General features: G+C 59.2%; 82 protein-coding genes and 1 tRNA gene. 42 read left to right on the top strand and 41 right to left on the bottom strand.

Going from position 1 to position 90391, the window contains the following annotated elements:
• Positions 1 to 176 precede the first annotated feature (176 nt).
• Both nfo and REA38_RS02685 read right to left on the bottom strand, forming a co-directional pair.
• Complete coding sequence (gene nfo / locus REA38_RS02690) at positions 177 to 1016, bottom strand: deoxyribonuclease IV (protein WP_049205268.1); 840 nt, start codon at positions 1014 to 1016, stop codon at positions 177 to 179.
• A 99-nt stretch (positions 1017 to 1115) separates the two neighbouring features.
• On the bottom strand, positions 1116 to 2189 hold the full coding sequence (locus REA38_RS02685) for a YeiH family putative sulfate export transporter (RefSeq protein ID WP_033653801.1): 1074 nt from the start codon (positions 2187 to 2189) through the stop codon (positions 1116 to 1118).
• Between the two features lie 193 nt (positions 2190 to 2382).
• Between REA38_RS02685 and REA38_RS02680 the strand changes: the two genes are divergently transcribed.
• The 3 genes from REA38_RS02680 (at position 2383) to REA38_RS02670 (ending at position 5250) form a co-directional block, all read left to right on the top strand.
• Positions 2383 to 2580, top strand: a complete 198-nt coding sequence (locus REA38_RS02680; protein WP_033647996.1) for a hypothetical protein — start codon at positions 2383 to 2385, stop codon at positions 2578 to 2580.
• Between the two features lie 106 nt (positions 2581 to 2686).
• Positions 2687 to 3553 (top strand): DNA-binding transcriptional regulator YeiE, encoded by an 867-nt coding sequence (yieE, locus tag REA38_RS02675; RefSeq protein WP_308884892.1) that lies wholly within the window; start codon positions 2687 to 2689, stop codon positions 3551 to 3553.
• 218 nt (positions 3554 to 3771) lie between these two features.
• Positions 3772 to 5250, top strand: coding sequence for an amino acid permease (locus REA38_RS02670; protein WP_033635259.1), 1479 nt, complete (start codon positions 3772 to 3774; stop codon positions 5248 to 5250).
• A gap of 45 nt (positions 5251 to 5295) precedes the next feature.
• Here the strand turns inward: REA38_RS02670 and REA38_RS02665 are convergent, their stop codons facing one another.
• Entirely contained in the window at positions 5296 to 6396 is a 1101-nt protein-coding gene (locus tag REA38_RS02665) for a diguanylate cyclase domain-containing protein (protein WP_308884891.1), read from the bottom strand.
• Positions 6397 to 6758: 362 nt separating this feature from the next.
• Here REA38_RS02665 and REA38_RS02660 point away from each other — a divergent pair, with 362 nt between their 5' ends.
• Both REA38_RS02660 and REA38_RS02655 read left to right on the top strand, forming a co-directional pair.
• Positions 6759 to 7841, top strand: coding sequence for an iron ABC transporter permease (locus tag REA38_RS02660; RefSeq protein ID WP_031300718.1), 1083 nt, complete (start codon positions 6759 to 6761; stop codon positions 7839 to 7841).
• Positions 7838 to 8626 carry an ABC transporter ATP-binding protein gene (locus REA38_RS02655; RefSeq protein ID WP_308884888.1) on the top strand — a complete coding sequence of 263 codons (789 nt, stop codon included), beginning with the start codon at positions 7838 to 7840 and terminating at the stop codon, positions 8624 to 8626. Before REA38_RS02660 ends, REA38_RS02655 begins: the two co-directional genes overlap by 4 nt.
• 33 nt (positions 8627 to 8659) lie before the next feature.
• On the opposite strand, the gene REA38_RS02650 is transcribed toward REA38_RS02655, so the two are convergent.
• The 6 genes from REA38_RS02650 to REA38_RS02625 all read right to left on the bottom strand — a co-directional run bounded on the left by REA38_RS02650 (position 8660) and on the right by REA38_RS02625 (position 15601).
• Positions 8660 to 9613 (bottom strand): siderophore ABC transporter substrate-binding protein, encoded by a 954-nt coding sequence (locus REA38_RS02650; RefSeq protein WP_308884886.1) that lies wholly within the window; start codon positions 9611 to 9613, stop codon positions 8660 to 8662.
• A 55-nt stretch (positions 9614 to 9668) separates the two neighbouring features.
• Positions 9669 to 11657 (bottom strand): ligand-gated channel protein, encoded by a 1989-nt coding sequence (locus tag REA38_RS02645; protein WP_060438469.1) that lies wholly within the window; start codon positions 11655 to 11657, stop codon positions 9669 to 9671.
• Positions 11658 to 11901: 244 nt separating this feature from the next.
• Complete coding sequence (locus REA38_RS02640; RefSeq protein ID WP_308884884.1) at positions 11902 to 12897, bottom strand: ABC transporter permease; 996 nt, start codon at positions 12895 to 12897, stop codon at positions 11902 to 11904.
• Positions 12894 to 14405, bottom strand: a complete 1512-nt coding sequence (locus tag REA38_RS02635) for a sugar ABC transporter ATP-binding protein (RefSeq protein ID WP_060436507.1) — start codon at positions 14403 to 14405, stop codon at positions 12894 to 12896. The genes REA38_RS02640 and REA38_RS02635 overlap by 4 nt, the downstream gene beginning before the upstream one ends.
• A gap of 156 nt (positions 14406 to 14561) precedes the next feature.
• Positions 14562 to 15119: an HTH-type transcriptional regulator PuuR gene (puuR, locus tag REA38_RS02630; RefSeq protein ID WP_016927000.1), complete on the bottom strand. Its 558-nt coding sequence runs from the start codon at positions 15117 to 15119 to the stop codon at positions 14562 to 14564.
• A gap of 197 nt (positions 15120 to 15316) precedes the next feature.
• The gene (locus REA38_RS02625) at positions 15317 to 15601 is read right to left on the bottom strand and encodes a hypothetical protein (RefSeq protein WP_162057002.1); all 285 of its coding nucleotides are present in this window, start codon (positions 15599 to 15601) and stop codon (positions 15317 to 15319) included.
• Here REA38_RS02625 and REA38_RS02620 point away from each other — a divergent pair.
• Together REA38_RS02620 and REA38_RS02615 are read left to right on the top strand one after the other, a co-directional pair.
• A complete protein-coding gene (locus REA38_RS02620; RefSeq protein WP_103830005.1) occupies positions 15515 to 16933 on the top strand; it encodes a glutamine synthetase family protein in 1419 nt (472 codons plus the stop codon). The genes REA38_RS02625 and REA38_RS02620 overlap by 87 nt on opposite strands.
• Before the next feature lie 534 nt (positions 16934 to 17467).
• A complete protein-coding gene (locus tag REA38_RS02615) occupies positions 17468 to 18835 on the top strand; it encodes an APC family permease (protein WP_033647989.1) in 1368 nt (455 codons plus the stop codon).
• Between the two features lie 70 nt (positions 18836 to 18905).
• Here REA38_RS02615 and sbcB read toward each other — a convergent pair whose 3' ends face one another.
• Together sbcB and REA38_RS02605 are read right to left on the bottom strand one after the other, a co-directional pair.
• Complete coding sequence (gene sbcB, locus REA38_RS02610; protein WP_033635248.1) at positions 18906 to 20333, bottom strand: exodeoxyribonuclease I; 1428 nt, start codon at positions 20331 to 20333, stop codon at positions 18906 to 18908.
• 90 nt (positions 20334 to 20423) lie between these two features.
• Complete coding sequence (locus REA38_RS02605) at positions 20424 to 20612, bottom strand: DNA polymerase III subunit theta (protein ID WP_033635247.1); 189 nt, start codon at positions 20610 to 20612, stop codon at positions 20424 to 20426.
• 519 nt (positions 20613 to 21131) lie between these two features.
• On the opposite strand from REA38_RS02605, the gene REA38_RS02600 reads away from it, so the two are divergent.
• Positions 21132 to 22241, top strand: a complete 1110-nt coding sequence (locus tag REA38_RS02600) for an SDR family oxidoreductase (protein ID WP_308884883.1) — start codon at positions 21132 to 21134, stop codon at positions 22239 to 22241.
• A 34-nt stretch (positions 22242 to 22275) separates the two neighbouring features.
• On the opposite strand, the gene REA38_RS02595 is transcribed toward REA38_RS02600, so the two are convergent.
• On the bottom strand, positions 22276 to 23022 hold the full coding sequence (locus tag REA38_RS02595; protein WP_004935623.1) for a helix-turn-helix transcriptional regulator: 747 nt from the start codon (positions 23020 to 23022) through the stop codon (positions 22276 to 22278).
• A gap of 176 nt (positions 23023 to 23198) precedes the next feature.
• On the opposite strand from REA38_RS02595, the gene REA38_RS02590 reads away from it, so the two are divergent.
• The 3 genes from REA38_RS02590 (at position 23199) to tmaR (ending at position 25606) form a co-directional block, all read left to right on the top strand.
• A complete protein-coding gene (locus REA38_RS02590; protein ID WP_033647986.1) occupies positions 23199 to 23966 on the top strand; it encodes an N-acetylmuramoyl-L-alanine amidase in 768 nt (255 codons plus the stop codon).
• Positions 23967 to 24060: 94 nt separating this feature from the next.
• Complete coding sequence (locus REA38_RS02585; protein WP_033647985.1) at positions 24061 to 25128, top strand: FUSC family protein; 1068 nt, start codon at positions 24061 to 24063, stop codon at positions 25126 to 25128.
• A 160-nt stretch (positions 25129 to 25288) separates the two neighbouring features.
• Positions 25289 to 25606 carry a PTS system regulator TmaR gene (gene tmaR, locus REA38_RS02580; protein WP_004935612.1) on the top strand — a complete coding sequence of 106 codons (318 nt, stop codon included), beginning with the start codon at positions 25289 to 25291 and terminating at the stop codon, positions 25604 to 25606.
• A 158-nt stretch (positions 25607 to 25764) separates the two neighbouring features.
• Here the strand turns inward: tmaR and REA38_RS02575 are convergent, their stop codons facing one another.
• Together REA38_RS02575 and REA38_RS02570 are read right to left on the bottom strand one after the other, a co-directional pair.
• Positions 25765 to 26553 carry an ABC transporter substrate-binding protein gene (locus tag REA38_RS02575; RefSeq protein ID WP_049233049.1) on the bottom strand — a complete coding sequence of 263 codons (789 nt, stop codon included), beginning with the start codon at positions 26551 to 26553 and terminating at the stop codon, positions 25765 to 25767.
• 22 nt (positions 26554 to 26575) lie between these two features.
• Complete coding sequence (locus REA38_RS02570) at positions 26576 to 27757, bottom strand: M20 aminoacylase family protein (RefSeq protein WP_197771729.1); 1182 nt, start codon at positions 27755 to 27757, stop codon at positions 26576 to 26578.
• 138 nt (positions 27758 to 27895) lie between these two features.
• On the opposite strand from REA38_RS02570, the gene REA38_RS02565 reads away from it, so the two are divergent.
• From REA38_RS02565 to araD, 8 genes are all read left to right on the top strand, one after another.
• Positions 27896 to 28849 carry a LysR family transcriptional regulator gene (locus REA38_RS02565; RefSeq protein WP_033655111.1) on the top strand — a complete coding sequence of 318 codons (954 nt, stop codon included), beginning with the start codon at positions 27896 to 27898 and terminating at the stop codon, positions 28847 to 28849.
• A 285-nt stretch (positions 28850 to 29134) separates the two neighbouring features.
• Positions 29135 to 30202, top strand: coding sequence for an erythritol/L-threitol dehydrogenase (locus tag REA38_RS02560; RefSeq protein ID WP_019453591.1), 1068 nt, complete (start codon positions 29135 to 29137; stop codon positions 30200 to 30202).
• 135 nt (positions 30203 to 30337) lie between these two features.
• Positions 30338 to 31255, top strand: coding sequence for an ABC transporter substrate-binding protein (locus tag REA38_RS02555; protein ID WP_015378502.1), 918 nt, complete (start codon positions 30338 to 30340; stop codon positions 31253 to 31255).
• 54 nt (positions 31256 to 31309) lie between these two features.
• A complete protein-coding gene (locus REA38_RS02550; protein WP_308884877.1) occupies positions 31310 to 32800 on the top strand; it encodes a sugar ABC transporter ATP-binding protein in 1491 nt (496 codons plus the stop codon).
• A complete protein-coding gene (locus tag REA38_RS02545; RefSeq protein ID WP_033647979.1) occupies positions 32797 to 33786 on the top strand; it encodes an ABC transporter permease in 990 nt (329 codons plus the stop codon). Before REA38_RS02550 ends, REA38_RS02545 begins: the two co-directional genes overlap by 4 nt.
• Positions 33787 to 33794: 8 nt before the next feature.
• A complete protein-coding gene (locus REA38_RS02540) occupies positions 33795 to 35282 on the top strand; it encodes an FGGY-family carbohydrate kinase (protein WP_308884876.1) in 1488 nt (495 codons plus the stop codon).
• Positions 35269 to 36138 (top strand): L-ribulose-5-phosphate 3-epimerase, encoded by an 870-nt coding sequence (locus REA38_RS02535; RefSeq protein WP_308884875.1) that lies wholly within the window; start codon positions 35269 to 35271, stop codon positions 36136 to 36138. Before REA38_RS02540 ends, REA38_RS02535 begins: the two co-directional genes overlap by 14 nt.
• On the top strand, positions 36132 to 36824 hold the full coding sequence (araD, locus tag REA38_RS02530) for an L-ribulose-5-phosphate 4-epimerase (RefSeq protein WP_033632583.1): 693 nt from the start codon (positions 36132 to 36134) through the stop codon (positions 36822 to 36824). Before REA38_RS02535 ends, araD begins: the two co-directional genes overlap by 7 nt.
• 6 nt (positions 36825 to 36830) lie before the next feature.
• Here the strand turns inward: araD and REA38_RS02525 are convergent, their stop codons facing one another.
• Complete coding sequence (locus tag REA38_RS02525; protein ID WP_043147707.1) at positions 36831 to 37835, bottom strand: LacI family DNA-binding transcriptional regulator; 1005 nt, start codon at positions 37833 to 37835, stop codon at positions 36831 to 36833.
• A gap of 352 nt (positions 37836 to 38187) precedes the next feature.
• Between REA38_RS02525 and REA38_RS02520 the strand changes: the two genes are divergently transcribed.
• Both REA38_RS02520 and REA38_RS02515 read left to right on the top strand, forming a co-directional pair.
• The gene (locus tag REA38_RS02520; protein WP_308884873.1) at positions 38188 to 38397 is read left to right on the top strand and encodes a hypothetical protein; all 210 of its coding nucleotides are present in this window, start codon (positions 38188 to 38190) and stop codon (positions 38395 to 38397) included.
• Positions 38398 to 38703: 306 nt separating this feature from the next.
• Entirely contained in the window at positions 38704 to 39096 is a 393-nt protein-coding gene (locus REA38_RS02515) for a DUF4365 domain-containing protein (RefSeq protein ID WP_308884871.1), read from the top strand.
• Between the two features lie 741 nt (positions 39097 to 39837).
• Here REA38_RS02515 and REA38_RS02510 read toward each other — a convergent pair.
• The 3 genes from REA38_RS02510 to REA38_RS02500 all read right to left on the bottom strand — a co-directional run bounded on the left by REA38_RS02510 (position 39838) and on the right by REA38_RS02500 (position 42845).
• Positions 39838 to 40326 (bottom strand): GNAT family N-acetyltransferase, encoded by a 489-nt coding sequence (locus tag REA38_RS02510; protein ID WP_308884869.1) that lies wholly within the window; start codon positions 40324 to 40326, stop codon positions 39838 to 39840.
• 274 nt (positions 40327 to 40600) lie between these two features.
• Entirely contained in the window at positions 40601 to 41641 is a 1041-nt protein-coding gene (locus REA38_RS02505; protein WP_308884867.1) for a hypothetical protein, read from the bottom strand.
• A 310-nt stretch (positions 41642 to 41951) separates the two neighbouring features.
• The gene (locus tag REA38_RS02500; protein WP_308884865.1) at positions 41952 to 42845 is read right to left on the bottom strand and encodes a LysR family transcriptional regulator; all 894 of its coding nucleotides are present in this window, start codon (positions 42843 to 42845) and stop codon (positions 41952 to 41954) included.
• A gap of 107 nt (positions 42846 to 42952) precedes the next feature.
• On the opposite strand from REA38_RS02500, the gene REA38_RS02495 reads away from it, so the two are divergent.
• Complete coding sequence (locus REA38_RS02495) at positions 42953 to 44260, top strand: serine hydrolase (protein ID WP_308884864.1); 1308 nt, start codon at positions 42953 to 42955, stop codon at positions 44258 to 44260.
• A 97-nt stretch (positions 44261 to 44357) separates the two neighbouring features.
• Here the strand turns inward: REA38_RS02495 and REA38_RS02490 are convergent, their stop codons facing one another.
• From REA38_RS02490 to REA38_RS02445, 10 genes are all read right to left on the bottom strand, one after another.
• On the bottom strand, positions 44358 to 45131 hold the full coding sequence (locus REA38_RS02490) for an ankyrin repeat domain-containing protein (protein WP_308884862.1): 774 nt from the start codon (positions 45129 to 45131) through the stop codon (positions 44358 to 44360).
• A gap of 140 nt (positions 45132 to 45271) precedes the next feature.
• On the bottom strand, positions 45272 to 46030 hold the full coding sequence (locus REA38_RS02485; RefSeq protein ID WP_049202126.1) for an ankyrin repeat domain-containing protein: 759 nt from the start codon (positions 46028 to 46030) through the stop codon (positions 45272 to 45274).
• Positions 46027 to 47529, bottom strand: a complete 1503-nt coding sequence (locus REA38_RS02480) for a phospholipase (RefSeq protein ID WP_308884860.1) — start codon at positions 47527 to 47529, stop codon at positions 46027 to 46029. The genes REA38_RS02485 and REA38_RS02480 overlap by 4 nt, the downstream gene beginning before the upstream one ends.
• Before the next feature lie 223 nt (positions 47530 to 47752).
• Entirely contained in the window at positions 47753 to 48832 is a 1080-nt protein-coding gene (gene lptG / locus REA38_RS02475) for an LPS export ABC transporter permease LptG (protein WP_308884859.1), read from the bottom strand.
• A complete protein-coding gene (lptF, locus tag REA38_RS02470; protein WP_308884858.1) occupies positions 48829 to 49899 on the bottom strand; it encodes an LPS export ABC transporter permease LptF in 1071 nt (356 codons plus the stop codon). The genes lptG and lptF overlap by 4 nt, the downstream gene beginning before the upstream one ends.
• A gap of 28 nt (positions 49900 to 49927) precedes the next feature.
• A complete protein-coding gene (locus REA38_RS02465) occupies positions 49928 to 50494 on the bottom strand; it encodes a YtfJ family protein (RefSeq protein ID WP_308884857.1) in 567 nt (188 codons plus the stop codon).
• Positions 50495 to 50514: 20 nt separating this feature from the next.
• Positions 50515 to 51384 (bottom strand): hypothetical protein, encoded by an 870-nt coding sequence (locus REA38_RS02460; RefSeq protein ID WP_308884855.1) that lies wholly within the window; start codon positions 51382 to 51384, stop codon positions 50515 to 50517.
• Positions 51381 to 52718: a lipopolysaccharide biosynthesis protein gene (locus REA38_RS02455; RefSeq protein ID WP_033655209.1), complete on the bottom strand. Its 1338-nt coding sequence runs from the start codon at positions 52716 to 52718 to the stop codon at positions 51381 to 51383. The genes REA38_RS02460 and REA38_RS02455 overlap by 4 nt, the downstream gene beginning before the upstream one ends.
• 72 nt (positions 52719 to 52790) lie before the next feature.
• Positions 52791 to 53585 (bottom strand): hypothetical protein, encoded by a 795-nt coding sequence (locus REA38_RS02450; RefSeq protein ID WP_308884852.1) that lies wholly within the window; start codon positions 53583 to 53585, stop codon positions 52791 to 52793.
• A gap of 30 nt (positions 53586 to 53615) precedes the next feature.
• Positions 53616 to 54341 (bottom strand): hypothetical protein, encoded by a 726-nt coding sequence (locus REA38_RS02445; protein ID WP_308884895.1) that lies wholly within the window; start codon positions 54339 to 54341, stop codon positions 53616 to 53618.
• Between the two features lie 371 nt (positions 54342 to 54712).
• Here REA38_RS02445 and REA38_RS02440 point away from each other — a divergent pair, with 371 nt between their 5' ends.
• On the top strand, positions 54713 to 55444 hold the full coding sequence (locus REA38_RS02440) for an ATP-binding protein (RefSeq protein WP_041035915.1): 732 nt from the start codon (positions 54713 to 54715) through the stop codon (positions 55442 to 55444).
• A gap of 71 nt (positions 55445 to 55515) precedes the next feature.
• Here the strand turns inward: REA38_RS02440 and REA38_RS02435 are convergent, their stop codons facing one another.
• Genes REA38_RS02435 through REA38_RS02420 form a run of 4 tightly spaced genes read right to left on the bottom strand, consistent with a single transcriptional unit; the run spans position 55516 to position 59617 of the window.
• Positions 55516 to 56688 carry an aminotransferase class I/II-fold pyridoxal phosphate-dependent enzyme gene (locus REA38_RS02435; protein ID WP_087763182.1) on the bottom strand — a complete coding sequence of 391 codons (1173 nt, stop codon included), beginning with the start codon at positions 56686 to 56688 and terminating at the stop codon, positions 55516 to 55518.
• Entirely contained in the window at positions 56675 to 56935 is a 261-nt protein-coding gene (locus REA38_RS02430; RefSeq protein ID WP_015378483.1) for an acyl carrier protein, read from the bottom strand. Before REA38_RS02430 ends, REA38_RS02435 begins: the two co-directional genes overlap by 14 nt.
• A gap of 31 nt (positions 56936 to 56966) precedes the next feature.
• Positions 56967 to 57881: an NAD(P)-dependent oxidoreductase gene (locus REA38_RS02425; protein ID WP_033635221.1), complete on the bottom strand. Its 915-nt coding sequence runs from the start codon at positions 57879 to 57881 to the stop codon at positions 56967 to 56969.
• Positions 57878 to 59617, bottom strand: coding sequence for a fatty acyl-AMP ligase (locus REA38_RS02420; protein WP_308884851.1), 1740 nt, complete (start codon positions 59615 to 59617; stop codon positions 57878 to 57880). The genes REA38_RS02425 and REA38_RS02420 overlap by 4 nt, the downstream gene beginning before the upstream one ends.
• 738 nt (positions 59618 to 60355) lie before the next feature.
• Here REA38_RS02420 and REA38_RS02415 point away from each other — a divergent pair.
• From REA38_RS02415 to REA38_RS02405, 3 genes are all read left to right on the top strand, one after another.
• Positions 60356 to 61480 (top strand): N-acetyltransferase, encoded by a 1125-nt coding sequence (locus tag REA38_RS02415; RefSeq protein ID WP_085286325.1) that lies wholly within the window; start codon positions 60356 to 60358, stop codon positions 61478 to 61480.
• Between the two features lie 219 nt (positions 61481 to 61699).
• Positions 61700 to 62065, top strand: coding sequence for a diacylglycerol kinase (locus REA38_RS02410; protein WP_033635218.1), 366 nt, complete (start codon positions 61700 to 61702; stop codon positions 62063 to 62065).
• A 92-nt stretch (positions 62066 to 62157) separates the two neighbouring features.
• Positions 62158 to 63057: a LysR family transcriptional regulator gene (locus REA38_RS02405; RefSeq protein WP_308884848.1), complete on the top strand. Its 900-nt coding sequence runs from the start codon at positions 62158 to 62160 to the stop codon at positions 63055 to 63057.
• On the opposite strand, the gene REA38_RS02400 is transcribed toward REA38_RS02405, so the two are convergent.
• Together REA38_RS02400 and REA38_RS02395 are read right to left on the bottom strand one after the other, a co-directional pair.
• A complete protein-coding gene (locus REA38_RS02400; protein WP_308884846.1) occupies positions 63032 to 63838 on the bottom strand; it encodes a substrate-binding domain-containing protein in 807 nt (268 codons plus the stop codon). The two genes, REA38_RS02405 and REA38_RS02400, sit on opposite strands and share 26 nt — an antisense overlap.
• Before the next feature lie 27 nt (positions 63839 to 63865).
• Complete coding sequence (locus REA38_RS02395) at positions 63866 to 65161, bottom strand: MFS transporter (RefSeq protein ID WP_193146430.1); 1296 nt, start codon at positions 65159 to 65161, stop codon at positions 63866 to 63868.
• 495 nt (positions 65162 to 65656) lie between these two features.
• Between REA38_RS02395 and REA38_RS02390 the strand changes: the two genes are divergently transcribed.
• Positions 65657 to 65959 carry an XRE family transcriptional regulator gene (locus REA38_RS02390; protein WP_219227914.1) on the top strand — a complete coding sequence of 101 codons (303 nt, stop codon included), beginning with the start codon at positions 65657 to 65659 and terminating at the stop codon, positions 65957 to 65959.
• 205 nt (positions 65960 to 66164) lie between these two features.
• Here REA38_RS02390 and REA38_RS02385 read toward each other — a convergent pair whose 3' ends face one another.
• From REA38_RS02385 to REA38_RS02370, 4 genes are all read right to left on the bottom strand, one after another.
• On the bottom strand, positions 66165 to 66512 hold the full coding sequence (locus REA38_RS02385) for a DUF3088 domain-containing protein (RefSeq protein ID WP_308884844.1): 348 nt from the start codon (positions 66510 to 66512) through the stop codon (positions 66165 to 66167).
• 165 nt (positions 66513 to 66677) lie between these two features.
• A complete protein-coding gene (locus REA38_RS02380; RefSeq protein ID WP_308884842.1) occupies positions 66678 to 68093 on the bottom strand; it encodes a Na+/H+ antiporter NhaC family protein in 1416 nt (471 codons plus the stop codon).
• Positions 68094 to 68114: 21 nt separating this feature from the next.
• Positions 68115 to 69275 (bottom strand): PLP-dependent aspartate aminotransferase family protein, encoded by a 1161-nt coding sequence (locus tag REA38_RS02375; protein WP_308884841.1) that lies wholly within the window; start codon positions 69273 to 69275, stop codon positions 68115 to 68117.
• A 22-nt stretch (positions 69276 to 69297) separates the two neighbouring features.
• Positions 69298 to 70608 carry an L-serine ammonia-lyase, iron-sulfur-dependent, subunit alpha gene (locus REA38_RS02370; protein WP_308884894.1) on the bottom strand — a complete coding sequence of 437 codons (1311 nt, stop codon included), beginning with the start codon at positions 70606 to 70608 and terminating at the stop codon, positions 69298 to 69300.
• Between the two features lie 415 nt (positions 70609 to 71023).
• Here REA38_RS02370 and ynfF point away from each other — a divergent pair, with 415 nt between their 5' ends.
• Genes ynfF through dmsD form a run of 4 tightly spaced genes read left to right on the top strand, consistent with a single transcriptional unit; the run spans position 71024 to position 75583 of the window.
• Positions 71024 to 73453, top strand: a complete 2430-nt coding sequence (ynfF, locus tag REA38_RS02365; protein WP_308884839.1) for a selenate/tellurate reductase subunit YnfF — start codon at positions 71024 to 71026, stop codon at positions 73451 to 73453.
• Positions 73454 to 73464: 11 nt separating this feature from the next.
• Positions 73465 to 74082: a DMSO/selenate family reductase complex B subunit gene (locus tag REA38_RS02360; RefSeq protein WP_308884837.1), complete on the top strand. Its 618-nt coding sequence runs from the start codon at positions 73465 to 73467 to the stop codon at positions 74080 to 74082.
• Between the two features lies 1 nt (position 74083).
• Complete coding sequence (locus tag REA38_RS02355) at positions 74084 to 74941, top strand: DmsC/YnfH family molybdoenzyme membrane anchor subunit (protein ID WP_308884835.1); 858 nt, start codon at positions 74084 to 74086, stop codon at positions 74939 to 74941.
• Between the two features lie 21 nt (positions 74942 to 74962).
• Entirely contained in the window at positions 74963 to 75583 is a 621-nt protein-coding gene (gene dmsD / locus REA38_RS02350) for a Tat proofreading chaperone DmsD (protein WP_308884833.1), read from the top strand.
• Between the two features lie 84 nt (positions 75584 to 75667).
• On the opposite strand, the gene REA38_RS02345 is transcribed toward dmsD, so the two are convergent.
• Positions 75668 to 75743 (bottom strand) — tRNA-Asn (locus tag REA38_RS02345).
• Between the two features lie 454 nt (positions 75744 to 76197).
• Here REA38_RS02345 and REA38_RS02340 point away from each other — a divergent pair.
• The 5 genes from REA38_RS02340 to REA38_RS02320 all read left to right on the top strand — a co-directional run bounded on the left by REA38_RS02340 (position 76198) and on the right by REA38_RS02320 (position 81238).
• Entirely contained in the window at positions 76198 to 77316 is a 1119-nt protein-coding gene (locus REA38_RS02340) for a branched-chain amino acid ABC transporter substrate-binding protein (RefSeq protein ID WP_033647954.1), read from the top strand.
• A gap of 125 nt (positions 77317 to 77441) precedes the next feature.
• Complete coding sequence (locus REA38_RS02335; RefSeq protein ID WP_004928592.1) at positions 77442 to 78356, top strand: branched-chain amino acid ABC transporter permease; 915 nt, start codon at positions 77442 to 77444, stop codon at positions 78354 to 78356.
• 10 nt (positions 78357 to 78366) lie between these two features.
• Positions 78367 to 79653, top strand: a complete 1287-nt coding sequence (livM, locus tag REA38_RS02330) for a high-affinity branched-chain amino acid ABC transporter permease LivM (protein WP_197801742.1) — start codon at positions 78367 to 78369, stop codon at positions 79651 to 79653.
• Positions 79650 to 80525 carry an ABC transporter ATP-binding protein gene (locus tag REA38_RS02325; protein ID WP_101455528.1) on the top strand — a complete coding sequence of 292 codons (876 nt, stop codon included), beginning with the start codon at positions 79650 to 79652 and terminating at the stop codon, positions 80523 to 80525. Before livM ends, REA38_RS02325 begins: the two co-directional genes overlap by 4 nt.
• Positions 80522 to 81238 carry an ABC transporter ATP-binding protein gene (locus REA38_RS02320; protein WP_308884831.1) on the top strand — a complete coding sequence of 239 codons (717 nt, stop codon included), beginning with the start codon at positions 80522 to 80524 and terminating at the stop codon, positions 81236 to 81238. Before REA38_RS02325 ends, REA38_RS02320 begins: the two co-directional genes overlap by 4 nt.
• Before the next feature lie 29 nt (positions 81239 to 81267).
• On the opposite strand, the gene REA38_RS02315 is transcribed toward REA38_RS02320, so the two are convergent.
• Positions 81268 to 81954 carry an aspartyl/asparaginyl beta-hydroxylase domain-containing protein gene (locus tag REA38_RS02315; RefSeq protein WP_308884830.1) on the bottom strand — a complete coding sequence of 229 codons (687 nt, stop codon included), beginning with the start codon at positions 81952 to 81954 and terminating at the stop codon, positions 81268 to 81270.
• A 268-nt stretch (positions 81955 to 82222) separates the two neighbouring features.
• On the opposite strand from REA38_RS02315, the gene REA38_RS02310 reads away from it, so the two are divergent.
• The 6 genes from REA38_RS02310 to REA38_RS02285 all read left to right on the top strand — a co-directional run bounded on the left by REA38_RS02310 (position 82223) and on the right by REA38_RS02285 (position 89142).
• A complete protein-coding gene (locus REA38_RS02310) occupies positions 82223 to 83413 on the top strand; it encodes a sugar transporter (RefSeq protein ID WP_308884828.1) in 1191 nt (396 codons plus the stop codon).
• A 216-nt stretch (positions 83414 to 83629) separates the two neighbouring features.
• Positions 83630 to 84982 carry an MFS transporter gene (locus REA38_RS02305; protein ID WP_060425996.1) on the top strand — a complete coding sequence of 451 codons (1353 nt, stop codon included), beginning with the start codon at positions 83630 to 83632 and terminating at the stop codon, positions 84980 to 84982.
• A 142-nt stretch (positions 84983 to 85124) separates the two neighbouring features.
• On the top strand, positions 85125 to 85955 hold the full coding sequence (locus REA38_RS02300; protein ID WP_308884826.1) for an alpha/beta hydrolase: 831 nt from the start codon (positions 85125 to 85127) through the stop codon (positions 85953 to 85955).
• 9 nt (positions 85956 to 85964) lie between these two features.
• On the top strand, positions 85965 to 86390 hold the full coding sequence (locus tag REA38_RS02295) for a DoxX family protein (protein WP_033635204.1): 426 nt from the start codon (positions 85965 to 85967) through the stop codon (positions 86388 to 86390).
• On the top strand, positions 86383 to 87993 hold the full coding sequence (locus REA38_RS02290) for an MFS transporter (RefSeq protein ID WP_308884824.1): 1611 nt from the start codon (positions 86383 to 86385) through the stop codon (positions 87991 to 87993). Before REA38_RS02295 ends, REA38_RS02290 begins: the two co-directional genes overlap by 8 nt.
• A gap of 96 nt (positions 87994 to 88089) precedes the next feature.
• The gene (locus REA38_RS02285; protein ID WP_048321782.1) at positions 88090 to 89142 is read left to right on the top strand and encodes a nitronate monooxygenase family protein; all 1053 of its coding nucleotides are present in this window, start codon (positions 88090 to 88092) and stop codon (positions 89140 to 89142) included.
• A gap of 58 nt (positions 89143 to 89200) precedes the next feature.
• Here the strand turns inward: REA38_RS02285 and REA38_RS02280 are convergent, their stop codons facing one another.
• Positions 89201 to 90376, bottom strand: coding sequence for an MBL fold metallo-hydrolase (locus REA38_RS02280; RefSeq protein WP_308884823.1), 1176 nt, complete (start codon positions 90374 to 90376; stop codon positions 89201 to 89203).
• Positions 90377 to 90391: the final 15 nt, after the last annotated feature.

The following is a 90391-nucleotide window of genomic DNA, read 5'->3' as shown; positions in this document are numbered from 1 at the left end:
TCCTGAGCGTGAACATGAAACGACTGCTTGCCGAGGTCAATACCGATGAGCGTAACGTTTTGCATGATGATCCCCTTCAGAAAGAAAAACACCCTGCCAGCGTACCGCTCACAGGGTGGGGGTGACCATCTCATTAACCGGAGCCCAGGCTCCGGTTTTGTCGTTTTGGCGCCGCGTTACTGCTGCGCTTTCAGCCAGGCGATCTCTTCCGCCCAGATATCCGGGTTTACCGTTTCCAGAATCAGCGGGATATTGTCGAAACGCGGATCGCGCATGATGTAGCTGAACACCGTTTTGCCGATGTTGCCTTCCCCCAGGCTGTGGTGGCGGTCGACGCGGCTGTTGAACTCGCTCTTGGCGTCGTTCAGGTGCATGCCGCGCAGGTAGTTGAAGCCGACGATGTCGCCGAGCTGTTTGAAGGTGTGTTCGCAGTCTTCTTCGGTGCGCAGATCGTACCCGGCGGCGAAGGCGTGGCAGGTGTCGATGCAAACGCCGACGCGGCTTTTGTCTTCCACGCCGTCGATGATCGCCGCCAGGTGCTCGAATTTGAAGCCCAGGTTGCTGCCCTGGCCGGCGGTGTTTTCGATCACCGCCGTCACACCGGCGGTTTTATCCAGCGCGATGTTGATCGATTCGGCGATGCGCGCTAGGCACTTGTCTTCATCGATTTGCAGCAGGTGGCTGCCGGGGTGGAAGTTCAGCAGCGTCAGCCCCAGCTGTTCACAGCGCTGCAGCTCGTCGATAAATGCCTCGCGCGATTTTTCCAACGCCTCGGCCACCGGGTGGCCCAGGTTGATCAGGTAGCTGTCGTGCGGCAGGATCTGCCCCGGCCCGAAGCCGTACTGGGCGCAGGCGCTCTTGAACTTATCGATCACGTCGGCGGCCAGCGGCGCGGCCTTCCATTGACGCTGATTTTTGGTGAACAGGGCGAACGCGGTCGCCTCCAATTCGTGCGCGCGGATAACCGCCTGATCCACGCCGCCTGACGCGCTGACATGTGCACCGACAAACTTCATCTTCATTCTCCTGTGTTATCGGTGACATTATGGCATTGATGGCGGGCGGAATAAATGCGGCCCGCCGAAGCGAGCCGCAGAAGGGGCAGAAGGGAGTGATTAGAGCCAGTGTTGCACCAGCTGGTTTATCGCGCCGCCGCCGACCAGCAGCCAGACGAACAGCAGCGTGGCCAACAGAATCGGTTTCATCCCGGCCTGGCGCACGGCGCTGATGTGGGTGGTCAATCCCAGCGCCGCCATTGCCATCGCCAGCATCCAGGTGTCGGCGGTGATCAGGTGCTGCACCAGCGTGGCCGGCAGCAGGTTGAAGGAGTTCAGCCCGGCGACGGCGATAAACAGCACGGCGAACCACGGAATGGTAATGGCGGATTTTTCCGCCTTGCCTGCGCCGCCGCGGCTGATGTAGCCCGACAGCAGCAGCAGGAACGGCGCCAGCATCATCACGCGGATCATCTTGGCGATCACCGCCGCATTTTCGGCGTCAGGCCCGATGGCGTGCCCGGCCGCAACCACCTGAGCCACTTCGTGGATGGTGGAGCCGGCGTAGATGCCGAAGGTTTCCTGGCTGAACGGCAGCCACTGGAAGTGTTCGTTCAGCTGATACAGCCATGGGTAGGCGAAGATCGCCAGGGTGCCGAACACCACCACGGTCGAGACCGCCACCGCTACTTTACTGGAGTCGGCCTTCAGCACCGGCTCGGTGGCCATCACCGCCGCCGCGCCGCAAATGCTGCTGCCGGCGCCGATCAGCATCGCGGTCTGGCTGTCGATGCCGAACACTTTCTTGCCGAGCCAGCAGGCCAGCAGGAAGGTGGTGGTCAGGGTCAACGCATCGATGATGATGCCGCTGGCGCCCACGTCGGCGATCTGCTGAAAGGTCAGGCGGAAGCCGTACAGGATAATGCCCAGACGCAGCAGGCGTTGTTTAGCCAGCTGTACGCCGCCGTGACAAACGGTTTGCCAGCGGGGATACAGCGTGTTGCCCACCAGAATGCCGAACAGGATCGCCAGCGTCAGCGCCCCCAGGCCCAGCTCTGCCACCCAGGGAATGTCGCCGGCCCAGACGGCCAGCGCGGTGAGCGCGCCGGTCAGCGCCAGCCCCGGCACCAGCCGCGGCAGGCCGAACAGCGGAAAGCGTCGCTCGGGGTAAGTATGAGTGGTATCAGTCGCCATAAAAGTCAGTCCTTCAGTCTGTTTCTTGCTGCCAAGAGTACGTTTGGGCTGAATAAAAGAGAAATTGATTATATATTTATAACCTATCTGAATAAGTGGTATGGCGTCAGGCATTGGCATACAGCCGCATTGCGGCTAGGGTGAGGAGGAGCGGCGAACCGCCGTCAACTTTCCAACTGAACAGGAGCAGGCGATGGATACCGACGATCAACGCAGAGAGCAGATAGACCGGGAAGTGGGCCGCGCGGTGCGGCGGTTGATTGAAGAAAACAAGGCGATCGACCGCGACCATCTCGTGGCGATGCTGCAATTGATACAGCGGGACGAAGCCGGCACACCGCGCGAGGCGGCGCTGGCTGCGGCGGCGCAGCTGGTCGCCTTGGGTAAGTAGCGCGCCGAATTGGCCGTAAACGGGGTGGCCTCGCTGGGCTCTCCACAGCATGTTGACATCATTTTGCGGTTCTCTGGCAGAACCCTTTTTCATTACCGGGACGGCTATGCATATCACGTTGCGTCAACTGGAAGTCTTCACCGAAGTGCTGAAAAGCGGTTCGACCACTCAGGCCTCGGTGGTGCTGGCGCTGTCGCAGTCGGCGGTCAGCGCGGCGCTGGCGGATCTGGAGGGGCAGCTGGGCGTGCAGCTGTTCGATCGCGTCGGCAAACGGCTGGTGATCAACGAGCACGGCCGGTTGCTGTATCCCAAGGCGCTGGCGCTGCTGGAGCAGGCGGGGGAGATCGAGCAGCTGTTTCGCCATGACGGCGGGGCGCTGCGCATCGCCGCCAGCAGCACCATCGGCAACTACATGCTGCCGGAGATGATCGCCCGTTACCGCCGGGATTTTCCGGCCACGCCGCTGGAGCTGAACGTCGGCAATAGCCAGGACGTGATCGTGGCGGTGGCGGATTTCCGCGTCGATCTGGGGTTGATCGAAGGGCCTTGCCATATGCCGGAGCTGGTGACGCAGTCGTGGCTGGAGGACGAGCTGGTGGTGTTCGCCGCGCCGGACAACCCGCTGACCCGTCAGCCGCCAACGCTGGAGGCGCTGGCCAATGCCCCTTGGATCCTGCGCGAGCGCGGTTCGGGCACCCGTGAGGTGCTGGATCATCTGCTGTTGGCGCACCTGCCGCATTTCCAACTGGTGATGGAGCTCGGCAACTCGGAGGCGATCAAGCATGCGGTGCGGCACGGCATCGGCATCAGTTGCCTGTCGCGGCGGGTGGTGGCGGAACAGCTGGCCAGCGGCGCGCTGGTGGAACTGCCGGTGCCGCTGCCGCCGCTGCGGCGCACCCTGTACCTGATCCGCCATCGGCAAAAGCACATTTCCAACGCCTTGCAGCGTTTTCTCAGCTATTGCGCGCTGTAATCGACAGCGCGTCACGCCCTCTGCTGCCGCGCAGACCGAAGAAAGCATAAAAACCTGCGCGCGCTCACATTAATGAGAGTAAGTAAGGCCATAAGGGCCGCGGCTAATAATTGCCTCTGAATTATGAAGCTATCTTATATCAGTGCAATGTTGCTAGTTCACCGGCGGGTATTTGTTACAATCCGCCCTCATTTTTTCAAAGAGCAGATAGGGTACGAATGGCTCAGCAGGATATAAAAACATCGGGGCAGCAAGCACCCGGATTGCGCCGCGAGCTGAAAGCCCGGCATTTGACCATGATCGCCATCGGCGGCTCCATCGGCACCGGCCTGTTTGTCGCCTCGGGCGCCACGGTTTCTCAGGCAGGCCCCGGCGGGGCGCTGTTGTCTTACGCTCTGATCGGTTTGATGGTGTACTTCCTGATGACCAGCCTGGGCGAACTGGCGGCCTTTATGCCGGTTTCCGGTTCATTCTCCACCTACGGCGCCAAATACGTGGAAGAAGGCTTCGGCTTCGCGCTGGGCTGGAACTACTGGTACAACTGGGCGGTGACCATCGCCGTTGACCTGGTGGCTTCGCAATTGGTGATGAGCTACTGGTTCCCGGACACCCCCGGCTGGATCTGGAGCGCGCTGTTCCTCGGCCTGATGTTCCTGCTGAACTACATTTCGGTGAAAGGGTTCGGCGAGGCGGAATACTGGTTCGCGCTGATCAAGGTCAGCACCGTGATTATCTTCATCGCCGTCGGCGTGCTGATGATCGTCGGCATTCTGAAAGGCGGCGAGCACGCCGGCTGGCAGAACTGGACGATAGGGGACGCGCCGTTCGCCGGCGGCTTCTCGGCGATGATTGGCGTGGCGATGATCGTCGGCTTCTCGTTCCAGGGCACCGAGCTTATCGGCATCGCGGCCGGCGAATCGGAGAACCCGGGTAAAAACATCCCGCGCGCGGTGCGTCAGGTGTTCTGGCGTATTCTGCTGTTCTATATCTTCGCCATTCTGATCATCAGCCTGATCATTCCGTACACCGATCCGAGCCTGCTGCGCAATGACGTGAAAGACATCAGCGTCAGCCCGTTCACCCTGGTGTTCCAGCATGCCGGCCTGCTGTCGGCGGCGGCGGTGATGAACGCGGTGATCCTGACGGCGGTGCTGTCCGCCGGTAACTCGGGCATGTACGCCTCTACCCGCATGCTGTACACCCTGGCGTCGGAAGGCAAGGCGCCGCGCATCTTCGCCAAGCTGTCGAAAGGCGGCGTGCCGCGCAACGCGCTGTATGCGACCTGCGTGGTGGCCGGGCTGTGCTTCCTGACCTCGATGTTCGGCAACCAGTCGGTTTACCTGTGGCTGCTGAATACCTCGGGCATGACCGGTTTCATCGCCTGGTTGGGCATCGCCATCAGCCACTACCGTTTCCGTCGCGGTTACATGCTGCAGGGGCGCGATCTGAACGACTTGCCATACCGTTCCGGGTTCTTCCCGCTGGGGCCGATCTTCGCCTTCGTGCTGTGCCTGATCATTACCCTGGGCCAGAACTACCAGGCCTTCCTGCAAGACAAGATTGACTGGTACGGCGTGACCGCCACCTACATTGGCATTCCGCTGTTCCTGCTGATTTGGTTCGGTTACAAGCTGTCGCGCGGCACCCGCGTCGTGAAGTACAGCGAAATGGAATTCCCGAAGATGGACGTGAAGTAATCTTCGGTGAGTGACACGCGGCGGGAGCTCCCGCCGCGTGTGGTTTTACTTTTTCCCGCCTTTGGCTTCCGCCAGTGCCTGCTGCGCCGAACTCATCAAATCTTCCACCGTCGCATAATCCTGCGTCAGCGCCAAAATGCCGGCGTTGAGTTGCATGTTCACCTCGCCGAACGCGCCAAAATCGTAGGGCGCTTCCAGCGGCGGCACAATGCGCGCCAGGAACTCGCTTTCCGCGCCGTAGGGCAGATCGTGCACCAGTATCAAAAACAGGCCGCCGGTGTAGCGGCAGACGTAGTCGCTGGGGCGGATCAGTGTCTTGAGGCGCTCGCCGACGGTGCGCAGCACGTCGTCGCCGATCTGCACGCCGTGGCTTTGGTAAAGCGCCGCCAGCGGGCCGAATTCAAGAATGAACAGGTGAGAGATTGGCTGTGTCGTACCAGGGCGGCAGATGTTGCGCATCACCGCCTCGCCGCCCGCGCGGTTGAGGAAGCCGGTCAGGCGATCGCGGTGGGACGCCTGCTGCTTCTCCCACGCCAGCGTGACGTGCTGTACCCGCTGGCGGTGGTAGCGCGCGATCATGCCATGGGCCAGCACCAGCCACAGCGGCGTGAGATCCGCCAGGACGAACAGGTTTTGCACGCGCGACAGCGGCGCCGCCAGCAGGTAGGGCAGCGTCAGCGCGATCACCTCAAGCAGCGCGAAACGCGGCGCGGCGGCATGGCGCTGCATCAGCCAGCAGGCCAGAGCGGTGATCGTCAGACCGGCGAACAGGATCAGCACAAAGCGGCCCGACAGCATCGCCAGCGCGGCGCTGGCGCCGACCAGCAGCATCCACAGCAACACCGTCACCAGCATGGCGTCCGGCCAGGCGGGTTGGCGCCTCTGTGCCAGCCAGGCGCGCCCGGCGGTCAGCAGCAGTAACAGCAGCAGCAGAACGATACCGACCAGCCGCTGGTTCAGCCAGGCGTACCCCACCAACAGCGCCGCCGGCCCCACGGCATTCAGCCAGGGAATGAGAGGAGAGGGCGTCAGCGTGAGCCGCAGCTGGCGTTTAAACGGCTCGTCATCGGCGTGCAGCGGGCTGTGCAACAGCCAGTTCAGCAGCGCCGGGCGTTTGGGCGTTACCGCCGGAGATGGACTTCTCATTACAGCCTCGTCAATAAGGCCGCTCTTGCGGCGGCCTGAAGTTTTTTGCACGCTCGGTGCTGTGATTTTGGATTCTATGTGGTTTTTTCGTTATTTGTCAGAGTCTGGTCGGATCAGGAATAACTTTCAGAATAATGAACCTGCTGGCCGCAGCGGGGGTAAACGCGATGGATTGAAGAATGGCGTGGAAAAACAATTTATTACATTTCGATAACGCCGTTTTCACCTATTGATATGATTGATAAGTATTATCGTTTGCTTTATTGTTGACGGCTGCGCGCAGGCTGTCGCCGCGCGCTTTCCGGTTTACGGCGGACGCTTTCGCGCCGCTGTCATGATGGTTGTAACAGGTATCTTAACGAATGAGCGTATCCACCGATCCCATGACTGACGCCAAGGGGCAACCCAACGCCGGCGTGATGGGGCGTTATCAGCATATTCTTCGCCATCGCCTGTTGATGATGGGCGTGTTGGCACTGGCGATCCTGGGGTCGCTGCTGCTGGATTTCACCATGGGGCCGTCCGGGCTGTCGCTGTCGTCCTTATGGCAAACGCTGCTTGACCCCGCGGCGGCCGATGCCGGCACGCGGGTGATCGTCTGGGACATCCGCCTGCCTTACGCGCTGATGGCGGTGGTGGTGGGGTTTGCGCTCGGCCTGGCCGGGGCGGAAATGCAGACCATCCTGAATAACCCGCTGGCCAGCCCCTTTACCCTCGGCGTGTCTTCCGCCGCGGCCTTTGGCGCCGCGCTGGCGATCGTGCTCGGCATCGGCATTCCGGGCATTCCCGATCAGTGGTTCATCTCCGCCAACGCCTTTATCTTCGCGCTGTTCGCCGCGCTGATGCTCGACGGCATCACGCGCTGGACGCGGGTCGCCACCTCCGGCGTGGTGCTGTTCGGCATCGCGCTGGTGTTTACCTTCAACGCGCTGGTGTCGATGATGCAGTTCATCGCCAGCGAGGACACGCTGCAGGGGCTGGTGTTCTGGACCATGGGCAGCCTGGCGCGCGCCTCGTGGGACAAGCTGGGCATTCTGTTCGGCGTGTTCGCCGTGCTGCTGCCGCTGTCGATGATGAGCTCGTGGAAACTGACCGCGCTGCGCCTGGGTGAAGACCGGGCGGTGAGCTTCGGCATCGACGTGCGCCGTCTGCGGCTGACCACGCTGCTGCGCATCAGCATCCTTTCGGCGCTGGCGGTGGCGTTCGTCGGGCCGATCGGCTTTATCGGCCTGGTGGCGCCGCACATCGCCCGCATGATCTTCGGCGAAGATCACCGTTTCTATCTGCCGGCCAGCGCGCTGATTGGCGCGCTGGTGCTGTCGATGGCCTCGGTGGCGTCGAAAAATCTGGTGCCCGGGGTGATCATTCCGGTGGGCATCGTCACGTCGCTGGTCGGGGTGCCGTTCTTCCTGAGCATTATTCTGCGCCACCGGGGGAACGTATGAGCCAGGGCCTGCGAATAGAACACTTCTCGGCGGGCTACCCGAAGCGCCAGGTGATCGACGAGCTCTCGGTGCCGATGCTGCCGCGCGGGCAAATCACCGTGCTGCTGGGGCCGAACGGCAGCGGCAAATCGACGCTGCTGCGCTCGCTGGCCGGGCTGAACCCGGCGCAGGGCAAGCTGTGGCTGGACGACGGCGATCTGATGCAGATGCCGTTCGCCCGTCGGGCGGAGAAAGTGGTGTATTTGCCGCAGTCGCTGCCCGCCGGGGTGCATCTGCACGTGCTGGAGTCGATCATCGTGGCGCAGCGCGCCTCGGGCGGCCGCAGCAACGCCGGCAGCGAAGCGGAGGTGATGGCTTTGCTGGAGCAATTGGGCATCGCCCACCTGGCGCTGAGCTATCTCGATCAGCTGTCCGGCGGCCAGAAACAGCTGGTGGGGTTGGCGCAGTCGCTGATCCGTCAGCCCTCGCTGCTGCTGCTGGATGAGCCGCTGAGCGCGCTCGATCTCAACTATCAATTCCACGTGATGGATTTGGTGCGCCGCGAAACCCGCAAGCGCAACATCGTGACGGTGGTGGTGGTGCACGACATCAACATCGCGCTGCGCCACGGCGACCACGTGCTGATGCTGCAGGATGGCGATCTGATCGCCGACGGCGCGCCGGATCAGGTGATTACGCCGCAGAGCCTGGCGCGGGTCTACGGCGTGCGCGGGCGTATCGAGCGCTGTTCGCAGGGCACGCCGCAGGTGCTGATAGACGGTCTGGTGAACCAGCCGACGATTTAATCCAAGAAAAAGCCCGGCATCGCCGGGCTTTCTTTATCGTGCCGCGTGGTTCAGCGCCTCGCTCACGCGTTCGACGACGTGCTGGGCGGTGACGATGCCGCCGGACAGATACACCTCGGCCGCCGGCAGGTAAACCACCTGGCCTTTTTTCACCGCCGTGGTTTTCTTCAGCGCGGTGCCGGTGAGGATCTTCTGCGGCGCCACCGCGTTCGGCCGCCCGGTCGCGGCGTCTCTGTCGATGACGAACAGCCAGTCCGGATTCAGTTTGGCCACCTGCTCTGGCGTCAGCTTGTTGCCGCGCACGTCTTTTTCGTCGGACTGCAGCGCAGACGAGAAACCGAGGGCGTCATAGACGAAGCTGAAACGGCTCTTGGGGGCGTAGGCGCTGATCTTGCCGCCGGAGAACAGCACCACCAGCCCGCGCCCGGCCTGAGCGGCCTGCGGTTTGACCGCCGCGATCTGCGCATCCAGCTTATCGACCGTCGCCTGTGCCTGTTGCTGCTTATCGAACAGCTCGCCCAGCTGCAGCGTGCGCTGTTTCAGGCTGCCCAGCTGATCCTGCGGATCGACGGACATGTTCAGCGTCGGCGCCAGCGCGTTCAGCTCGTCATAGGCTTTGGACGCCCGGCCGGCGATCAGGATCAGATCCGGCTTGGCGGCGCGCAGCACGGCCATATCCGGCTCGAACAGGGTGCCGGCATTGAGGTATTTGTCGTCCTGATAGCGCTTCAGGCTATCCGGCAAGTTCTTGCGGTTGCCGGGCAGCGCCAGCGGATCGACGCCCAGCAGCTGCAGCGTTTCCAACGAGGCGTAATCCAGCACCACGATGCGCTGCGGGTGCTTTTTCACCTCGGTGCTGCCGTTCAGGTGCTGGACGTTGACGGTGGCCGGGGTTGCGGCTACCGGCGTAGCGGTTTTGCTGTGGCAACCCGCCAGCGCCATCGCGGCCAGCAGGGCGATCATCAGGGGGGAGCGGCGTAATCTCATGGAGCTTCCTCACGGTGATGGAATGAAAAGGGCGCGCAGCGCGCGCCCGGGGGCATCAGAAGTTATAGGTCATGCCGACGGTGTAACGGCGGCCATCCAGCGTGGTGTTGTAGTGATCGTAATCCACGGTTTTGTCGAGGATGTTGTAGACCCCGCCGGTCAGCTGCAGGTTTTTCGCCGCCTGGTAGCTCAGGCCCGCATCGACGAAGGTGTAGGACGGTGTGCTCTTGGCCATCGAGGTGCGGCTCAGGTAGTCAGAGGTGCGGCTGCGGAAGTTAACGCGCGACCACAGGCTGAGGTCCTGCGTGGCGCGCCAATCCAGCACGGTGTTAACCATGTGCTTCGGCATCTGGTTGAGCGCCTTGCCCTGGAACTCGCCGCTCTTCTGCTCGGAAGCGGTGTAGGTGTAGTTGGTGTTCCACTTCCAGTCTTTGTTGATCTGCCAGCCGAAGGTGGCTTCCACGCCGCGCATGTTGGCTTTGTCGACGTTGACGCGATCGCTGATAAAGTCGTAGGACGTGCCGCCGATGGTGCAATCCGGCGTGTCTTCGCAGCGGCGTACTTCGGTGATCTTGTTCTTGAAGTCGGTGTTGAAGACGGTCACGCCGGCGTTGATGCCTTTCAGGCTATCCCACATCAGGCCGATTTCTTCGCTCAGGCTCTTCTCTGGCTGCAAATCCGGGTTACCGACGATGATGCCTTTACGCACGCCGCCGCCTGTGACCTGGCCCCAGTTAGGAGAGGATTGGCGCAGGTCCGGCGATTTGTAACCGGCGGAGACGCCGCCTTTCAGCGTCCACTGTTCGGTCAGGTGCCAGACGCCGTACATGCGCGGCGTCCAGTGGCTGCCGAAGTTTTCGTCCTGATCCATGCGGATGCCGGTTGTCAGACTGAAGTCGTTGGTCAGCGCCCATTCGTCTTCAGCGAACAATGCCCAGCTCCAGCGCGTCAGCTTGCTGAGACCTTGAGCCGATTCAAGCTGGTTACCGCCGTCGCCCAGTTTTTCATAGCGGTATTGGCCGCCGAGGTTCAGCATGTGGGAACCCAGTTCGAACTGGTTCTGGGTGTTGAAGATGGTGTTGTACATCTTCATGTTACGGCCTGGGTTATTGGTCTCTTCCCGCTGCACGTAGCTGGTGGAGTTGCCGAAGTCATAATAGCCGTTGTGGGTCAGCGCGTAGTTGGTGCGCGTATACAGGCTTTCGCTGCGGGACGTCGGCGAGCATTTGCCTCTGCTGCAGCGCTCCGCCACCACCGATTTGCCCGGCGTGCTGTTGCGATCTTGCAGAGAACGGCCGATTTCGAAGTCGAATTCGTTTTTCTCGTCCGGCGTCAGGGTGAACACCGCGGTGCCGCTGCGCATGCGCTGTTCGTTGTAACCGTTGACGATTTTATCTTCCGCGCGGCGCGACAGCAGGCCGTTGACCCGCAGGCCGAGCAGCCCTTCAACCAGCGGGCCGGAGGCGTAGGCGTTGGTCTGGAACAGATCGCCGGAATCGCGGTTTTCCTGAATGGTGGCGTCGCCGTGCAGCGAGCCTTTCCACTCGGTGCGGGAGGTCTTGCGAGTGATGACGTTGATCACGCCGCCCATGGCGTCGGAACCGTACAGCGAAGACATCGGCCCGCGCACCACTTCGATGCGCTCGATGGCTTCCATCGGCGGCAGCCAGCCCTGTTCGATGCCGGCGTTGTCGCTGTTCGGACGGGTGCCGCGGGTGTCGACACGCTTGCCGTCCACCAGGATCAGGGTGTACTTGGAGGACATGCCGCGGATGCTGATGTCACTGCTGCTGGCGCCGCCGGTGATCACCACGCCCGGCACGTCTTTCAGCGCGTCGGTCACGTCGCGATAGGCCTTGTCTTCGATCTGCTGGCGCGGGATCACCGAGATGGAAGCGGCGGAGTCCTGAATTTTTTGCTGGAAGCCGGAGGCGGTGACGACCATGGTGTCCTGGGTGTCGTCCTGCGGCGCGGCCAGCGCGGCGGTGGCGCTGAGTGAGGCGATCACCAGAGCGGCGAGCTTGCTGTAACGTGGCGTTTCCATGAGGTAAACCTTTCCTGGATTGAAGTGAAAGTAATTAACCAATTGAATTTCTAATGAAATTGTTCGTCTTTCGCTGAGAAATGCTTAGCTTCGTCAACGTTGCGTGAGGCTATTGTAAGGATTTTTTTCTGAATGTAAACGCTAATGATAATCCATATCATTTGTATGCTGGTTTTGCTGGCGGGAAAGTTTAACCGGATGAATTAAAGGGAAAAGCGGCGCAGCGGGCGTGCGCCGGGGAGGATCAGCGTTTCTGTATATAGGTGATGGCCAGCGCCAGCGCCAGCACCAGGCCTTTGATAATGTCCATGGCGTAGTAGGGCACCGACAGCATCACCAGCCCGTTTTGCAGCACGCCGAGGATCACCGCGCCGATCAGCGTGCCGAGCGCATTAGGTTTGCCGGCCCCGGCCAGCGAGAAGCCGATATAGGCCGCCGCCACCGCGTCCATCAGATAGCCGCCGCCGGCGTTGACCTGCGAAGAGCCGATACGTGACGCCAGCAAGATGCCGCCAAGCGCCGCCAACCAAGAGGAAATGACATAAGCGGCAACCCTGTAACGCACGGTGCGGATGCCCGAAAGGCGCGCCGCCTCGGGGTTGCCGCCGATGGCATACATGCGGCGGCCATGCTTGGTCAACGACAGGAACAGCTGCAGCGCCACGGTGACCGCCAGCATGATCAGCACGATCACCGGCACCTGGCCGAGGGCGGAAAACACCTCCGGAATCAGGCCTTCCGCCATGTCGCCATTCGGCAGCACCATGTTTTGGGTGATGGATCCGCCGTAGCTGTAGGTCATCGCCACGCCCTGGATCACGAACAGGCTGGCCAGCGTCGCCAGCATATCGGGAATTCTGAACACCACGATCAGTAGGGCGTTGAACAGGCCGACCAGCGTGCACAGCAGCAGCGTTACCACGATGGCGCCGGTGGTGCCGAACCCGTGCCAGACGAACAGCGAAATCACCAGCGCGTTGGCCAGCGAGGCGGTCGAGCCGACCGACAGATCGAAACCGCCGACCGACAGCGAGATAGAGACGCCGATGGCGATCACCGTCACGATGGCGATCGAACGCAGGATATTGATGATGTTGTTGGCATCGAGGAAGTTGTCCGACGCCAGGCCGAACAGGGCGATCAGCGCCGCCACGGTCAGCAGCATGCCCCATTTGTAGAGGAAATCGAACAGCTGTTGGCGCAAGGGCAGCGCAGGCCGCAGGGCTAATTCTTTACTCACGCAGGGGTTCCTCCGGTGGAATAGAGCAATAAGGTTTCTTCGTCGATGTCGGCGGCGTTCAACTCCGCCACGATGCGGCCGTCCCACAGCACGCAGATGCGATCGCACAGGCCAACCAGCTCGGCGAACTCGCCGGAGGCGTAAATCACGCCTTTGCCGGCGCGCGCCAGGCCGTCGATCAGGCTGAACAGCTCTTGCTTGGCCTTGATGTCCACGCCCTTGGTCGGTTCATCGAAGATCAGCACCTCGGCGTCGCCGCGCAGCCATTTGCCGATCGCCACTTTTTGTTGATTGCCGCCGGACAGGCGCGCCAGCCGCTGTTGCGGGCCCGAGGCGCGAATGTTCAGGCGCTGCATGATCTCGCGCGCCCAGCGCAGCTCTTGTCGCCGGCTGAACAGGCTCCAGCGCGAGAAGCTGTCGTCGGCGCTGACGCTCAGGTTCATCGGGATCGCCTCATCGATGAAAATGCCTTCTTTGCGGCGTTCCTCCGGCACCAGCGCCAGCCCCTGTTCGACCGAGAGATGCGGCGCACGCGGCGCCCAGGGCTGCCCGCGCAGTTCGCCGCGCTCAAGCTGCACGGCGCTGGCGCCGAACAGCGCTTTGCATAGCTCGGTTTTGCCGGCTCCCGCCAGCCCGGCGATGCCGAGAATTTCGCCTTCATGCAGCCGCAGCGAAACGTCGCGCAGCTTGTGGCGATCGCGCAAGCCTTGCACCTGCAGCAGCGTTCGCTCGGCGTGCGGCGGGCGCGGCGGCGGGAAAATATCGTCCAGCCGATGACCGAGCATCTTCTCGACGATCTGTTCGCCGCTCAGCCCGCGCATGGCGTCCTCGCTGACGCGCCGGCCGTCGCGCAGCACCGTCAGCCGATCGCAAATGTCGCTCAGTTCGTGGATGCGGTGGGAAATAAATACGATGCCGATACCTTCGGATTGCAGGCGGCGCACCACGTTAAACAGGCGCTCGCTCTCGGCGCGATCGAGCGGGGCGGTCGGTTCGTCGAGCACCAGAAAACGGCAGCGGTGCGACAGCGCGCGCGCCAGCAGCACCTGCTGTTTTTCCGCCAGCGTGCAGTCCGCCAGCCGCCTGCGCGGGTTGAGCGGCAGCGCCCATTGCTGCAGCAGCTGCGCGGCGCGGCGGTGCAGCTCCGCCCAATTCAGCCAGTGGCCCGGTTCGTTCAGCCAGTCCAGCATGATGTTTTCCGCCACCGACAGCGTGGGGATCAGCGCGACGTCGACCTCTTGCTGCACCACGTGAATACCGTGGCGGCGCGCCTGCAGCGGGGAGTGGATCGCCACCGCCTGGCCGTCGATCAGGATCTCGCCGCGATAATGATCGTGGGCGCCGGAGAGGATCGCCATCAGCGTCGACTTGCCCGCGCCGTTGGCGCCGACCAGCGCGTGGATTGAACCGCCCTGCAGCGTGAAGTCCACGTCCTGCAGTGCGTTGAAACCGGCGAAGGCGATCGAGATATTGCGCATCTCGAGGCGCGAAGGCGGTGCGGTTGACATAGGGTATTAAGGCCGTTTAGATGTTTAGATGGCTGATTTGCTCTGTTGTAACACAGATTGCGCCGTTGGCAACCAACAAAATGGCATAACGGCGGTGAAAAACGCGTTGGCGGGCGGGGCGCAACCCGCGTCGGGCTGCGCCGGTGCGAGAAGCGCTCAGAAGGTGGTGGGGGTGTGTGCGCTGACGATGCGGCAGATGCGCGCCGAGGTATTGCTGAAGCTGTGCGGAATGCCGGTGTTGATGGCGTAACTCTGGCCGGCGGTCAGGCAGTAGCTCTGGCCGTTGATGGTCAGCACGATCTCGCCCTCCAGCAGGGTGCCGATCTCTTCGCCCTGGTGCTTGATCTTTTCACCGGTGGTGGTGCCGGGCTGGTAGGTTTCCAGCATCATCGCCAGGTTACGCGTCGGGCTGCCGTTGTGCACCAGCTTCATCGACACCCCCTGGCTGCCGATCTCAATCAGATCCTCGGCGTCGATCACCACGCGCGGCTCGTCGACGGCTTCCGGTTCGGCAAAGAATTCAGACAGCGACAGGCCATACACCTTCAGCAGCTTTTGCAGCGTGCTGATGGCCGGGCTGACCTTGTCCTGTTCGATGGTGCTGATCGCACTGTGGGTTAACCCGGACAGTTCGGCGACCCGGCGCTGCGACAAACCCAATTGCTGACGGATCTGCGACAGGCGTTTGCCCGGTGCCAAGCTGGCTTCGCTCATAGCGGTACTTCCTTCTGGTAGGGGCGACAGGCAGACATGAATATCGCTATCGGGCGCCTGTCTGGGCGATAACGATGCTGCATGATATCGGTAGTTAGGGCAGGTTTGGAAAATATATTGCCCATGTTCACTCTCGGTGCGTTGGACGAAATAGTTGACGTAAAAATGGCGGCAAGGCCTTTTCGGTCAATATTTTATCAATTTAGCAGCCGGCGGCGAATAATCAAACAGGATTGTAACATTTGCAAACCTATTCTGTTAAGACTATGTTTCATGGTGTGGATGTTATTTTGAGCGCCCGGCAGCGGCGCAGCCTGGCGAGAAATCCAATCATGTGTTGAATCGAACGGCGGACGGGCGCCAACGCGCCTTAAGAGCATAATGGCGGGTGACGTATGCAAACCAATAGCGCAGCAGTTGAACATTTTGCACAGCATCATGAAGAGAGGCGAAGTAGCGCGTTCCAAAATGAGGTTGCTCATTATTTGGAACGCCATCCCGCCACGCAGTATGTCGATATCCTTCTCACCGATCTCAATGGTTCCTTCCGCGGCAAACGCATACCCGTCTCAGGGTTGAAAAAACTGGAAAAAGGCAGCTACTTCCCCGCGTCGGTGTTCGCCATGGACATCCTCGGCAACGTGGTGGAGGAGACCGGCCTTGGGCAAGAGCTCGGCGAGCCGGACCGCATTTGCCTGCCGGTGCTCGGCTCGCTGACGCCGTCGGCCGCCGATCCGCAGCATATCGGCCAGGTGCTGCTGACCATGCTGGATGAAGATGGCACTCCCTTTGACGTTGAACCCCGCAATGTGTTGAACCGCGTGTGGCAGGCGCTGCGACAGCGCGGCTTGTTCCCGGTGGCAGCGGTAGAGCTGGAGTTTTATCTCATCGATCGGCAGCGCGACGCGGAGGGCGATCTGCAGCCGCCGTGCGCGCCCGGCACCCAGGAGCGCAACACCCAAAGCCAGGTGTACTCCGTCGATAACCTGAACCATTTCGCCGAGGTGCTGAACGACATCGACGCGCTGGCGAAGCTGCAGGGGCTGCCGGCGGACGGCGCGGTGGCGGAGGCGTCGCCGGGGCAGTTCGAGGTCAACCTGCGTCATACCGACGATATTTTGCTGGCCTGCGACCACGCGCTGGCGCTGAAACGGCTGGTGCGGCTGGTGGCCGAGAACCACGACATGCACGCCACCTTTATGGCCAAGCCCTACGAGGATCATGCCGGTAGCGGCATGCACGTGCATGTCAGCATGCAGGACGGCGCGGGCAACAACCTGTTCGCCGACGACGAAGGCGAGGATTCGCCACTGCTGAAACAGGCGCTGGCCGGGATGATCACCCTGATGCCGGCGTCGATGGCGCTGCTGGCGCCGAACGTCAACGCCTACCGGCGTTTCCAGCCTGGGATGTATGTGCCGATCCAGGCCGCCTGGGGCCACAACAACCGCACCGTGGCGCTGCGCATTCCCTGCGGCGAACCGGAGAACCATCGGGTGGAGTATCGCGTGGCCGGCGCCGACGCCAATCCATATCTGGTGATGGCGGCGATCCTGGCCGGCATGCTGTACGGGCTGGACAACGCGCTGCCGCTGCCTGAGCCGGTGACCGGCAACGGGCTGGAGCAGGAGGGGCTGCCGCTGCCGATCCGCCAGAGCGACGCGCTGTACGAGTTTGAGCATCAGCACGCGCTGACCCACTATCTGGGCGAGCGTTTCACCCAGGTTTATCACGCCTGCAAGACCGACGAACTGCTGCAGTTCGAGCGGCGGGTGACGGAAACCGAGATTGACTGGATGTTGAAAAATGCCTGAATGGGCGTATAAAGTAAGAGGTATGTGCGGCCGACCGGCCTGCCGGTAGTGGATTAATTCGCCTGCCGGGCCGGTTTTCCGTTCGATCGACAAAAAGAATTTGTATTTGAGGGCTTCCGGATCTTGTCATCCGGAGGCATTCTGGTGCAAAATATCTCAAATGCAGATAGCCGACGTTTTAACGCGTCGGTTATTTTTTTTGCATTAAGTTTTACCAACGTAGCGTTTCATACACCAAGCGAGGCCGGACACCGATCCGGATAGATAAATAGTTTCGTGCACGATCAAACAAAACTTTATGGTCGTGACTCATGAGGATTAGAAAGATGGGGCAATTTTTCACTTTAGCACCGGTGCCCGCCGGTTTCCGCTGTGGCCGCAGCGACTATGGAGCAGCCGAGGTTACCTCGACCCGTTATCCAGCTTACAATCCCCTTCTTTTAGAATTAAGTCGCTCGTTGCGAAGTTTCCCCGCAACCTTAAGTCTTGGCGTGTCCGCCATCCGCAAGGCTCAAGGTAAGGGGGGGCTGAACAATGTCCGATAACACCCTCAACGCCGCTCCGGCTCAGCGCACTCAGCTGCGTAAAACCCTGACTTTGGTTCCGGTAGTGATGATGGGCCTGGCTTATCTGCAGCCAATGACCATCTTCGATACCTTCGGCATCGTATCCGGCCTGACCGATGGTCACGTCGCGACCGCGTACGCCTTCGCTCTGCTGGCGATCCTGTTTACCGCCCTGAGCTACGGCAAGCTGGTGAAGAAGTTTCCTTCCGCCGGTTCCGCCTACACTTACGCCCAGAAAGCCATCAGTCCGCACGTCGGCTTTATGGTGGGCTGGTCATCGCTGCTGGACTACCTGTTCATGCCGATGATCAACATTTTGCTGGCCAAGATTTACCTGGAAGCGATCTTCCCGGGCGTCCCGTCCTGGATTTTCGTGGCGGTGCTGGTCGGCTTGATGACGATTTTCAACCTGCGCGGCATCAAGCTGGTGGCTAACCTGAACTCCATCATCGTGGTGGTGCAGGTGGCGATCATGATCGTGTTCCTCGGCCTGGTGATCAACGGCGTTTACCACGGCGAAGGCGCCGGTACGCTGGTCAGCAGCCGCCCATTCTGGTCCGATAACGCTCACGTGGTGCCGATGATTACCGGCGCGACCATCCTGTGCTTCTCGTTCCTGGGCTTCGACGGCATCAGCTCGCTGTCTGAAGAGACCAAAGACGCGGAAAAAGTGATCCCGAAAGCCATCTTCCTGACGGCGCTGATCGGCGGCATCATCTTTATCGTGGTGTCTTACTTCGTGCAGCTGTACTTCCCGGACATCTCGCGCTTCAAGGATCCTGACGCGTCGCAGCCTGAAATCATGCTGTACGTGGCGGGCAAATTCTTCCAGTCGGTGATCCTGGTGTTCTCCTGCGTGACGGTATTGGCGTCAGGCATGGCGGCGCACGCGGGCGTTTCGCGTCTGATGTACGTGATGGGCCGCGACGGCGTGTTCCCGACTCGTTTCTTCGGCTATGTACATCCGAAGTGGCGTACCCCGGCGCTGAACGTGCTGCTGGTTGGCGCCATCGCGCTGTCCGCCGTGTCGTTTGACCTGGTGACCGCGACCGCGCTGATCAACTTTGGTGCGTTGGTGGCCTTCACCTTCGTCAACCTGTCGGTGATTTCGCAGTTCTATATTCGCGACAAGATGAACCGCACCGTGAAAGACACGTTCAACTACCTGATCCTGCCGGTGCTGGGCGCATTGACCGTCGGCGCGCTGTGGATCAACCTGGAAGCCAGCTCGATGACGCTGGGCCTGGTCTGGGCGGCCATCGGTCTGATCTACCTGGCCTTCGTCACCCGCAGCTTCCGTCTGCCGGTGCCGCAAGCGAGCGAAGACGCCGCCTAAGCGCGAGCCGTCTCCTCAGCCACAAAAAAGGCCGCATTTGCGGCCTTTTCCTTTTCTGCTTGCTGCGGGTTTACCCCACCAACTCTTTGCCGTAATCGAACAGCGCTTTCAGCAGGGCGGTTTTCTCTTTGTCGCCTTCGTGCAGGTTATACAGCGATTCGAGCTGCAGCAGGTAACTCTGCACGCGCTCCGCGCTCAGCGCTTCCTGGCGGTGCTGCAGCCAGCGGCGCTGTTCGGCATCGTCCAGCGTATTCGGGTAGTTGCGCGCGCGGAAGCGGAACAGCAGCTCTTTCATGCGGCCGTCGCTGAAGGCCAGATCCAGCGCCGGCAGGTTCTGCGGCTTGGTCTGCTGGATAATCCTCATCGCCGCCTTGTCGGCGTCGCTGAAGAAGCCGTCATACAGCCGGGCGTCGACGTCGTCGGAGCCTTTGAACGGCTCGGCTTCGGCGAACAGCGCCACCACTTTCTCACGCACTTCCGGGTGCTGTTTCAGCAGCTGTAGGTTTTGCAGGCAGGCCTGGCGATCGATGCCCAGCCGCTCGGCGTTCTCCGGCAGCAGGGTTTTGGCCGGCGCCAGCACCGGGCATTTGTTGATGTGCACCAGCTTGATCGGCACCGGCGCCTGATCCGGCGCCAGGTCGTCGCGGCGGGTGTACAGCCGTTCACGCAGCTGCTCGGCGCTCAGCGTCAGCAGCGGCGTCATATCGCCGGCGAGATCGCACATGATCACCGCGTTTTTGTTGTCCGGGTGCCAGGCCAACGGCGACACCCAGCTGGTGTTGCCGCGCGCCGCGCCGAACATGCCGGAGACGTGCACCAGCGGCGTCATTTCGGCGACGTCGATCAGGGCGTTCAGCTTGTGCTTGTTGCGGTGCTGCAACAGGAAATCGAACAGCCGCGGCTGCGCCTGCTTGACCAGCTTGGCCATGGCGATGGTGGCGTAAACGTCCGACATTGCGTCGTGAGCCTGCGTGTGCTCGACGCCGTTGGCGCGCGTGAGATGCTCCAGGCGGAAGCTGGGGAAGCCGTCTTCGTTTTCCGGCCAGACGATGCCGTCCGGGCGCAGGGCGTAGCAGGCGCGCATCACATCCAGCAGATCCCAGCGCGAGTTGCCGTTTTGCCAGCTGTAGGCATAGGGATCGTAGAAGTTGCGATAGAAGATATTGCGGCTCACTTCGTCATCGAAACGGATGTTGTTGTAACCGAGAATGCAGGTGCCGGCCACGCTGAAGGCCTGGTGGATTTGGCGGGTGAATTCGGCTTCGTTAACGCCTTTGGCGCGCGCCACCTGTGGCGTGATGCCGGTGATCATCACCGCCTCGGGTTCCGGCAGGTAGTCGTCGGCCGGGGCGCAGTAGATGACCAGCGGCTCTTCGATAATGTTGAAATCCATATCGGTGCGCACGCCGGCAAACTGCGCCGGGCGGTCCAGCGACGGGCTTTTGCCGAAGGTTTCGTAATCGTGAATATAAAATGTGGCCGTTGCCTTGCTGCTCAAAATCGCGTCTCTTCAGTGGCGGATACAATATGCTTCTATTGTAACGGCGTAGGGAGCGATGCCAAGCGACGGTTAGCGAAATGCGCGCAATTACGCACGGCGATAGTAATCCAGCCGTTGATGAAAGTAGGGGAGCAGGTGGTCGGGGATCTGTCGTTCCGTTTCCGCCTGGGTCGAGGCGATGCCGTAGCGCTCATTGTAGATCACGCTGATGGCCAGCAAATCGGTTTCTATTTTTTCGCGTTGTGCCTGCGGTAAGCTATCCAGCTTTCGAGCCATCGTTATCTCCCTGTTAACTTTAGGGCATAATAGGATCGTTAGCGGGTATTGTCCCTACCCATTCCGGGGGGCGCTTGATGCCTGTGAGCTGGGTTGCGTGCAAGGGGGCTGGCTGTGGCGAGCGGCGAGCTCGCTCTCCGGGTGGTGAGCCTGGAAGCGATCCGCCCGGTTATACAGCGAACAGGCGCCGCTTATCACCGCCCCCCAAAACAGGGCGCACAGCAGCAAAACCCCCAACCAGATTTTTTGGTTATAGGTCATAAGTCCTCCACGGACGATAAGAGAAATAACATTGACCGCTAAATTAAATCAGGTGCTACATCAATGGTATTTAAACGGCAGAGATTAATCATAAAATAGATGAGATTCTTTTGTTACTAAATCCACGTTGGATGTATCAAAAGATTCCTTAAGATAATATTAAGAGAAGTGATTTCTGGCGCCGTAATTCTATTTAATATTTGTTTAAATACCCGCAGATACAATCTCCCACATTCAATACCAATGTGGATGACAATTATGAAAACGCTACTGTTGACCGGCGCTACCGGCTTTTTGGGTGGTGCGGTTCTCGAGAAATTATTGATTGAAAATCAGTATGTTAATTATCTTTTGCTGGTGCGCGCCGACGATGCACAACAAGGGCTGGCCCGTATTCGCGCGAATATGGAAAAGTTTAATATCGACGCGAGCCTGCTGTCTAAAATTACGATAGAAAATATATTGTTGGGCGACCTTTCCGAGCCGGCCGACTTTTTAACTGACGCACGTATTAACAAAGTCACGCACGTTATTAACTGCGCGGCCGTTGCTTCATTTGGTAATAACCCGCTCATTTGGAAGGTAAACGTAGAAGGCACTCTGGCCTTTGCCGAAAGAATGGCGCAGGTGCCGGGATTAAAACGTTTCCTGCACGTTGGTACCGCCATGTCCTGTTCGCCGGAGCCGGGTTCGCTGGTGGCGGAGAGCGGCGAGTTTGAGGAAGACGCCGAGCATCTGGTGGAATACACCCGTTCCAAATCCACCATCGAACAGCTGATGCGCCAGCGCTGCCCGCAACTGCCGCTGACCATCGCTCGTCCGTCGATCGTGGTGGGCCACACCCGCCTGGGCTGCCAGCCTTCCAGCAGCATTTTCTGGGTGTTCGGCATGGCGCTGATGCTGCGCAAATTCATGTGCTCGCTGCAGGACAATATCGATGTGATCCCGGCGGACTACTGCGCGGATGCGCTGGTGATGCTGATGAACAGCGAAACGCTGGAGAACGACGTTTATCACATCTCCGCCGGTGAGGAGAGCAGCGTCAGCTTTGCCGAAATCGACCGCGCCATGGCGGCGGCGCTGGAAAAGGCGCCGGTGGGCGATGAGTATGCGCAGGTGACCTATGACGCGCTGGTGAAAATGCGCCGCCAGCTGAAAGACATTTTCGGCCCGTGCAACGAGCGGCTGATGCTCAAGGCGATGCGCCTGTACGGATCGTTCGCCATGCTCAACGTGCGTTTCAGCAACGAAAAGATCCTCAAGCTGGGCATGCCGAAGCCGCCACGCTTTACCGACTATATCGCCGGCTGCGTGCAGTCGACCCGCGGGCTGTCTATCCAGCAGCAGATGGTGGTGGACTTCAAATAACCGCCGGGCGCACTGGGCGCCCGAGGTTGCTCCGCTACCAGGACGAAGAGGACCAGAAGACGCGGCCGAGCACCACCAGTTGCTCCTTGCGCTGCTGATAGCTGAGATGCTCGTCCTGGTACTCTTCCCGGTTGAGGGAGCGGATGACGACGCCGCCGTCCGGCTGCTCGATCAGCACCTTCACCCGCAGCAAATTGCCGTGGCGGATGGCGTAGGTCTTGCCTTCGCGGATGCGCGTGTCGTCGGTGTTGATGCCGACCACGTCGCCGTCCTGCAGACGCGGTTCCATGCTGGAGCCGGAGATGCGGATAATGCGCGCGGCGTTGACCGCCACCCCCATCTTGTGCAGATAGTAACGGCGGAAGATCAGCGAAAACTCCTCGCGATCGACGATTTCGTAGCAGCCGTCGCCGGCGGAAAAATCGATATCCAGCAGCGGGATCTCCACAAACTCTTCCTTGTCTTGTTCGGTATCTTCCCATACCACCGGTTTCAAACGGGCGGGCTGGAAGTCCGACTCCGCTGCCACGTTGTCAAACGGGCGTACCAGCTGCTTTTCGTGAAACACGTCGAACCAGCCCTTGGGCAAATTCAGCCGGGCCTCGATCCGCCTGGCCAGATTGTCGCCAAGATTGCGGGAGGATTTTTCCCCGATGATTTGGCTCAGCGTCGGCGCGGAAGACTCAACCAGCGTGGCGAATTCATTCTGGTTGACGCCTTGCCGGGCGTAGCGGGCCATCAATTCGCGCAGATTGTTGCGCCTGATTTCTTTAGTTTCCATCGTGCCATGATCGCACTCTTTAGCAAAAAGGTAAATAACGGTTTTGCTAAAAAACGCTTGCGCATAATTTAGCAATTAGCTAAAACAAAAAGGGTGAGCCAAAGGTTCACCTGTGCGGGGTGGCCTGTCATGATGAGGGGCCGCTCAGTGAAATCAAGCGAGAGAGGGACTTTACGATGTACAAGATTGATTACAATAGCTACCGATCGGTCGCCAGCTTCGGCCACCGCGTGCGTTTTCTGGTGCTGCACTACACGGCGCAAAACTTCGCCGACTCGGTGAAGTCGTTGACCGGAAAATCGGTCAGCGCACACTATCTGGTGCCGGATCCGACCGAAGCCACCTATCAGGCCGCTGGCTTCAGCGGCGTGCGCATTTTCAATCTGGTGGATGAGAACGAGCGCGCCTGGCATGCCGGCGCCAGCCAGTGGGGCACCCGCAGCAATATCAACGACACCTCGATCGGCATCGAGATCGTCAACCTGGCGAGCGGCGACGGTGGAAACATCACCTTCCCGCCGTTCAACCCGCAGCAGATCGAGGCGGTTACCCAGCTGGCGCAGAACATCCTGCAGCGTTATCCGGACATCTCGCCGGTGAACGTGGTGGCGCACTCCGACATCGCGCCGGGCCGCAAGAGCGATCCGGGCCCGCAGTTCCCGTGGCAGCAGCTGTATCAGGCCGGCGTCGGCGCCTGGTATGACGAGGCGACCAAGCAGCAGCGCCAGCAGGAATACTGCCGCCAGGGGCTGCCGGCGCAGGCCGAGCTGCTGAAACTGTTCGCCCAATACGGCTACGATACCTCGGCGGCGAACACCGCAGAAGGCTATCGTCAGCTGGTGCGCGCGTTCCAGCTGCACTTCCGCCAGCAGAAGTATGACGGCGTGATGGATGTCGAAACCGCCGCCGCTCTGCGCGCGTTGGTCGACAAGTACGCCGCCTGAGCCTGACCGCGAATGGGGGACGCCTCATTCGCCTTTTCCTTGCCGGGCTTCCTCCGCTAAAATAGCGGCCTGGCTGGTCTTTATCGGAGGCATCGTGCGCCTCGATCGAAAAATCTCTTCCCTTGAATTGTTGACCTATCGGCACTATCGCATCGTTCACGGCGTGCGCATTGGGTTGGCGTTTATCCTGACCTTTCTGCTGATCCGCTTGCTGGCGGTGCCTGAAGGCACCTGGCCGCTGATCACCCTGGTGGTGGTGATGGGGCCGATCTCATTTTGGGGCAATGTGCTGCAGCGGGCGCTGCAACGCATTGCCGGCACGGTGTTCGGCGCCGCTTCCGGCCTGATTGCCCTGTATCTGGAACTCTATTCGCTGCCGCTGATGCTGGCCTGGTGCGGCGTGGTGATGTTCGTCTGCGGTTACCTGACGCTCGGCAAGCGGCCGTATATGGCGCTGCTGGTGGGGATCACGCTGGCGGTGGTGTGCGGCGCGGGCGCCGGCGACATGCACACCGCGCTGTGGCGCAGCGGCGACGTGATCTTCGGCTCGCTGCTGGCGCTGCTGTTCACCAGCATCTACCCACAGCGCGCCTATATTCTGTGGCGCATGCAAATGGCGGACTGCCTGCAAACCGCCGCCCGTCTCTATGGCGCCTATTTTTCGCCGAACGTCATTGAGCGGCCGCGGCTGGAGCCGCAGCTCAAGGATCTGTTGAATCAGGTGGTGAAGCTGCGCAGCCTGATCGTGCCCGCCAGTAAGGAAACCCGCATCCCCAAAGCGGTGTTCGAGGCGGTGCAAACCCTCAGCCGCAATCTGGTATGCACGCTGGAGCTGATGGCCGACGCCTACTGGGCCTCGCGTGAAACGCACTTCATCATGTTGAACGCCCGCACGCTGCGCAGCACCCAGCTGCTGACGCTGAGCTCGCTGGAATCGCTGGCGGTGCTGATGCGAGAAGGGCCGCAGGAACAGCGGCAGGCGGCGGCGGGGCAGTTGGCGGAGATCGCCGGCGAGCTGAAAACGTTGATGCAGGAGGTGAGCCTCGGCCAGCACGGCGAAGCGCCGATTTACGGCTATGTCTGGCTCAGCATGGAGCTGGCGCAGCAGTTGGAAGAGCTGGGGGATCTGCTCCTGGTCTGCACCGCCGCCGGGCGCGAATAAGGGGTCAGATCATGAAGGCGGCGCTTTGGGTTTTGGCCGCCGGGGCAAAGTGGGTAAGATAAGGCAATCACTGTTGTGCCGGACCGCCACAAACCTGTATCTTGGTGCCATGTGGCCGTAAGCAAATGAATCTGTGTATTACTAAAGCAAGGGTATAAAGATGGATAATGCAAATAAGCCGAGTTTCCAGGACGTGCTGGAGTTTGTGCGTATGTTCCGCCGCAAAAACAAACTGCAACGCGAGATCGTCGACAACGAAAAGAAAATTCGTGATAACCAGAAGCGCGTGCTGCTGCTCGACAACCTGAGTGAGTACATCAAGCCCGGCATGAGCATTGAAGACATTCAGGGCATCATCGCCAACATGCGCAGCGACTACGAAGATCGCGTTGATGACTACATCATCAAAAATGCCGATCTGTCCAAAGAGCGCCGCGAGCTGTCCAAAAAGCTGAAAGCGATGGGCGAAGTGAAGTAACCCGCTTTAGCGGGCCTGGCGTCCTGCCTGGCCCGCATCCTTATCCCGCCTGATTTTCCGTTCTTGCCGACGCTGCCGTTTCCGTTGGGGCGTTCCCCGGCGGCCGAAGGCGCCTCCCCATCCTGCAGGATCTGCAGGTGACCGCCGGGGAACGCTTGTTACTGCTCCGCACCGTACATGTCGAAGTCGAAATACTTGTCGTTGATTTTCTTGTAAGTGCCGTTGGCGCGGATCGCCTGTAGCGCGGTGTTGAAGGCGTTCAGCAGCGCGGTATCCTCTTTGCGCACCCCGATGCCGTCGCCGACGCCGAAGTATTTGCTGTCGCTCAGTTCAGCGCCGATAAAGGCGAAATCTTTGCCGCCGGGCGTTTTGAAGAACTCGCTGGCGCTGACGCTGGCCAGCAGCGACGCATCCAGCCGGCCGTTGGCCAGATCTTCGTTCACCTCCTGCTGGCTTTGGTAGGCGACTACGTTAACGCCGGCCGGGCGCCACAGCGCGTTGGCATAGGCCTCCTGGCTGGAGCCTTGCTGCACGCCGACCGATTTGCCCTTCAGCGAGGCGGCGGTAGGCTGCAGGTTGCTGCCCTTATGCGCCACCAGCCGCGCCGGGGCGTTGGAGACTTTGCTGGAGAAGGCGATCTGCTGCTGGCGCTGCGGTGTGATGGTCATCGACGAGGCGATGGCATCAAATTTCTTCGCCTGCAGGCCGGGGATCATGCCGTCCCAGCTGCTTTCCACCCACACGCATTTGGCCTGCATCTGGTCGCACAGCGCCTGGGCGATATCGACGCCGAAGCCGGTCAGCTTGCCCTGCGGGTTTTTATATTCCAGCGGCGGAAAGGTGGGATCGATGCCCAGCTTGATCACCTTGCCGCTGAATTCGCCGCTCAGCGCGGGAAAGCTCGCGGCCAGCGGCAGCAGCAACAACAGCCCTTTGATGGTTTTCATGTCATTTCCTCAGCGTTGGCGATTAAACAGTGGGGCGAGCCAAAAAGCGCTCGACCAATTTGACCCAGTAGGTGGCGCCTACCGACAGGTTGTCGTCATTGAAGTCATAGCCGGGGTTGTGCAGGGAATTGCCCGGCGTGGCGGGGCCGTTGCCGATCGAGATGTAGCTGCCTGGGCACTTCTCCAGCATAAAGGCGAAATCTTCGCTGGCGGTAAACGGCCGCAGCGTGGGGATAACCTGGCTCTCTCCGGCCCAGTCCAGCGCCACCGCGCGCGCCAGTTCGGTTTCTGCCGGGTGGTTCACCAGCACCGGATAGCCGTGCCGGTAGTCGATCTCCGCGCGGGCGCCGAAGCTGGCGGCCTGCGCCGTGACCAGCTCGGTGATGCGCTGTTCCAGCCGCGCGCGCACCACCGCCGTCAGCGCGCGCACGCTGAGCGTCAGGGTGGAGGTCGCCGGGATTACGTTGGCGGCCTGGCCGGCCTGCATCGCTCCCACGGTGACGATCGCCGTTTCCTGCGGATCGATATTGCGCGCCACGATGGTTTGCAGGCTCATGACGATGGCCGCGCAGGCCACCACCGGATCGACGGTGCTTTGCGGCACCGCGCCGTGGCCGCCGTGGCCGTGCAGGGTGATGTGCACCGTATCGGCCGAGCACATCAAGGGGCCGCTGGCGAAGCCCAGGTGGCCGGTGGGGAAGCCGGGCACGTTGTGCATGGCGAACACCGCGTCGCAGGGGAAGCGCTCAAACAGGCCGTCTTCAATCATCACTCTGGCGCCGCCGCCGCCTTCTTCCGCCGGCTGAAAGATCAGGTGCAGCGTGCCGCTGAAGTTGGGCTGCCGCGCCAGACAGCGCGCCGCCGCCAGCAGCATGGCGGTGTGCCCGTCGTGGCCGCAGGCGTGCATCACCCCGGCATGGGTGCTGGCGTGCGGCAAGCCGGTGGTTTCGGCGATCGGCAGGGCGTCCATGTCGGCGCGGATGCCGAGCGATTTTCCCGGCCCGCGCTGCAATGTGGCGACAACGCCGGTTTGTCCTACGCCGCGCGTGACGCGGTAACCCCACTCCTCCAGACGCTGCGCCACCAGATCCGACGTCGCGAACTCCTTAAATCCCAGCTCCGGGTGGGCGTGTATGTGGCGGCGAAGCGCGACCATCTCATCATGAACGGCGGCGATCTCAGGCAGTACGAGTGAAGGGCTCATCACGGTCTCCGGCAAAGGGTCCCGGCCAACGGGCGGGGAATGGGGCAGAGGGGTAGGCATCGAGACTAGCAAACTCCGTTTTTGCCGGGTAGCCGCCGTTCGGTTATGCTGACAACCTATGATTGTCAGGAGGTGAACATGAAACTGCACCAACTGCAGGCGCTGGTGGCCAGCGCCGACAGCGGCAGCATTCGCGCGGCGGCGCGGCATCTGGGGCTGTCGCAGGCGGCGGTGACCCGCGCGCTGCGCGAACTGGAGCAGGAACAGGCGCTGCCGCTGCTGATCCGCACCCCGACCGGGCTGGGCTTTACCCCCTACGGCAAAACCTTGCTGGCGCACGCCCGGCTGGTGCTGAACCAGCTGGAGCAGGCGCAGGGCGAAATGGCGGCGCTGCGCGGGCGCACGGCGGATCTGGTCAAGGCGGCGTTCACCCCCTGGCTGATGCTGACGGTGCTGCCGTCGGCGGTGATGGCGTTTCGCAGCAAGATGCCGGCGGTGCGGCTGGAACTGTCGGAAAGCCTGATGGCCAACGCCCAGTCGCAGCTGCGCGAGGGCACGATGGATTTCGCCATCACGCCGCTGCCGGCGTCGTCGGCGCCGCAGGAGTTCCACTGCGAGCCGCTGCTGGAGTACGAAACGGCGTACATGGTGCGGCGCGGCCACCCGCTGGCGCACAGCACCTCGCTGCATCAGCTGCTGGAACAGGATTGGGTGATGAGCTATACCCCGGAAAGTTTCGATGCGCTGTTCGACGAGGTGTTTCTCCGCCACGGCGTGCGCCTGCCGCGCCAGCGCATTATCCAGGCGCATTCGTTCGGCATGCTGCAGGCGCTGGTGGAGTTCGCCGAAATGTGTACCTGCTGTCCGCAGCCGATTGCCGCGCTGCCGCAGTTCGCCTCTCGCCTGCAACCGCTGGCGCTGCGGGAGAGCTGCCGGCCGGTGCAGCTGAATATCGTCACCCGGCGCAACAGCATTCTGAGCGCCGCCGCCCATGCGTTTATCGACACGCTGGTGCGCACCTTGCGCCAGCAGGCGCGATCGTCGCGGCCGGAAGATCGCCAGATCTACGACCGCGTGCGCCTGCTGATTTAGCGGATCCCCTCGGATCGCCGATCCCGTAAATGGGATCGCGATCCGCATTTGTAGCATTTTTAGCCGCAATGTTAACGATATGTGATTTTGCTCAAATAATTATTTTTGCAGCTTTGGTTATATGTCTCTCTATGTTCACGTTGTCATTTTTGGTTTTCCTGGATGTTTGATGATTAATCTATTGAAATTTATCATTTTATAACGTTTGTTGTTTTTTGTTGGATAAAAATGACAACGTCAACATTAAGAAAATTCAAGCGTTTAATGAGTGTATTGGAGGAAGAGATGAGCCAGTTGCCGGAAAAAATGCGTGCGGTCGTTTGCCACGGCCCGCAGGACTATCGTTTCGAACAGGTGCCCACGCCGTTGCCGAAGGCGCGCGAGCTGGTGATCAAGGTGGAAGGTTGTGGCATCTGCGCCGGCGACTGCAAGTGCAAGAACGGCGCGCAGATGTTTTGGGGGGAGAACCCGTGGGTCAAACCGCCGGTGGTGCCGGGGCACGAGTTCTACGGCCGCATCGCCGCGCTGGGCGAGGGCGCGGAAGGCAAATACCAGCTCGGCGAGCGGGTGATCGCCGAGCAGATCGTGCCGTGCTGGGAGTGCCGCTACTGCAAATCCGGCAGTTACTGGATGTGTGAGACGCATAACATTTACGGTTTCCAAAAAGACGTGGCGGAGGGCGGCATGGCGGAGTACATGCGTTTTTCCGAGAACGCCATCGTGCACAAGATCCCGGAAAGCCTGAGCCATGAAGACGCGGTATTGATTGAGCCGATGGCCTGCGCCATTCACACCGTGGCGCGCGGCGACATCCAGCTGGACGACGTGGTGGTGCTGGCCGGCGCCGGGCCGCTCGGGCTGTGCATGGTGCAGGTGGCGCGCCTGAAGACGCCGAAGAAACTGATCGTGATCGACGCCATCGACGAGCGGCTGGCGCTGGCGAAAGAATTTGGCGCCGACGTGGTGATCAACCCGCTGAAGGAAGACGCCGACCAAATCGTCAAATCGCTGACCGGCGGCTACGGCTGCGACGTCTACATCGAGGCCACCGGTGCGCCGATCGGCGTCACCCAGGGGCTGCAGATGATCCGCAAGCTGGGCCGCTTCGTGGAGTTCAGCGTGTTCGGCAAGGAAACCACCGTCGATTGGTCGATCATTGGCGATCGCAAAGAGCTGGACATTCGCGGCGCGCACCTGGCGCCCTACAGCTATGAAATCGCCATCGATCTGTTCGAGCGCGGGCTGGTGACCTCCAATGGCGTGGTTACCCACAGCTATTCATTGAACGACTGGGACGAAGCCTTCGCCCTGGCGGACTCGACCGACTCCATCAAGGTGATCCTGGTTCCCTGACCCTCCCGCTGTACCGCTGTTGCAGTCACGATCGCCGGCCCTTCCGCAACGGGGGGCCGGCCGGTCGGCCAAACGTAAAGACATGCTGTTGCTCTGATAACCACAACAAGAAGCTTCCCTACAGGAGAATTGGCTATGTTTTCATTATTCAAAAAGACCCTGCCTTTTATCGTCGCCGGTGGAATGTTGGCGGCCAGCCATGGGGCGCTGGCCAAGCAAATCACTATCGGTATGTCGTTCCAGGAAATGAACAACGACTACTTCGTCACCATGAAGCAGGCGCTGGATCAGGCGGCGGCGGATATCGGCGCCAAGGTGTACGTGGCCGATGCGCGCCATGACGTCGCCAAACAGATCGGCGACGTGGAAGACATGCTGCAGAAGAAGGTAGACATCCTGCTGATCAACCCGACCGATTCGGTGGGGGTGCAGTCGGCGGTGATCTCCGCCCACAAGGCCGGCGCGGTGGTGGTGGCGATCGACGCGCAGGCGGAAGGGCCGCTGGACTCGTTCGTCGGCTCGGAAAACTACGACGCCGGCTTCCAGGCGGGCGAGTACCTGGCGAAAGCGCTGGGCGGCAAAGGCAAGGTGGCGATCCTTGACGGCATCCCGGTGGTGCCGATCCTGGAGCGCGTGCGCGGCTTTGAAGCTGCGATGAAGAAATACCCCGACATCAAGATCGTCACCAAGCAAAACGGCAAGCAGGAGCGCGACACCGCGCTGACCGTGACCGAAAACATGCTGCAGTCGGCGCCGGATCTGGCGGGCATCTTCAGCGTCAACGACGTCGGCGCGCTCGGCGCCCTGGCGGCGATCGAAAGCAACGGCGCCAAGGTCAAGCTGGTGAGCGTAGACGGCCAGCCGGAAGCCATCAAAGAGATCCTCAAGCCGAACTCGCCGTTCATCGCCACCTCGGCGCAGTTCCCGCGTGACCAGCTGCGCATCGCGCTCGGCATTGCGCTGGCCCGCTACTGGGGCGCCACGGTGCCGAAAACCGTGCCGGTCAAAGTGAAGCTGATCGATCGCAGCAATGCGGCCGGCTTTAGCTGGTAACAGCGGCCAGGTTCGCCCCGCTGCGGCGGGGCGTTCGGCGCGGAGGGCAATGCGGTGACACCTTTACTGGAACTGAAGCGAATAAAGAAGAGCTTTCCCGGCGTGAAGGCGCTGGACGGCATCGATCTGGCCATTCAACGCGGCGAAGTGCACGCCCTGCTGGGCGAAAACGGCGCCGGCAAATCGACGCTGGTGAAAATCATGTGCGGCATCTATCAGCCGGACGAGGGCGATATTTTTATCGACGGCGAGCAGCGCCGCTTTAACAACTATCGCCAGGCGATCGAGGCCGGCGTCGGCATTATTTTTCAGGAATTCTCGTTGATTCCCTACATGAGCGCCATCGACAACATCTTCCTCAACCGGGAGATCAGGAACCGCTGGGGCCTGCTGGATCGCCGGACGATGCGGCGCAAGGCCGAGGCCATTTTCAAGCGGCTGACGGTGGCTATCGATCTCGATTGCCCGGTGGAGCAGCTGAGCGTGGCGCAGCAGCAGTTCGTTGAGATCGCCAAGGCGCTGTCGCTGGAGGCGCGGGTGCTGGTACTGGACGAACCGACCGCCACGCTGACGCCGGGCGAGGCCGAGCACCTGTTCAGCGTGATGAACGATCTGCGGCTGCTGGGCGTCGGCATGGTGTTTATCTCGCACCACCTGGACGAGATCTTCACCATCTGCGATCGCATCACCGTGCTGCGCGACGGCGCCTACATCGAAACGCTGGCCACCGGCGACACCAACGTGGAAGAGCTGGTGCGGCTGATGGTCGGGCGCAAAATCGAGAACGCCTTCCCGGTGAAACAGCACCCGGTCGATACCGCCACGGTGCTGCTGGAAGCGGAGATCCAGCGCGAGAAGCACGGCGCGACCGACCGCTTCCACCTGCACAAGGGCGAGATCCTCGGCTTCGCCGGGCTGGTGGGCTCCGGGCGCACCGAGACCGTCTCGGCGCTGATCGGCGCCAGCCGCTGCCACCGCAAACGCGTCAGCCTCGGCGGCCAACCGGCGGCGCTGCGCTCCCCGGCGCAGGCGCTGGCGCAGGGCATCGGCCTGCTGCCGGAGAGCCGCAAAACCGAGGGCCTGGTGCTGCCGTTCTCGGTGGCGCAAAACATCACCCTCAACCGGCACCACCGGCGCGGCAAGATCTTCGTCAGCGCCCGCAAGGATCGCGACGTGGTGCAGCGGCTGATCCGCGCCGTGGGGGTGAAAACCCCGGACGCCGAGACCGCCGTCAGCACCCTGAGCGGCGGCAACCAGCAGAAGGTGGTGATCGCCCGCTGGCTCAACAACGACTGCAACATCCTGATCTTCGACGAACCGACGCGCGGCATCGACGTGGGCGCCAAGGCCGAGATCTACCAACTGATGCAGCAACTGACCCAGCAGGGCATCTCTATCATCATGATCTCCTCCGAACTGCCGGAGATCATCGGCGTGTGCGACCGCGTGCTGGTGTTTCGCGGCGGCCACATCGTCGCCGAGCTCACCGGCGACGACATCGAATCCAACCACATCATGCTTCACGCGACCGGGAGTGCCTTATGATCGGAATTGAACAACCCGCCGTGGCGCGCCGCGCCGCCGGCCCCAGCCTCGGCAAGCGCTGGGAAAAACTGCTGCATCACCCGGCGGTCTTGCCGTTTATCGGCTTCGCTGTCCTGTTCGTATTGATGAGCCTGCTGAACGACAGCTTCCTCAGCGTCAACAACCTGACCAACGTGGCGCGCCAGGTGTCGATCAACGCCATCATCGCGGTGGGCATGACCTGCGCCATCCTGACCGGCGGCATCGATCTCTCGGTGGGGCCGGTGATGGCGCTGGCCGGTTCGGTCGCCGCCGGGCTGATGCTGGCGGCGGTGCCCATTCCGCTGGCGATGGTGGCGGCGCTGGCGGTCGGCGCGCTGTTCGGCCTGGCCAACGGCGCCTGCATCGCCTACCTGCGCATGCCGCCGATCATCGTCACCCTGGCGTCGATGGGCATCGCCCGCGGCCTGGCGCTGCTCTATACCGGCGGCTACCCGATCTCCGGCCTGCCCGACGTGTTCGCGTTCTTCGGCCGTGGCACGGTGCTGGGCATCCAGGTGCCGATCCTGATCATGCTCGGCGTGTACGTGCTGGCTTGGCTGATGCTCAACCAGCTGCCGTTCGGCCGCTACGTCTACGCGATGGGCGGCAACGAAGAGGCGGCGCGCCTGAGCGGCATCCGCGTGCCGCGCTACAAGATGCTGGTGTACGTGATCAGCGGCCTGACCGCCGCGCTGGCCGGGCTGGTGCTGACCTCGCGCCTGATGAGCGGGCAGCCCAACGCCGGCGAAGGCTTCGAGCTGGACGCCATCGCCGCCGTAGTGCTGGGCGGAGCGGCGATCTCCGGCGGGCGCGGCGCCATCGTCGGCACGCTGGTGGGGGCGATGATGCTCGGGGTGCTCAACAACGGCCTCAATCTGATGAACGTGTCGCCGTATATTCAGAACGTGGTGAAGGGCGGCATCATCCTGGCCGCCATCTATCTCAGCTCCGTGCGGCGCAAATAGGAGGCGCGATGGCAGTCTTTCTTGGCATAGACGTCGGCGGCACGGTGATCAAAGCCGGGCTGTACCGGGCAAGCGGCGAAGAGCTGGCGATCGCCGAGCGCGACGGCGCGGCGATTGCCGCCCAGCCGGGCTTCAGCGAACGCAATATGGACGCGCTGTGGGATGACGTTTGCGCGGCGATCCGCCAGACGCTGCACGCGGCGGGGCTGGATGCCGGGCAGGTGCGCGGCGTCAGCTTTTCGGCGCACGGCAAAGGGCTTTACGCCATCGACCGCCACGGCAAACCGGTCGGCAACGGCATCCTCTCTTCGGACAACCGCGCGGCGGCCACGGTGGCTGAGCTGCGCCGCGCCGGCGTGGGCGCGCAGACCTACCCGCGCAGCCTGCAGCCGCTGTGGCCCAGCCACCCGGCGCTGCTGCTACGCTGGCTGAAGCAGCGGCAACCGGCGCAGTACGCCGCCGTCGATCGCATCCTGATGGCACACGACTACCTGCGCTTTCGCCTCACCGGCGAGGCGGCGGCCGAAGTGACCAACATCTCCGGCAGCAACCTGTTTAACCAGCACAGCGGCGCTTACGATCCGGCGCTGATGGCGGCCTTCGGCATCGAAGAGGCGCAGGAGAAAACCGCGCCGGTGATAGGCTCGGCGCAGCTGGCCGGGCGGGTGACGGCCGCGGCGGCGGCGCAATGCGGCCTGCACACGGGCACCGCGGTGTACGGCGGCCTGTTCGACGTGGTGGGCGCGGCGCTCAGCTCCGGCGTGGCGGACGACCGCACGCTCAGCGCGGTGGCGGGCACCTGGTCGATCGCCACCTGCGTGACCGAGCGCATCATTCCCTCAGACTATCCCTACGCCTGGGGGCGCTACTGCATCGACGGCCGCTATTTTGTGCATGAAGGCAGCCCGACCTCGGCCGGCAACCTGGCCTGGTTCCTGCGCCAGTTTTGCGCCGACGACCGGCAGCGCTACGCCCAGTTCAACGCCTGGGTGGCCGAGCGCCGCGAGCAGCCGAGCGGGCTGCTGTTCCTGCCTTATCTGTACGGCTCCAACCTCGGCGGCAACACGCCGGGCGGGCTGATTGGCCTGAGCGCCCACCACGAGATGGCAGACGTGGTGCAGGCGATCTACCAGGGCATCGTGTTCTCGCACCTGATCCATCAGGAGCGCATGGTGCAGCTGAACCCACGCATCGAGCGGGTGCGCATGACCGGCGGGCCGACGCAGTCCGAGGTGTGGATGCAGATGTACGCCGACGCCGGCAACCTGCCGCTTGAGGTGGTGGAAACGCGCCAGAGCGGCTGCCGCGCCGCCGCCCTGTGCGCCGCCGTCGGCGCCGGGGAGTACGCCGGGTTCGCCGAGGCGATCGCCGCCGCGCCGCCCAAGCTGCGCTGTTATTATCCCGCGACCGCCGCCCATCGGCGCCTGCGCGCCCAGCAGGCGCGCTATCTGGCGGTCGCTCAGGCTTTGAGTGAGGTAACTGATGCAAACGACTAACGCCGCCTGTCTGGGGCTGTATGAAAAGGCGCTGCCCGCCGATCTGAGCTGGCCGCAGCGGCTGGCCACCGCCGCTGAGCTGGGCTTTGAATTTGTGGAGATGTCGATCGACGAACAGCCGGCGCGCCAGCAGCGGCTGGACTGGGATCGCCGCCAGCGGCTGGCGTTTATCCAGGCGCGGCTCGACAGCGAGGTGACGGTGCCGAGCCTGTGCCTGTCGGCGCACCGGCGCGATCCGTTCGGCAGCCATGACGCCGCCACCCGCGAACGGGCGCGGGTGCTGATGAGCAAGGCGCTGGAACTGGCGACGGATCTCGGCATCCGCAACATCCAGTTGGCGGGCTACGACGTCTATTACGAACCCGCCGATCGCCACAGCCGCGAGCGCTTTATCGAGGGCATGCAGTGGGCGGCGGCGCAGGCCGCCAGGGCGCAGGTGATGCTGTCGGTGGAGGTGATGGACACGCCGTTCATCAACAGCATCAGCAAATGGCGCGACATCGCCCGCCACGTTAACAGCCCGTGGTTCACGGTGTATCCCGATCTCGGCAACCTCAGCGCCTGGGGCAACGACGTCGCCGCCGAGCTGGCGCTGGGCATCGGCAGCATCACTGCCGTGCACCTCAAAGACACCGTGGCGGTGGGGCCGGGCAGCGCCGGGCAGTTCCGCGACGTGCCGTTCGGCGAGGGCTGCGTGGATTTCGCCCACGCCTTTTCCGTGCTCAACGCGCTCGGCTATCGCGGCCCCTATCTGCTGGAGATGTGGGCGCGAGAAGACGGGCAGGACAAGCAACGCATCGCCCAGGCCAAGGCCTGGATCGAACAACAAATGAATGATGGAGGCATCGCATGCTGAACGAACTCAAGCGGCAGGTGCTGGCCGCCAACCTCAGCCTGCCGGCATACGGGCTGGTGACCTTTACCTGGGGCAACGTCTCGGCGATCGACCGCCAGAGCGGGCTGGTGGTGATCAAGCCTTCGGGCATCGCCTACGAGGCGATGACGCTGGAGGATCTGGTGGTGGTGGATCTGGAGGGCAAGGTGCGCGAAGGGCACCGCAAGCCCTCATCCGACACCGCCACCCACCTGGCGCTGTACCGCGCCTTCGCCGATATCGGCGGCGTGGTGCACACCCACAGCCGCAACGCCACCATCTGGGCGCAGGCCGGGCAACCGATCCCGGCGCTGGGCACCACCCACGCCGACTACTTTTACGGCGACATTCCCTGTACCCGGCCGATGAGCGAGGCGGAGATCGCCGGGGATTACGAGGGGGAAACCGGCAAGGTGATTATCGAGACCTTCAATCAGGCGGGGCGCGATCCGCAGCAGGTGCCGGGAGTGCTGGTCTATTCCCACGGCCCGTTCGCCTGGGGCAAGGACGCGGCGGATGCGGTGCACAACGCGGTGGTGCTGGAAGAGGTGGCGATCATGGCGATGGCGACGCGCCAGCTGGCGCCGGCCATCGCCCCGATGCAGCCAGAGCTATTGGACAAACATTTCCTGCGCAAGCACGGCAAACACGCCTACTACGGGCAATAGCGCCCGTCAGCGATTCAACAGCGAGCCGGTGAAGAACTCTCTGCGCACCGGCAGCTCGCCGCGCGGGCTATTAATGGCGCTGAACAGCAGCTCCGCGGCGATCTCCCCCAGTTTCTGCGTATCGTGATACACCCCCGGAATGTGCAGGCCGTACGCGCCGGCGCGCGGCGGTTCGTCTATCGAAAAGAACTTCACCTGCTCATAAAGCCCCATCTCGTGGCAGATGGCGATGGCGCCCAGCGTGATGATGCCGTTCAGGCCGATGATGTAATCCGGGCGGTTCTCCGGCTGCGCCAGATAGGCGCGCACCTCGCTCTCTTGCGAGGTGAAATCATAGTCGCCGTTGATGATATGGATCTCACGGCCGCTGCCCTGCAGCGCCGCGACGATGCCGGCGGTGCGCGTTAAGGTGATCTCCGAATCCGCCGGGCCGCCGATAATCAGCAGCTTCTGCTCCGGCTGCTCCGCCAGATAGCGCCCGGCCAGCACGCCGATCTCGCGGTTATCGAGGAACACGCCGCTCAGCTGCTGATCGTAGAGATCGCGGTCGATAAGGATCAGCGGCACGCCGTACACCTCGGCCAGCTCGAGATAGGCGGGGCGGTAGCGCTTGTCGTCGCGCACCGCCGACAGCAGGATGCCCCGCGCCTTATAGCCGAACAGCGCCTGAATGGCGCGCATTTCCGCCTCCTCGCTGCCGTCGGTGTCGAACAGCATGATCTGGTAGCCCTGCTGACGCGCAATGCGCGACACGGTCTTGATCAGGCCGGAATAGAACGGGTTGTACATGCTGCTGGTGACGATGCCGATAATCTGGCTGCTGCTGCTTTTCAGCCCCTGCGCGAACGCGTTGGGCACATAGTTCAGCTCTTTGGCGATGGCGTGAATGCGCTCGCGGGTTTCCGGCTTGACCAGCTCGGGCTTATTGAAGGCGCGGGAAACGGTGATATTGGTCACCCTGGCGCGGCGGGCGATATCCACGATAGTGGCATTGGGATTAGCTTTCGACACCGTCTTTCCTTGCGTTATGCCTCAACAGATCCCTTATTGTAGGGAAAGGGCGAGGGCGGTGCTAGGGGGGAATGGGGGGGATGGGCAGGAGTAGGGGAGAGAAAATAAATGAAAGCGAAGTTAATAATTTCATTTATTTATTAGTGGCGAATTAAATCATTTTATGTGGCTGTGTTTTTTTGAGGAAAGGTTGGTAAGGTGTGTTTTATGGTCGAAAATAGGTATCAATGGCTGCTTTGTGCCAAAAGCTGACGTTGCTACCATTTACTGTGTTAGTATCCTCTTAGCGTAAGCTAGGAAGTTAAAGTACTTCTTAAAATATCAACTTTGGAAATCTCAAAAGGAACACCCTATGGCTACTACTATGTTTTTTGAAGAAACAATCAAGGATCAAGGAGGTAAAACTTCTATGGATCTGGAACTCGGTCGATCTTCATACTATGCCGAAGACAGCATTTATATTACTGTCGATGGGAAAACCGTAATAATGGATCGGGGAACGGCGAAGAAATTTGTTGATGCTGTAGTTTCTGTCGGTTCCTATCATGGTCTAGTGGAGTAATGTGGTGCCCGCCACTCATTACGGTCAATCGCGCAGAGTTAAGGTTGTTTCTTAACTTGGCGTGGAACCTGCCCTTAGTCGTTCGGATAGCTCCGTACCAAGAAGCGGAAGTCCCTTCCCATTAGAAATTTGACAAAGAGTATCGTTTGGATTTATTATCATTTATTAAAATTAATAAACAATTTATTTCCCAGTACTGATGTTTATGATGGCCCGCTATCATTGTATAACATTCGCAATAGGTCCGACTATTTTCATTCGCGCGACAGTCAACCATAAATTCAATCATCTTTTCTAAAGGCTTCTATGCGTACAGTACAGCACATAATAGATACTCGGTCGATTAAACGTGTTCTAAATATTCTCCCAGATCACTGGGTGATTAGGGAGTTAACCGAGCGTGATTATGGGATTGATCTTCTTATAGAAATTTTTGAAAAAAACAACAAGGATAAGAATGATCATGACGTATTTGTCTCAACAGGGGCAATATTTCACGCACAGGTTAAAGGTACAAATTCAACATTAAAAGTAGATAAAAAAAATAATATATCATTTTCATTCGATAAGGGGGGGGGGTACTCTACACAGAAAGATTTAGCACACCTTTCTTGCTATTCAGAGTTGATGTTTCGTCAGACGATGCGGACTCATATTTTGTATGGATCCAACGCTATGTTAGGGATGTTCTCGACTTAACAAAACCGGGGTGGAGAACAAGTGGACAGCAGTCATTCACAATAAAAATCCCTGAGCATAACAATATATCTTTAAGTTTCGAAAAGATAGAACGAATTGCATCATGGCCACGCTTAATACAAGAGATGATGGAATTCCACGAGAGCTACTTTCATCTTTCATCACAGTTAAAACACGCAGCATCAGAGGAATACAATATTAACAAGGATTCCCTGACACACATGGTAACCTTGGCAAGGAAAATAAATAATCTGCAAACTATATTTAAATACAATCACTGTTGCATTACTAAATCATGTGCAGAGGAATTATTATCATTTATCCAATCACTTAATGTCAGTAGTGTTCCATCCGATTTTTTAAATATACCTCACCAACAGAACCTTGACCTTTTAGCTAACAGCATCCATAACCATCTAGATAGTGAGAGTTTTATAGCGGATAGTGAGTGCAGTACAGTTTATTGAAATGAAAAATAACCAGTTTGCAAATTATTTACTTTGCAAACTGCATGGTGTTGCTAGTTTGTTGTGCTACCCAATAGCATATTCATAGCCATCAAAATTGTGGTCATATATCATGTCCGCTTCTCGCTCATAGCAGACCCAATGACCACGTAGCCTGTCCGTTGCGTGCCAGAAACGGACATTGATGATGTGAAGATATATAGTGGTAGATTGCCTATCGATAGTTGATATTACCCGAGATTGTCTCCGAAAATTATGATTAACGGATTGCTGATCAGTCGGATCCTAGCAAAAGACTCATATCAAAACCAGTTATCCGAAAACCAAACTCTTTATATAATTTCAAAGCCCTTTGATTGTCCGGTGACACTCTGAGTTCCACCTCATATGCGCCCTGTTGAGTCAGCTCATTCAGGAATGCACGGATAAAATCCCGACCCATTCCCTTACCCTGAAATTCTGGGAGAAGCATTATATCTAACAAAAAGGCTGAGTTATCTTCCAGGCTGAACCACAGATATCCCGCAGCCTGACTGTCATGTTCATAAGTTCTAAAATGGTTATTTTGAGTATTGATACCCGCTGGCAAGGCTGCTTTAAATGATTTCGACGCCTCTATCTGGGCTTTTTTACGACTGTACCGATGATTTGCCATCAGGTCTTCAACATAGTCATTTGAAGAGAGGCCCCCCCAGAGGTCAAACTCGTCGTCATGCATGGGCCTATAAATTGATTTGGGGATTTTTGACTGTTTTGTTTTCAATTTACTGTCTCATTCTTAATAGCAACGTAACGCATACTTAGTACTACTCTACCGAATTATCCGCCGATTCAGCATGATAAAATTATATCATATAGCTTTGTCAACTGAGCGTAATTTTGCTGACGCCGAAGCCTGCACTTCGCTCACAGCAGACCTTCAACCTGGTAAACTCGTCCGCTCCGTGCCAAAAGCGGACGTTATAAATTTCTTTTAGGGCAACCGAAAAAAGAGGGGTACGACCTATACTTGATTTGTATTTTAGATTACGCTTGCATCAGTATAAATTTAACCCAAGCTTACTAATTTCTTTTCTACGCATTCCAAAAATAACATCACCACTTCTAGAAATGAATGAAGCAATGCGTCGGTCATTGTCATCTACACCTTCCCAGAAGAAAGGGACATTATTGTTCATCAGACTTTCTGCAAAGGTTAAATGTGTTAACGCCAAGAAAATCCTAACAAAATTAGATGGCTCATTGAAATCCTGATTCAGCAAATGTAGTGTCAAATGTCTATTGAAGCTACCTTCATTAACACCTCCAGTTGGTTTATATATGACATTTTTAAAAAAAGATCTGGTTGAATTAATCACATCACACTGAGGGTTTAAATGTGTGAAAAAATCCACCTCAGTTTCAATGTCATAACCTTTGCCGGGATGCCAGTCAAAATTTGAGAGCTGCCGTTTTCCCCATGTAATAATGAGTTTTCTAATTTCCTTTTCAAATCTGTCTGCACTTGTATTTGTGTTGTCACCATCACAAAATTTTACAAGTAAGTTCCTCAATCCACCTTCAAAGACAGGGAAGAGCGACATTATAGATATATGATCATACCCCAAATAAAAAGCTTCTATAGCTTCAAAAATAATTGTCTTGTAGTTTTTTAGTGATTCGCTCTTTATAAAATATTTGTTGAAATAAGCAATTGCAATTTCTAATGAGAAATTTTCGAATAACCATTTATTTGAATTATCAAGCGGATTTTCACTTCTTTTAATTTCATGGATTGCAGAAGAAAGAGTGCCTTCTCCAATATATAGGGGTAATGCTATACCAAGTGAATTTGCATGCGACTGAATATTCGAACATCGTCCCCAATGTCTATTTAAGTACGATATTGGCCTTTCGGTAAGCAAGAAGTTTAAATCATCAATTTTAACTGTGAAAGAAGCATAACAAAGTTCACTTTTTGAGATTACTGGTTCTACGCTATGATTTCTCCTGAATTGATTTAGAATTTCATTCTCAGAGAGCTTGTCTAATTTTGATAAGCGTTTCAAAGTTGGCAGGAATTTTTCTAAATCTGACATAATAATCCTAAAAGTTAAGAATTAATCTTTACGAAAGATATCACATGATACTTTGATTAATTATACTATTTAATGGTATTTTTATCAGCACAGAACTAAGCGTAAACGTCCGCTTTTCGCTCAAAACCGCCCCTCGAATGCCGCCTATCAAAGCAATAAACCAGTACCATTAGCGATGGGCCAAAGGCGGTGAAGGGTTCACTGGGGAAAAACAGCGAGCCCCGCTTAAGAACGATCGAAAAAAGCAATGCGGACGATGAGCTTCACGATCGACTACCGGTAACAACACCGCTAATCTAGTAGCGACTTTTCACCTCCCAACCTCCCGCCACAACCCCGGCAACAGCGCCAGCGTCTCATCAATCAGCGTCCGTCGGTCATTGCCCGGCTTCCATATGGTCACCATGGTTTGGCTGATCCCCTGGCTGCCTACTTGGGTGCGCAGCGTGTTGACGTTTTTCCACCGTTCCGCATGCATATGCGTCGGCAGGAATCCCCAGCCGCAGCCTTGTTCAAGCAGGGCGCGCAGCATTTCCAGTTCGTTGGTAAATATTGTATGCCCTGAAATTTGCAGGCGGCGCGCCACCGGTTCGTCAGAGTCTGGGTGCATGATTACCTGCGGCGTGAGCGAGAGCTCCAGCAGCGAAAGCGGCTGTCCCGCGCCGGGGAAAAGCGCTTTGGCGGCGTAAAAATCCATCTCTATCGCCCCTAGGGCGCGCCACTCCATAGCGTCGCCCACGCTACGGTTGCGCGCCTGGCAGATGCCCAGATCGGCCTGGCCGTTTGCCAGCAGCCTTTCCGCTTCGTCGCGTGAGGCGTTAATCAGGCTCAGGCGCGTGTTTCGCTGGGCCATCGCTGCAATCAGCGCCTGCAGCAATGCGCGGGGCGTAAAGGGATCGTAGACCAGCGAGATTTCCTGCGCCGCGCTCTTGGGCACGTCTTTGGCAAACGCCTCAAACGCTTTCACCTGGCGCATCAACAGGTGTGCCTGGCGCTGCAGCTGTTCGCCTTCCGGCGTCAGGTGCAGGCTGCGCCCCTCGCGCAGGAACAGCGCATAGCCCAAGCCATCCTCGAGAAAATCAATCAAATCGCGCAGCGTCGTGCGGTCTTTGCCCAGCTTGAGCGCGGCTTTTGCCAGGCTGCCGTGCTCGGCCACGGCGGTGAAGGCTTCCAGTTGGGCAAAGGAGTAAATCAGGCTCGGCACGCGGTTCTCCCGTCGATTTTTCGGGGGATTTTCCCCCATCAGGCGTTTTTTATTATAGGCCGCGTTTTTTTAAGCTGAACGCCTTCCTGAGCTAAGCGAGAAAAAATATGAAAAGCAAAGTGTTTAACCGCAGCCTGCTGGCGGGCGTTGTCATCAGTCTTTGCAGCGGCCTGTTGGCGCCCGCCGCGCTGGCCGCCTGTGCGGGTACCGAACTCAGCGTCTGTCCCGCGCCTTTCGATGCGCAATTGCCTGACACGCACAAGATGCTCACCTGGAGCCAGAGCGACCGGGTGATCGGTTTTCGTAACGACTACCGCAACTATGCGGGGGATGTGTTTCACCACGGCAACGCCGTGCCGCTGCTGGCCGCCGCTAAACCGTTAACCGACGCCAGCTATCGGGTGAATGGCAAAACCTACAGCCTGCAGGATTACCTGCAGCGCCAGAACGTCAGCGGTATGCTGGTATTGAAAGACGGCAAAATCGCCTGGAAATATCTGGGGCAGGGTAATACCGACTCTACCCTGTGGACGTCGCGCTCGGTGGGCAAATCCGTGGTCGCCACGCTGGTGGGCGTGGCGATTAAACAGGGCAAGATCCGCTCGCTCGACGATCTCATCACGCAATACGAACCCGATCTGAAAGGCACCGCGTGGGACGGCGTGACCCTCAGGCAGCTGATCACCCATACCTCCGGCGTGGCGTGGAATGAGGATTACACCAACCCGAAATCGGACTTCGCGCAGCTGACCGAGTGTGAAGCCAGGCCCGGCACCTACGCCTGCGTGCGCAAGCTGGTGGCCGGTTTGCACCGCGCGCATCCGGCCGGGCAGAACTGGTCTTACTCCTCCGGCGGCGCGTGGCTGCTGGGCGACGTATTGGAACGCGCCACCGGCATGCCGCTGGCGGCCTATCTGCAGCAAAGCATCTGGCAGCCGTACGGCATGGCGAGCGACGGCGTGTGGCATGCCTACGCCAAAGGTCTGCACGACGTAGGCGCGCACGGCTTCAACGCCACGCTGGAAGACTGGGGGCGCTTCGGCGAATTTATTCTGCATAACGGGACGTTGCCGAACGGCAAACAGATCCTGCCGGAAGATTGGGTAGCCCAGTCGTCCAACTGGACGCTGGCGGCTGGCTCGGTGTCGGCGGCCCATCCTGACGGCATTTACGGCTTCCAATGGTGGAACAACGCAGTGCCGGTGAATGCGGCCAACGTGGAACCCGCCCCGCAGGCATCCCTCAAGCATTCCCTGTGGGCGCTGGGGATCTTCGGCCAGATGATCATGGTCAATCAGGCGGAGAATCTGGTGATCGTCCAGTGGTCTACCTGGCCGCAGGCGGAGCCTTCTTTCAGCGCCCAACCACTGGAGGCATCGCTGATGTTTAGCGCGATAGCGAAGGAACTACGTTAATCCCGCGGAGCGAGCAGGGGCGGTTGCCATTGCGCCCCTGAGCGGCATATTTCATGTCTTCGACGTCGACCTATCCATGCCGTAGGGTAGGGGAGTATCAATTCTCTACAGGTAGTGGAGGCCAGTCACAACCCTTTTTAATTAATAACTCTTTTATCTTGTTAATTTTCTCTTTATCTTCGTCATCTCCTACACCTCTATCTATAAAGCGCTGAAGCTGATTGCCCATAGTCCAACCAAACTTGCCTTTGATTTTACTATCTGCGCCTCTCTCTAACAAAAGAATTGTATGATCAAATGAATGAGAATCCAGTGAGTTTATTAACAAGGTATTGCCCAATGAGTCCCTTGTGTTTATATCCGCACCATAATCCAGCATCACCTTTAATGTTTCAGGGTTTTTCGCGTCTAATGCTTCGAATATAATTGGCTCGTTATGAACTTTATCTCTAGAATTCGGTGGTAACCCGCCATCCAACATTGCTTTTATCCAGACGTCTTTATCGCCCTGCAGGACAAACTCAGCTGGACTGCTTCCCCCTTCCGGTCTGGGTTGCAATGGGTCTGCACCTGCTTTAACCAAGTCAGTAATAATCCTCAGTCTTTTCGGCGTATTTTTATCGTAGATTGCGTTTAGCACCGACCAAAACAGCAGGGTCATGTCCGCCTTAACCGGTCGATTTAGTTCTTCCTTGCTTATAGAAGGAAGCTTCTCTTTCAGTTTCACCTCATCGCCATCATAAATCAGCTGTGCGATGTCCAGCTGCAGGCCTTCAAAAAAATCCTGTGGCTCATATTCCATGCTTTTGTTGCATCCTTGCACCATGAGGACAGTAAACAGCAGCGCTATTGTCATTATCGATTTGCTCATGTTTTCCCCTGAGAATGGTGACATCCTCGTCTCTTCAATCAGTTTTATTGTGTGGTCTATAGCGTGTTTATCGAAAACCAGATGCAATCTGACAGCCCAGGTATAAAAAATCGGCAGCTGTCAGATCTGCGTTGATGAAATTACTGTGTTTCCTTTGCTCCTTTCAAAAGCATGAGCTCGAGTATTTTCTTACACTGTACATTGTATTCTGAGCCATCTTGGCTGTCTTTTATTTGCCGATTCACTGCTGTTAACAGCGAAAGATTGTTTATATTTACCGGGTTAGGATTCGCACCCCGATTGAGCAGTAAGGTCATATGCTCAAAGGCTGAGCTAAAAAAAGCATCCATTAATAAGGTTTGTTGCAAGGAGTCTCTGATGTTTATATCCGCGCCATAATCCAGCATCACCTTTAATGTTTCAGGGTTTTTGGCTTTGATTGTTTGGAATACAATGGGCTCATTGAATACCTTATCTTTTGCGTTTGGCGGTAAACCGCCGTCGAGCATGGCTTTGACCCAAATCCCCTTGTCGGCTTTCATGACGAATTCCGCCGGGCTGCTTCCTCCCTCTGGTCTGGGCTGCAACGGGTCTGCGCCAGCTTTAACCAGGTCGGTTATTATTTTCAGCCTTTCCGGCGTGTTTTTATCATAGATTGAGTTCAACACCGACCAAAACAGCAGGGTCATATCTGCTTTCACTGGTCGATTCAGTTCTTCCTTGCTTATTGAAGGAAGCTTCTCATTCAGTTTCACTTCATCGCCATCATAAATCAGCTGTGCGACTTCCAATTGACGGCCTTCAAAAAAATCCTGTGGTTCATATTCCATGTTTTTTTTGCATCCTTGCATCATGAGAACAGTAAACAGTAACGCCATTGCCATTATCCACTTGCTCATATTCTCCCCCTGATAGTGGCGACATCCTCGTCTTTCTGATCTTCAATCAACTTTATTGTCTGGTCTATACCGTGTTTATCGAGCAGGGTTCCTGTCCCTCCGGTAAGAGTGTGCGGTATGCCAGCGGCATCAGGCACCGCCAGTGATGACCACTCTTTCAAGGTGAAAGGCAATGCTACGCCCCAGGGTTTTTGTAAAGAATCGGGTAGGGCATTTTTTATAAGCTCATAGTCACTTTCGTTATTAACCTCCTGTAACGTGGTTAATAGTTCTCCTTCAACTCGATAGGCCTGTATGTTCTTGGCTGAACCAATCATTTCAGCTCCGTATTTCCCTACAGTTCCATGATGCAGCCCGGCTGCATTAAACGTCCAGGCGGGTTTTCCACTGGTCATTGATGCAGCTGAGGCCATTCCCCCGCCCAATGAATGACCAGAAATATCGACACCGGAGGAGTTCTTTACTTGTAATCCTATTTTAACCGCCTGTTTATAATAGTCTGAGCTCGTCCCCATCCCCTGAGCACCATTATTTATCCAGTCATTCACATTTTTAATTCCTGACAAATCGCCCCTAAGGGCCTTTTTGGCGGCGCTGCCGATTCCCTCCGGGAATTCTGGCGCTCTTGATCCTCTGAACACGACTGTCGGATTCATCTCTTTACCAAAAATACTGTTGTCAGGTTGATATACCCTTGCCAAAAAATCCGGCGATTCATCTCTGTCGAAGAGCATATTTCTGTTTAGCCCAATTTTACTCAGGGCCGCATTATCGTTACTGATATCTTTCCAGCCCTCGGGAACGCCGAGTGTATCCTTTAGCGGATTCGTGGTCTTGTAGATATTCTCCGCCAGCTTTGCCTTCTCGACGGCGACATTGTTTGCCGCCAGGCGTTCCGAGGCGATTCGGGCGTCCGGGTAGATACTCCGTTGCCCGCGGCCAATGAGGTATTTTCGCTCCTGCCAGCGTTGCGCTTTGGTCAAGGGGCCAGACACGACCGACTGTGAGGCTCTTCCACCTTGCGCCGGGATATCCGGGCCAAGGGCCGGTTTGGCCCGCGTGACTTGTGCGGGGAAGACGGACGGGCGCGCCCGGCGGCCGCCATAAGACTTCACGGCCTCTTCGTACCGCTTCACTATCTTGTCCACCGGGTAGTTGGGCTCTTGTCTCCCCTGCGGTATCAGGTAGCCGTCGATGTCGGCGTAAAATGGCCCCATCGTCGCCAACACGCCGGGCCGGGTTTCAACCGCTACGACAACGCCGCTCATCAGGTCGCTCTGCACTCTTGCGCGCAGGTTAGAGCTTATTCCGTTTTGCGTAACGCCGACTTCACGGCGGATCCGTTCGCCACCGCGAAAACCAGAAAAAAGCGACAGAATGTCATTGTCCGGCATGTATGAAAGGCCGTGACAGGCGCTGGAAGGGCTGACTATACGGGGGAATTCATCAGGTGAAATAATATCATCGGCGATATACAGCAGTTTCAAACGGGAAAACATAGTGTGTCTCTTCCTTTGCTTGCTGCGTCTTGGCCTGTTCAGGCGGGCGCTCGCACTCCTTGCACTCGATGGAGCCCTGAGGGGCATGTTATCGAACGGCAGTCAGCGATAGCTAACGGCGCATAGGACACCAGATAAGGGATGATAACGGCTCAGGCCAATTTGTAAAGCCGGCCAAAGGTTAACCGGAAAGTTCTTGTTTTCCAAAGGCTGCTGCGGGTTTTTAACCCCGCCGATCAAACCGATAAACCAGCACTAACGCCAGCGCCAGAAGTAAAAGCGGCGGGGCGAGGGCGGTGAAGGGCGCGTTGAGGGCGAACAGCAACCCCAGATTGAGAACGATCTGGTAAGCGATGTAGGTCAGCAACCCGATGATGACGCCAAGCGCTAACCGGCTGCCCATGCCGGGGGCGCGTGGAGCGGTGAAGGTAAACGGGATGGCCAGCAAAATCATCGCCAGCACCAGCAGGGGCTGGCCGAGTTTTTTCCACAGCGCCAGGCGGTATTCGGTGCTGGGCTGCCCCGAGCCCTGCAGGTAATCGATATAGCGCTCCAGCTGTTGCAGCGAGAAGCTGCCGGCCGGCAGGGTCAGCTCTTTCAGGCTCGGCACCGCGAACAGCGATCGCCACGGCAGGCTGCTATGCCGCTCAATCGTCTCTTTTCTGCCTTGCCAGCTTTTCTGCATCACGTTGTGCAGCAGCCAGTTGCCGTCGGCGGCGGCGCTGGCGCTGTCGGCGTAAAGGTAAGATTCCAGCGCGCGGTTGGCCTGATAGCGGAAGATCTCAATGCCGTGGGGCTGGTCGTTCTCGTCGACGGTTTTGACCGTCACAAACTCGTTGCCGCGCCGCGCCCACAGCGGGTTCACGGTGACGTCGTTATCGTTCGACTGCGCCAGGGCGTTGTTCTTCATCTGCAGCGCGCGTTGCTGCAGCGGCGAGGCCGCCCATTCATCGAGGGCGCCGAGCGACAGGTTCATCAGCAGCCCGGCGGCGAGCATCACCAGCGCAATGCGGAATATCGACATCCCGGCGGAGCGGATCGCGGTCAGTTCCAGGGTTTTAGATAGCTGCCCCAGCCCGACGATGCCGCCGAGCAGCGCGATAAACGGCCCCAGATCGACCAGGCTGCGCGGCAGGGTCAGCACGGTCACCAGCAGCGCCTGCTGCCAGCGGTAGCCGCCCGGGGTCACGTCCTCCAGCTCGTTGATCAGCGTAAAGGTGGTGAACAGCGGAATGAGCAGCCCGGCCGCGGCGGCGAAGCCGATGAACACGTTGCGGATCAGGTAACGGCTAAAAATAGTCATCGGGAGGGTTTCCGCAGCAGGGATAAGTCGCGCGCCAGCAGCAGGGCGATGCCGGCAGCCATCGCCAGCGGCACCAGCCAAACGCCGGGGATCGTCGGCACAGAGCCGTTGGCCACCAGCGTGCGGCAAATGTTGCCGCCATAGAAAATCGCGGTAAACAGCACCGTCAGGGGCAGTAGCGCGGCGTAGCGCCCTTGTCGCGGCTTGATGCGGCTAAAGGGGATCGCCAGCAGCACCATCAGCACGGTGGTCAGCCCGCGGCTTTCGCGCCATTGCAGTTCGGCGGCGTCGCCCGGATCGGCGGAGCGCGCCAGCTCCGCCGGCGAGGCCGATTTGTGTCGGCTCTCGGCGCTGGGCACGAACGGCTTGAGCGCGATGTCGAAGTTGTCGTAGTTCTGCCCGTTGTCGTCGGTGCCCTGGCGATCCAGCACATAGGCGGTGCCGGTTTTCAGCCGCACGGCGGGACTGGCGGGGGAGGCGTCGAGCACCTCCACCGACTGCGCGCGGTACAGGTTGGTATGATGGCCGCCGCGCACATAAATCAGGGCGTCCGTCAGGTGGTTGGCCGTTTTGTCGACGTGATTGGCGAGGATCATGCGGCCGTTGCCGCTAACGTTGAATTTGTCGGCCTGCAGGTGGCTCACGTCCAGCACCGACTGCGACTCTTGCTGCAGCTGATAAATATTGGCGTACGCCCAGGGCCTGCCATACAGCGACAGCAGCGTGACCGCTATCGCCAGCGGCACGGCCAGTATCAGCACCGCCTTATACAGCCGCAGCGGGCTGGCGCCGGCGGCCAGCATGGCGGTGATCTCCGCATCGCTGTACAGCTGGCTGAGCGCCACCGCCACCGAGACATACAGCGCGACGGGCAATATCATCTCCAGCGCGATCAGCGATTTATAGAAAACCACCTCGGCCACTACCCGCAGCGCCAGCGTGCCGTTGGCGGCGTCGGTCAGGTAGCGCTGGGCGGAGTAGCTGGCGAACATAAAGATCAGAAACCCGGCGATCATCATCACCAGGCGGCGGATCTCAACCGTGATGTAGCGTTCAATCAAAGACATGCGTCATCGGCTCCCGGCGGCGTGCGCTTCATGGCGTCTCCCGCGCGATCAGCGCGCGCAGCAGGGCAATCACCTGATCAACTTCCTGCGGGGTGAGTGCGCCGTCCTTCGCCCACTGCACGCGCCCGGCCTTGTCCAGCACCACGATGGTGGAGCTCTCCTCCGGCAGCCACCAGGCCATGCGCCCCAGCCCGTCGCTGTCGACGATGAACTGCGCCCAGGGGTAATTCCGCTTGTTTTTCTCGATCTTGCCGCGCACGAAAAAGCCGGAGCCCGGTATCGCGTCGTCGGTGTTGACGATGGTGGTGGGCTGGAAGCGATCGCCCGGCAGGTTCGCGTCCTTGACGGCGTTGATCAGCAGCGAGTTCTTCTTCTTGGCGGAGGTGCGCCCGGCGATGTATTGGATCACCCGCACTTTGCCCGCCAGTTTTGCGCTGTTCCACGGCCGGTAGCTGAAATCGCCGTTGCGCAGCAGCAGTTCGCCGCGATCGGCGATGGCGATCGGCGCCACCGGCCGGCCCTGCACGAAGTTATGCGCGGATGCCGCCAGCGGCGACAGCAGCAGCGTGAAGATCAGCAAGCGACGCAACGTCATCATGGCTCCTTGCAACGCGCTTATCTGCCCGCCGCGACGGCCGGCGGGGAAAACGACAGCGGAAAGCGCGCCAGCAGCAGCTCCAGGCGCTGGCGAATGTCGATATCCAGGATCGCCGGCCGATCGTAGATATCGCCGCCGGCCAGCTTGTCCGCCACCATCACGTCGTGTCGGTCGCCCATCAGGCCGTTAATCGCCGCCAGGAAGCGCGAGATCTGCCGGGCTTCGCGATTGTCGGGGTCGATCGATCTCAGCGTGTCGTAAAACGACACCTGGCGGCTGACGATTTTGCGCACGTTGTGGAACTGGTGCCCGGTCAGCGCCGGGCCGGCGATCAGCGTCTGCAGCTGGCGCATTTGCTCCTGGCGGTAGGTGATAAAGCCCTGTGAGCTTTCCAGCCGGGTGTGGCGCAGCGCATAGCGCACGTATGACCATACCGGCTTGCTGAGCAGCAGCCGCAGCAGGTTGCCGTACAGCGTCAGGTTCTTCTGGTTGCCGTTGCGAAACGCGTCCTGAAAATGGCCGAGCACCACAGTGGTGGTGTGGAACAGGCGGTTGGCGCGGTGGGGCGCGCCGTACAGCTGCTGGGCGAAGCGCAGGTGCTTGTAGCGGGCGCGGATATATTTGTAGCGCATGCGGGTGGGCGCCGCCAACTGCGGATCTTGCAGGAAACCGTTCACCAGTTGCAGCAGCTCGCGGCGGGAAAAGCCGTCTTCCCAAAACTGCAGGCACAGCGCGTAGTTGTCCCGGATGCTCTCGGGGGAGCATTCCAGATCGATCTGCTGCGGCAGGCTGATATTCGCCTCAACCAGGTCGTCTTCTTCCACCGCGACAAACAGCGCCTGGGTGGTTTCGGCGGAGAACTTCTTCCAATTATCGTTAGCGGTCATTGATTACTCTCTTTGGGCGCATTCAGCCCCAACATAAAGCGATTGCGGTAGGCGCCGATCGTCGGTATCAGGGATAACAGAACGTCTAAACATTGCCCCAGTAAATAAGCGAAGGCGGCACCCTGCACGCCGAAGGCATACGCCATCGACACCAGCAGCGCAATGTAGGCCGCCGAGGCCGTCGCCTGCGCGATCAGGAAAGCGCGCTGCTTGCCTGCCATAAACAGTAAGGATTCCTGCGGGAAGCCCATCATGGAGACGATGATCGCGCCCAGCATGATTTGAATCAGGTCATAGGCTTCCAGGTATTGCTGCCCGAACACCGCGGAAATGAGCGGTTTACCCACCAGCAGCATCAACACCGCGACGGCGAGACCGATGCCGCCGGCCAGCAGCGAGGAGCGCAGGCCCAGCAGCCACGGGGTCTTGGTGCGCGGATCCAGGCGCATGATCTCCGGATAGAAGCTTTTCTCCAGCAGCTTGGCCGGGGTGCCCGTCGCATCGAAGAAGGTCATGGCGATCTTGAACAGCCCGGCGGCGGCCGGCCCGAGCACCACGCCCACCAGCACGGTGGTGCAGGAGTTGCGCGCGGCCCAGATGGTATGGGCGATGTTGGTGGTCCAGACGAAGTTCCAGGCGCCCTCGATACGGCGCGCGACGTTGAACAGCCGTGGCCTCAGCGCGCCGTGGATATCGCGGCGGCGCAGTTCGCGCGCGGTGAACCACCAAAACAGCGTGCCGCCGATCAGGTTAGAGGCGTACCAGGTGACGATAAAGCCGGGGAATCCCAGATCGAAATAATAGGAGATGACGCTGCCCACCGCCTGCAGGAACGGCTTGATCGCCTGCTGGATGGCGATGAGATCGAAGCGGTTGAAGGCGCGCAGCACGCCGGTCGGCGTGGACGAGGTCATCGACGGGATCAGGGTGCAGTACAGCATGGCGAGCCAGAAACTTTCGCTGTCCAGCCCCAGGGCGTGGGACAAGAACGGCAGCATGATCATGCCGCCCAGTACGGCGATGACGCCGCTGGCGATATCCAGCCCGAAGGAGAAGGCGACGACGTCGCGGAAGCGCCCGGTGTTTTGATGCTCCAACGCCGGGGTACCGAATTGCACCACAAACTGCCAGGTCTGGAATTTGATGAAATCGCTGACCGCTTTGGTATAGGCCTGGATCACCACCAGCACGCCGAACATTTCAGGCGACATGCCTTTACCGGCGCAGGAGAGCGCCAGCAGGCCAAGCAGTGCGCTGGCCACGCTGCCGGAGCCTAAGTAGGCGGCATTACGTAAAATGGAGCGAAACGCGCCATCGGAAAACCACCGTTTCATAACCCAAACCAGCCGTTATCGTTGTTTTGCTGCATCTTGTGTTCCGCTGTCATGCGCTTGCCCTGTATGCGTTTAATAAACCTGAGTTTCTTCGCCGGCGTTTTCGCCGGGTTGCCCGATGTCGCTCTGTGGGCGCTTCGCGGGGTTCACCACGGCCGAAATGGCGTTGAGCGCGTTGCTCAGTACCTCGTCGTAAGGGGCTCTGGCGTCCAGCTCGATGAGGCGCGCGCCGTTGTATTGCAGGCGCACCATGGCGGAAATCTTGTCTTTCAGTTCTTCATAGCTGTGATCGGGCTTGCGGGAAAACGCCGTATCGACGTCGATATCGAGGCGAATGATCAGCGCCGGCCGATAGACGGCCATGCGTTGATATAAACGGCGTTCGCGCGCCGCCAGGCGGCTCAATAGCCAGCCTTTTGCGCGCTCCACGCCGATACCGGGCCCGTCGTAGTAAAAACCAGAAATTTCCGCCTGCGGGTAGCGATCGCTGATCACCAGCACGCCGCTCTGCGCCAGCCGCCGCACCTTGCGCAGGTTGGAGGCGCGCCACAGCGAAAAGCCGTACATGATCAGCGCCGCCCACAGCGCCGGCGGCCTGTTGCTCATGCGTTGGGTTTTATCGGATTTGGCCGCCAGGCGCCGTTCCAGCCACACGCCGATGAACGGCAACTTCTTGATTTTGTCGCCGTCTTCGCCGGAGATCAGCCCTAAATAGCGCCGCTGCGTGGGGCGATGCTGCTGCAGGTTTTTCACCAGATCGGCGGTCAGAGTGGACTTGCCCGTGCCGTCGCTGCCCACCACGGCAATCAGCCCGCTAATGCAGGTGGAAGAGGAGTGCTGTTCGGCAGTGAGTTTATTTTTTTTCATCTGTTTCGGTACGAAAAGGTTATTTGTCGGCTAGGCATTGGCGGCCCTCAGCGATATTTTAACGGCGCGCAGCGATTCGTCGAAAATATGGCTGGCCGGTTCTCGGCCGTCTAAATCCAGTATGTTAGCGCCGTTAAACGTCAGGTGCGGGATGACGGCGATCTTTTCACGCAACGCCGCCAGCGAGTGATCGGGTTTGCGTGAATAGGCCGTTTGCTCGTCAATATCCAGCCGAATTAATAATAAGGGCTGATAAGACGCCATCCATTGGTAGAGGTTTTGTTCGCGCTTTCTCAGCCAGCGGATCCAGCGATTGCCGCCGGCGGTTTTCGCCAGCTGCGGGCCATCGAAACGAAACCCCGCCACTTCGGCCTGCGGATAACGATCGGTGATCAGCAATGCGCCGCTGCGGCTTTTCTTCAGCATGCGACGGAATTTATAAACGCGCCAATAGGAGAGTAAAAAAATCACCAGCGCCGTGGCATTATCCGGCGGCGTGGAAGGGCGCTCATGCACGCGCTCCGACTTCTTCAATAAATAACGCCCGAAGGTGGCGCCAATAATCGGCAGCGAACTGATCCATTCGCCGATACGCCCGGATGACTGGCCGAGATAAAGCAGTTCGGCAGGTTCTTGTGCCGATAAGGCGTTGACCAGGCTGGCGGCTAACGTGGATTTTCCCGAGCCGTCACAGCCGGTTATCGCTATTACGCGCACGGGCGAGCGATCAGATGAAGGTCTTATCTGCTGACTCACAATAATTGATCCAATGCGAAAAAAACTATTGTATTCCAATACGCCTTAGGTTCAAGATATTTATTGTGCTTTGCTGCGATAAAATAATGAGATTGCTATTCCTGTTCGTTATTTGAATTGATATTTATAGCGTTCGTTCTTGTTATTTTGTGCTAATTGTTGGTGCGTGGGCCGGTTTCGCTTTTTATGTTAATTTCCGGCCGGTCTCACGGCGAAAAAAGAGCAGGATTTTCAATTTTCGCTTAATGTTTTGTGCTTTTTTGCGTCGCGTTACGGCAAGTTTTTTCCACGCGGCCGCCACGGCAATGATAAGCGGTAGTTCGCTTCAAATATGGCACGCCGTTTCTGGTGTATTGAAAGAGAGTCTTATTATGAGTGCAAAATTTCCGCCGCTGATTGCGGTTATCGGCAGCGACGGATCGGGTAAGTCCACCGTTTGTGAACATCTGATCGCGTATATGAAACATTATGGCCCGGCGGTGCAGGTGCATCTGGGCAAACAGGCGGGCAACGTCGGCCGCGCGGCGGCGAAGTTGCCGCTGCTCGGGCGCTCGGTGGGCAAGGCTATCGAGAGCAATACCAAAAAAGTCAAAACGAAAAAATCCCGCATTGGCCTGCTGCCGTCGGCGGTGATCATCGCTTTCGTGGGGCGGCGCTTGCTGCGGTTTCGCCGCATGCTGGCGTATCGGCGGCAAGGGTTCATCGTGTTGACCGACCGTTTTCCGCAGGCGCAGATCCCCGGCGCTTACGACGGCACGGTTTTTCCCGTCGACGTTGAAGGGAGCCGGTTTGTCCGTTGGCTGGCGGCGCGCGAGCGGGCGGCGTTCCAATGGATGGCGGGGCAAAAACCGGATCTGGTGCTCAAGCTGAATGTCAGTCTGGCGGTGGCCTGCGCGCGCAAACCCGATCACCGCAAAGCGGCGCTGGAGAAGAAGATCGCCGTCACGCCGTTATTGACGTTCGAAGGCGCCGACATCGTGGATCTCGATGCCGATCGGCCGATCGAGGAGGTGCTTTCGGCGGCGGAAAAAGCCATCGCGGAATTTATGGCGGCGCAGGGTTATCGCTATTCCGCTGATGAAGTATCAACGGCTGCGCACTGAGGCGCGCATCGGTTCGGCAGGGCGGCGATGCCATTTTCGGCACCGCCGCCGCGGCCGAGAGAGGGAAGGCTTTATTTTTTCAGCGCCGCAAAGGCGCGCACGATGGTGTCGATCTCTTCATCGCTGTGCGCGGCATTGACGCTGCAGCGCAGCAGGGTAACGCCCGCCGGCGCGGCCGGTGGCAGCACCAGGTTTACATACACGCCGTGGGCGATCAGCTCGCGCCAGAAACGCAGCCCTTCTTCCTTCGAACCGATCATCACCGGCACCACCGGGCTGATGCGCGGCCCCAGGGTATACCCCAGTTCGGCGAGGCCGTGGTACAGGCGGTGCGCGTTGCTCCACAGCTTTTCCCGCAGTTCGGGATGGCGCGCGATTTTTTGCAGCGCCGTGCGCACCGACGCGATGCTCGACGGCGACGGCGACGCGGTAAAGATATACGGCCGGCTGCTGTAGCGCAGCACGTCCATCCCCTTGCCGCCGACGGCGAAACCGCCGATCGAAGCCAGGCTTTTGCTGAAGGTGCCCAGGATGATATCCACGTCTTGCTCGACGCCCAGCGCTTCGGCCAGGCCGCGGCCGTGCTCGCCCATCACGCCGAAGGAGTGCGCTTCGTCGACCAGCAGATACCCGCCGAGCCGCCGCTTGATGTCGACGATTTCCACCAGCGGGGCGACGTCGCCCAGCATGCTGTAGATGCCTTCCACGATAATGATCGCCTCGCGCGCACGCTCGCCCAGGCGCACCATGCGGCGCTCCAGATCGGCGGCGTCGTTGTGGCGGAAGCGAATAATCTCCGCGCCGCCGAGGGCGCAGGCGTCGTAAATGCTCGCGTGGCTGTCCGCGTCGATCAACACCACGGAGCCTGGCCCCGCCAGCGTGCTGATGACGCCCAGGTTGGCGGTGTAGCCGGTGGAGAACACGATGGCGCTCGGGCGATCGAAGAATTCCGCCAGCTCCCGTTCCAGCGTCAGGTGCGATCCGTAGCTGCCGTTCGCCATGCGCGAGCCGGTGGTGCCGGTGCCGAGCGCGGCTAGGGCCGCCTGGCCGGCGGCGATCGCCTGCGCATCGAACGTCAGGCCAAGGTAATTATTGGTGCCGGCGAGGACAATCTTTTGATCGCCGATGCGGCCCTGGGTGGCGGAATAGACTTCGTCGATGCAGGTGCCGAACGGATTCAGACCGGACGTTTGAAATTGTTCACGGTCATTGGCGAGGCGCGCAAACTTATCATACAGTCCCATGGTTTTTCTCCAGATAAGGGCGCAGCGCGTCAAGCAGTTGCTCAGGCGTTCTGACATCAAGCAATATATTGATAGGAATGGAGATATCTAATTCATCTTCCAGCATCATCAGCAGATCCAAGACTCTGATGGATTCCAGGCCAAGATCATTGACGAGATCGCTATCAGGTTTTATTTCCACTCCGCCTTCGACGATACCTTGCAAACACGTCAGGATATAATCCATTACAGCATCGCGATTTAGCATAAGAACGTTGACACACCTCTATTTGGAATAATTAAAACAGCCCTTCGCGCAGCGCGCGCTCCAAACTTACCTGTGGAAACCAATTAATCTGTTGCGACAGCGCGTGATTACTGGCGGACCAGTCGTGATGGGTTAATTCGCGTATTTTGCTGCGCGTCAGCATCGGCTCCTGTTTGACCAGGCGGTTCCACACCACGCTGATATCCGCCAGGGCTTTCAGCAGCGGCAGCGGAATGCCCACCAGGCGCACCGGCCCGTGCCGCACGGCGGCGCCGATGTCCCGCAGGCGCAGCCAGTTATAGCCTTCGGCCACGCCGTCGCACAGTTCGTAAATATTCGGCTGCGCGGGTTCGGCCTGCACCCATTGGCTGACCGCCTTGGCCAAATCGCTCACGTGCAGAAAAGAGAGCCTGGCGTCAGGCGCGCCCAGCCGGGGCAGCACGCCGCGCAGCAGGCCGTTGAACAGCGGTTTCAGCTCTTTATCGCCGGGCCCGTAAACCGCCGTTGGGCGGAAAATCCCCAGCGCGATCTCGCCGGTGGCGGCGATGAGTTGCTGCTCGGCGGCCTGTTTTGAATGGGCGTACCAGGACAGCGCCGGATGGCGGGCCGCCAGCGACGACATGAACAAGAAGCGACGGCAGCGGCCGTTCTGTTTGGCCGCCTGCATCAGGTTCAGGCTGCCGGTCACGTTGCAGCGGGTGAACACCGCTTCCGCATGCCCGCGCACCTGGCCCGCACAGTGCACGACGCACTCCGCGCCGCGCACCAGCTCGGTGAGCGAGGGCCGATCCTCCAGCGCGCCGGGGATCCACTGCAGGTTGTCGGCGGCGGCTTTTCCCGCGCGCCGCGTCAGGGCGCGCACGTTAAACCCTTGCGCCAGCAGTTCCTGGACGATGTGCCGGCCGATAAAGCCGGTCGCGCCCGTCACTGCCACCGTGCCGCTCATTGCGCGAAACCGGCCAGCTGCGGCATGTGCGGGTAGAGCGAGGCGCTCAGCCAGCGTTTTTTGGCCTCCGCACGCGCGGGTTTGCCCGACGACGTGCGGGGAATGCTGTGCGGCGGCAGCAGCTCGATGTCCACCGCAATGCCGAACTCGCTTTGAATGCGGGCGCTCAGCGAATGCACGATTTGCTCCCGGCGTTCTTCCGAGCTGACTCGGCACTGGATTTGCAAAATGATCCTGGCCGCTTCGTCGTGCTCTTCGGTTACGAAGGCGATCGCATCGCCGGAACGGATTTCCGGTTCGGATTCCGCGACGTACTCGATATCCTGCGGCCAGATATTGCGGCCGCGAATGATGATCAAATCCTTCTTGCGGCCGGTGACGTACAGATAGCCGTCCAGCAGGTAGCCCAGATCGCCGGTATCCATCCAGCCGGTCACCTGAATTTGCTGCTGGGACTCGTCGTCGCAGAAATAGCCGTTCATCAGGCTGGGGCCGGAGATCGTGATATGGCCGACCTGGCGTTCCGGCAGCGGTTGCCCGGTTTCGCTGCGGATCTCGATGCGGTGGCCGGGCAGCGCTCGGCCGCAGTTGACGAAGGTCGTGACGGCGCGGGTTTTCTTGCCGGGCGCGACCGCTTTACCCTCGTACTCCAAAATATCGCGGTCGACCGCGTTGGTTTGCGGGCCGGAGCAGGGATCGGAAAAGCTCACCGCCAGGGTGTTCTCGGCCAGGCCGTAGCACGGCATGAAGGCTTTGCTGTCGAAGTTGATGCTGCTGAAGTGTTCGCCGAACTGGCCGAGCAGCTCGGCCGGGATCGGCTCGGCGCCCACGCCCGCGACCCGCCAGCTGGAAAGATCCAGATCGGCCAGCTCTTTGGCGTTGCTGCGGCGCAGGCACAGATCGTAGCCGAACGGCGGGGCGACGGACACCGTGCCGCGATTTTTGGCGATCAGTTTCAGCCACTGCATCGGGCGCATGGCGAAATCTTGCGTGCGCAGGTAATCGACGGACAGCTGGGTCGCCACCGGCGTCAGCAGGAAACCGACCAGGCCCATATCGTGATAGAAGGGCAGCCACGAAACGCAGCGGTCGCCCGCGCGCAGCTTGATCCCGTCGCGACTGATCGCGTTCAGGTTCGCCATCGCCGCCCGCTGGGTAATGATCACGCCGCGCGGAAAGCGGGTGCTGCCCGAGGTGTATTGGAGATAGGCGATATCGTCGGGCGAAGGTGCGGGCAAGGCGATTTCCGGCTCCGGCAAGGCGTTAAAATCCGCGTCGCTGAGGATGTGCAGCGCCGAGGTGTTTTCCGTGGCTGACGCGATCAGCGGCGTCCACTCTTCGCTGCTGACGATCGCCGCGGGGTTGCAGCTGGCGATCAGCCCCTTCAGCTTGGCGGTGTAGGAGTCGCGCTGGCCCACGCCCATCGGGATCGCCAGCGGCACCGCCACCAGGCCGGCGTACTGGCAAGCGAAAAAGGCTTCCACGAATCCCGCGCTGGTTTCGGCGATAAGCGCCACGCGATCGCCTTTCTTGAGTTTCAGGGACAATAAACGCCGCGCGCCCGAGATCGCTTTTTGCTGTAGCGTGCGATATTCGAGAACGGTCACGAGTTGATTGCGACGGTCGTAAAAATTCATTCCCGTATTGCCCAGCGCCGCGTAATCCAACGCGTCCACTAAAGTGGGGAAGTCCGCATAGCGCATGGGAAGAGAATGAACGGAACTTGTTTCAGACATAGACAAACTTAGCCATAGATTAAAAATCACCAAAAGAGAGAAATCGCTCTTGGCGAGGTAATTGATGTTTTACTATGAATAGGTTTTGAATAAGTTTGTTATTCAACCATCTTCATTCCGCGAACAGCGTATATTGCCGTGCTTGAGGGCACGCCGGTTATTAACCGGGCAGAGCGTGAGTAGCCCGTGTTATCAGCCTTGAGCGGCACCCTGGCGATATACGTGAGACTATTGTAATATCCGGGCTGCGCCGTTCTTTAGCCTGTCTCTTTCGGGCAGGAAATAACTGTCGGCTCATAGGTTATGACCTCATGCATGGCTATCTTGGAACTTAAACACTTCCTAAACAGTATGCCGCAAGAAATCCAAAAGTGAACGATTCATTTAAGGCTAATCTTAAAAAGAGCATTAAGTGGTAAAGATGGCGGCACACCTCCTGATTAAAGTCGGTACACTAAAAGCGGCGAGTTTCTTTTGCCGTAACAGCACGAAATAATAAAAGAGCACCATTAGCGTAGCCTGGCTGCGCCGCTTTCTGTTTCCTTTTTTTATCAATTACGGACATCACAGGGTGAATGTCGGGCGCAATAATGCGCTGATTCACAGGGGGTAATATTCGGTTTTTCTTATCATTGAACCGGAGGCAATACACAATCCAATAAATGAGAACAGCATAAAAAATGCTAAAGGCGTTGTCGCGCGCTTATTTAATTATTTTATTAAAACGTAAGGCTATTTATGATCCGTGTTGAGAAAGTTCTGAGTAAACGCGAACTTAAAGAATTTATTGCTTTCCCCTCGCAACTGTTTCGCGATGATCCGAACTGGATTGAGCCGCTGCATGTAGAGCGCGAAGAGCACCTGTCAAAGAAGAATCCCGGCACCGACCATATTGAATGGCAGGCATGGGTGGCCAAAAAACAGGGCAAAGTCGTTGGGCGCATCACGGCGCAAATCGATGCTCTGCACCGGGAGCTGCATGGCGAGGATACTGGCCACTTCGGCATGATTGACGCCGTTGACGATCCCGCTGTTTTCAGCACCTTATTCACGGTGGCGGAGGAGTGGCTGAGGTCGAAAGGCGCGCGCAAAATCACCGGGCCGTTCAGCCTCAATATCAATCAGGAAAGCGGCCTGTTGGTCGAAGGATTCGATACGCCGCCTTCCGCCCTGATGACGCACGCGAAGCCCTACTATGCGGCGCAAATAGCGCAGCAGGGCTACAGCGAAGGGATTGATTTGCTTGCCTATTGGATGAAAAGAACCGACCTGCATTTTTCGCCGTCGTTAACCCGGATGATGGAGCAGGTGCGCAAAAAGGTGACCGTTCGCCGCCTCAACCGCAAGCGCTTTCGCGAGGAGATGCAGGTGCTGCGCGAGGTGTTCAACTCCGGATGGCAGCATAACTGGGGGTTTGTCCCGTTCACCGAGCACGAGTTCGCCACCATGGGGGATCAGCTGAAGTTTCTGGTACCCGACGATATGATCCATATCGCCGAGGTGGATGGCGCCCCCTGCGCCTTTATCGTTGGTCTGCCGAACATCAACGAAGCGATTGCCGATCTGCAGGGGCGGTTATTGCCGCTTGGCTGGGCGAAGCTCTTGTGGCGGCTGAAAGTCAGCGGCGTGCGCACCGCGCGCGTGCCGTTGATGGGCGTGCGCCAGGAATATCAATTCAGCCGCATCGGGCCGATTATTGCGCTGCTGCTGATTGAGGCGCTGCGCGAGCCTTTCGCCAAGCGCAATATCGACGCGCTGGAAATGTCGTGGATCCTGGAAACCAATACCGGCATGCGGACGATTTTAGAACGCATCGGCGCGGTTCCCTATAAGCGCTACCGCTTATACGAGAAAACGCTTTAACCGGCTGATAACGCATCGCCTTTTCACGTTCTCAGAATAATAACCGCGCCGGGGCATTTTCGGGCGGTGCCGTTTCAGGGGCAGGGTGACGGCGCGTGAGTGCATGCATCGCCTCCGGGAAGAGAACGGTTAAGGCCTTTAATTAATAAACTCGAGATAAATTCACGCCGCGTGATTTATTCGCGAGTGATTGTGGCAGTATTGACGAGAGCTGATTGCATGCCTGTGGAAAAGAAAAAAGGAATAAGCCGATTAACCTACAGCATAAGGAATTCCTGGGCCGGATTTATTGACGCCGTGCTTACCGAGGATGCGTTTCGCCAATTATTGGTTATTAACGCCATTTTACTTGTTGTTACATTTGGTTTAGATATTACAAATATAGAACGGCTGTTATTAATCGCCTGCAGTTTTCTGCTATTGGTGGTTGAGCTGCTTAATACGGCGATTGAAACCGTGGTCGATCGCATTTCGCTGGAATTACATCCGTTATCCAAACGCGCTAAAGATCTGGGCGGCGCTGCGCAGCTGGTGGCGGTGGTGATGACTATCATTATTTGGGGAATGGTGCTGCTGGGGCGATAAGGGCTTGGGTGGCTCAATTGCCAGGCCGGTTGCCGTGGCGCTATAAGCGGTTATCATCGATGTTTTGCGTTCAGCAAGGAGAGTCGGCCGCTATGCCCGTGAATTTTGATCTCAACGATCTTTATGCCTTCCGCGCGCTGGTGGAGTACGGCAATTTTCGGCTGGCAGCAGAATCCATCTGCCTGTCGCAGTCGGCCCTGAGCCGCAGGATTGAGAAGCTGGAAAACGCGCTGGGCAGCAAACTGTTCGATCGCACCACCCGGCGCGTGACGCTGACGCTGTATGGGCAGGCTTTTGCCGAGCGTTCGGATCAGCTGCTGATGAATGTCGAAGCGGTGTTGGCCGATATCGATAAGGTCAGCCAGGAGCGTACCGGGCTGGTCACCGTCGCCACGGTGCCGTCGGCGGCCTACTATTTCATGCCCGACGTGATACGCCGTTTCCGATTTCGCTATCCGCGCGTGCGCGTCAAGCTGATCGACGGCAGCGCGGGCAATGTGATTGAGGCGGTCACCGGCGGCCAGGCTGACTTTGGCATCTGCTTTGCCGGGCGGCTGCAGCCTAACCTTGAATTTGTGCCGTTGGTGGGGGACGTTTACGTGGCCGCTTGCCGGCGCGACCATCCGCTCGCCGCTAAAAAGAGCCTCACCTGGCGGGAATTTTATCAGCAGGATTACGTGTCGCTGGATAAAACCTCCGGCAATCGCAATCTGCTCGATCAGCGCCTGGAACACCTCGTGCCGGAGCGCCCCAGCGTGTGCGAAACTCGCCATGTGACGACCATGCTGGGCATGGTTGAGGCGGGCATCGGCATTGCCGCCGTGCCCGCCATGTCGATGCCCGCTTCAGAGCATTCGGTGTTGACGTCGGTGCCGCTGGTCGAGCCGGTGGTGAAATGCACCGTGGGCCTGATCCGGCGCGGCGGCCGCATGCAGTCTTTCGTCGCCGCCGAGCTGGAAAAGCTGATTACTGAACGGTATCACTCTGCCTGACCGGCTGCTGCGCCGGCACGCTTCGCATGCCGGTCGCGCGAATGGTCGGCTGTGCCTGAGAGGAGGCGAGGAACTCCAGCAGCGCTTTGCCTTCGCGGCGATGTTCCGCCTTGGCTGTTACCGCGCCGGCGAAGCGGGTGATGTACTGCACGTTTTCCGGCAGTTCGCCGATAAAGGTGACGCCCGCCACGGGCAGCAATTCGCTGACCTGCTGGAAGCCCAACGCGTATTTCCCCTGCGCCACTTCAGAGGCCACCGGAATGCGCTCAACCATGTGCGCTTTTCCTTTCACCTGTTCCTCGATGCCCAGCTTTTTGAACAGTTGGCCGCTGACGTAGCGGCCGCTGGCGCTGTCGGAATAGGCGAAAGAGCCGGCTTGCAGCAAGGCATTACGCAGCTCGGCATCCGTTTTTATCGCCGGCTTGGGCGCGCCCTGTTTCACCACCATGCCGATCGGCGAATCGGCCAGCTCCACGCGCGAACCCGGCTGGATCCAGCCGCCTTTGTCCAGTTGGGTCAGCGCGTTGCCCACCATGATCACCACATCGGCTTGCTCTCCGCGCGCCAGCCGCGCGGGGATCGCCTGCGGCGTTTTCCCCATGGAAGGGCCGGACACCAGAATGATTTTGTCGCCGCTTTGGGCTTCATATTCCGGGGCCAGTTTCTCCAGCGCGGCCTTGAAGCCGCCGGAGATCATCACGGTCACGTCTTTGGCCGGCGCCGCGGTGCTGAAGGAGGCGCACACCAGCGCGGCGAGGATCGAACGAGTGAGTTTTTGCATGGCATGATTCCTTATGGCGATGGCGCGTTAGCGTGCGGTTTGCAGCGGCATGGCGATGCGGCGATACAGATACAACGTCGCCAGCAAGGCGCACAGCGCGGCGAAGCTCATCCAGTAGCCCGGTGAAGCCTTATCGCCGGTGTATTCGATCAACGCGGTGGAGATCACCGGCGTAAAGCCGCCGAACACCGCCGTTGCCAGGCTGTAGGCCAGCGAGAACCCGGCCACCCGCACTTCCGTTGGCATGATCTCGGTTAAGGCCGGGATCATGGCGCCGTTGTAGAGGCCGTAAATGAAGGACAGCCACAGCAGCACGGCCAGCATCATGCTGAAGCTGGGGGCGGCGGCGAGCAGGCTCAGCGCCGGGTAGGCGGTGGCCAGCGTCAGCAGCGTCATGGCGACCAGCAACGGCTTGCGGCCGAAGCGATCCGACAGCGCGCCGCCGATGGGCAGCCAGATGAAGTTGGAAATCGCCACCAGCAGGGTGACCAGCAAACTGTCGGAGGCGCTGAGCAACAGCACCTTTTTGCCGAAGGTTGGCGCATACACGGTGATCAGGTAAAACGCGGTGGTGGTCATGGCGACCATCAGCATGCCGGCGATCACCACCGGCCAGTTTTTTAGCAGGGTTTTAAACACGTCGCGCATCGCCAGGTGGTGGCGGCGGGCGGTAAATTCCTGCGTCTCTTCCAGCTTGCGGCGCAGCAAGAAGATGAAGGGAACAATCAGGCAGCCGAACAGGAAAGGCAGGCGCCAGCCCCATTCGCGAATGGCGCTTTCTTCCAGCGCCGCATTGAGCGCGAAGCCCATGGCCGCCGCCACCATGATCGCCACCTGCTGGCTGCCGGACTGCCAACTGGTGTAGAAGCCCTTACGGCCCGGCGTGGCGATTTCGGCCAGATAGACAGACACGCCGCCCAGCTCCGCGCCTGCCGAGAAGCCTTGCAACAGGCGCCCGCACAGCACCAGCAGCGGCGCCCAAAGCCCGATGCTCTGGTAAGAGGGGATCAGCACGATCAGGAAGGTGCCCGCGGCCATGATCGACAGGGTGACGATCAGCCCTTTGCGGCGGCCGACTTTATCGATGTAGGCGCCCAGCACGATAGCGCCAATGGGGCGCATCAGAAAACCGGCGCCGAATACCGCGAAGGTCATCATCAGCGAGGCGAACTCGCTGCTGGCCGGGAAAAAGGTGTGTGCGATGTAGGTGGCGTAAAAGCCGAACAGAAAGAAGTCGAACTGTTCCAGAAAGTTGCCGGAGGTGACGCGCAGGATCGCGCCGGCTTTGGCCCGGGTGGTCATGGGTGAGGTAGAGGAATGCATCTTTATCTCCAGTTTGCTATTGGCGCCTGACGCCGCGCCTGTTGCTGAAGACTCGCTCAGGAAAATAAACTAAATAAGCGCAATAAACGCATGGCGCGATGCGTTTGGCGCATCAATCGCCGTTAACAATGTTGCCTAACCTGATGTAACGTGGCGTTAACAAACTTATCGCTCACCGCCCGCGGCGGAGAGCGCCGAAAACGTTATGCGCATTTTGTGACAGGGTTCATAAAGGGGCGGCGGGGAAACGCCCCGTGCCTCTGACCGATTGTCCGTTACCGCTCGTAAAAAGGTGAATGTCTCGCACGGTATGGGCAAAAACACCTGAATACGCGTTTAGCATTGCGGCAAGGGCTGGCCACCTATGCGCCCCTCTTTTATAGCTTTATATCTATATAGTCATTAGGCTATAGTGCAGGGCACCCCGTATGAGAAATAAAGCATCGGATGCGTTCGATAACGGGCTGAACACATTAAACGAGAAGGAGTGACGCGATGGGCAGAACGCTGGAACAGCTTATTGCGGATGAAAAACCCGAGGTCGTGGCCGAAGCGCAGGCGCTGGCGGCGGACATCATGCTGAACATTCACCTTGCCGAGCTGCGCGAAAAAGTACAGAAAACGCAGGTTGAAATGGCGCAGGCGCTGGGGATCCGGCAGCCGACTGTTGCCGTGATGGAAAAACCGGGCCGCGATCTGAAACTGTCTTCGCTAAAACGCTACGTTGAGGCTGCGGGCGGCAAACTGCGCCTAGATGTTGAACTGCCGGACGGCTCTCACTACGAAGTTGTGCTGTAAATGCAGCTGATAACCTTGCGGTGGTTGCTTTCCAGCCCGCGCACAGGCGTTCATGGGGTTACGGCTTGACCAATGTTCGTTGCATCAAGCCTAAACCCCTTATCGTCGATAAGCACCTAGCCGGATGCCTGATGGCAGAGGTGAGTCACTTCCTTGTGACTCTCGGGTGCCTCCGTCTTCTGCATGGCAGGGGGAGATTGGTGCGCTAGGGGTGTTTTTTGGGGAAAGCGTGCCGCGCCGATAATGTGGCGAGAATGTCGTTCAGCGCAGACAGGCACTCTCTACCGTGATATTCCGCCGCCGGAAATCCCGAGCGTTCTCCTCGAGGCAAAACCAATAGCGGCAGCGATTGATTTTGCTCGCCGGCCAGCTCGATAACGGCCTGTCTGGGTTTCTCAAAGCGGACGTAGGTCACTTCTATGGCGTTTGCCAATTCCGGATTTTTCGCCAGCAGCCCTTCCAGCAGCGTGCAGTCGGGGCAGAAGAACTGCTCTCCCGGATACTGGCCATCGTGAAATCCCATATTGAGTAAAAACAACCGATCTTTTTCCATAAACTTCTCCGTTTGTAATGGAATAGGTTCGCTATTCCGCGATGTGATGCCGTTAATGGCCTGGCTGTCAAAACGTTGAGCGCCGGATTTAGCGACCTCTTGCCAAATGGGCAGTGACCGGGGCCAGGCCGAAGGCCGACCCCGGATTGAGCATGATTGGCGGGCTTAAAGCGAGAAGCCGAGCGCCAGGTAAACCAGCAGCGCCAGCCCGCCGGTCACTAACGCGTAGGGGAACTGCGTCCTGATATGCTCGATATGCTCACAGTTGGTCGCCATGGAGGCCACGATGGCATCGCTGGATATCGGGGATGTCATGTCGCCGAAGATAGAGCCGGCAATGGCTGCGCCGATCATATATTCCGCCGGAATACCCAGGGAGACGCCCAGCTGCACGCCGATAGGGATCATGATTGCGAAGGTGCCCCACGAGGTGCCGGTGGCCAGCGACATCACGGCGCTGATCAGGAAGATGAAGCCGATAGAGTAGCCGGAGGGGATCACGCCGGACGTGACGGCGGCAATGTATTGTCCGGTGTTGAGCTCTGCGGAAATGTGCCCCATCAAGAAAGCCAAAATCATGATGGAGCTTATTTTCACCATGCTGGCGTAACCGATATATAACTCTTTGAAAAAGTTTTCGATATTCAGAACGCCACGCAGGGTAAACCAGATGAATGAAACCGCGGTGCCGAACATCACGCCGGAATAAACGGACATGGAGCCGCTGCCTCGGGAGAACTGGCCGTCACCGGTAATATAGAGCGCGATGGGCACCATCAGTACGGTGGAGAGGATAGGGATGAAAAAATTAAGCAACGAATTGCATGCCGGGTGATCGATCACGTCATCCTCCGGCCCGCTGTCGTCATCGGTGAGGGCGTCGGCGTTGGCCTCAAAGCGGAGCTCCGCCTTTTTCATCGGCCCCCATGAAAAACCGGAAAGGATATAAAACAGCACTGAGGCAAGCGAGAACCAGGCCATGATATTCCACACCATGGCGCCCGCCAAAATTTCAAAAGGTTCCCCGTCGATATATCCCTTGGCGATCTGCACGCCAATAACCCCCATCATTGCGGCGCCCCAGCCGTTGATCATGACCGAGGAGCAGACCGAAACGCAGGATGTTTGAATGATATAAGACATCTTCTCGGGAGACACCCGGTAGCGTTTGGCCAGGTCTTTGGTGGAGGCGCCGGCAATCAGCTGATTGATGGAGCTTTCAATAAAAATCAGCGCGGTGACGATCATCGCCAATAACTGCACGGAGCGTTTATTGGTGACGTAGTCGTTCTTCTCGGTTAAAAACTGCACCAGCCTTCTGACCCCGCCGGTAACCACAATGAGCCGCATAATGCCGCCGATCATCACCATGAAAACGACGGTTCGGGCATTGCCCGCAGAGGCGAAGGTATCAATGATGCCGTTCAGCGTGGCGCCAATCCCTCCGAGCAGGCTGTGATTGATAACGACGAAGCCGACAAAAATACCGGCCAGCAGCGACAGGATCACTTGCCGGGTAAAAATCGCCAGAAAAATAGTCACCAAAGGCGTGATGACGGTCCATATCCCGTAATCGTGCATTTTTCGTCTTCCTTATAATCGTCAAGAAATGCAGGAGAGAGCATGGTCGAGATCGCCGATCAGATCGCCGGCGTCTTCGATGCCGATCGACAGGCGAAGCGTGGTGTCATAGATGCCGATGGATTCCCGTTCTTCGCGGCTCATGGCGGCATGCGACATTGAGGCGGAATGGTTAACCATGCTTTCGACGCCGCCAAGGGATTCGGCCAACACGAAATACTTCAGGCGCGGCAGAAAGGCTTTCACACTCTGAATGTCGCCTTTCAAACGGACGGTGACCACGGCGGCCCCCGAACGCATTTGCTTTTGACACAGGGCGTATTGAGGATGTGATTTAAGCCCCGGGTAGCAGACGCCGACAATGGCGGGATGGTTTTCGAGGAATTCGGCGATGGTTTGCGCATTTTGGCATTGCCGCTGCATGCGCACATCCAGGGTTTTCAGGCCACGCAGCGCCAGGTAAGCATCGAACGGCGAGGCGATGGCGCCGACGGTCGTTTTGATGAAATCCAGCTGTTCGGCCAGATGTTGCCGGTTAGTAATCACCGCGCCGCCGATCAGATCGGAGTGCCCGCCAATATATTTGCTGGTGGAAAGCATCACGATATCGGCCCCCAGTGTCAGTGGGCGTTGATTCCAGGCGCTGGCGAAGGTGTTGTCCACGCAGGTGGTGATGTGCCGCGCTTTGGCGATCCGACAGACCTCCTGAATGTCGACCAGTTCCAGCAGCGGATTGGTCGGCGTTTCGATCCAGATCAGACGCGTATTCGCCTGAATGGCGGCGTTGACCGCCTGCGGATCGTTGAGATCGACATAGGTGAATGTCATTCCCGACGTCATTTTCCGCAGCTTTTCAAAGAGCCGCCAGGTGCCGCCGTAAACGCCGCACATTGCGATGACGTGTGAATCGCGGGGCAGTAATTCGAGGATCAGCGACGTCGCCGCCATTCCGGAGGCGGTCGCCGTGCAATAGATACCGTCCTCAAGCTCGGCCAACGCGCTTTCATAGGCGTTTCGCGTTGGGTTTGCCACTCTGGAGTAACAGAAATCGCCGCCTTCACCGAGGTTGGGTTGAATAAACGAACTGGCGGTGACGATGGGAGGAAATATGGCGTTATGCCCTGGGTCGGTTTGATTGCCGGCATGTACGGCCAATGTCGCAATAGAGGGTACGGGTTTCATAAATTAGCCTTTTTTGGTCTGATTATAGAGAGTGCGTTTTTTGGAATGTTTTATCCGACATGATTTGAATAATTTGTCTGTCGGTGTGTTGCATGGCAGATGCGGCCAGCCGGCACAGGGCGTCGATCGTAGCTTCGACATCTTCATGCACGATGCCGTCATGCTGATTCGCCACCCAATGCTGTTTGGCCATCAGCACTGATTTGACGGCGCTTTCGGTCGTGCTGGAAACCTTCATGGCGCAGGTGGCAGATGCCCCGTCGCAGATAATGCCGCTGATGTCGCCAATCATGTTTTTAATGGCGCCGCTGATGATGGCGTAATCTTTGCTCAGCAGCCAGGCCATGCCGGCGGCGGCGCCCATTGCGGCAGTGGATGCTGCGCACAGGGCCGACAGGCGCGCGTAACGAGAATGAATGGAAATCGCGACCAGATGGGATAGGGTGACGGCGCGCACCAGTTCCTCTTCGCTCCGCTGCAGGTGTTTGGCCAGCGTCACGACCGGTATCGTGGCGGCGATGCCTTGATTGCCGGAGCCGAAATTGGTCATGGCCGGCATGGCGGCGCCGCCCATTCTGGCGTCGGAAGCGGCGACCGTATCGATGACGATGCGATCCTTAAGGGTGGTTTGACGAAAGATCTCGGCCCCGGCCAAGCGCAGGGCGCCATTGACATTCAACCCATACGGCGTGTTCTGCCCCTCTGCGGACAACGCGCTATTGAGTTGGACGGCTTCTAGCATGAAGGCGATATCGTCATAGGCGACGTGCTGAATAAAATCCACCGCCTCCTGAATTGAAAATCGCGGCGGCGTGGTTGAATGACGATGGCCAACACGAGTTTGCGGCGCCAGATTCCCTGTCACGCCGTCGACAGATAAATGAGTAATCTGGGTATGGTTATCTTCGATAACTACCCGGCAACGCTTTATATCAGTAACGACGGTAATCTCGACGTAAATAAGCGAATCACTGTCCCGTGTTTGAATGCATACTTTGTTTTCATCGATTAATTTTTTGGCGCGAGTAATATGTTCAGGATTGACGTCGCGTAATAACTCCAACGCCAGTGACGCATTGCCGCCTACTGCGCCAATGGCTGCCGCAAGCTGCACGCCGTGGCCTGATATATTTGGCAGGCGGACGCCGTCAGCATTTTTATAGAGGTTTTTGGATATTTTCCCGAATATTTCAACAATATTCCCTTCGGCATGTTGGGCAGCGGTGGCGGCGGCAAAGGCGATGGCGATAGGTTCCGTACAACCCAGGGCTGGCCTGACTTCCTGCTTGATCCAGGCAAGAAGAGAGGCGGAGGTGGTTTTGTTCTTTTTCATTATGGGTACTCGTGTAAATATTTTTTTTAGAATATTACCGGTATTGGAGAAAAGCTTGCCTTTTTCAGCATTAATTTCACGCCTAAAGAGAAAATAATTCTCTTTTTTATTTTTTGATGATTTTTGGTTTTGTGTTAATTCATTGATTTTATTTGTTTTTATGTATTTTAGCATGAATGCTGTGATTTGTGTCACAAAGATATTGTAGAATTTTTTACTAATCAATGCTGATATGGAGAAGTTGTTTTTCTGGGCTTAATTGATGCAGGACAAACTTTTATCAACAAAATGGAAGTAATGTCTATTGAGCGTGGCGTTGGCGTAATTAACCTGCCCGAACTCGCCCGCGATAATAAAAAATTGAATCTACTTGCCATGTAATAAATTCCCTTATTGCTGATTAAGTGAGTGATGTATGAAAACCTCTGAAGATGAAAAGTGGCTGTGTGCGGCAATAACGCGCCGCAAGCTGATCAAAAGCGGTGCGGTGGGCGGGTTATTGGCTGCTGCAAACGGGATCGCATTACCGTTCGGTTTTAACGCGTTCGCCGCCGGTGAGGCGCTCCGTCCGAAGGAAAAGGCAGTGTGGAGTGCGTGTACGGTAAACTGCGGCAGCCGTTGCCTGTTGCGGCTCCACGTACGTGATGACGAAGTCTATCGGGTTGAGTCCGACACCACCGGTGACGATATTTACGGCCATCATCAAGTCAGGGCATGTCTGCGTGGCCGTTCAATCCGCCGCCGAATGAATCACCCGGACCGTCTGAAGTATCCGATGAAGCGCGTGGGGAAACGTGGCGAAGGCAAGTTTCAGCGCATCAGTTGGGATGAGGCGCTGGATGCCATTGCGGATAATTTACGGCGTGTCCTCGATCGCTATGGCAACGAGGCGGTGCACGTGTTGTATGGCACCGGTGTCGATGGCGGCAATATCACCAATTCCAATGCACCGTATCGTTTGATGAATTCATGCGGCGGCTTTTTAAGCCGCTATGGCAGCTATAGCACGGCGCAGATCCGTGAAGCCATGAAGTATGTCTATGGCGGGCGTGCCGGCAACAGCCCGGATGATATTGCCAATAGCAAGCTGGTGGTGTTGTTCGGCAATAACCCGGCCGAAACCCGCATGAGCGGAGGTGGGGTGACTTATTATCTTGAGCAGGCGCGTGAGCGCTCAAACGCCAGGATGATCGTCATCGACCCGCGATACTCCGATACCGCCGCTGGCCGCGAGGATGAATGGATCCCTATTCGGCCGGGCACTGATGGGGCGCTGGCCGCCGGTATCGCCCATGTTCTCATTACCGAGGATTGGGTGGATCAGCCGTTTCTGGATAGTTATTGCGTTGGCTATGATGAAAAGACGTTGCCGGCAAGCGCGCCGCGTAACGGTCACTATAAGGCCTATATCCTGGGCGAAGGTGAGGATGGCCTCGCTAAAACGCCGCAATGGGCCTCCGGCATTACCGGCATCCCGGCAGATAAAATCATCAAACTGGCTCGGGAAATCGGTGGCGCGAAGCCGGCGTTTATCTGCCAGGGTTGGGGGCCGCAGCGCCAGTCCAACGGGGAACAGACCGCCAGAGCGATCGCCATGCTGGCGATTTTGACGGGGAATGTCGGTATTAACGGCGGAAACACCGGCGATCGGGAAGGTTCTTACGAACTGGATGTTGAATGGTTCTCCATGCTGAATAACCCGGTCAAAACGCAGATTTCGGTGTTCACCTGGACCGACGCCATTGCGCGTGGCACGGAAATGACGGCCGCTCGGGATGGTGTGCGCGGTAAAGACAAACTGGAGGTGCCGATTAAATTTCTGTGGTGTTACGCCAGCAACACCTTGATCAATCAACATAGCGATATCGCCCGAACGCATGAAATTTTGCAGGATGACGGTCAATGCGAAATGATTGTTTGTATCGACCACTTTATGACTGCTTCGGCTAAGTATTGCGACATTCTGCTGCCGGATCTGATGCCTACTGAGCAGGAGGATCTGATCCCTCATGAGGCCGCCGGCAATATGGCCTACGTCATCCTTGGACAACCGGCGACGTCAGCTAAATTCGAGCGTCGTCCCATCTATGACATCCTCTCTGATGTCGCCCGGCGTCTGGGGCCGGATGTCTATCAACGCTTTACCGAAGGACGAACTCAGCACGAATGGGTGAAATATTTGTGCGCGAAAACCAAAGAGCGCCACCCCGACATGCCTGATTATGAAGAACTCAAAATGGCGGGGATCTATAAGCGAAAATGTCCTGAGGAGCATGTCGTGGCATTCAAAGCGTTTCGCGAGGATCCTGCGGCGAATCCTCTGGAAACACCGTCAGGTAAAATTGAAATCTACTCCGCTCGCCTGGCGCAGATCGCCGCGAGCTGGGAATTGAAACCCGACGAGATTATCGATCCGCTGCCAATTTATGCCGCTGGCTTTGAAGGATGGGAGGATCCGGCGCGCAGCCAATACCCGTTGCAGCTGTTCGGTTTCCACTATAAGGCAAGAACCCACTCCAGCTACGGCAATATCGAGGTATTGCAGCAGGCATGCCCGCAGGAGGTCTGGATTAACCCTATAGACGCCAAACGACGGGGTATCGCAAGCGGTGACAAGGTGCGGGTATTCAACGGGCGCGGCCAGATGTATATCCCGGCGAAAGTGACGCCGCGTATCATGCCTGGCGTGGTCGCTATGGGGCAGGGAGCATGGCTGAAGGCGGACATGTTCGGCGATAAGGTTGATCATGGCGGTTCTGTCAACATTCTGACCTCCTCGCGGCCTTCTCCATTGGCCAAAGGCAATCCGCAGCACACCAATCTTGTGCAAATTGAGAAGGTTTAAGGAGCGGAGTGATGACCACCCAATATGGTTTTTATATTGACTCCAGCCGTTGCACCGGCTGCAAGACCTGTGAGCTGGCCTGTAAGGATTATAAAGATTTGACTCCGGAGGTGAGCTTTCGGCGGATTTATGAATATGCCGGAGGAGACTGGCAAGAGGACAATGGCGTCTGGCGCCAGAATGTGTTCGCCTACTACCTGTCCATTGCCTGTAACCACTGTGAAGATCCCGCTTGCGTCAAAGTCTGCCCGAGCGGCGCGATGCACAAGCGTGCCGACGGGTTCGTTATTGTCGATGAAGCGGTGTGTATTGGCTGTCGTTATTGTCACATGGCCTGCCCCTACGGTGCGCCGCAATATAATGGGGCAAAAGGGCATATGACTAAATGCGATGGTTGCTATCAGCGTGTTGCCGAGGGGAAAAAACCGGTCTGCGTCGAATCCTGCCCATTGCGTGCCCTGGATTTCGGCCCGATTGACCGGTTGCGTCAGCAATATGGAGAATTGGCGCAGGTCGCCCCTCTGCCTGGCTCGCACTTTACCCGTCCCTGCATCGTGATTAAACCCAACGCCAACAGCCGCCCGACTGGGGATACCACCGGCTTTTTGGCTAACCCGAAGGAGGTGTGATATGGGAAGCGGATGGCATGAATGGCCACTGGCCCTGTTTACCGTGCTGGGCCAATGCGTGGTTGGCGGCGTCATTATCACCGGTTTAGCCTGGCTTTCCGCCCAGGATGATCGCGCCAAGCAACAGCGTATAGTACGCGCTATGTTTTTCTTGTGGGCGTTGATGGGGATGGGATTTCTGGCGTCGACGATGCACATGGGATCGCCGCTGCGCGCCATGAATGCACTCAACCGCCTCGGCCATTCGGCACTGAGCAATGAGATTGCCGGCGGCATACTGTTTTTTGCTGTGGGAGGAGGCTGGTGGCTGCTGGCGGTGCTGCGCATAATGCCGGCCGCGCTTGGTAAGCCATGGTTGTTTGCCACGATGGCGCTGGGCGTGATGTTTGTCTGGTTAATGTCCCGCGTTTATCTGATTGACACGGTACCGACTTGGAACAACGGTTATACCGCGCTGGGCTTCTTCATGACCGTTTTGCTCGCTGGCCCGCTGCTGGCTGTGACATTGTTGAGTGGCGCGCGTTTTACCTTCAACGGTGGCAAGTTCGCCGTTCTGAGCGGTGCGGCGATGCTGCTCAGCTTGGGAGCTGCGTTGATGCAGGGGATGGCGCTGATGGGGATCCACAGTTCGGTTCAGCAAGCCACCATGCTGGTGCCGGATTACGGTTCATTGCAGGTTTGGCGTCTGGTGCTGTTGGGTCTGGGATTAGGCTGCTGGATTTGTCCGTTAGTGCGCAGCAAGCCGCCTAAAACGGCGGTGTTGGCGGTAGGTTTTATGCTGGTGTTAGCGGCTGAGCTTATTGGGCGCGGGGTGTTCTATGGCCTGCATATGACGGTGGGAGTGGCTGTTGCCGGTTGATTCGAAAGGGCAGTGAACGTGATGGATATACAACAACTTCAGCAAAATAAAAATATGGCGTTAACGGCCAGAACGCTGGGGGCACTATTTTGCCATTCCCCGAGTGATAAGCTGATGTCTCCGTTGGTGGCGTTTCTGCAGACGGAGGTGTGGTGCGATGACTGGCCCTATGGCAGTCAGGAGCAACGGCAGTACTGTGCAGAGTTGATGATGCGGGCAACGGAAGAGCCGTTGCATATCGCCTGGCAACGGCTGTTTATCGGGCCGAATGAGTTGCCGGCTCCCCCTTGGGGTTCCGTGTATTTAGACAGGGAGAGCGTGCTGTTCGGTGAGTCCACCCTGGCATTGCGTCGATGGATGCTGAAGTATCAGATCTGTGGCCAAACCGAAGGCAGGGAACCTGAGGATCACTTTGGTTTGCTATTGCTGCTCATTGCTTGGCTGGCGGAGTTGCAGCCGCAGCAGATGACGGAGTTGCTGGCAGAGCATATTCTGCCTTGGAGTTCTCGCTATTTGACCTTGATGATACAAAAGGCGGAACATCCGTTTTATCAGGGGATTGCTGAGTTGGCGCTATTGACGCTCAACGCGTGGCGGGTACAACTCGATCTGACTCCTGCGGAGCCGGAGCTCTATTTCTGACGGCCGGCGAGCTAACCGTTGGGATATGGATGAGACATAAGCAAAAAGCCCGCTCGGGTCTCCCTGAGCGGGCTTTTCTAAATATGGCTCCTCTGACTGGACTCGAACCAGTGACATACGGATTAACAGTCCGCCGTTCTACCGACTGAACTACAGAGGAATCGTGCGAACGGGGCGAATAATAGCGGGGCACCTGGGGTTTGTCAAAGCGCTAAACTGCAAAAAAAGCGCGTTTGCTGAGGGAATGAGCACCTTGCGCTGTTTTTCGGCATTTTTCATCGCTATGCGCTGATTTTTGCATCCCAAATCGTTTTGACGTCGTTTGCACAAGCCGTTGCACGGCGATGGTGCAGGGTCACTCTCGCTATCCTGCACCTTCCCTCTTAGCCGTACGGCTTATCCCCCGTTAACCCCGTCAAACGCCGCGCCGCAACTGATATGTAGGATGAATAAGCAAATAATATGTATTCGTCGTCACAATGGCTGGATTTTTGCTTACCCATTTTTGGGGAATGCGACTGCGCTCTCAAGAAAATTATTTTCCCCGTCTACACATAAAGTGAAAGTTCCGCGCCCCAGGGCGTTCCGCTACACCAGTGCTGAGGAAGATAACAATGTCATCGAAATTGATAAAAAGTCCGCTCGCTGCTTTGCTCATCGGTTGTTTAGGTACGGCGTTTTCCGCGCAGGCCGATATCGTCATCGGCGTCGCCGGGCCGTTCTCCGGGCCGAACGCCACCTATGGCGATCAGTACTGGCGCGGCGCTTCTCAGGCGGCGGCGGACATCAACGCCGCCGGCGGCATCAAAGGGGAAAAAATCAAGCTGGTGCAGGGGGATGACGCCTGCGAACCGAAACAGGCGGTCGCGGTCGCCAACCGGCTGGTGGATCAGGAAAAGGTCTCGGCGGTGGTCGGCCACTTCTGCTCCTCTTCCACCATGCCCGCCTCCGAGGTGTATGACGAGGCCGGCATCATCGCCATCACCCCCGGCTCCACCAACCCGCAGATCACCGAGCGCGGCATGAAGACCATGTTCCGCATGTGCGGGCGCGACGATCAGCAGGGCGTGATCGCCACCAACTACATGCTGGACACCCTGAAGGCCAAGCGCATCGCGGTGATCCACGATAAAGACACCTATGGCCAGGGGCTGGCGGACGCGGCGAAGGCGGCGATGAACAAGCGCGGGGTCAAGGAAGTGCTGTATGAGGGGCTGTCGCGCGGCGAGAAAGACTTCAACGCGCTGGTGACCAAGATCGCCTCGGTCAAGCCGGACGTGGTCTACTTCGGCGGCTGCCATCCGGAAGCCGGGCCGCTGGTGCGCCAGATGCGCGAGCAGGGCGTGACCGCCAAGTTCTTCTCCGGCGACTGCGTGGTGACCGAAGAACTGGTGACCGCCGCCGGCGGGCCGCAGTACACCAACGGCGTGCTGATGACCTTCGGCAACGATCCGCGTCAGATCCCGGAAGGCAAAGCGGTGATCGCCAAGTTCCGCGCCAGCGGCTTTGAGCCGGAAGGGTACACCCTCTACTCCTACGCCTCGATCCAGGCGATCGCCGCCGCCTTCAACGCCACCGGCGGCAAAGACAGCGCCAAGGCCGCCGAATGGCTGAAGTCGCACGATGTGGATACCGTGATGGGCAAAAAAGCCTGGGACCAGAAGGGCGACCTGAAGGTTTCGGACTACGTGGTCTACCAATGGGATGACAAGGGCAAATATCACCAGCTGTAAACGGCCGAACCTTGAAGTTGTAACCCTATGACCGACGGGCTCGCCGCTCTGGCGAGCCCGTTCCGCGATGACCTTTGGGCCGCGTCGGACTGCGTTGGCGGCCTTACCAGGCGAGACTGCTCATTATGGATGTATTCTTTCTGCAACAGCTGATCAACGGCCTGACCCTCGGTGCGGTGTATGGCCTGATCGCCATCGGCTACACCATGGTTTACGGCATCATCGGCATGATCAACTTCGCCCACGGCGAGGTGTACATGATCTCCGCCTACCTGTGCGCCATCGGTTTGGCGCTGCTGTCGTTCTTCGGGCTGCACTCGTTCCCGCTGCTGATCCTCGGCACGCTGGTGTTCACCATCGTCATCACCGGGGTGTACGGCTGGGTGATCGAGCGCATCGCCTACAAGCCGCTGCGCAACTCCACCCGCCTGGCGCCGCTGATCTCCGCCATCGGCATGTCGTTAATCCTGCAAAACTACGCGCAGATAAGCCAAGGGCCGCGCCAGCAGGGCATCCCGACGCTGCTGAGCGGCGTGTTCCGCCTGGAGTTCGACGGCGGCGTGGTGCAAATCACCTACACCAAAGTGTTTATTCTGGTGGCGTCGCTGCTCGGCATGGCGATCCTCACCTACATCATTCAGCGCACCCGCCTGGGGCGCATCTGCCGCGCCACCCAGCAGGATCGCAAAATGGCTTCGATTCTCGGCATCAATACCGATCGGGTGATCTCGCTGGTGTTCGTGATCGGCGCCGCCATGGCCGGGCTGGCTGGGGTGCTGATCACCATGAACTACGGCACCTTCGATTTTTACGTCGGCTTTATCATCGGCATCAAGGCCTTCACCGCCGCGGTGCTGGGCGGCATCGGCTCGCTGCCGGGTGCCATGCTGGGCGGATTGCTGCTCGGGGTGGCGGAGGCGCAGTTCGCCGGCATGGTGAACTCGGATTACAAGGACGTGTTCTCCTTCGGGTTGCTGGTGGCGATCCTGATCTTCCGTCCGCAGGGCCTGCTTGGCCGGCCGCTGATCGCCAAGGTTTAAGGAGAACGCCATGTCGCAATCCGTGATCCACGGCGGGCTGGACGTTAAACGCAGCCTGCTGGACGCCGTCTTGGCCGGGCTGATCGCCCTGATCGTGTTCGGGCCGATCGTCGGCATCGTGCTGAACGGCTACAGCTTTAACTTCGAACCGCACCGGCTGGTGTGGATTATCGTCGCGGTGATGGCCGGGCGGCTGCTGCTGAGCCTGTTCCTGCAAACCGCGCCGGGGCGCAGGGTGCTGGCGCGCTTCGACGGCGGCAACGACGGCGTTTACGTGCGGCCGCTGGACTATAAATCCAACCTGCGCTGGCTCCTGCCGCTGATGGCGGCGATCGCGCTGCTGTTCCCGTTCGTCGCCACCAAATACCTGCTGACGGTGGCGATCCTCGGCCTGATCTACGTGCTGCTCGGCCTGGGGCTGAATATCGTGGTCGGGCTGGCGGGGCTGCTCGATCTGGGGTACGTGGCGTTTTACGCCATCGGCGCCTACGGGCTGGCGCTGGGCTATCAGTACCTCGGGCTGGGCTTCTGGGCGATGCTGCCGCTGGGGGCGCTGATGGCGGCGCTGGCCGGCGCGCTGCTGGGCTTTCCGGTGCTGCGCATGCACGGCGACTACCTGGCGATCGTCACGCTGGGGTTCGGCGAGATCATCCGGCTGGTGCTGAACAACTGGATGTCGCTCACCGGCGGGCCGAACGGCGTCTCGGTGCCGGCGCCGACGGTGTTCGGCCTGGAGTTCGGCCGGCGCGCCAAAGACGGCGGGGTGCCGATCCACGAGTTTCTCGGCATCGATTACAACCCCAACCTCAAGTTCATTTTCATTTACGCGGTGCTGTTTTTGGTGGTGCTGCTGGTGCTGTACATCAAGCACCGGCTGACGCGCATGCCGATCGGGCGCGCCTGGGAGGCGCTGCGCGAGGATGAGATCGCCTGCCGCTCTCTCGGGCTGAACCACGTGCTGGTGAAGCTGTCGGCCTTTATGCTGGGCGCCTCCACCGCCGGGCTGGCGGGGGTGTTTTTCGCCACCTATCAGGGCTTCGTCAACCCGACCTCGTTCACCTTCTTCGAGTCGGCGCTGATCCTGGCGATCGTGGTGCTGGGCGGCATGGGCTCCACCCTCGGCGTGGTGCTGGCGGCCTTCGTGCTGACGGTGGCGCCGGAGCTGCTGCGCAGCTTCGCCGAATACCGGGTGCTGCTGTTCGGCGTGCTGATGGTGGCGATGATGATCTGGCGGCCGCGCGGGCTGGTGCGCATCAGCCGCGCCAGCTTCGCCGAGCGCAAGGGGGTGGCGCCATGAGCGACGCCATTTTGCGGGTGGAGCACCTGATGATGCGCTTTGGCGGCATCAAGGCGCTGAACGACGTCAATCTGGAGGTAGAGCGCGGCTCCATCACCGCCCTGATCGGCCCCAACGGCGCCGGCAAGACCACGGTGTTCAACTGCCTGACCGGCTTTTACCGCGCCAGCGGCGGCGCGATCCTGCTCAATACCCATAAGCGGCCGACCGACGTGATCCAGGTGCTGGGGCAGAAGTTTCGCGCCGGCGACTGGATACGCCCGAAGCGGCTCGGCTCGCGCCTCTATTACAAGATGTTCGGCGGCACTCATTTGGTCAACCGCGCCGGGCTGGCGCGCACTTTCCAGAATATCCGCCTGTTCCGCGAAATGTCGGTGGTGGAGAACCTGCTGGTGGCGCAGCACATGCAGAGCAACCGCAACCTGATCGCCGGGGTGCTGAACACGCCGGGCTACCGCCGGGCGGAGAGCGCCGCGCTGGATCACGCCTTCTACTGGCTGGAGGTGGTGGATCTGGTGGACTGCGCCAACCGGCTGGCGGGGGAGATGTCCTACGGCCAGCAGCGGCGGCTGGAGATCGCGCGTGCCATGTGCACCACGCCGGAGATGATCTGCCTCGACGAACCGGCCGCCGGGCTGAACCCGGTGGAAACGGCCACGCTGAGCCGCATCATCCGTTTCCTGCGCCAGCATCACGGCATCACGGTGCTGCTGATCGAGCATGACATGGGCATGGTGATGGAGATCTCCGATCGGGTGATCGTGCTCGATCACGGCGACGTGATCGCCCGCGGCACGCCGCAGGAGATCCAGCACAACGAGGCGGTGATCGCCGCCTACCTGGGCGCGGACGAAGAGGAGCTGGCGGGATGAGCGAAGCGATGCTGGAATTTCGCGAAGTGGACGTGTTTTACGGGCCGATCCAGGCGCTGCGCAAGGTGTCGCTGCAGGTCAACGCCGGGGAGACGGTGGCGCTGATCGGCGCCAACGGCGCGGGAAAATCCACGCTGTTGATGTCGATCTTCGGCCAGCCGCGCATCGCCGGCGGGCAGATCCTGTTTGGCGGCGAGGACATCAGCCGCCGCTCCACGCACTACGTGGCGGCCGGCGGCATCGCGCAAGCGCCGGAAGGGCGGCGCATCTTTCCGGACATGAGCGTGGAGGAGAACCTGCTGATGGGCACCATCACCGTCGGCAACCGCTATCTGGTGGAGGATCTGCAGCGCATGTTCGAGCTGTTTCCGCGCCTCAAGGAACGGCGCAACCAGCGAGCGATGACCCTGTCCGGCGGCGAGCAGCAGATGCTGGCGATTGCCCGCGCGCTGATGAGCCGGCCGAAGCTGCTGCTGTTGGACGAGCCGAGCCTGGGGCTGGCGCCGATCGTGGTGCGGCAGATCTTCGGCGTGCTGCGCGAGCTGACCCGCAGCGGCATGACGCTGTTTCTGGTGGAGCAGAACGCCAACCACGCGCTGAAGCTGTCCGATCGCGGCTATGTGATGGTCAACGGCCAGATCCGCCTCACTGGCAGCGGCCAGGAGCTGTTGAACGATCCGGAGGTGAGAAAGGCCTATCTGGGCGGCGGCTGAACGCCGCCCTTTGGGCAGGGAGGCCCGCTTCAGAACTGTTTCTGCATCCAGCGCACGTTCAGCCGCACCAGGGTGATGATGGCGCTGGAGAGCAGCCGCAGCCCGCCGGGCATGTCGCGGCGGCGGATGTCCAGCAGCAGCACGGTGCGCACCTGCGGGCTGTCGTTCCACACTTCGTGTTCGAAGGTGTCGTCCCACAGCATGAACTCCCCCTCGTGCAGCCGGTATTCGCGGCCGTCCACTTTCAGCACCGCCGCCGGCACCCCGTCGGCGCGTTTGGGCATGTCCAGCACCAGATAGCCGCGCAGAATGCCGCGAAACGGCCCGCGGTGGGGCGGCACCTGCTTGCCGGGCGCCAGGAAAGAGAGCGAGGCGGACAGCACGTCCGGGGACGAAGCGATTAACGCCGCCAGCGTCGGGCAGCGCGCCAGGTTGCGGGCGATCGGCTGTCCGTAGGCCTTCATGATGAACATGCGCCAGTCGCGCGCGTCGTTGGCGGAGATCGACGCCTGCTGGATCATGATCTCGTGAAAGCGGGGAATATTGTGCAGATCGTGGGCGACGGTCAGCGCCTCTTCGCGGATCTGCCGCCATTGGGCGGTGAAACGTTCGGCGTCGGGGAACAGCGCGGCGCTGTCGAGCACCGGCTTGCCCTGAATGCGGCGATCGTAAACATTGCGCAATGCGAGCACGGACCAATCATAAATCGCGGACATAATGACCTCGCCTCAGAAAACGCCAAATGGACACTGCGCGCGGTTCTTCGGCGCGGCGCGTCGTCTGCGGCGGCCGGAGGGGAAGAGCGGCAGGAAAAATTGGTACGCTTCAATAGATTAGCACAGCATTTGTGCAACCGTGTGTCTGCGAATGTGTCGAAATGCGGCGAAAAAAACCACACAATTAAAGTGTGACGCGTATCGCATTTAGCGGGCCGGTTGGTTAAAATATCGCTACTTGCCCGCACCTGTCCGGATTTTGTTTACCATGGAACACGCTCCCGTTTCGCGCTCAACTGCCTGGTTGCGCGTGGTTATCCTCGCCGTCTCGGCCTTTATCTTCAACACCACCGAATTTATTCCGGTCGGTCTGCTGAGCGACATCGCCGCCAGCTTCTCGATGCAAACCGAACAGGTCGGCCTGATCATCACCATCTACGCCTGGATCGTCGCCGCCGCCTCATTGGCGTGCATGCTGCTGACCAGCAAAATCGAGCGCCGCAAGCTGCTGATCGGCGTGTTCATGCTGTTTATCGCCAGCCACGTGCTGACTGCCGTGGCCTGGAACTTCACCACGCTGGTCATTTCGCGCGCCGGCGTGGCGCTGGCGCACTCGGTGTTCTGGTCGATCACCGCCTCGCTGGCGATCCGCGTGGCGCCGCCGGGCAAGAAAGCCCAGGCGTTGAGCCTGCTGGCGGGCGGTACCGCGCTGGCGATGGTGCTCGGGCTGCCGCTCGGGCGGGTGGTGGGGCAGCTGCTCGGCTGGCGCATGACCTTTATCGGCATCGCGGTGTGCGCCACCCTGGCGCTGGTGCTGCTGTGGCGCCTGCTGCCGGTGCTGAAAAGCGAGCACTCCGGTTCGCTGGCCAGCGTGCCGCTGCTGTTCAAACGCCCGGCGCTGCTGGCGCTGTACATGCTGACCGTCATCGTGGTGACGGCGCATTTCACCGCCTACAGCTACATCGAGCCGTTTATCCAGACCGTGGCCGGGCTGTCGGAGAACTTCACCACGCTGATGCTGCTGCTGTTCGGCGCCGCCGGCATCGTCGGCAGCCTGCTGTTCAGCCGCTACAGCGAGCGTTTTCCTTCCGGCTTCTTTATCGGCGCCATCGCGCTGCTGGCCTTGAGCCTGCTGCTGTTGTTGCCGGCCGCCGGCAGCGAAAGCCACCTGACGGTGCTGTGCATCTTCTGGGGCATGGCGATCATGGCCATCGGCCTGTCGATGCAGGCCAAAGTGCTGAGCCTGGCGCCGGACGCCACCGACGTGGCGATGGCGATCTTCTCCGGCCTGTACAACTTCGGCATCGGCAGCGGCGCGCTGCTGGGCAACCAGGTGAGCCTGCATCTGGGCATGGGCAACATCGGCTTCGTCGCCGCGCCGCTGGCGCTGATCGCCCTCGGCTGGTGCCTGGTAAGCTTCTACCGCAGCGAACGGTTGCAGCAGCACCCCAGCCGTTAAGCCACCGATTCGGGATGCCGCTGCGGCATCCCGCGTTGCATTTTCCTGCTATAAAACAGGCTGCTGCAGCGTTTTATGCTTAACTTTTTTTCATAGTCTGCTAATTAAAAATTTAACTCCGACGCCGCTTCGCTAGCATAGAAAGTCATCAAAAATGTTAATGTGAGGTTAACGGCGAGTGACTCTGTAGCGGCGTCGCCGATCCATGCGCGGGATTTGGCGGCCAGAATCGACGCCTTGCCCGCGTCGGCCGGTCTGTGGCGCTTTATCATTCTGCTGTCGCTGGGCGGCTTTTTCGAACTCTACGATCTGTTCCAGACCGGCTATATCAGCACCGGCCTTATCGCCGACGGCATTTTCCACACCGGCGCGCAGGGCGTCTTCGGCGTGTCGGACCAGGCGGCCTTCGCCTCCGCCACCTTTCTTGGCCTGTTCGTCGGCGCCAGCCTGCTGAGCCCGTACGCCGATCGCTTCGGCCGCCGCGCCACCTTCATGTTCGCCCTGATCTGGTATGGCGCCTTCTCGCTGCTGCTGGCGTTTCAACAGCAGGCGGAGTGGGTGATCTTTCTGCGCTTTCTGGTGGGCGTCGGGCTCGGCATCGAGCTGGTGACCATCGACACCTATCTGACGGAGTGGGTGCCTGCGCATCTGCGCACCCGGGCTTTCGCCTTCGCGTTCTTCGTGCAGTTCCTGTCGGTGCCGGCGGTGGCGCTGATGTCCTGGTGGCTGGTGCCGCAGACGATTTGGGGCCTGAGCGGCTGGCGCTACGTGGTGATCGCCGGCTCGCTGGCCTCGTTGGTGATCTGGCTGGTGCGCAAGGGGCTGCCGGAGTCGCCGCGCTGGCTGGTGCAGCAGCGGCGCTATGCGCAGGCCCGGCAGGTGATGCGGGATATGGAACGGCGCTGCGGCGTGACGGCCGTGGACTTTCCGTCGCGCCCGGTGGACGATGCCGAGGGGGCGCCGCTGCGCGGCCGCTTTCGCGACATTTGGGCGCCGCAGTATCGCGATCGCACGCTGATGCTGGTGGTGATGAATTTCTTTCAGGCCATCGGCTTCTTCGGCTTCGGCAACTGGCTGCCGGCGCTGCTGTCGGGCAAGGGCGCGTCGGTCACCCACAGCCTGCTGTACGCTTTCTTCATCACGCTGGCCTACCCGCTGGGCTCGCTGCTGTGCAGCTTCTACGCCGACAAGATGGAGAATAAGTGGCAGATCGTGTTGTCTTGCCTGGTGACGGTGGTCTTCGGCTCGCTGTTCGCGCTGCAGAACAACCCGCTGTGGCTGATCCTGTGCGGCTTCTTCATCACCTGGTCCAACGCCTGGCTGACCTACAGCTACCACTCGTATCAATCCGAGATCTTCCCGACCCATATTCGCGCCCGCGCCGTCGGTTTCTGCTACTCCTTCAGCCGGCTGTCGACGGTGTTCAGCAGCATCATCATCGGCATTATCCTGCAGTACGGCGGCTCGCTGGGGGTGATCGCGTTTATCGTCGCCAGCATGCTGATCGTGATGCTGGTGATCGGGCTGTTCGGCCCGAAAACGCGCGGTATCGATCTGGAAAACATCTGACGTTTTGCGCCGGCGGCGACGCCGGCCTCTTAAGCAAAAAAACTCGCGATCATGCGAAAATTATTCCGTTATCACTGCCTTTGCGCCTGCCGTACTGTTACCCGGTACAAAATCCAATTCAATACCGAGCGGGGAACACGTCATGAGCATCCTCACCGCGCCCGATGGCGCGCGCATTTTCTATAAGGATTGGGGCCGCGGCCAGCCGATCCTGTTCTCCCACGGTTGGCCGCTGTCCGCCGATGCCTGGGACAACCAGCTGCTGTTTTTCGGCCAGAGCGGGTTCCGGGTGATCGCCCACGATCGCCGCGGCCACGGCCGTTCGGATCAGACCTGGCACGGCAACGACATCAACCAATACGCCGACGATCTGGCTCTGCTGATCGAAACGCTGGATCTGCGCGATCTGATCCTGGTCGGCCACGCCATCGGCGGCGGCGAAGTGGCGCGCTACATCGGCCGCCACGGCAGCGATCGGGTGGCGAAGGTGGTGCTGGTGGGCGCCGTGCCGCCGCTGATGCTGCAAACGCCGGCCAACCCGGAAGGCGCACCGATGGCGGCCTTCGACGGCATTCGCAGCGGCGTGGCGGGCAACCGCTCGCAGTTCTTCAAAGATCTGGCGGTGCCGTTCTACGGTCTCCACTGCGACGAGGTGGAGAGCAATGCGGGGCTGATCGACCACTTCTGGCTGATGGCCATGCAGGGCGGCATGAAAGGGCAGTACGACGGCGTGAGCGCGTTCTCCGAAGTGGACTTCACCGCCGATCTGCTGGCGATCGACAGGCCGACGCTGCTGGTGCATGGCGACGCCGATCGGATCGTGCCGATCGGCGCCTCGGCGCTGAAAGCCGCTAAGCTTATGCAACAGGCGGAGCTGAACGTATACGCTGACGGCGCTCACGGCTTGGTGCAGGTCGATCCCGATCGCTTCAACGCCGATCTGCTGGCCTTTATCCAGAATTCGCCGTTCTAAGGGGGCGCGATGAACCTGACTGCTATCGCCGCCCGCTGCGCGCAGCGGCTGCACGCGCCCGCGGTGCGCTGGCTGCTGCTGCTCGCCATTTGCGCCGCCTACATCCAGGGCGGGTTGGTCAAGGCGCTGAACGTCGAAGGCGCGGTTGCCGAGATGACCCACTTCGGCCTGCAGCCGGCGGCGCTGTTCGCCGTGCTGGTGACGCTGCTGGAACTGGCGGCGTCGGCGCTGATCCTGAGCGGCTTTTATCGCTGGCTCGGCGCGTTGGCGCTGGCCGGTTTTACCCTGATGGCGACGCTGATGGCCAATCCGTTCTGGCAGTTCGACGGGGCGGAACGCGGCCAGATGATGAACGGATTTTTTGAACACCTCGGGCTGGCCGGCGCGCTGTTGCTGGTGGCATTTAACGATTTGAAGGAGCGAACGGATGGCTGAACAGACGGACAACAAGGCGGCGGCGGGCGGCTTCGCGCCGCTGAAAATCCCCTTATTTGCGGTGCTGTGGGGTGCCACGGTGCTCGGCAACGTCGGCAGCTTTATGCGCGACGTCGCCAGCTCGTGGCTGATTACCGATCTGTCGAGCAACCCTTCGGCGGTGGCGCTGATGCAGACCGCCGCCACGCTGCCGGTGTTCCTGCTGGCGATCCCGGCCGGGGTACTGTCGGACATCCTCGATCGACGGCGCTTTCTGATCTTCGTGCAAATTTTGCTGGCCTGCGTCAGCGGCAGCCTGCTGGTGCTATCGCAGACCGGTGCGTTGACGGTGGAATACCTGCTGGCGCTGACCTTTGTCGGCGGCATCGGCGCGGCGCTGATGGGGCCGACCTGGCAGGCGATCGTGCCGGAGCTGGTGCCTCGCACCGAGCTGAAAAACGCCGTGGCGCTGAATTCGCTGGGCATCAACATCGCCCGCTCCATCGGCCCGGCGGCCGGCGGCCTGCTGCTGGCCAGCTTCGGCGCCGGCGCGGCCTATGGTGCGGACGTGATGAGCTATGTGCTGGTGATCGCGGCGCTGCTGTGGTGGAAGCGGCCGAAGGCCGAGGACAGCGGCCTGTCGGAACACTTCTTCGGCGCCTTCCGCGCCGGCCTGCGCTATGCCCGTTCCAGCCGCGAGCTGCACGTGGTGCTGCTGCGGGCGGCGGTGTTCTTCGCATTCTCCAGCTCGGTCTGGGCGCTGCTGCCGCTGGTGGCGCGCCGCATGCTGGGCGGCAGCGCCGGTTTTTACGGCGTGCTGCTGGGGGCGGTAGGCGCCGGGGCGATCCTCGGGGCGATCGCGTTGCCGCGCCTGCGCCAGCGGCTCAACGCCGACGGGCTGGTGCTGCTGGCGGCGGTGCTGACCGCCGTGGTGATGGCGGCCCTGTCGCTGGCGCCGCCGCAGTGGCTGGCGGTGGTGCTGCTGTTGGTGCTGGGCGCCGGCTGGATTATTGCGCTGACCACGCTCAACGGCGCGGCGCAGGGCGTGCTGCCCAACTGGGTGCGCGGCCGCGGCCTGGCCATCTACCTGATGGTGTTCAACGGCGCGATGGCGGTAGGCAGCCTGCTGTGGGGGCTGGTGGCGCAGGAGCTGGGCGTGGCCGCCACGCTGCTGGTCGGCGGCGTCGGCCTGTTGGCGGCGGGGCTGCTGTTCCACCGCCTGCGCTTGCCGACCGGCGAGGCCGATCTGCAGCCGTCGAACCATTGGCCGGAGCCGCTGGTCAACACGCCGGTTGAGAACGATCGCGGCCCGGTGATGATTCAGGTGGAGTACCGCATCCGCGAACAGGATCGGCCGCAGTTCTTGCGCACGCTGCTGATGCTGGAGCGGGCGCGTCGCCGCGACGGCGCTTACGCCTGGGGCATTACCGAGCACACCGGCGATCCGGAATGCATCATGGAGTGGTTCCTGGTGGAGTCCTGGGCGGAGCACCTGCGGCAGCACCAGCGGGTGTCGCACGCCGACGCCGATCTGCAGCAGGCGGCGCTGCGCTTCCACATCGGGCCGGAGAAACCGGTGGTGCATCACTTCCTGTCGCTCGACCGGCATCAGGTGAAGCATTAACTGCACGGCCAGGCGGTGAGAAGGTGCTATGCTTTTGGTCGGTTCGGCGGCGCGGCCGCCGTAAGACGAATGTAGTCAGCACAGGGAGACACATTGATGACGGCACCTTCTGCTTTTGCCCGCGAGCTTGGGCTGCGCTATCCGATCGTTCAGGGGCCGATGAACGGCGCGTCGCCGCCGGCGTTGGCGGTAGCGGTGAGCAACGCCGGGGCGCTGGGCTCGTGCGCGGCGGCGCTGTTTTCACCGGCGGTGATCCTCGAACGGGTGCAGCAGATCCGCGCGCAGACCGCCGCGCCGTTCAACATCAATCTGTTTCTGCTCGATGAGCAGCACCCGGATCTCGCCGAGCTCAAGCGTGCCCAGCACCTGTTGCGGCCGTTCCGCGAAGCGCTGGGGCTGAGCGAGCCGCCAATCCCCACCCAATTCGCCGAAAACAACCGTGACCAGATAGCGGCCTTGCTGGAGGCGGCGCCGCCGGTGGCCAGCTTCACCTTCGGCGTGCTGCCGCGCGCCACGGTTACGCAGTTCAAGAAGGCCGGCTCGCGGGTGATCGGCACCGCCACCACGGTGGCGGAAGCCCGCGCCTGGGAAGAGGCGGGCGCCGACTTCGTTTGCGTCTCTGGCTCGGAGGCGGGCGGCCACCGCCCGACCTTCCTCGGCGACATCGAGCAATCCTGCGTCGGCCTGATGGCCCTGTTGCCGCAGGTGGTGGCGGCGGTGAAGATCCCGGTGATCGCCGCGGGCGGTATCATGAACGGGCGCGGCATCGCGGCGGCGCGCTTGCTGGGCGCGCAGGCGGCGCAGCTGGGCACCGCGTTCCTGTGCAGCCCGGAGTCGGGCATCGCCGAAGCCTGGCGGGCGGCGCTGAGCAACGCCGGTGATGACAGCACGCGCCTGACGCGCGCCTTCAGCGGCCGCCCGGCGCGCGGCATCGTCAATGATTTCATGCGGCAGATGCGCGCGGAAGAGGCGCAGATCCTGCCTTATCCGGTGCAGAACGCGCTCACCGGCGATATCCGCCAGGCGGCGGCCAAGGCCGGGCGCGGAGAGTTTATGTCGCTGTGGGCCGGGCAGGGCGTGGGCCTGGCACGGCCGATGCCGGCGGCGGAGCTGGTCGCCACCCTGGCGGCGGAGCTGGAAGCGGTGTGAGGGGGAGCCAGGCTATAAGGAAAGCGGGCATACCCGCTTTCCTTTATAAAGCAACCGATTATTTTATCTTGATTGTTCCCGTCAGATGGGTAAATGAATTGTCTTTTGCGGCTATGTTGGTATAGACCGTGCCTGTATTCCAATCTTGTACGTGAACAACATTGGAGCCCGTGTGAGGTTCATGCCAATAGACCATATATATGTTCTTACTGACTTCAATAGCAGTGTATTTTACCGTATCTTTTACGCCTTTAAATGTTCCCGACATGCCTTCAAATGACATGGTTTTGTTATCACTGAAGTGCAGTTCGAAGACGGTGCCGCCAAAGTTAACTTCTGCTGTTTTACCTATCGGAGGATAGGGGGTCGTGATATGCCATGGAACTTCTCCGGCAAATACCTTGGCGCCAAATTCGAGAGAGCCTCGCCCCGGGAGTGACGGATATACTTTTTCCATGTTGGCGATGATGTCTGCGGAGTTTTTATGATAAAGAGCCGACTTTTTATAGTCGATAAGGTATTTTTTTATAAAATTCAGGGATTTTGGTGATGTGTCGTTATTAATCGAATGCCCCGGAATAACCTTTTCTGGTTTTAGAGATTGCATCGCATTAATACGCTTGATCCACAGATCAATATCCTGAACGGTTGGCGTGTCAGCCATCCAGAGATGCCCACCTGTTGATACGGAGATGCTCCCTAGTACGGTTTTCAGCGAGGGTATCCACAGATAGCTGTGTGCTGTATCGTTATCGTCATGGATAATATCGATTTCTTGACCATCAATGCTTAACTTTTTCGTTGTCATTGCCTCCGGAACGTGTAAATTTTCTGGTGCATCCTTGCCCAGTTTTTCTTTCCATATGTCCATCTTGGCGTCTTTGGTTGCAGAGATGAGGTAGGCCGTTTGGGCCGTTGCAATGACTTGAGCCTGAGGGAAGGATTTCTTAATTTCATCCAGTCCAAAATAATAGTCCGGATCGCTGTATGAGATGAAAATATATTTCAAATTTTTTCCGGATGACCTCACCATCTCAACAATTTTTTTTGCATATTTTTTCTGGAACTGCGCATCGATGAGTATGGCATCGTTGCTGCCATAAATTAGCGTTGATGTGACAGGGAAGATCGCAGCTGAACCTGGGGTGAATGTTTTTATATTCAACGTAGACGCAGAGGCTGTTGTTGATAGATTAATGGCAGCCAAAAATAATATACCGACTAGTGTTTTCATAACTCAATCATCCTT

The organism is Serratia sp. MF1(2023) (assembly GCF_030954545.1).
In the GTDB taxonomy this organism is placed as follows: Bacteria; Pseudomonadota; Gammaproteobacteria; order Enterobacterales; family Enterobacteriaceae; genus Serratia; species Serratia sarumanii.
Note: the sequence above shows the minus strand (reverse complement) of the source record. Positions and strands in the feature narration are given on the sequence as shown.

Excerpts from the sequence above, each read along its gene's own strand:
- REA38_RS02505 (WP_308884867.1), bottom strand. The coding sequence starts at position 41,641 with ATGTCAGATTTAGAAAAATTCCTGCCAACTTTGAAACGCTTATCAAAA.
- REA38_RS02560 (WP_019453591.1), top strand. The coding sequence starts at position 29,135 with ATGAGCCAGTTGCCGGAAAAAATGCGTGCGGTCGTTTGCCACGGCCCG.
- REA38_RS02455 (WP_033655209.1), bottom strand. The coding sequence starts at position 52,718 with ATGAAACGGTGGTTTTCCGATGGCGCGTTTCGCTCCATTTTACGTAAT.
- REA38_RS02295 (WP_033635204.1), top strand. The coding sequence starts at position 85,965 with ATGAACCTGACTGCTATCGCCGCCCGCTGCGCGCAGCGGCTGCACGCG.
- REA38_RS02375 (WP_308884841.1), bottom strand. The coding sequence starts at position 69,275 with ATGAAACCCGTACCCTCTATTGCGACATTGGCCGTACATGCCGGCAAT.
- REA38_RS02535 (WP_308884875.1), top strand. The coding sequence starts at position 35,269 with ATGCAAACGACTAACGCCGCCTGTCTGGGGCTGTATGAAAAGGCGCTG.
- REA38_RS02660 (WP_031300718.1), top strand. The coding sequence starts at position 6,759 with ATGAGCGTATCCACCGATCCCATGACTGACGCCAAGGGGCAACCCAAC.
- lptF (WP_308884858.1), bottom strand. The coding sequence starts at position 49,899 with ATGTCTTTGATTGAACGCTACATCACGGTTGAGATCCGCCGCCTGGTG.
- REA38_RS02405 (WP_308884848.1), top strand. The coding sequence starts at position 62,158 with ATGCCCGTGAATTTTGATCTCAACGATCTTTATGCCTTCCGCGCGCTG.
- REA38_RS02670 (WP_033635259.1), top strand. The coding sequence starts at position 3,772 with ATGGCTCAGCAGGATATAAAAACATCGGGGCAGCAAGCACCCGGATTG.
- REA38_RS02520 (WP_308884873.1), top strand. The coding sequence starts at position 38,188 with ATGGCTACTACTATGTTTTTTGAAGAAACAATCAAGGATCAAGGAGGT.
- REA38_RS02415 (WP_085286325.1), top strand. The coding sequence starts at position 60,356 with ATGATCCGTGTTGAGAAAGTTCTGAGTAAACGCGAACTTAAAGAATTT.
- REA38_RS02425 (WP_033635221.1), bottom strand. The coding sequence starts at position 57,881 with ATGAGCGGCACGGTGGCAGTGACGGGCGCGACCGGCTTTATCGGCCGG.
- REA38_RS02575 (WP_049233049.1), bottom strand. The coding sequence starts at position 26,553 with ATGAAAACCATCAAAGGGCTGTTGTTGCTGCTGCCGCTGGCCGCGAGC.
- REA38_RS02635 (WP_060436507.1), bottom strand. The coding sequence starts at position 14,405 with ATGTCAACCGCACCGCCTTCGCGCCTCGAGATGCGCAATATCTCGATC.
- REA38_RS02355 (WP_308884835.1), top strand. The coding sequence starts at position 74,084 with ATGGGAAGCGGATGGCATGAATGGCCACTGGCCCTGTTTACCGTGCTG.
- REA38_RS02435 (WP_087763182.1), bottom strand. The coding sequence starts at position 56,688 with ATGGGACTGTATGATAAGTTTGCGCGCCTCGCCAATGACCGTGAACAA.
- nfo (WP_049205268.1), bottom strand. The coding sequence starts at position 1,016 with ATGAAGTTTGTCGGTGCACATGTCAGCGCGTCAGGCGGCGTGGATCAG.
- REA38_RS02300 (WP_308884826.1), top strand. The coding sequence starts at position 85,125 with ATGAGCATCCTCACCGCGCCCGATGGCGCGCGCATTTTCTATAAGGAT.
- yieE (WP_308884892.1), top strand. The coding sequence starts at position 2,687 with ATGCATATCACGTTGCGTCAACTGGAAGTCTTCACCGAAGTGCTGAAA.
- REA38_RS02335 (WP_004928592.1), top strand. The coding sequence starts at position 77,442 with ATGGATGTATTCTTTCTGCAACAGCTGATCAACGGCCTGACCCTCGGT.
- REA38_RS02380 (WP_308884842.1), bottom strand. The coding sequence starts at position 68,093 with ATGCACGATTACGGGATATGGACCGTCATCACGCCTTTGGTGACTATT.
- REA38_RS02495 (WP_308884864.1), top strand. The coding sequence starts at position 42,953 with ATGAAAAGCAAAGTGTTTAACCGCAGCCTGCTGGCGGGCGTTGTCATC.
- REA38_RS02410 (WP_033635218.1), top strand. The coding sequence starts at position 61,700 with ATGCCTGTGGAAAAGAAAAAAGGAATAAGCCGATTAACCTACAGCATA.
- dmsD (WP_308884833.1), top strand. The coding sequence starts at position 74,963 with ATGGATATACAACAACTTCAGCAAAATAAAAATATGGCGTTAACGGCC.
- REA38_RS02320 (WP_308884831.1), top strand. The coding sequence starts at position 80,522 with ATGAGCGAAGCGATGCTGGAATTTCGCGAAGTGGACGTGTTTTACGGG.
- REA38_RS02390 (WP_219227914.1), top strand. The coding sequence starts at position 65,657 with ATGGGCAGAACGCTGGAACAGCTTATTGCGGATGAAAAACCCGAGGTC.
- REA38_RS02460 (WP_308884855.1), bottom strand. The coding sequence starts at position 51,384 with ATGACCGCTAACGATAATTGGAAGAAGTTCTCCGCCGAAACCACCCAG.
- REA38_RS02315 (WP_308884830.1), bottom strand. The coding sequence starts at position 81,954 with ATGTCCGCGATTTATGATTGGTCCGTGCTCGCATTGCGCAATGTTTAC.
- REA38_RS02395 (WP_193146430.1), bottom strand. The coding sequence starts at position 65,161 with ATGCATTCCTCTACCTCACCCATGACCACCCGGGCCAAAGCCGGCGCG.
- REA38_RS02290 (WP_308884824.1), top strand. The coding sequence starts at position 86,383 with ATGGCTGAACAGACGGACAACAAGGCGGCGGCGGGCGGCTTCGCGCCG.
- REA38_RS02600 (WP_308884883.1), top strand. The coding sequence starts at position 21,132 with ATGAAAACGCTACTGTTGACCGGCGCTACCGGCTTTTTGGGTGGTGCG.
- REA38_RS02685 (WP_033653801.1), bottom strand. The coding sequence starts at position 2,189 with ATGGCGACTGATACCACTCATACTTACCCCGAGCGACGCTTTCCGCTG.
- REA38_RS02555 (WP_015378502.1), top strand. The coding sequence starts at position 30,338 with ATGTTTTCATTATTCAAAAAGACCCTGCCTTTTATCGTCGCCGGTGGA.
- araD (WP_033632583.1), top strand. The coding sequence starts at position 36,132 with ATGCTGAACGAACTCAAGCGGCAGGTGCTGGCCGCCAACCTCAGCCTG.
- REA38_RS02465 (WP_308884857.1), bottom strand. The coding sequence starts at position 50,494 with ATGACGTTGCGTCGCTTGCTGATCTTCACGCTGCTGCTGTCGCCGCTG.
- REA38_RS02680 (WP_033647996.1), top strand. The coding sequence starts at position 2,383 with ATGGATACCGACGATCAACGCAGAGAGCAGATAGACCGGGAAGTGGGC.
- REA38_RS02360 (WP_308884837.1), top strand. The coding sequence starts at position 73,465 with ATGACCACCCAATATGGTTTTTATATTGACTCCAGCCGTTGCACCGGC.
- tmaR (WP_004935612.1), top strand. The coding sequence starts at position 25,289 with ATGGATAATGCAAATAAGCCGAGTTTCCAGGACGTGCTGGAGTTTGTG.
- ynfF (WP_308884839.1), top strand. The coding sequence starts at position 71,024 with ATGAAAACCTCTGAAGATGAAAAGTGGCTGTGTGCGGCAATAACGCGC.
- REA38_RS02540 (WP_308884876.1), top strand. The coding sequence starts at position 33,795 with ATGGCAGTCTTTCTTGGCATAGACGTCGGCGGCACGGTGATCAAAGCC.
- REA38_RS02280 (WP_308884823.1), bottom strand. The coding sequence starts at position 90,376 with ATGAAAACACTAGTCGGTATATTATTTTTGGCTGCCATTAATCTATCA.
- REA38_RS02645 (WP_060438469.1), bottom strand. The coding sequence starts at position 11,657 with ATGGAAACGCCACGTTACAGCAAGCTCGCCGCTCTGGTGATCGCCTCA.
- REA38_RS02655 (WP_308884888.1), top strand. The coding sequence starts at position 7,838 with ATGAGCCAGGGCCTGCGAATAGAACACTTCTCGGCGGGCTACCCGAAG.
- REA38_RS02310 (WP_308884828.1), top strand. The coding sequence starts at position 82,223 with ATGGAACACGCTCCCGTTTCGCGCTCAACTGCCTGGTTGCGCGTGGTT.
- REA38_RS02450 (WP_308884852.1), bottom strand. The coding sequence starts at position 53,585 with ATGAAAAAAAATAAACTCACTGCCGAACAGCACTCCTCTTCCACCTGC.
- REA38_RS02615 (WP_033647989.1), top strand. The coding sequence starts at position 17,468 with ATGTCCGATAACACCCTCAACGCCGCTCCGGCTCAGCGCACTCAGCTG.
- REA38_RS02325 (WP_101455528.1), top strand. The coding sequence starts at position 79,650 with ATGAGCGACGCCATTTTGCGGGTGGAGCACCTGATGATGCGCTTTGGC.
- REA38_RS02570 (WP_197771729.1), bottom strand. The coding sequence starts at position 27,757 with ATGAGCCCTTCACTCGTACTGCCTGAGATCGCCGCCGTTCATGATGAG.
- REA38_RS02385 (WP_308884844.1), bottom strand. The coding sequence starts at position 66,512 with ATGGAAAAAGATCGGTTGTTTTTACTCAATATGGGATTTCACGATGGC.
- REA38_RS02490 (WP_308884862.1), bottom strand. The coding sequence starts at position 45,131 with ATGAGCAAATCGATAATGACAATAGCGCTGCTGTTTACTGTCCTCATG.
- REA38_RS02370 (WP_308884894.1), bottom strand. The coding sequence starts at position 70,608 with ATGAAAAAGAACAAAACCACCTCCGCCTCTCTTCTTGCCTGGATCAAG.
- REA38_RS02400 (WP_308884846.1), bottom strand. The coding sequence starts at position 63,838 with ATGCAAAAACTCACTCGTTCGATCCTCGCCGCGCTGGTGTGCGCCTCC.
- lptG (WP_308884859.1), bottom strand. The coding sequence starts at position 48,832 with ATGACTATTTTTAGCCGTTACCTGATCCGCAACGTGTTCATCGGCTTC.
- REA38_RS02590 (WP_033647986.1), top strand. The coding sequence starts at position 23,199 with ATGTACAAGATTGATTACAATAGCTACCGATCGGTCGCCAGCTTCGGC.
- REA38_RS02420 (WP_308884851.1), bottom strand. The coding sequence starts at position 59,617 with ATGTCTGAAACAAGTTCCGTTCATTCTCTTCCCATGCGCTATGCGGAC.
- REA38_RS02650 (WP_308884886.1), bottom strand. The coding sequence starts at position 9,613 with ATGAGATTACGCCGCTCCCCCCTGATGATCGCCCTGCTGGCCGCGATG.
- REA38_RS02430 (WP_015378483.1), bottom strand. The coding sequence starts at position 56,935 with ATGCTAAATCGCGATGCTGTAATGGATTATATCCTGACGTGTTTGCAA.
- REA38_RS02565 (WP_033655111.1), top strand. The coding sequence starts at position 27,896 with ATGAAACTGCACCAACTGCAGGCGCTGGTGGCCAGCGCCGACAGCGGC.
- REA38_RS02340 (WP_033647954.1), top strand. The coding sequence starts at position 76,198 with ATGTCATCGAAATTGATAAAAAGTCCGCTCGCTGCTTTGCTCATCGGT.
- REA38_RS02625 (WP_162057002.1), bottom strand. The coding sequence starts at position 15,601 with ATGAGCAACCTCATTTTGGAACGCGCTACTTCGCCTCTCTTCATGATG.
- REA38_RS02665 (WP_308884891.1), bottom strand. The coding sequence starts at position 6,396 with ATGAGAAGTCCATCTCCGGCGGTAACGCCCAAACGCCCGGCGCTGCTG.
- REA38_RS02605 (WP_033635247.1), bottom strand. The coding sequence starts at position 20,612 with ATGGCTCGAAAGCTGGATAGCTTACCGCAGGCACAACGCGAAAAAATA.
- REA38_RS02480 (WP_308884860.1), bottom strand. The coding sequence starts at position 47,529 with ATGTTTTCCCGTTTGAAACTGCTGTATATCGCCGATGATATTATTTCA.
- REA38_RS02440 (WP_041035915.1), top strand. The coding sequence starts at position 54,713 with ATGAGTGCAAAATTTCCGCCGCTGATTGCGGTTATCGGCAGCGACGGA.
- livM (WP_197801742.1), top strand. The coding sequence starts at position 78,367 with ATGTCGCAATCCGTGATCCACGGCGGGCTGGACGTTAAACGCAGCCTG.
- REA38_RS02595 (WP_004935623.1), bottom strand. The coding sequence starts at position 23,022 with ATGGAAACTAAAGAAATCAGGCGCAACAATCTGCGCGAATTGATGGCC.
- REA38_RS02620 (WP_103830005.1), top strand. The coding sequence starts at position 15,515 with ATGCAAACCAATAGCGCAGCAGTTGAACATTTTGCACAGCATCATGAA.
- puuR (WP_016927000.1), bottom strand. The coding sequence starts at position 15,119 with ATGAGCGAAGCCAGCTTGGCACCGGGCAAACGCCTGTCGCAGATCCGT.
- REA38_RS02515 (WP_308884871.1), top strand. The coding sequence starts at position 38,704 with ATGCGTACAGTACAGCACATAATAGATACTCGGTCGATTAAACGTGTT.
- REA38_RS02285 (WP_048321782.1), top strand. The coding sequence starts at position 88,090 with ATGACGGCACCTTCTGCTTTTGCCCGCGAGCTTGGGCTGCGCTATCCG.
- REA38_RS02545 (WP_033647979.1), top strand. The coding sequence starts at position 32,797 with ATGATCGGAATTGAACAACCCGCCGTGGCGCGCCGCGCCGCCGGCCCC.
- REA38_RS02485 (WP_049202126.1), bottom strand. The coding sequence starts at position 46,030 with ATGAGCAAGTGGATAATGGCAATGGCGTTACTGTTTACTGTTCTCATG.